Genomic DNA, 93,596 nt, shown 5'->3' with positions numbered 1-93,596 from the left:
AAAAACGGGCCCGGGGCCGCGCGGGGGGTGGCCACCCCCTACCCCGCCCCCTCCCCCCCCCCCGGGGGGGGGCGGCGCCCCCCCCCCCCCCCCCCCCCGCGGGGGGCGTCGGTGGCGCTTGGCCGGGCCTGGCGGATTTCGCCGGTCGGCGTCGCCGGCATGCTTGCCGTCGGCGGCCTGTCGATGACGATTTCAGGCTTTGCGCCGATCCATGCCACGGCCAAGGGCTACAGCCAGGCCGATGTGGCACTGCTGCTGTCGGCGATGCCGATCGGCACATTGATCCTGCAGATCCCGCTCGGCTGGATTTCCGACCGCACCGACCGCCGCTTTGTGCTGGTCGCCGCTTCGGCGCTTGCCATGGTGGCGGGCCTGTTCGCGCTGGGCTTCGATGGTGGTGCGCTGGCGGCGCTGGTCGTCATCTATGTGGTCTGGGCCGGCGCGTCGGAATCGATCTATTCGCTGGCCAGCGCACATGCCGCCGACCGCGCCGGCAAGGACGACATGGTGGCGCTGTCCAGTTCGCTGCTGTTCGCGTGGTCGCTGTCCGGCTTCATCGTGCCCGGCATCGTGACCGGGCTTTCCGCCGTCTACGGGACCCAGGCCTTCATCCATGTGGCCATCGTCATTGCCACCGTTTTTTGCCTGTTCGTGCTGTGGCGCGTCGTGGCGATGTCGCCTGTTCCCGCCGCCGAGACCGGCAATTTCGCGCCGATGAGCGCGCAGGCACCGCTGCCCGTCGATCTTGCCTTTCCGTCCGAAGAGCAGCGCCGCGCGGATAAATAGCTATGCCGGGAATCGATCGTCTCACTGTCTGGTGACGGCTTCCTGCCGCGGTGCATCCGGTGGTGGCGCGGGTATAGAAATGCCTTCGCTGTCGAAGGCCTGCTTGGCGCGTTTGGTGAGATCGATCTGGGTCGCGAAGAAATCGGCAGCCGAGGTCCAGTAGCGCAAGGTTATGGCGACGTTGCTGTCGCCGACGGTCGCCACAAAGGCAATCGGCGCCGGCTCCCGCCTGACGCGTCGCTCGGTGGCGGCGACGCCCAGCATGGTCTTTTGAGCGAGATCGATATCGTTCCACGAGCCGATGGTCAGGGTGATATCGGCGCGGCGGACGCCGTTGCGTGTATAATTGCGGACGGGCTGGTTCCACAGCGTCGAATTGGGAGCGAGCACGTAAACGCCTTCGACCGTTCGCAGCGTGGTGGCGAACAGTCCGATTTCCTCGATGGTCCCGGAAATGACCCCGACCTCGACATATTCGCCGATGCGGAATGGCCGCAGCGCCAGCAGCATGATGCCGGCGGCAATGTTCTGCAGCGTGCCCTGCAGCGCCAGGCCGATGGCCAGGCCGATGGCGCCAATGGCGGCAATGATCGAGGTCGTCTGGACGCCGAACTGGCCGAGCACCATGACGACGACGAGGATCAGTATGGCGTAGCGGACGATCCGCGAGAAGAAGTGGCGCAGCGTCGTGTCGAAGCCATGGATATGGCCGAGGCCGGCGTAGATCGAGCGCTGGGCAAGGCCGGCGACGATATAGCCGAGGACCAGCAGGATGACGGCGCCGATGGCCGAGAACGAGTACGAGACGATCAGAGCGCTGAGCTGCGCAAGGCCGGACTGCACGGTGAGGAGAGCGTTCTGAGGGTCGACAGGCATGAGGGGGATCCGATTGGTCAATGCGCCGATAACCCTCGCCAGGCGGCAAGAGTTCCGATTTTTCTTCAACTGCGGAACCGGAAGAACGGTTCTTCGTTGGCTACGGTAGGGTTGCCGTCTTGAAACTGCAACGCAACTCTGCCTATCTAAGGGTGTCACCTGCTTTGAAGGGTGATTTGGTTGTTCTTGCTGCGAAAGGAAATACACTGAGAACAGCACTTTGGAAGAAGGCCGACATCGTGCCTTCGCCGGCCGGGATCAGCGTAAACGACGCCGTGTCCCGCGCCATCAAGACAGTCCTTGCCAGTCTGGAAGACTCCAAGGCCGAAAACATCGTCTCAATCGACATTCAGGGAAAATCGAGCCTCGGTGACTATATGGTCATCGCGTCCGGCCGATCGCACCGTCATGTCTCGGCTGTCGCCGATCATCTCCTCAAGGCGCTCAAGGATGCCGGGCTCGGCACGGCGCGCGTCGAGGGACTGGCCGGCGCCGACTGGGTCCTGATCGATTCGGGCGACATCATCGTCCATGTCTTCCGCCCCGAAGTCCGCGACTTCTACAATCTTGAAAAGATGTGGCAGGCGCCGGACCTCGAGGAAGAGACCCTCCACTGAGCCGTATCGGTTGATGCATGTCGTTTACCAAAAACGGTGACCACTTTTGGTGACATGCATTAGCGGCTCTTCGAGGCAGGGATGAAAATCACCGTTCATGCCGTGGGCCGGATGAAAGCCGGCCCCGAGAAGTTGCTCGCCGACCGATATTTCGAGCGCTTCGCCAAGAGCGGGCCGGCCGTCGGGCTCGAATTCTCAGGGGTCGTCGAGATCCCGGAGGGCCGCGCCCAGACCGCCAACGAGCGTCGCCGCGAAGAGGGCCAGAAACTGCAGGCGCAGTTGCAGCCTGGCACCGCGCTGATGCTGCTCGACGAGCGCGGCAAGAGTTTTTCCTCCGAGGATTTCGCCGGGCGCATCGGCCTGCTGCGTGATAGCGGCCGCAAGGCGCTGGTCATCGCCATCGGCGGTGCCGACGGTCACGACCAGTCGCTGCGCGATCAGGCCGACCTGATGGTGTCGTTCGGTGCGCCGACATGGCCGCACCAACTGGTCCGTGTCATGTTGGGCGAGCAGCTTTACCGGGCGGCTACAATCCTGTCCGGTCATCCCTATCATCGCTCGTGAGCCGTTGCAGGTTCAACCGAAACCGGTGGATTGGCGTCAGCCGCCCGGATTTTCGCCTCAATGCGTCACGAGGCTGTTTTCGGTCGGCGGGCTCTCGAACATGGTTGATTGTTCGTTAACGAAGCCACGCATAGAGTCGGGCTTCAATGGCTGAAGGTTGGAAATCGCGAACGGGCTTTTGGCGCGCAGGCTGCGGCTTGGCAGCGGCGGTGCTTATGCTGTCGCTCGGTGCCGCGCGGGCGCAGAGCAGGCTCGACATGGCGCCTGACCCGGACCAGAGCCGCGCCGAATACGAACGGATATCGCAGGAGATCACGCTGTCGTCGGAGCGGCTGGCCAGGCTCGCCGCCGACATGGCGACTGTCAAGAAGGACCATGCCTCGATCACCGCGGCTCTGATCCAGTCGGCGATGACCGAGCAGAAGCTCGGCCAGGACATCGAGGACATCGGTGCCAAGCTGGAAGGGCTGAAGGGCGACGAGCAGAAAATCCGCGCCTCGCTGGCTGCCAGGCGCGACGTTCTGGCCGAGGTGCTGGCCGCGCTGCAGCGCATGGGGCTCAATCCGCCGCCGGCCATCCTGGTCAAGCCTGAGGACGCGCTGTCGTCGGTGCGCAGCGCCATCCTGCTCGGCGCCGTGGTGCCGGAACTGCGCCAGCAGACCGAGATATTGCTGGCGGAACTCAAGGAGCAGTCACGGGTGACGGCCTCGATCGAGGCGGAGCGGGCGCGGCTGACGGCGGCAGTCGCCGAGCAGACGGCGGAAAAGAAGCGGCTCGGCATGCTGCTCGAAGCCAAGCAGAAGCTCGAAGCCGAGACGCAAACGGCCTTGGCGGCGGAAAAGCAGCGATCCGCGGCACTGGCGGCCAAGGCCGGCAGCCTGAAGGAACTGATCGCCTCGCTCGAGGCCGACAAGGCCCGCAAGGCTGCGGACGCGGCGAAGGCAGCCGAGCAGAAGGCCGCCGAACAGAAAGCCGCGGAGCAGAAAGCCGCGGAGCAGAAGGCAGCGGGCGCCGACAAGGCACCGGCGCAGACGGCTCCGGCACAGAAGGCCCCGGAACAGACGGAACTGGCGGCCCTGCCGGTGCCGGAAGCCAACCGGCTCACCGCCGCGGCGCCGTTTTCGGCGCTTCAGGGGCAGATCGCGTTGCCGGTCACCGGCAAGATCAAGCGGCGGTTCGGGGCCAGCGACGGTAACGGCGCAGTGATGCTCGGTGACATGGTTGCGACACAATCGGGAGCCATCGTCACCGCGCCGGCGGACGGAAATGTACTTTATGCAGGACCTTTTCGCTCTTATGGTCAACTCTTGATCCTGAACGCAGGAGACGGCTATCATGTCGTTCTCGCGGGGATGAGCAGAATCAGCGTCGCGTCTGGCCAGTCGGTGCTCGCAGGAGAGCCGGTCGGCGCGATGGGAGAGGCCCGGGTGGCGAGCACCTCGGCATCGAAGAATGGAAATGCCACGCCGGAACTCTATGTTGAGTTCCGCAAGGATGGAAAACCCGTCGATCCGACCCCATGGTGGGCGGACCGTTTGTCTGGAAGGACGTGAGATGATGCGGAAACTGTCGCTTCTGTTTGCCGGTGCGCTGATGGGCGCATCCGCGATGAGCCTGGTCTATGGCGCGCCCGGCTCGACGGCGAACGCTGCGGGCTCCGAGACCTATAAGCAACTGGCGATCTTCGGTGATATTTTCGAGCGGGTGCGGGCGCAATATGTGACGCCGCCCGACGACAAGTCGCTGGTCGAAAACGCCATCAACGGCATGCTTACCTCGCTCGACCCGCACTCCTCCTATATGAACGCCGAAGAGGCGCAGGACATGCGCGTGCAGACCAAGGGCGAGTTCGGCGGTCTCGGCATCGAGGTCACCATGGAGAACGACCTGGTCAAGGTGATCACGCCGATCGACGATACGCCGGCTGCCAAGGCGGGCGTGCTTGCCGGCGACTATATTGCCAAGATCGACGGCGAGGAGGTTCGCGGCCTGAGCCTCAACGATGCGGTCGAAAAGATGCGCGGGCTGGTCAACACGCCGATCAAGCTCACCATCCTGCGTCAGGGCGCCGACAAGCCGATTGAACTGACGGTGGTGCGCGACATCATCAAGGTCAAGGCGGTCAAGTTCCGGGTCGAGAACGACATCGGCTACATCAAGATCACCTCCTTCACCGAAAAGACCCATGATGATCTCGAGAGCGCCATCGATACCATCGAGAAGCAGGTGCCGAAGGAAAAGCTCAAGGGCTACGTGCTCGATCTGCGCCTCAATCCGGGCGGGCTGCTCGATCAGGCGGTGAGCGTGTCCGACGCCTTCCTCAACCGTGGCGAGATCGTCTCGACGCGCGGCCGCGATCCGAAGGACGTCACCCGCTTCGATGCGCGGCCGGGCGACGATATCGACGGCAAGCCGCTGGTCGTGCTCGTCAATGGCGGCTCGGCCAGTGCGTCCGAAATCGTCGCCGGCGCGCTGCAGGATTTGCGCCGTGCCACGGTCGTCGGCACGCAGTCGTTCGGCAAGGGTTCGGTGCAGACCATCGTTCCGCTCGGCGAGAACGGCGCGCTGCGCCTGACGACGGCGCTCTATTACACGCCGTCCGGCAAGTCGATCCAGGGCAAGGGCATCACGCCCGACATCAAGGTCGACCAGCCGTTGCCGCCGGACCTGCAAGGCAGGGATCTGACGCGCGGCGAGTCGGACCTCAAGGGCCACATCAAGGGCAGCGAGGAGGGCGATGCCGGTTCAGGCTCGGCAGCCTATGTGCCGCCGGAGCCGAAGGACGATCTGCAGCTCATCTTCGCCCAGCAGTTGCTGCGCGGCGAGAAGACCGATCCGGCGTTCCCGCCGAATCCGGACAAGGCTGTGCTGAACCAGTAGGGGCCGTGCTGAACCAGTAAACGTCGATCAGCCGGACAACAGGTCTGGCTGCCTGATCGAAGCGATGTAATGCTGCCGGGGCCGCAAGGCCTCGGCAGTTTGATTCGGGGGAACCGCGGCTGGGGATGCGGCTTGGCTGACATCGGTAGTGACATCGAACGCCCACTCGGGCAGGCCGTCCGGCCGCCACGCGCGGCCCGCAGGATCAGCGCTGGCGTGGTCGCGGCCACTGTCGTGGTGCTGGCCGTGATCGGCGTCTCCGGGGCGATTGCGCTGCGTGAAAGGCCGTTTCGAAAGCCGGAAGAAGTCGCCGTTTCGACGCCGAAGGCGACAGCCGTGGTCGAACCCGCAGCGCCGGTCACTGAGCCGGCGCCGAAGGCCGAAGCAGCGCCCAAGGCGAGCACATCCAAGACAGACGGATCGAAGACGGGCGGGCCGCAGATCATCCACATGCAGGCCGAAGCGGGCGACGGTCCACCCGGGGCCATCGTCATCCACGACCCTTCGACGACCGGCCAAAACCTGAGGATCGCGCATATTCCCGACAGGGCGCTGGTTGAGTCCGGCGAAACCGGTCCGTTGCCGGTTCGTGCTGCCGACGGCAGGCGGCCGTTCGATGTCTATGCGCGACCGTGGTCCGGTGCGCGCGGTGCGCGCGTGGCGATCGTCATCGGCGGGCTTGCCGTGTCACAGACCGGCACGCAGGCGGCGATCGCCAAGCTGCCGGCCGAAGTGACGCTGGGCTTCGCGCCGCAGGGCAACAGCATCGGCCGCTGGATGCAGGCGGCGCGGCAGAGCGGCCATGAGATCGTCATGCAGGTGCCGCTCGAACCGTTCGATTATCCGAATGTCAATCCTGGCCGCAACACGCTGACGGTCGTAGCGACACCCGGCGAGAATTTGGAGAATTTGCGCTGGGCGCTGTCGCGGACGACCAATTACACCGGCGTCATGAACTATATGGGCGCTCGTTTTTCGGCCGATGCGGCGGCGATGGGGCCGCTGATGGCCGAGCTTGGCAGGCGCGGCCTGGCCTATGTCGACGACGGTTCGTCGGCACGCAGCCTGGCGCCCGAACTGGCGTTGAAGAACGGTGTGCCGTTCGCCGCCGGCGACACGTCGATCGACGCCGTGCGCGACCGCGGCGCCATATTGAAGAAGCTGGACGAACTGGAAGCCACCGCGCGGGCGAAAGGCTTTGCCGTCGGCATCGGCTCGGCCTTCGACCTGACGGTCGATACCGTGTCGTCCTGGGTGATCGAGGCCAAGAAGCGCGGCATCGAGATCGTGCCGATTTCGGCAGTGGCGGTGGATCCGGAAAAAGGTTGAGCATGGCGAAGAAAAAACCGGTCGACCCCGAGACGCTGCCCTATCGTCGCTGCGTCGGAGCGATGGTCCTCAACGGAGACGGGCTGGTCTGGGTCGGGCATCGCATTGCCGAGCCGGACAGCGAATTCGCCGGCACGACGCAGCTCTGGCAGATGCCGCAGGGCGGCATCGACAAGGGCGAAGAGCCGCTGCAGGCGGCACAGCGGGAACTCTACGAAGAAACCGGCATGCGCAGCGTCTCGTTGCTGGATGAGGCGCCGAACTGGATATTTTACGACCTGCCGGCCCATCTGGTCGGCGTCGCCTTCAAGGGAAAGTATCGCGGCCAGACGCAAAAATGGTTCGCCTTCCGCTTTCACGGCGATTTGAGCGAGATTGAGATCAATCCGCCGCCGGGCGGCCACACCGCCGAGTTCGACAGATGGGCCTGGCGGCCAATGGAGGAATTGCCCGACCTGATCGTGCCGTTCAAGCGTCAGGTCTATGAGGATGTGGTTGCGGCATTCCGGCACCTGGTTGCGTAGCTTGGCGCAAGCCGAGCTCGCGCCGACCACGGTTGCCGCGTCGGCGCGGTGGCCTTATTGATGGCCAATCCGCTGCAGACGGGATTGGCATGAACGGCATTTCCAAAAAATCTCTTTCTGAAAGGGTCGCCGTCAAAGCCGCGCCGATCAGCGAAGCGGCGGCCGGCGCCATATTGACCGTCGATCTCAGCGCCATCCGCGAAAATTACCGGCGGCTCAAGGCGCGGTTGGGCGGTGTCGGCTGCGCCGGTGTCGTCAAGGCCGACGGCTACGGGCTCGGCGGGCCGCAGGTGGCGGCCGCGCTGGCGGCCGAAGGCTGCGCTGTTTTTTTCGTCGCGCATCTGGCCGAGGGTGCCTTGCTGCGCCAGGCGCTCGGCGCACGGGCGGCGATCCATGTGCTGAACGGCATTCAGCCGGGCGCCGAAAGCGAAGCCGTCGCAGCGGGACTGGGCGCGGTCATCAACAGCGCCGGCCAGCTCGCCGCCTGGCGCGTGGCGGCGCAGCGGGCTGGCCGCAAGCTCAGGGCTGCAATCCAGGTCGACAGCGGCATGTCGCGGCTCGGCATGGCGGCAGCCGAGGTGGAGGCCGTCGCTGCCGACCCGCAGGCTTTCGACGGTATCGACGTCACCTTCGTGATGAGCCATCTCGCGCGCGCCGACGAGCCCGGACATCCGGCCAACGAGCAGCAGCGGCTGGAATTCGAGCGGCTGCGAAGGATGCTGCCAAAGGCGCCGGCCTCGCTCGCAAATTCCTCCGGCATCTTTCTTGGGCAGTCCTTTCACTACGACCTTGCCCGGCCCGGTGCGGCGCTCTACGGCATCAATCCGACGCCAGCGCAGGAAAATCCGATGCTGCCGGTGGTGCGGCTTCAAGCAAAAATCATCCAGACGCGCAGCCTCGAGAGGGGAGCCGGCGTCGGCTATGGCCATATTGTTCACGTCACCGATTCGCTGATCGCCGCAACGATCTCGCTTGGCTATGCCGACGGCTGGCATCGACGTGCGGCCTCGGCCGCCTGGTTCGAAAATGTGCGCTTGCCGTTCCTGGGCCGTGTGTCGATGGATTCGATCGTCCTCGACATTTCGGCCCTGCCGCCCAGCAGGCTGAAGGCGGGCGACCTCGTCGAACTGATCGGCCCGTCGCAGACGGTCGACCAGGCGGCCGGCCACGCCGGCACCATCGGCTATGAAATCCTGACCAGCCTCGGACACCGCTTTCACCGGCGCTATTTGAATGGATAGCGCGCGGGCTTTTTTTTAGGCATGTGTCGTCGTCCCAAAACCTCCTGCGTACTTTTGGGCGACATGCTTGGGCACTTGGCGGACGCGGCAAAATCCGGCAGACAGAAAGCCACGATGCCGCCAGCTGACAAGACATCGTTCTGGAGAACTATGCGATGAAGATCTTCGTGCTGGGCGGCGGCGTCATCGGGGTCACCACTGCTTATTACCTGGCCGAGGCCGGCCATGAAGTGACGGTGATCGACCGCCAGAAGGGCCCGGCGCTGGAAACCAGCTTTGCCAATGCCGGCGAGATCTCGCCAGGCTACGCCTCGCCCTGGGCCGGTCCCGGCGTCCCGCTGAAGGCGATCAAATGGCTGCTGATGAAGCATGGGCCTCTGGTGGTGCGGCCGACTCTCGATCCACATATGTGGGTATGGCTGGTCAGGATGCTGCGCAACTGCACCGCCGAGCGCTATGCAGTGAACAAGGCGCGCATGGTGCCTTTGGCCGAATACAGCCGCGACACGCTGAAAGCGCTGCGCGAGGCGACCGGTATCGCCTATGACGAGCGCAGCAAGGGAACGCTGCAGCTTTTTCGCACGCAACAGCAGCTCGATGGCACAACCGGCGATGTCGAGGTGCTGAAGACATATGGCGTTCCCTACGAGATCCTCGATCCCGACGGCTGCATCGCGGCCGAGCCGGGCTTGGCAGGGATCCGTGAAAAGTTCGTCGGCGGCCTGCGGCTGCCGGGCGACGAGACCGGTGACTGCAAGATGTTCACTGACCGTCTGGCAGAGCTCTGCGCAGCGCGCGGCGTCACCTTTGAATACGATACGTCGATCAGGCGCATCGCGCGCAAGCGCAACCAGATCGCCAATATCAATACGAGCAAGGGATGGAAGGCCGCCGACGCCTATGTGATGGCGATGGGCAGCTATTCGGCAAAGTTCATGCGCTATCTGAAACGACCTATCCCGGTCTATCCGGTCAAGGGTTATTCGATCACCGTGCCGATCAAGGATGCTGCCGCAGCACCGGTCTCGACGGTGATGGACGAGACTTACAAGGTGGCGATCACCAGGCTCGGCGATCGCATCCGCGTCGGTGGCACCGCGGAGATTTCCGGCTTTGACCTGACGCTGCATGAATCGCGGCGGCGCACGCTCGAACATTCGCTCGGCGACCTTTTTCCAGGCAGCGGCGACATGCGGTCGGCGACCTTCTGGTGCGGGTTGCGGCCGATGACGCCGGACGGGCCGCCGCTGATCGGCCGCACCGAGTTTTCCAACCTCTATCTCAACACCGGCCACGGCACGCTCGGCTGGACCATGGCCTGCGGCTCGGCCAAGGTCTTGGCCGACATCATTTCCAGCCGGGTGCCGGACATCGATGTCCGCGATCTCGGACCGGAGCGATACCAGCGGTAGGATCGGAAGGCTTCTTCACGCATTTGAGCGGAGGAACTTGCCGCGTGACTCGGCATCAGTCTCCAGCACACCTCGCCGCGTCAGAGAAAATATCGTCAGACGAACAGGCTCCGCTCCCGTTCCACCGCCCTGGTGATGAAGCTCGCGACGATCTGGACGCGGCGCAGCGGCCTGACCGATTCGTGATAGACCAGCCAGTAGGCGCGGCGAATGGGCGCGACGATGTCGACGGCCACCAGTTCCGGCATCGAGTGGGCGACAAAAGTGTGCAGGATGCCGATGCCGGCGCCGGAGCGCACCGCTTCGGCTTGGCCGAGCGCCGAGGAGATGGCGAAGCTCGTGCGCCAGTCGGCACTGAACTCGGCCGCATAGTCGAGCGAGGGGCTGACGATGAGGTCCGGCACATAGCCGATCAGCGTGTGCCGGCCAAGCTCGGCCGGCGTCTGCGGCAGGCCATGCGCGTCGGCATAGGCGCGGGACGCGAACAGGCCGAGCGTGTAATCGACCAGCTTTCCCGCCACCAGCCTGCCTTCGGTCGGTCGCTCCACGGTGATGGCGATGTCGGCCTCGCGCCTTGACAACGAGAAGGAACGCGGCACCGGCACCAGCTGGATGGTGAGTTCGCGGTGAAGCGCCGTCAGTGCGCCGAGTCGTTTGGCCAGGAAGGCAACGCCGAAACCATCAGGGGCGCCGATGCGCACGGTGCCGGAGACGTCGTCGCCTTCGCCCGCCACGGTCGCGCGCGCGGCGATCATGTCGCCTTCCATGCGCTCGGCGATGTCGAGGAAACGCTCGCCCGCCGGCGTCAACTCGCTGCCGGTGGTCAGCCGGCGAAAGAGTTTTGTGCGCAGCGCATCCTCGAGCGCGGCGACGCGGCGCGAGACAGTGGCGTGGTTCAGCTCCAGCCGCTTGGCCGCGCCAAGTATCTGGCCGGCACGCGCCACCGCAAGAAAGATGCGGACGTCATCCCAGTTCATGAGGAGGGTCCGGATGACAATCGTCGACGTTGCGTTCCGTGGCACCCCCCTCTGTCCTGCCGGACATCTGGGGAGATTGGCAGCTCCGCTGACAGCTCTTCCTTAACAGCGTCGATGTTTGGCGAAGGCAAAGATGACGGCGCAATCTCCCCCCTAGAGGGGGAGATGCCACGTTTTGGCAAGGAGGGCAGGACAGAGGGGGGCGCGAAGGAACTCAATTTCTCAATCCTTGCCGCTAGGACCTGCACCCTATCATTTGCGGCAATTGATGCACAGGCGTCGCTCGCACTCTATTTTCTGCACAACGGTTGCGTTTCCGCTCACGTTGCCATCGGCGGCGCAAAGGCGGACAATGCCGCATCACAAATACAGGGAGAGAAAACCATGATCGACTACGGTCATTTCATCGGCGGCAAGCGTGTCGCCGGGACCAGCGGCCGCAAGCAGGACGTCATGCAGCCGATGGACGGCACGGTGCGCGGCACCGTGGCGCTGGCTTCGCAGGCGGAGCTGCGCGCAGCCGTGGAGAACGCCAAGGCGGCGCAGCCCGGCTGGGCGGCGACCAATCCGCAGCGGCGCGTGCGCGTCCTGATGAAATTCCTCGAATTGGTCGCCCGGGAATATGATGCGCTGGCCGACATTCTGGCGCGCGAGCACGGCAAGACCATCGCTGACGCCAAGGGCGACATCCAGCGCGGCCTGGAAGTGGTCGAGGTCTGCATCGGCGCGCCGCACATGATGAAGGGCGAGTTCACCGACGGCGCCGGCCCCGGCATCGACGTCTATTCGATGCGCCAGCCGCTCGGCGTCGTTGCCGGCATCACGCCGTTCAATTTTCCGGCGATGATCCCGTTGTGGAAGATCGCGCCGGCTATCGCTTGCGGCAACGCCTTCATCCTGAAGCCTTCGGAGCGCGACCCGGGCGTGCCGATGCGCATCGCCGAACTGTTCATCGAGGCCGGCCTGCCGGCGGGCATTCTCAACGTCGTCAACGGCGACAAGGAGGCGGTCGACGCCATCCTCGACGATCCCGATATCAAGGCCATCGGCTTCGTCGGCTCGACGCCGATCGCCCAGTACATCTATTCGCGCGGCTGCGCGGCCGGCAAGCGCGTGCAGTGCTTCGGCGGCGCCAAGAACCACATGATCATCATGCCCGACGCCGACATGGACCAGACCGTCGACGCGCTGATCGGCGCCGGCTACGGCTCTGCCGGCGAGCGCTGCATGGCGATCTCGGTGGCTGTCCCGGTCGGCAACGATACCGCCAATCGGCTGATGGAAAAGCTGGTGCCGCGCGTCGAAAGCCTGAAGGTCGGCCCATCGACGGATTCGTCCGCCGATTTCGGCCCGCTGGTGACGGCGCAGGCGCTGGAGCGGGTCAAGGGCTATGTCGACATCGGCGTCAGGGAAGGCGCCAAGCTGGTCGTCGACGGGCGCGGCTTTTCCATGCAGGGCTATGAGAACGGCTACTATATGGGCGGCTGCCTGTTCGACAACGTGACCGCCGATATGCGCATCTACAAGGAAGAGATTTTTGGGCCGGTGCTCTCGGTAGTGCGTGCGCCGACCTACGAGAACGCGATCAAGCTCGCCAACGATCACGAAATGGGCAACGGCGTCGCCATCTTCACCCGCGACGGCGATGCCGCCCGCGATTTCGCCTCGAGGGTCCAGGTCGGCATGGTCGGTATCAACGTGCCGATCCCGGTGCCGATCGCCTACTATACGTTCGGCGGCTGGAAAGCGTCTTCCTTCGGCGACCTCAACCAGCACGGACCGGACGCATTCCGGTTCTACACCAAGACCAAGACGGTGACCTCGCGCTGGCCGTCCGGCGTGAAGGACGGCGCCGAATTCGTCATCCCGACGATGAATTAGCCGGACGGTTGCTTGTCCTGCGCGTCCTCGCCTTCGGCTGCGGGCGCGCGGGCAGGCGTGAAGGACGGCGCCGAGTTCGTCATCCCGACGATGAATTAGCCAGTCGACAAACAGCTCCAGATTTTATGATTGAAGACGAAAAAGGCCCGGCCAGAGACCGGGCCTTTTTGCCGACTGGTCGCGGCCGCGTGTATGCCTGAACGCTAATGTGATGGAACCAGGCGGACAGCAGAAGCCTTAACTTGCAATCCTGCCGCAAAGGAGACGCGGCAGATCGACCAACGGCGCTGGCGACAGCTTCGGGGGGTACGGCCGGCGCAAGGAGGTGTGAGATGACACGTCTCATGGTGTCGATACTTGGCGCGGCGGCCGCCGCGTTTTCCGCGGCCCCGGCAACAGCAGCCGAACAATGCGCGCCACGAGCCGACATGATCAGGGCGCTCGGCGAGAAGTTCCGGGAAAATCCAACCGCGATCGGCGTCGTCAATCCGAATGTGATTGTTGAAGTCTTCGTTTCCGATCAGGGCACCTGGACCATCCTCGCCAGCGACACACGCGGTCAAAGCTGCGTGGTTTCGGTGGGTGAAGGCTGGGAGAGCGCTGTGAAGACAGCGGCGCTGCCAGGGACCTGAGCCGCCTAGCGGGCGGCAGCCGCCTTAGCATAGCCGCGCGCGCGCAGGCCGCGGTTCTCGGCGACGACCATGAAACGGATCCACAGGCGCCCCAGCGGGCGCCTGCTTGCGCTTTTTTGTTGCCGACACCATATATGGAACATAGTGGGAACATTTTGATTCGTCCCCGCTGATGACAGACCGGAACACGGAAAGGAACGACGCGATGATGATGACGTCGGGACCGGCCTGGATCGTTCCGGCAAAATGAGGGCTCTTCCTTTGCCGGACGTGATGGCAAAGGAGATGCCCTATGGCGCGCAAATCGCTGTTGGTTGGGTTGAAAACCCTCATTCTTGCTGGCGCATTGGCGGTGGGTACCAACGCCGCAAGCGCCCAATATCAATACTGCGTTGAACATCGCGATCTCGTCGCCCACCTGAGCGAGCAGTTCCAGGAAAGACAGTTTGCTTTCGGGCTGATCGGTCAGATGGCGATTATGGAAGTCTATGTCGCCGACAGCGGAAGCTGGACGATCATCGTCACCGACGTCGCCGGCAGAAGCTGCATTGTCGCGGCCGGCGAACATTGGGAAAACGTGGTGGTCCCGACCGACCAGGACGCATGACGAATTGAGCGATGCTCAGCGCCTGTGGGCGGAACTCAAAGAGCCTGCCGAAGCTTGATGCCGATCTCTAGCGCGTGGCAGCCGCCGCGGCATGGCCGCGCAGCAGCGCCATCAGGCGCTTGGCATCCTTGGCGGCGGCGTCCTCGTCGCCGTCGAGGATCGAGCGGATCAGCGCGACATGGTGCTCGGCCGATTCGGCAAGCCCGGTATCGGCCTTGTAGCGGAACCAGAAGCGGCGGCTGTGGGTCTGCAAGGGAGCTGCCAGCCGCGCGGCGAAGGGATTGTCGGCCGCCAGCGCCAGCGCCTCGTCGAGCGCCTTGTCGGCCTGAATGAAGGCCAGCACATTGCCCGATATCACCGCCCTCTGCATGGCCAGTGCCGCGTCGTGAAACAGGTCGGCGGCCTCGCGGGTGACGAAGCGGGCGGCCGAGCGGGCAAGAACCACCTCGACGCCACGCCGCGCATCGAGAACGCGCAACCAGTCGCCGGGATGCAGCGGGGCAATGGCGATGCCGGCACGCGGCCGGACATCCAGCAGTCCCTCCCACGCCAGCCGCTGGATCGCCTCGCGCACCGGCGTGCGGCCGAGCCCCAGCCTGTCGATCAGCGCGCCTTCGGTGATGAAGCTTGCAGGCGCCAGTTCGAGCGTCACGATCATGTGCTCGAGCACGCGGTAGGCTTTCGCCGCCACTGGCTCGAATGCGGGGCTTGTTTCATTGAATATCAAAGGCGAGCTCCTGATATATTTTTGGTATATCATACCGAAATCCGTGTTGACAGTCCGTTTCCTAATAAATATACGACTGATATATCAGATGGAGCACCGCTATGTGGACAGGAGTTCTCCCCGCCGTCACGACCAAATTCACTGAGGACGACCGCCTCGACCATGCCGAGATGGAGCGCTGCTTTGCGCTGCAGATGGAGGCTGGCTGCGACGGCATCATTGTCTGCGGCTCGCTCGGCGAGGGGCCGATGCTCTCGCATGACGAGAAGATCGACGTGCTGAAGACCGCGCAGAAGATCGCCGGCGGCAAGCCGGTTCTGCTGACGGTTAACGAAGCCGGCACCCGCGAGGCGGCGGCGATCGCGCGCCGCGCCGCCAGAGAGGGCGCCAACGGGCTGATGGTGGTGCCGAGCCCGATCTATCACACCAATGCGGAGGAGACGGTTGCCGCACTGCGCGCCGTCGCCGAGGCCGGCGACCTGCCGGTGATGATCTACTCCAACCGGCTTGCCTACCGCGTCGACGTCACCGTCGATCAGATGGAGGAACTGGCGAAGGACAAGCGCTTCGTCGCCATCAAGGAATCCTCCGACGACATCCGCCGCTCGACCGAAATCATCAACCGCTTCGGCGACCGCTATGATTTGTTCACCGGCGTCGACAATCTGGCGTTCGAGGCGCTGTCGGTCGGCGCCATCGGCTGGGTGGCCGGGCTGGTCACCGCGTTTCCGCGCGAAACGGTCGCGATTTACCAGTTGATGAAGCAGGGCCGCCGCGAGGAGGCGCTGACAATCTACCGCTGGTTCCGGCCGCTGCTCGACCTCGACGTGTCGACCTATCTGGTGCAGAACATCAAGCTCGCCGAAGTCCTGGCGATCAACACCAACGACCGCGTGCGCATGCCGCGCCAGCCGCTGTCGGGCGAGCGCCGCAAGATGGTCGAGAAGATCGTCCGGGATGCGCTGGCGGCGCGGCCGGAGCTGCCGAGGTTTTGAGGAAGGTCTTATGCCGTCTCGGATCCGTCTCAAACGTGTCGAAAGCGATGGAGATTGGGCGGCATATCACCGTATTCGTAAGCGGGTTCTTTGGGAGAACCGGGGCCTGGATGGATATGACGAACAGCATCCCGACGACCGTCTTACGAGCAATCACCCACTGCTCCTCATGCACGATGGCAAGCCGGTAGGCACTGCCAGACTAGACGTTGCTGGTCCGCGCCTCGGCGTTGTCAGGCTTGTTGCCATCAAACCGAATCTGCAGCGGCGTGGCCTAGGCCGGATTCTCATGCAGGAAGTCGAGAGCTATGCCCGCCACGTTGGTTTGGAGCGGCTTGAAGTCAATGCCGCTAAGGAGGCAGAGGGGTTCTATCAAAGCCTCGGCTGGGTGGCCGTTCAGTCCGACCGGAAAAACCCATTGATGACAAAGTCCCTCAGTCCTGGAGAAATCCAATAGTGGCGGCGCCAAACCAGACGGTCGACATCGCCATTGTCGGCGGCGGCATCATCGGCATCTGTGTCGCCACCTATCTGGCCGAGGCGGGGCGAAACGTCACGATCTTCGATCGGACGGGGATCTGCGAGGAAACGAGTTCCGGCAATGCCGCCGCCCTGGCCTTTTCCGATGTGCTGCCGCTGGCCCACAAGGGCATGATCAGGCATCTGCCGAAATGGCTTGCCGATCCGCTCGGCCCGCTCAGCATCCCGCCCGCCTACCTGCCGAAGCTGCTGCCCTGGCTTGTTCGCTTCTGGCGCGCCGGGCAAAGCGGCCGCTACGAGGCCAGCCTCGCGGCGCAGGCCGCGATGATGCGGCTCGCCGAGGCCGAATGGGCCGGGCTGATGGCGCGCTCAGGCACCGAAAATATGCTGCGCGAGGACGGCTCGCTCGAACTTTACGAGAGCGAGGCCGAATACAAGGCGTCGCTGCCCGGCTGGGCGGCGAGGCAACGCTTCGGCATCGGCTTCAGCCATGTCGAGGGCGATGCGCTCGCCGCCTTGCAGCCGGGCCTGTCGCCGCGATTCGTCAAGGGCACTTTCGTGCCGGGATGGAAGACCGTTACGGATCCGAAATTATTGGGCAAAGCGATCTGGGCCTATGCCGAAACCAAGGGCGCGCGTTTCGAAAAGGCTCGGATCGACCACGTCGGGGCGGGACAGGACGGCGCGACATTGACGCTGGCCGACGGCACGGTGCGGCAGGCAAAATGCCTCGTCATCGCCGCCGGCGCCTGGTCGCATCTCCTGGCGAAACATATCGGCGACCGCATCCCGCTCGAGACCGAGCGCGGCTACAACACGACGCTGCCGAAGACCGCCTTCGACGTGAAGCGGCAACTGATCTTCTCCGGCCACGGCTTCGTCGTCACGCCGCTTGAAACCGGCGTGCGCGTCGGCGGCGCGGTCGAGCTCGGCGGCATCGAGCGGCCGCCCAACTACGCCCGCTCGAAAGCGCTGCTCGACAAGGCACAGAAATTCCTGCCGGGGCTTGACCCGGCCGGCGGCCGCGAATGGATGGGATTGCGGCCATCGCTGCCGGATTCGCTGCCGGTGATCGGTGGCGCCAGGCGGGCCGGCACGATAGTCTATGCCTTCGGCCACGGCCATCTCGGCCTCACCCAGGCGGCTGCCACCGGACGCCTGGTTCGCGATCTCATTCTCGGCCAAAATCCGGTGTTTGATCTGTCTCCGTTTTCTCCGAACCGCTTCTGACGGGATCTAGAAATGGCGCGCCACTCCTTCTTCTGCATCGACGGTCACACCTGCGGCAATCCGGTGCGGCTGGTCGCCGGGGGCGGACCGCAGCTCAACGGCGCGACGATGATGGAGCGGCGCGCGCATTTCCTGGCCGAATATGACTGGATCCGAACAGGGCTGATGTTCGAGCCGCGCGGCCATGATTTGATGTCCGGCTCGATCCTCTATCCTCCGACGCGGCCCGATTGCGACATCGCCATCCTGTTCATCGAAACCTCGGGCTGCTTGCCAATGTGCGGTCACGGCACCATCGGCACGGTGACGATGGCCATCGAGCACGGGCTGGTCAAGCCGAAGACACCGGGCTTGCTCAGGCTGGACACGCCGGCCGGCCTGGTCACCGCCGAGTACAGGCAGGTCGGCGACTATGTCGAGGAGGTGCGCATCACCAACGTGCCGTCCTTCCTCCATGCGGAGGGTCTGACTGTCGAATGTCCGCAGCTCGGCGAGATCAGAGTCGATGTCGCCTATGGCGGCAATTTCTACGCCATCGTCGAGCCGCAGAAGACCTTTCGCGACATGGCCGACCACTCTGCCGGCGACCTCATCGCCTGGAGCCCGGTGGTGCGGCAGCGGCTCAACGAAAAATACGCCTTCGTGCATCCCGAGAATCCCGGCATCGGCCGGCTGTCGCACATACTGTGGACGGGCGCGCCGACCGACAGCCAGGCTGATGCGCGCAACGCCGTCTTCTACGGCGACAAGGCGATCGACCGCTCGCCTTGCGGCACCGGCACCTCGGCGCGGATGGCGCAGCTTCACGCCAAGGGCAAGCTTGGGACCGGCGACGAATTCGTCCACGAATCGATCATCGGCTCGCTGTTCAAGGGCAGGGTCGAGAAGGAAGTCACGGTGGCGGGCAAGCCGGCGATCATCCCCTCGATCGGCGGCTGGGCGCGCATGACCGGATTGAACACGATCTTCATCGACGATCGCGATCCGTTCGCGCACGGATTCGTCGTCAAATAGAGAGAATCCTGACGCAGGGGAATCGAACAGAATGCAAGGATCGATTGCCCAGACGGCGCAACGATCCCGCTCATCAACTTATTTTTACGGCGATTCCTTCGAAGCATCGTGCAGTTTGACGACGAATCGCCAAAGACATTGCGTTAGGCCAATGATAGGGTCGGCGATAGTCCAGAGGCCGGGAAGGGAAGAACGGGCAATCCGATTGCGTGCTTCAAAATCACGCATGCCGATTAAAGAATGACGTTGCAATCCGGGCTCGAAACTTTACGACTAGGGGAAATACGAAAAGGAATGCGTCTGCATGGGCGACATTCCAGGGGAGCCACGACAGCATGCAGTATTTTGTCCAGCAGCTTATCAATGGGCTGACGCTGGGATCGATCTATGGACTGATCGCGATCGGCTACACGATGGTCTACGGCATCATCGGCATGATCAATTTCGCCCATGGCGACATCTTCATGGTCGGCGCCTTCGCCGCCCTCATCGTTTTCCTCATCCTCGGCGCGATGTTCTATTCGGTGCCGGTGGTGATCGCGCTGCTGGTCATGATGATCGTCGCGATGCTGTTGACCAGCCTGTACAACTGGACGATCGAAAAGGTAGCCTACCGGCCGTTGCGCGGGTCGTTCCGGCTGGCGCCGCTGATCACCGCGATCGGCATGTCGATCGCGCTGTCGAACTTCGTCCAGGTGACGCAGGGGCCGCGCAACAAGCCGATCCCGCCGATGGTGTCCAAGGTCTATAATATCGAGGGCGTCAGCGTGTCGCTGAAGCAAATCGTCATCGTCATCGTCACCGCGCTGCTGCTGGCGCTGTTCTGGTACCTGGTCAACAAGACCTCGCTGGGTCGAGCCCAAAGGGCTTGCGAGCAGGATCGCAAGATGGCGGCGTTGCTCGGCATCGACGTCGACCGTACCATCTCGATCACCTTCGTCATGGGTGCGGCCCTTGCCGCCGTCGCCGGCACGCTGTTCCTGATGTATTATGGCGTCATCGCCTTCTCCGACGGTTTCACGCCCGGCGTGAAGGCGTTCACCGCGGCCGTGCTCGGCGGCATCGGCTCGTTGCCCGGCGCCGTGCTCGGCGGGCTTATGATCGGCTTCATCGAAAGCATGTGGTCGGCTTATTTCTCGATCGACTACAAGGACGTCGCGGCCTTCTCCATCCTGGCGATCGTGCTGATCTTCCTGCCTTCCGGCATTCTCGGCCGGCCAGAAGTCGAAAAGGTCTGAGTTCATGGCGGTCACCACGTCTCCGGAGCGCGACATCGTCGCCACTCCCATGCAGCGCGCTACCCGCGAAGCGCTTTATGCCGGCGCCATCGCGCTCGGCCTGTTCGTGCTGTTCATCGGCCTGAGGACCGATCAGAACATCTCCAACGAGCTGATACTTGTACAGCGCTGGTGGCTTCTTGCAGTCGTGGTCGTGCTGACCATGGCTGGCCGTTTTCTCTATGTCGCCTACGGACAGCCTTTCCTGGCAAATCAGAAGATCGTCGACGTCGCCACCGGCCTGCTACCGCAGAGCATGGCGGCGCGGTTCTTCCGCCTGCCGTATTTCATCGCTGCCATCGTCATAGTGGCCGTGCTGGTTTTCCTTGCCGGCTCCCTTGACGGATTGCTGGGCCCCGGCCTGGCCGGTTATGCACGGTTCCTGAGAGCGCTGGCGACCATCTACGCCCTCGCCTCGGTGATGTTTTATTTCCGCACCTTCATCCATGCCCATTTCTCGGCATTGGGCATAACCGCACTGGCGCTCTACCCAATCATCGTTGTGCTGGTGCTTGCTGTGTATGGAGGATCGGTGGCCGCCGGGTTCCAGGGTTCTCTGAAATGGGTCGACAATTACGGCATTCAGATCCTGATCTATGTCATGCTGGCCTGGGGGCTGAACATCGTCGTTGGCCTCGCCGGCCTGCTCGACCTTGGTTATGTCGCCTTCTATGCCGTCGGCGCCTATGCCTATGCGCTGCTCGGCACGCAATACGGCCTGTCGTTCTGGATCCTGCTGCCTGCCGCCGGCGCCATGGCCGCCTTTTGGGGGGTGCTGCTCGGCTTTCCGGTGCTGCGCCTGCGTGGCGACTATCTGGCGATCGTGACGCTGGCCTTCGGCGAGATCATTCGTCTCGTGCTGATCAATTGGCGTGAGGTTACCAACGGCTCGGCCGGTATCTCCGGCATTCCCAAGGTCACGTTTTTCGGACTGATGTCGTTCAACGTCTCGGATCCGAACTATATCGCCAAGGTCTTGGACATCGCCACGTCGAGCGCCTATTACAAAATCTTCCTCTACTACCTGATCCTCGGGCTCTGCCTGCTCACCGCCTTCGTCACCATAAGGCTCAGGCGCATGCCCGTCGGCCGCGCCTGGGAAGCGCTGCGCGAGGACGAGATCGCCTGCCGCTCGCTCGGCATCAACACCACCACCACCAAGCTCACCGCCTTTGCCACCGGCGCCATGTTCGGCGGCTTCGCCGGCTCGTTCTTCGCCGCGCGGCAAGGTTTCGTCAGCCCCGAATCCTTCATCTTCCTGGAATCGGCCATCATCCTCGCCATCGTCGTGCTCGGCGGGATGGGTTCGCTGGTCGGCATCGCCGTCGCTGCCATGGTGATGATCGGTGGCACCGAGGTGCTGCGCGAACTCGATTTCCTGAAGCAGGTCTTCGGTCCCGACTTCACGCCGGAACTCTACCGCATGCTGCTGTTCGGCATGGCCATGGTCATCGTCATGTTGTGGAAGCCGCGCGGCTTCGTCGGCAGTCGTGAACCGACAGCCTTTCTCAAGGAGAGCAGGGCTGTATCCGGCTCCTTCACCAAGGAGGGCCACGGCTGATGAGCGATGCGAACCCATCCGTGAACGATGCCATCCTGCAGGTCGAACATCTGTCGATGAAGTTCGGCGGTCTGGTCGCCATCGGCGACCTGTCCTTCCAGGCCAGGCGCGGCGAGATCACCGCGCTGATCGGGCCGAACGGCGCCGGCAAGACAACCGTGTTCAACTGCATCACCGGCTTCTACAAGCCGTCTGAGGGCATGCTCACGCTCAACCGGCGCGACGGCTCGAGCTATCTGCTCGAACGGCTGCCGAACCATGAGATTCCGGCGCGAGCCAAGGTGGCGCGCACCTTCCAGAACATCCGCCTGTTTTCCGGCATGACGCTGCTGGAGAACCTGCTGGTGGCGCAGCACAACAAGCTGATGAAGGCGTCCGGCTACACTGTCCTCGGCCTGTTTGGCTTCAGCGGCTACCGGACGGCGTCGGCCGAGTCGATCGATCTCGCCAAGCACTGGCTGGAAAAGGCCGACCTCGTCGATCGAGCCGACGATCCGGCCGGCGACTTGCCCTACGGCGCGCAGCGGCGCCTGGAGATCGCGCGGGCCATGTGCACGGGTCCGGAACTGCTCTGCCTCGACGAACCGGCGGCAGGGCTCAATCCGAAGGAATCAATGGCGCTCAACGCGCTCCTTATGGACATCAAGGACAACACCGGCACCTCGATCCTGCTGATCGAGCACGACATGGCGGTGGTCATGCAGATTTCCGACCATGTCGTGGTGCTCGAATACGGGCGCAAGATCTCGGACGGCAGTCCGCATGCGGTGCGCACCGACCCGCGTGTCATCGCCGCCTATCTTGGCGTCGAAGACGAGGACGTCGAGACGGTGCTGATCGAGGTCGGCGACGAAGACGTCATCGAGCAACTCGACACCGGCCCGGATTCGACGCACGGTCCGGACTCGTCGTCCTCGTATTTCGCCGGGCCAGTGATCGACACCGTCGGACACAGTGAGGGCGAACGCGTCACGGTGTCGAAGGGCGCGTCGAAAGCCGGGCAGGTCGATGCAAGGTCGGGCGCGGCGGCAAGGCCCGCATCGCCGGCCGAAGCCAAACCGACGGAGAAACCTTCCGCGACAAAGCCGGCCGCCAAGGCTCCGGCAAAGCCCAAGACACCGGGCGACTCCAACCGGGGCGGAGGGAATGAATGATGGCCGGCACAACGCTGCTCGACATCAAGGGCGTCCAGACCTACTACGGCAACATCAGGGCGCTGAACGGCGTCGATGTCACCGTCAAGCAGGGCGAGATCGTGGCGCTGATCGGCGCCAATGGCGCCGGCAAGTCGACGCTGATGATGACCATTTTTGGTGCACCACGGGCGCGGGCGGGCACCATCACCTTCGCCGGCACCGACATCACCCAGTTGCCGACCCATGAGATCGCGCGCATGCGCATCGCCCAGTCTCCGGAGGGCCGGCGCATCTTCCCGCGCATGACGGTGATGGAAAACCTGCAGATGGGCGCCAGCCTCGACGACCTCAAGCACTACGACGAGGACGTCGAGAAGGTGTTCACGCTGTTTCCACGCCTGAAGGAACGCATTGCCCAGCGCGGCGGCACGCTGTCGGGCGGCGAGCAGCAGATGCTTTCGATCGGACGTGCGCTGATGGCGCGGCCGAAACTGCTCTTGCTCGACGAGCCGTCGCTGGGCCTGGCGCCGCTGATCGTCAAGCAGATCTTCGACGCCATCCGAGAGTTGAACCGCACGCAGGGGCTGACCGTGTTCCTGGTCGAGCAGAACGCCTTCGGCGCGCTGAAGCTCGCCACGCGCGGCTATGTCATGGTCAACGGCAACGTGACGATGAGCGGCACCGGCAAGGAGCTGCTCGCCGATCCGGACGTGCGCGCCGCCTATCTCGAAGGCGGCCATCACTGAGTTCAGGAGTCTTCATTATGCAGGGCATTCTCTATGAGGAACCCTCGGTCTGGCAGTTCTTCTTCGTCACCTGCCTGCTTGGCGGCTGGGCGGCGTGGATGACGGGCAAGGCCTGCGCCCAGACATGGCGCAGCGTCGTCCAATTGTTCGCCTATTTGCTCGGCCTCGGTATAGCCGTAAGGTTCATCCATCACGCGCTGTTCGGCGGCACGATGTTTTCGCTGCACTACTACATCGTCGACACCATCGTCCTGATGATATTGGGCTTCATCGGCTATCAATACACGCGCACCAACCAGATGGTGACACAGTATAGCTGGCTCTACGAAAGAGCATCGCTTTTGAGTTGGAAACCAAAAGGTTGACGTTCATCATTAACGCCTTTTCGCGGATGAATCGGCGTGACAAGTGCCTGAAAATCGGCAAAGTACGCTTTCTGCGAGTAAAGGTGGGCATCGCATGAAAGCATCATCCACGCCCACTCTGTAAATGGGAGCGTTTTACATGAGAAAATCACTTTTGTCCGCCGTCGCCCTGACCGCGCTCGTCGCGTTCAGCGGAAGCGCGTGGGCTGACGTCCTGATCGGCGTTGCCGGTCCGATCACCGGCCCGAATGCCGCCTTCGGCGCGCAGTTGCAGAAGGGCGCCGAACAGGCTGTCGCCGACATCAATGCGGCCGGCGGCATCAACGGCGAGCAGGTCAAGCTCACGGTCGGTGACGACGTCTCCGATCCGAAGCAGGGCATTTCGGTCGCCAACAAGTTCGTCGGCGACGGCGTCAAGTTCGTGGTCGGCCACTTCAACTCGGGCGTTTCGATCCCGGCATCGGAAGTCTACGCGGAGAACGGTATCCTCGAGATCACGCCGGCCGCGACCAACCCGCAGTTCACCGAGCGCGGCCTGTGGAACACGTTCCGTACCTGCGGACGCGACGACCAGCAGGGCAGCATCGCCGGCGCCTATCTCGCGGAGAACTTCAAGGATGCCAAGATCGCGGTCGTCCACGACAAGACGACCTATGGTCAGGGCCTTGCCGACGAGACCAAGAAGGCGATGAACGCTGCCGGCGTGACGGAAGTCATGTATGAAGGCGTCAATATCGGCGACAAGGACTTCTCGGCGTTGATCGCCAAGATGAAACAAGCCGGCGTTTCCATCATCTATTGGGGTGGTCTGCACACCGAAGCCGGACTGATCATCCGCCAGGTGGCTGACCAGGGCCTCAAGGCCACGCTGGTTTCCGGCGACGGCATCGTGTCGAACGAACTGGCCTCAATCGCCGGTGACGCGGTCGAGGGCACGCTGAACACGTTCGGCCCGGATCCGCGTCTGATCCCGGAGAACAAGGAACTGGTCGAGAAGTTCCGTGCGCAGGGCTTCGAGCCGGAGGCCTACACGCTTTATTCCTACGCCGCCATGCAGGCGATCGTGGGAGCCGCCACAGCCGCCAAGTCGAACGATCCGATGGAAGTTGCCAAGGCTCTCAAGGCCAATGGCCCGTTCAAGACCGTGCTGGGCGATCTTTCCTACGACGAGAAGGGCGATCCGACACTGCCTGGTTACGTCATGTACGAATGGAAGAAGGGCGACGACGGCAAATACACCTACGTCCAGAAGATGTAAGCCTGCCGACGACGACAATTTCGGAATGCCCGGCGCCTCGCGCCGGGCATTTTTATGTGTGCCGTTTTACCTTTCCTCGGGGCACCTTTGCGCATTCGAGGGAAGGCGCGGCGCTCTACCCAATGAGCGGATTTAAATCGGTTTAATGGCCGTCGCCCGATTTTGTTTGCGCTGCAGCATTTTCGCGTTAATCATGGCGCAGTTCCCCTTCCGTCAGCGTCCGGAGCCTTGTCCTTGGCAATCACGAAGATCCTTGTCGCCAACCGGTCCGAAATCGCCATCCGCGTCTTCCGCGCGGCCAACGAGCTCGGCCTCAAAACCGTGGCGATCTGGGCCGAGGAGGACAAATACTCGCTGCACCGCTTCAAGGCGGATGAAAGCTATCAGGTCGGGCGCGGGCCGCATCTGAACAGGGATATGGGACCGATCGAAAGCTATCTGTCGATCGAGGAAGTGATCCGCGTCGCCAGGCTTTCGGGCGCCGATGCCATCCATCCGGGCTATGGGCTGTTGTCGGAAAGCCCTGAATTCGCCGAAGCCTGCGCCAAGGCCGGCATTATTTTCATCGGACCCAAGCCGGATACGATGCGCAGGCTCGGCAACAAGGTCGCCGCACGCAACCTGGCGATCGAGGTCGGCGTGCCGGTAATCCCCGCCACCGATCCCTTGCCGGACGACATCGGGACGGTGAAGGCGCTCGCCAGGACGATCGGCTATCCGGTGATGCTGAAGGCGTCGTGGGGCGGCGGCGGCCGCGGCATGCGCGCCATCCGCTCGGAAGTCGATCTCGCCCGCGAGGTGACGGAGGGCAAGCGCGAAGCGAAAGCCGCCTTCGGCAAGGACGAGGTCTATCTCGAAAAGCTGATCGAGCGCGCCCGCCATGTCGAGGTCCAGGTGCTGGGCGACACACACGGCAATGCCGTGCACCTGTTCGAGCGCGATTGCTCGATCCAGCGCCGCAACCAGAAGGTGGTCGAGCGCGCGCCGGCGCCGTATCTCGAAATGTCGCAGCGCGAAGAGCTTTGCGGCTACGCGCTGAAGATCGCGCGCGAGACGAGCTATGTCGGCGCCGGCACGGTCGAGTTCCTGCAGGATGCCGACACCGGCACATTCTACTTCATCGAAGTCAATCCGCGCATCCAGGTCGAGCACACCGTCACCGAGCAGGTGACCGGCATCGACATCGTCAAGGCGCAGATTCATATCCTCGATGGCTTTGCCATCGGCACGGCGGAATCGGGCGTGCCGGCGCAGAAGGATATCAGGCTCAACGGCCACGCGCTGCAGTGCCGCATCACCACGGAAGATCCCGAGCATAATTTCATCCCCGACTATGGCCGCATCACCGCCTATCGCGGCGCCACCGGTTTCGGCATCCGCCTCGATGGCGGCACCGCCTATTCCGGCGCGGTCATCACCCGCTTTTACGATCCGCTGCTGGAGAAGGTGACGGCCTGGGCGCCGACGCCGGCCGAGACCATCGCCCGCATGAACCGGGCGCTGCGCGAGTTCCGTATTCGCGGGGTGGCGACCAACCTCACCTTCCTCGAGGCGATCATCAATCACCCAAGTTTCGCCGAAAATTCCTATACGACCAAGTTCATCGATACGACACCGGAACTGTTCGCGAGCGTGAAGCGGCAGGATCGCGCGACCAAGCTGCTCAACTACCTGGCCGATGTCAGCGTCAACGGCCATCCCGAAACCCGTGGCCGGCCGCAGCCTAAGGCCGATGCGGCGGCACCCATGGTGCCCTACCTCAACGGCAACGTGCCCGATGGCAGCAAGCAGAAGCTCGACGCGCTTGGGCCGGAGAAATTCGCGGCCTGGATGCGCGCATGCAAAGAAGTGCTGGTCACCGACACGACGATGCGCGACGGACACCAATCCCTGCTCGCGACGCGCGTGCGCACCTATGACATCGCCGGCATTGCCGGCACCTATGCACGCGCGCTGCCGCAGCTTTTGTCGCTCGAATGCTGGGGCGGGGCGACCTTCGACGTCGCCATGCGCTTTCTCACCGAGGACCCGTGGGAGCGGCTGTCGCTGGTGCGCGAGGCAGCGCCCAATCTGTTGCTGCAGATGCTTTTGCGCGGCGCCAACGGCGTCGGCTACACCAATTATCCCGACAATGTCGTCCAGCATTTCGTTAAACAGGCAGCAAGCGGCGGCGTCGACCTGTTCCGCGTCTTCGACTGTTTGAACTGGGTCGACAACATGCGCGTCGCCATGGACGCGGTCGGCGCCGAAGGCAAGCTGATCGAAGCAGCGATCTGCTACACCGGCGACATACTCGACCCGGCCCGAGCCAAGTACGACCTCAAATACTACGTCGCGCTGGCCAGGGAGTTGCAGGCGGCCGGCGCCCATATCGTCGCGGTCAAGGACATGGCCGGGCTCTTGAAGCCGAATGCCGCCCGCGCACTGTTCAAGGCGCTGCGCGAGGCGACCGACCTGCCGATCCACTTTCACACGCACGACACGTCAGGCCTGTCGGCGGCGACGGTGCTGGCGGCGGTGGACAGCGGTGTCGACGCCATCGACGCGGCGATGGATGCCCTGTCCGGCAACACCTCGCAGCCTTGCCTGGGCTCGGTCGTCGAGGCGCTGAAGGGCACTGAGCGGGATCCGGGCCTCGACCCGCAATGGATCAGGAACATCTCGTTCTACTGGGAGGCGGTGCGCAACCAGTATGCTGCCTTCGAAAGCGACCTGAAGGGGCCGGCCTCGGAAGTCTACCTGCACGAAATGCCGGGTGGGCAGTTCACCAACCTCAAGGAGCAGGCGCGCTCACTCGGGCTGGAGACGCGCTGGCACGAAGTGGCGCAGACCTATCACGACGTCAATCTGATGTTCGGTGACATCGTCAAGGTGACGCCGTCGTCCAAGGTTGTCGGCGACATGGCGCTGATGATGGTGAGCCAGGACCTGACGGTTGCCGATGTCGAAAATCCGGCCAGGGATATCGCCTTCCCCGACTCGGTCGTGTCGATGCTGCGCGGCGACCTCGGCCAGTCGCCCGGCGGTTGGCCGGAGGCACTGCAGAAGAAGGTGCTGAAAGGCGACAAACCGATCGCCGTGCGGCCCGGTTCGCTGCTGAAAGCTGCCAATCTCAAGGCCAGCCGCAAGGAGATCGAAGACAAGCTCGAACGCAAGCTCAGCGAGTTCGAATTCGCCTCGTGGCTGATGTACCCGAAGGTCTTCTCCGACTTTACCGCAGCGCAGGAAACTTATGGGCCGGTCAGCGTGCTGCCGACGCCGACCTATTTCTACGGCATGAAGCCGGAGGACGAGATCTTTGTCGACATCGAGAAGGGCAAGACGCTGGTGGTGCGCTGCCTGGCCATCGGCGATGTCGACGAGAAGGGCATGGTCACCGTGTTCTTCGAGCTCAACGGCCAGCCGCGCCGGGTCAAAGTGCCGGATCGGGCGCACGGCGCTTCCGCCGCCAAGGCGCGGCGCAAGGCCGAGCCCGGCAACGAGGCGCATGTCGGCGCACCGATGCCGGGCGTCGTCTCGGCGCTCGCCGTTGCCGCCGGCCAGGCGGTCAAGGCCGGCGACGTGCTTTTGTCCATCGAGGCGATGAAGATGGAGACGGCATTGCATGCCGAGCGTGATGGGGTTGTCGCCGAAGTGCTGGTCAAGACCGGCGACCAGATCGACGCCAAGGATCTGCTGATCGCCTTCGGATGAGACAGAAATGTTGCTCAGGCAGAGTTGTCTGCGTCTGGCGGCAGCCCTTCATGCCGCATCGATAACAGCTTGACCGGTCGCCTCCGGTCGGGCATCGAACCGCTGCAAATTCGCCGCGACGGTTCGTGAGTCGCGGCATGGAAAACGACGCGGAGAAAAAATGGCCGACGACATCACCGAGACCAGCCAGACTGTTGCCGCCGGCCAGCTGCGAGCCTTCATCGAGCGCATCGAGCGGCTCGAGGAAGAGAAGAAGACGATCGCCGACGACATCAAGGAAGTGTTTGCCGAGGCCAAGGGCACCGGCTTCGACACCAAGGCGATGCGGTCGATCATCCGGCTGCGCAAGAAGGACCAGGCTGAGCGGCAAGAGGAGGAAACCATCCTCGATCTCTACAAAGCCGCACTCGGCATGGTGTAAGGCTGGTACAGCCCTGGGCGCCGGTTGCGCCCGCAACGGGTCGAACCATGAGCGAATTCGACTTTGGCGGCCGCCGCGCCTCTGAGTTCCGCCAACGCGGCTTCTGGACGCTGTTCGCGGAACGGCATCCGGAAGAAAGGCCTCTGATGGCGCGGCGCGGACCCTGGTTCTGGCAGCGCGGGCTGCCCGACTTCGCCTTGGTCCTTTCCATGTATGTCGCGCCGGCGCAGAACCATGTCGGCGTCTTCTTCGGCCGCAACGAGAAGTTCGGTGCCACGCAAGCCTGGTCGCGGTTGAAGCCGTTCCAGCCGGCGATCGAAGACAGGTTGAAGCTCAGGCCGGAACAGAGCTGCGAAGGCCTCGGCATCAATTCGCTGTGGCGCGTGAACTGTTTTGCCGAGGACAATTGGCCGGCCATGGCCGACTGGCTGGTGACGGAAGCATCGCGTTTCGAGCGCGCCGTTGCCGAGGTGCTGGGCGAGGGTGGCGAAGCCGGTTCGTGAATTCGCGTCGCAGTGGCTTGAGTTAGTTCGGCTTCGCCGTGTCGCGGCCAATCCGATCGAGATGCTGTTGCAGCGCCAGATGGTCGAGCGCATCCATCCGCAGATTGGTGAACAGCGAGATGCGGTTGTTGAGCATGCGATAGGCATCGGCAAAGGCAAGATGCAGTTCGGCTTCGGTGCCGTCTGCCTTGGCTGGGTCCGGTATCGACCAGAGCGCGGTCATCGGATGACCCGGCCAGATCGGACAGGATTCATTCGCGGTGCTGTCGCAAAGCGTGAAGATGAAATTCATTTCCGGCGCGTCGGGCTCGGCAAACTCGTCCCAGCCTTTCGAACGGGCGAAGCTCGTATCGTAGCCGAGGCTTTCGAGCAGCTGCAGTGCGTAGGGATTGACCTCGCCCTTCGGTTGCGAACCGGCGGAAAACGCCTTGAACCTGCCGCCACCGATCCGGCTGAGAATGGCTTCCGCCATGATCGATCGCGCCGAATTGGCGTTGCAAAGAAACAGCACGTTGTAGACATTATCGCTCATCTCAAGACCTCCCTTGGCAGGCGACTGGATGATGGAGGCGGCAGAGTCCGGCAAGGTGTCTTTGCCGAAACGCCAACAAGGGCGACGTAGAAAGGTTTCACGACCGTTTGATGACAATTTGTCAAATCATACGCTTGCGTGGCGATGATCGATTTGCGTTGACAGGCTTGCTGCTTTGGAAATCTCTGCGGCTGTCGAATGAGGGAAAGCCGCATCGATGAGTGCGCCAGAGACTTTCGAAGGCGAAGACGGCAAGGCAGTCCGTGCGGCGGGTTTCTTCCGCTCGCGCTGGCAAGGCACGGCGCCGCTAGACCGGCTGTTCTGGCGCGACCTTGTCCTTGTCGGCACGGCGATCAACATCGCCGTGTCGGTGCTGGCGCTGATCCTGCTCGGGCTGAAGCTGCCGCTCGCTCTCGTTCTGGCGGTGCATTTCGCGCCGGTGCCGTACAATTTCTTCCTGACTTTTGCGGTGTGGCGGACCGCCGAGAAAACCGGCGGCGTCAAGGCTTCGCTGATGACGCTGGGGGCTGTGCTGTGGCTGATCCTGGTGGTGGTGATCTGACGAACAGTGCTGCCGGCAAAGGCCGGCGGAAGCCGTTGTTTGACAACGTCTGGATTCCAGTCAGGCAGCCGGCTCGAATTTCAGCGCGACCCCGTTGATGCAATAGCGCAGGCCGGTCGGCGGCGGGCCGTCCTCGAAGACGTGGCCGAGATGGCTGCCGCAGCGGGCGCAGTGGCATTCGGTGCGAACCATGCCGTAGCTGCGGTCGACGGTCGTCTCGACCGAACCGGGCACCGGATCGTTGAAGCTTGGCCAGCCGGTACCGCTCTCGAACTTCAGCTTGGATTCGAACAAGGGCTGGTCGCAGCCGGCGCAGGAAAATGTGCCGGCGCGCTTCTCGTGAAGCAGCGCGCAACTGCCCGGCCGCTCGGTGCCGTGATTGCGCATCACCGCATATTGCTCCGGCGTCAGCCGGGCGCGCCATTCGGCATCGGTGCGGGTAACAGGGTAGGTGTGACCATCCATTTTTGCCTCTTAGCTCATGCTGCTATTGGGCTGCTTTCCCAAGTTCGCCTAAAATAGGCATTTGTTACGGCGTTTGCCGGTATTTCCAATCCTGCGGCGAAGAATTCCTCAGGCCATCGCTGCCAGATAGCGCGCAACAGATCTTGCAAATGCCGTCTTTGCATCGCCGATGACGTTCTGGTTCCACCATGCGCCATAGATATGGTCGAATGCGAAAGGCTCCAGTGCCGACGCGATGTGGATTACCTTCTGCGCATTGAGCGGGATGTAGTTCGGGTAGCTGTACATGAAGCTGACATGGCGGCGGGTTGGCGTCACCTGCAAGATGTCACCGGCCAGGATGGCGTCGTCGCCGTCGCGCTTCCAGTGCAGCACCTGGCCACCGGCAAAGTGACCGCCGCAACGGATAAGTGTCAGCGAGGGGTTGAGGGCGCGCGTCTCGCCCTGCCAACTGACAACAGCCGGATGCGGCCGCATGATCCACTTGCGGTCATCGGCATGCAGATAGATTGGCACGCCGCCAAAGGCTTCGCTCCACTCGACCATCGCCGAATAATAATGGCAGTGCGAAATGGCGATCGCGGCCAGGCCGCCTCTTCGGTTGATTTCGGCCACCGCCTCGTCGCTGACCATCGAGATGCAGTCCCACAGCACATTGCCGTGCGGCGTCTGTGCCAGCAGCGCCCGCTGACCGATGGCGAAGCGCGGCTCGATGCCGAAGGCGAGCACGCCGGCGTCGTCCTTCATCACGATCCGATGCCCGGCGGCGAGCTCTTGCGGCGTGATCCAGGCCTGGCCCTCCCAGCGCACATATTGCCGCTCGTCCTCGCAGATCGGGCAATGGTCCGGCGGCGTCGCTGCCGCCGCGAACTGGACGCCACATTGCAGGCAGAGGAAACAGGTCGGCCGTCCTGTTTTGCGTGAATCCATTCAGTGCTTCCTTGAAAGCTGCTTCGTCGCGGCCCCGAGCCCGGCGAGCGTCAGCGGAAACATGCGGCCTCCGAAGATGTCGCGGATCATGGCGATCGAATGGGTAAAACCCCAGTGCTTTTCGCTTTCGGGGTTGAGCCATACCGCGTTCGGCCATTGCTGCAGCAGACGGCCGAGCCAGACGACGCCGGCCTCCGGATTCCAGTGCTCGACCGAGCCGCCGGGATGCGCAATCTCATAGGGGCTCATCGAGGCATCGCCAACGACGATCACCTTGTAGTCCGGACCGTATTTGTGGAGGAGATCGAAGGTCGGAATCACCTCCGCATGGCGGCGGCGATTGTCCTTCCACACGCCCTCGTAGAGGCAGTTGTGGAAGTAAAAATATTCGAGCTGGCGGAATTCGGCGCGAGCGGCCGAAAACAGCTCCTCGACGCTTCTGATGTGATCGTCCATCGAGCCGCCGACATCGAAGAACATCAGCAGCTTCACGGCGTTGCGCCGCTCGGGCCGTGTCTGCACGTCGAGATAGCCGTGCTCGGCCGTGGCGTGGATGGTGCCGGGCAGGTCGAACTCCTCTTCGGCGCCTTCGCGCACCCAACGGCGCAATCGCTTCAGCGCGATCTTGATGTTGCGGGTGCCGAGCTCGACGGCATCGTCGAAATTCCTGAATTCACGCTTGTCCCAGACTTTCACCGCACGGCGGTTGCGGCTTTCGTGCTGGCCGATGCGAACGCCTTCGGGATTGTAGCCATAGGCGCCGAAGGGTGAGGTGCCGCCGGTGCCGATCCATTTCGACCCGCCCTGGTGGCGGCCATTCTGCTCCTCCAGTCGCTTTTTCAGCGTTTCCATCAGCTCTTCGAAACCGCCCAGGGCCTCGACCAGCTTTTTCTCCTCATCGGTCAGGTGCTTTTCGGCAAGCCGCCGCAGCCATTCCTCCGGGATGTTTTCGACGTCGACCGGGTTTTCGCCAGCCAGCGCTTCGACACCCCTAAAGACGTGCGAAAAGACCTGGTCAAAACGGTCGATGTGGCGCTCGTCCTTCACCAGTGCCGAGCGGGCGAGGTAGTAAAAACCCTCGACGTCATAGTCGACCAGCCCCGCCTCCAGCCCTTCCAGCAGCGACAGATATTCCCGGAGCGAGACCGGAACCCGCGCAGCCTTCAGTTCGAGGAAAAAGGGGATGAACATCGTGCGACTTTTATCTGTGCCCTTCGATCTTCTCGCGAGCGGCGCTGGCGATGAAGGCGGAACGCGTGAGGCCGCGCCGGCTCGCTTCGGCATCGATTGCCGCCAAGAGACCTGCGTCGAGCGACAGATTGGCTCGGACAGGCCGTCCGGAATCGATCAGCACGGGGATCATCACGGCAGATTCTCCGGCGGCGCTGTCGATTTCGCCCAGTCGGAGCAGATCTGCCACCGTGCGCGCGTCGGGCAAGGGCAAGTGCTTCGCCATTCGTACCTCAGCCCATTCGCGAACGGCGGAGGTCGCATCGGCTATCGCCTCCTCGGGACTTGCGCCACCGCCGTGACATCCGGGAAGATCGGGCATCCGCACTCCCCAGACATCATCTGCGCCGTCAAGGATTCCGACATGGTGGGTCATGATTTGTCCTCAAATCCTTCCGGCAAGCCGGGCGATCGACCGTTCATCACATCAGATCATACTCGATGAAGCCGGTCCGCCGTGCCACGTGGTCGTAGAGCTTGCGCGCGGTGGTGTTGGTCTCGTGCGTCATCCAGTAGACGTTCTTGACGCCGATCTTGCCGGCTTCCTGCTTGACCGCCTCGATCAGGGCGGCGCCAACGCCTTTGCCGCGCACATCCGGGTCGGCGAACAGGTCCTGCAGATAGCAGTTGTTTTTTTCGGACCAGCAGGAGCGATGGTAGAGATAGTGCGTCAGGCCGACCGCCTTGCCGCCGAACGTGGCGATGAACCCTTTTGGTTCAAACTCACCCGCTGTGAACAGGCGCTTCCAGGTGACGGCGTAGACGTCTTCCGGCAGTTTGGTTTCGTAGAAGGCGAGGTAATCAGTCCACAGACGCTGCCAGTCGGCATGGTCGGATTGTGCGAGTGGGCGGACGGTGATCTCGGTCATTTCATTTCCTTCCGAAGCTTCGGGCCAAGGCTGCCCCGGTGCCCGGACGGCGGCAACGGTCCAGCAACGGGAAAGCGCTGTCCGCCGCATGCCCGGCCCTGCGCTATGGCTTCGGGCGTTCGTCGCTCGAAAAGCCAAATCGTTGGCTGTTCGTCGGCCTTTGCCGACCGCTCCTCACCCCTGCCTTCTCGCCATAAAGGCCAGCCGCTCGAACAGATGCACGTCCTGTTCGTTCTTCAACAGCGCGCCGTGCAGCTTGGGCAGTGCGTTCTTCGGGTCGCCGCGCAAATCCTCGGGCGCGATATCGTCGGTCACGAGCAGGCGGATCCAGTCCAGTGCCTCGGAGGTCGACGGCTTCTTCTTCAGGCCCGGCACGTCGCGGATTTCGTAGAACTGGGTGAGTGCGGCGCGCACCAGGTTCTGCTTGATGCCGGGATAGTGCACGTCGACGATCCGATGCAGCGTCTCGACGTCCGGAAAGCGGATATAGTGGAAGAAGCAGCGGCGCAGGAAAGCGTCCGGCAGCTCCTTCTCGTTGTTGGAGGTGATGATGACGATCGGGCGCACAGCGGCGCGGATCGTCTCGCCGGTCTCGTAGACGAAGAACTCCATTCGATCGAGTTCCTGCAGCAAATCGTTGGGGAACTCGATGTCAGCCTTGTCGATCTCATCGATCAGAAGCACGACCTTCTTGGCCGTCGCGAAGGCATCCCACAGCTTGCCACGCTTGATATAATTGCTGATGTCGTTGAAGCGCTCGTCGCCGAGTTGGCTGTCGCGCAGCCGCGACACGGCGTCATACTCGTAGAGGCCCTGCTGCGCCCTTGTCGTCGACTTGACATGCCATTCGATCAGCTCGAGGCCGAGCGCGGCCGCCACCTGCCTGGCCAGTTCGGTCTTGCCGGTGCCGGGCTCGCCCTTGACCAGCAATGGCCGCTCCAGCGCGATCGCCGCATTGACCGCCACCATCAGATCCTTGTCGGCGACATAGGCCGCCGTGCCTTCGAAACGCATTTTTGCTCCTCGGTTTTCATGGCAACCGTAAGGAGACAGCCCAGCCCATGCAAGGCGCAGCGGCGAGGGCGCGGTGAACCCATGTGCCGCGCAGTTCCCAGGCAGGGCCTTACGACGAATAAAGCCGCCGAACATGGCCGTCTCTCTGGCGCTTAGCCTGCCATCGGCCTATATTGGGCGTGACGGTCTGCGCTTCCCGGCAGGAGAACATTTTCCCCGGGGCCTTAATTATCCCTAGGGAGCTGTCCCTGGGAAGACCCGTGGGTTTTCTCATACGGCGCCCACCTACTTTGTAGGTTCCCGGGATCGCTCTCTCCACCGGTTGTGTGGATCGTCACTTGACGCAAAGGATCCACGCTTCGGTGGATCATGCGGTGGAAAACGTCGCTCCTAAAACTCCATCCAAATCTGACCTTTTCTATCGTCGGCGCATGACATCCTCGAAAGACCTGAAAAGACAGTTGCGACGCGAAGCACTCGGGCGCCGCGATGCGCTCGATCCGTTCTGGCGGGTGGAAGCAGCGCTCGAAATGGCCGAGACGGCGCGGGACAGCATTGCGATGGAACCGGGCCAGATTGTCTCCGGCTTCTGGCCGATGCGCTCGGAAGTCGACGTCCGGCCGTTGATGTTCGCCTTGCGCGAAAAAGGTGCACGGCTTTGCCTGCCGGCGATTCTCGACAAGACCACCATCGTCTTTCGCGAACTGGTGCGCGGCGCGCCGATGATCGACATGGGGTTCGGCACCGTCGGGCCGCATGAGGAGGCCGAGGTGCTCGATCCCCAGGTGATGCTGGTGCCGCTCGCGGCTTTCGACGCGCGCGGCCACCGCATTGGCTATGGCGCCGGCTATTACGACCGTGCCATCGCGCGGCTGGTCGACAAGGGGCAGCCGCCCAGGCTGATCGGCATTGCTTTCGACTGCCAGCAGGTGGCGCTGGTGCCGGACGAGCCGCATGACGTGACCATTCCGGAAATACTCACCGAGAGCGGGTTGCGCCAGTTCGCGCCGAAATTGTAGATAAGTTCCTGGACGCATGGTCTTTTCCGGAAGTCATGCAGCTTTTTGCTTCGCTGACCTTCGGTTCGGGATCATGTTTAGATGAGACTTCTCTTCCTCGGCGATATGGTCGGCAAGACGGGACGCACGGCGGTGTGGGAACAACTGCCCGGCCTGATCTCGGATTTCAAACTCGACTTCGTCATCGTCAATGGCGAGAACGCCGCCGGCGGCTTCGGCATCACCGAAGAGATCTTTCGCGAGACGATCTCGGCGGGCGCCGACGTCGTCACAACCGGCAATCATGTCTGGGACCAGCGCGATGCGCTGGCTTTCGCGCCGCGCGAGGAACGCTTTCTGCGTCCGTCCAATTTCCCCAAGGGCACGCCGGGGCGGGGCTCGGGCGTCTACATCGCCAGGAATGGCGCGCGCGTTCTGGTCGCCAACATCATGGGCCGGGTGTTCATGCATCCCGAACTCGACGATCCATTTCAAGCCGGCGAGCGCGAGCTTGCCGCATGCCCGCTTGGCGAACAGGCCGATGCGGTGGTCATCGATTTCCATGCCGAGGCGACCTCTGAAAAAATGTGCTTTGCGCACTTCGTCGACGGCCGCGCCAGCCTGGTCGTCGGCACCCACACGCATCAGCCGACCGGCGACCACCATATCCTCAACGGCGGCACCGGCTATATCTCAGACGCCGGCATGTGCGGCGACTATGATTCTTCGCTCGGCATGGACAAGGAGGAGCCGCTCAACCGGTTTCTGTCGAAGGTGCCGAAAGGGCGCTTCGAGGCGGCGAGCGGCCCGGCGACATTGTGCGGCGTCGGCGTCGACATTTCGGATCGCAGCGGCCTGACCGAGCGGATTGCGCCGTTTCGCCGCGGGCCGCGGCTCGAGGAAACGGCGCCCTCGTTCTGGTCATGACATTGATGTAAGCGATTGCAGTACCTAATTGCCGGCTACGCCTGCTTCAGATCGTAAGAGGGGACGACCTCCATGCAGCTCATCGAATTCCTGGCGCCGCATTTCGCCTTTGTCTCCGATCCGACCGCATGGGTCGCGTTGCTGACGCTGATCGTGCTGGAGGTGGTGCTCGGCATCGACAATCTGATCTTCATCTCGATCCTGACCAACAAATTGCCGGAGGCACAAAGAGCCCGCGCCCGGCGAATCGGTATTTCGGCGGCGCTGATCATGCGGCTGGTGCTGCTTGCCACCATCTCGATCATCGTCCAGTTGACGGCGCCGGTGTTCACCGCTTTCGGCCATGGTTTCTCCTGGCGCGATCTGATCCTGATCGCCGGCGGCCTGTTCCTCGTCTGGAAAGCGACCAAGGAAATCCACCACACGGTCGATCTCGAGGACCATCAGGACACGATGATCGGCGAAACGCTGCAGCTTTCGCTGGGCGGCGCCGTCTTCCAGATCCTGCTGCTCGACCTCGTCTTCTCGATCGATTCGATCATCACCGCAGTCGGCATGACCGACGAGATCGCCATCATGTACATCGCCGTGATCGTGGCAGTCAGCGTGATGATGCTGGCGGCCGGGCCGCTCGCCAATTTCATCGCCAAGAACCCAAGCATCGTCATGCTGGCGCTGAGCTTCCTGCTGATGATCGGCATGACGCTGATCGCCGACGGCATGGGCTTCCACGTGCCGAAGGGCTACATCTACGCCGCCATGGGCTTTTCCGCTCTTGTCGAGGGCCTCAACATGCTGGCGCGACGTCGGAGGAAGGCAAAGGCGGGCGCGGGGCACTGAGGTTGGCGGGGCGAAGCGACGGCGCGAAGGCCTGAGCTCTGCCTCAATTGTCGCGGCCATGCAGAACCTTTGAGACGTCGGAGGGACAGCACCCCCCTCTGTCCTGCCGGACATCTCCCCCTCAAGGAGGGAGATTGGCAGCTTAGCGCTCCGCTCGTCCTGCAGCGTTGGAGATTGGCGACATCCGCTCTCCCCCCTTGCGGGCCCTTGCGGGGGAGATGTCCGGTAGGACAGAGGGGGTGGGAAGGATCGCTGCAAAACGGCTTTTTGCACCCAGCGCCTTAAGCGGTCGGCGTGCCCTTCGGATGACGGTCGCCGATCAAGCCAAGCGTCAAGCCTTTCTCCAACCAGGCCTTGGCGCCGGCGAGTACCAGCGCGAAGCCATCGGTCGAGCCGATCGCCTGCTTGACCTGTTCATCGGGGCTGCCGGCAAAACCGAAATTGCGAACCTCGACAAAGGTGCCGCCCGGCATCTCGGTAAAAGTCCAGACCACCGTGGTCGGCGGATCGCTCCATTGCAGGACGACCTTTTCGTTGCTGACGAACTCGCTGACCGTGACCGGCGTCGAAACGCCATACATCCGCCATTCCCAGCGAACCTCGTTGCCGCTGTCGAGCCTGTCGCTGCCGTGGGTGAACCAGAATTTCGTCGTGATCGCCGGATCGACGATGGCCTCGAATACTTCTGCGACCGGTCTCCGGATCAGCATGCCGGATTCGGCGGTCGGTATCTCACGGAAGTCCATTTCGTCCTCCTTCCGTACAAGTTTCTGTCACCAGGCGTCGGGTTCGCGCACCAAGTGAATGATGTTGGCCGGATTGGTGATCCAGCCGCCACGAAAACCTTCGCCGAGCGCCTCGATGGCGTCGCAGCGCACAACACCGGCCTTGGCGAGATGATCGGCGGCGGCCGAAAAATCGTCGGTGAACAGTTCCAGCCAGACCTCGGCCTGGCTCAGCATCGGCGCCTCGTCGATCCACAGGCGATTGGGGCCGAGCTCGAATCCGATGGCCGGCGCCTTGGCCGTGAACGGTTTTAGGCCGACGACATCGCGGTAGAAGGCGATCGTCGCCTGGTGTTGGTGGGGCGGCACTTTCATGGCGATGTTGATGCCGCCGGTGATTTTCGCAGCCATTCTTTCCTCCGTCTTCTCAGATATTGTCTTCATTGGCGGGCTTGCCCTTCATCTCGCTGCGATAGTAGCCATCGCGCAAATTGATGCCGTATTCGACGTAGGCCTTCATGCAGGCCAGCATCTGCGACCAGCCCTCGCAATTGAGGTAGGACTTCTTCAGGCCGACCGCGTCCTCGTGCCAGCCGGCCTCGGCGATGGTGACGAAGGTGCCGCCGTCGTCCAGCGGCTCGAAATCCATCTCGATGCGCGTCTTGTAGGCCGGCTTGCCGTCGGCGTCGGTGGCGTCCCAGCGCAGCACGATGCGGTTGTCTTTCTCCACCTCGTCGACCTCGACCGGGACCTTGCCCCACCAGACGACCCTGGCGCCGGCCACCAGCGGGGCACTGGCGCCGCCGATGGTGGTGAAATAGCCGCTGAGCTTGTTCGGATTGACGACCGCATCGAAGACTTCGGCAACCGGTTTGCCGATGCGGCCCGAAACTCTGAATCCAAGAGACATATCCACAGCTCCTTCCTTGATCGGATCGATATTATGTTATAAGAATATAACATGTCAAGCAAGGCGCAGGATGACAATGTTTTCAAGGCGCTGGCGCATCCGCGCCGGCGCGCGCTGCTCGACGAGCTAAAGGACGCGCCGCGGACCACCGGCATGCTGTGCGATGCCTTTCCCGACATGGACCGCTGCACCGTCATGCTGCATCTGAAAGTGCTGGAGGAAGCCGACCTGGTGGTGGCGCGGCGCGAGGGGCGCGAACGCTGGAACCATCTCAATGCGCTGCCGATCAAGCAGATCCACGACCGCTGGATCAGCCAGTACGCCACGCATGCGATCAGCATTCTCGACCGGCTGAGATCCGATCTGGAGGAGTGAGCGTTCGCAGGAAAGCAGCTGGCGGTTACCTTGCCGCACCATCCTTACGGCGCGGCTGGACGAATTGAGCCGATTTATCTATAAGCCGGCCATTCCGAGATAGAGCGCCGTACGTCCATCCGGACGCAGCAGGGACGTTCTGAAATTTTGACTTCGAGCATTTTGTCAAAGGCGAGGTGACTACCTCGCTGCAGGATGTTCTGCCAAGAAGACGACAGGGGTGCCATGGCTGGCCATTCACAGTTCAAGAACATCATGCACCGCAAGGGCCGCCAGGACGCGGTGCGGTCGAAAATGTTTTCCAAGCTGGCGCGCGAAATAACCGTCGCCGCCAAGAGCGGCACGCCGGACCCGTCGATGAACCCGCGCCTGCGTCTTGCCGTGCAGAACGCCAAGGCGGTGTCGATGCCGAAAGACAACATCCAGCGCGCCATCAACAAGGCGTCGATGGGCGACGCCGAGACTTACGAAGCTGTGCGTTACGAAGGCTACGGGCCGGGTGGTGTTGCGCTGATCGTCGAGGCGCTGACCGACAACCGCAACCGCTCGGCGTCGAATGTCCGCGCCGCCTTCACCAAGGCCGGCGGGGCGATGGGGGAAACCGGCTCGGTGTCGTTCATGTGGGACCGTGTCGGCGAGATCTTCTATCCGGCATCGGTAGGCAGCGCCGAGAAGGTCATGGACGCGGCGATCGAGGCCGGGGCCGACGACGTCCAGTCGGACGAGGAAGGCCACACGATCTATTGCGCCTTCGAGAATCTTGGTGAGGTGTCGAAGGCACTGGAAGGCGCGCTCGGCGAGGCTGAATCAGTGAAGCCGATCTGGAAGCCGCAGACCAATATTGCGGTCGACGAGGAGCGGGCACAGTCGCTGATGAAGTTGGTCGCCACGCTCGAGGACGATGACGACGTGCAGAGCGTTTATGCCAATTTCGAGGTCGACGACGAGACCATGGCGAAACTCAGCGCTGCATGATCACAGTTCGGCCGGACATGAGCGGAACTCAGTCCGGCATGAGCACAGCTCAGTCCGAGATATGAGCGGAGCTTAATCTGACATATGAGCGGAACTCAATCTGACATGACCGAAAAGCCGTTGCCCCAGGTCCGCATCACCTATTGCGTGCAGTGCCACTGGCTGCTGCGGGCCGGCTGGATGGCGCAGGAGCTGCTGTCGACCTTCGCAACGGATTTGGGCGAGGTCACGCTGGTGCCCGGCACCGGCGGCATCTTCACCATTTCCTGCAACGACACGCTGGTCTGGGACCGCAAGCGCGACGGCGGCTTTCCCGATGCCGCAAGGCTCAAGCAGCTGGTTCGCGACGTGATCGATCCGGACCGCGATCTCGGCCATGCCGACCGCAAGAGCGACAAGTCAAAAGATACCCCGTCAAAAGACCCTGCCTGACGCAAGGTCTTTTAGACTTCTGCCCTCGTTCACCGCCACGCCACGATGAAGCAGGCCAGCGCGACGATGGCGGTGATGGTACGGACGTGGTTCCACATCACCCAGTCCCTGAGATAGGTGGCCCAAACGGCGGCGCCGTTGGCGCTTGCCGGATCGACGGCGGCCAGTGCGTTGTTGAGCGGCACGTTGAAAATCATCGTCACGATCAGGTTGCCGACGAGGTAGGTCAGGGCGCCGGCGAGAAGCCACAACGAGCCCGGTTGGCCCCAGCCGATGACAGCGCCGACGACGAGGACGAGGCAGATCAGCCCGGTGCCGAAAAGCGCGGTCATGAACAGCGGCGTCACCGCAGTGACGTTGATCGAATTCATGGCGGCGATACCGCCCACGGCAGGCATGCGGGCGAGGCCCGGCATGACGAAGCTGGAGAAGGCGAAGAAGACACCAGCGACGACGCCCGAGCCGAGCGCGGCGATGAAGGTGAGGCTGGGAAGCAGTTTCATGATCATGTCAGTCACTCCATATGCCCGTACCAGCGGTTTCGGTTGCATAGGCGGAAAAGTCCTTTGGGGCGCGGCCGAGCACGCGCTCGACGCCGTCGGTCAGCGCCTCGTTGCGACCGTCGAGCACTTCGGTGAACAGCTCGTTGAGCAGCCAGGCGAACTCGGCAGGCAACTCGTATCCGGCTACTGCGGCGGTGAACTCGGCATGCGAAATCCTGACAAAGCGGATGTCGCGGCCGGCCGCCTTGCCGATCTCGGCGACCGCGTCGGCGAAGCTCAGCAGACGCGGCCCGGTCAGCTCGTAAAGCTGGCCGACATGGCCTTGCCGGGTAAGCACCGTCACGGCGGCATCGGCAATGTCGTCGGCATCGACGAACGGTTCTCCGACAGTGCCGACCGGCAAAGCCACCTCACCGGCCAGCAGCGGATCGAGCAAAAAACTCTCGCTGAAATTCTGGGAAAACCAGGCGCAGCGCAGGATCGTCCAGTCGGCGCCTGAGGCTTTCAGCATCTCTTCGGCACGTTGCGCTTCGATCTCGCCGCGCCCCGACAGCAGCACCAGCCGGCGCACACCGCTTGCCACGGCAAGGTTGGCGAAGGCGCCGACCGCTTCGGCCGCGCCGGGCACCGCAAGATCGGGATAGTAGCTGATGTAGGCGGCACCGACACCATCGAGCGCGGGTTCCCAGGTCGTATCGTCTTCCCAGTCGAAGGGCGGGGTGCCCGAGCGCGAGCCGATCCGTACCGGCAGGCCCTGCGCCGTCAGCCTGTCCGCGAGACGACGGCCGGTTTTGCCGGTGCCGCCGAGGATCAAAATCGGTTTTGCTGCTGTATCGATCATGGCGATTTTCCTTTGCTCACAAATATGAGTAATCCTCACATTTGCAAAACGTGATAAACCCTCGTATTTTGTGAGTCAAGCCAGTTTGTTGATCATTCGCCAGGAGACAGTGATGGAAGGCTCGAGCGTAGCGGGTTCACAAGATGGCCAGATCGCATCGCCGCGCCGGGCGCCCAGCCAGCAGCGCAGCCGCGAGCGGGTCGAGCGGATGCTGGCCGCCGCCTCTGCGCTGATCGCCGAGCGAGGCAGCGATGTCATGCGCATGGGCGAAGTTGCGGAACGGGCCGGCGTGTCGATCGGCTCGCTCTACCAGTTCTTCCCGGACAAGCGGGCGATCATCTGGACGCTGGCCGAGCGCCACACCGCCGAAAGCCAGGCCTGCATCGCGGCAGCGCTTGCACAGGTCAGCGACGCCGAAGGGCTGCGGCGGGCATTTTCCGAGCTGGTGGATATCTATTACGGGCTGTTCCTGGCCGAGCCGGTAATGCGCGACATCTGGTCGGGCACACAGGCCGACAAGGCGCTACGCGAACTCGAGCTCGCCGACAGCCGGGCCAACGCCGAATTCCTCACCGCGGTGCTGAAGCGGCTGCGGCCTACCGCCGATCCGGCGGCGCTGGAAACGACGGCGTTTCTCATCTGGCAGATGGGCGAGGCCACCATGCGGCTGGCGATCTCGGTCGGTCGAAAGGAAGGCGACGACCTGGTCGCCGCCTACAAGCGCATGGCGCTGCGCGAACTGGTCGACGAATAGAGCCGCATTCCGGTAAGAAAAAACCCGCCACGAGGGCGGGTTCCTTCTGATCCGAAAAAGGCTTACGGCTTAGAGCCCAAAACCTTCGAAACGCTTCTTGAACTTCGACAGGCGGCCGCCGCGGTCGAGCAGGGTCTGCTGGCCGCCGGTCCAGGCCGGATGGGTGGTCGGGTCGATGTCGAGGTTCATCGTATCGCCTTCCTTGCCCCAGGTCGAACGGGTCATGTATTCGGTGCCGTCGGTCATGACGACCTTGATGGTGTGGTAGTCGGGATGGATATCGGTCTTCATTGTGCTATTCCTGGTTCGCTGGCGCCGCTGACGGGCGTAAAGCCTGCGTCGATGCGCCCCTTTTTAAAACTCGAAGCCGCAGCTATTGAGGAGCCACGGCTTTTAAAAACGGTCGGCGAGCCTATACATCAGCCGGAATTGAATCACAAGGCCGCGGTAAGCGCATATTGAGGCGCATGCCCAGAAGGCGGCCAGAGGAAACGGTCATGGCGCACACCAGCGGCGATGCAGACGAGCGTAGGCGCTCGCTCAAGCCGCTGCGGCGCCTGTTCCCCTACATCACCCGCTACCGGAAAATGGTCATTGGCGCGGTCGTCTCGCTGACCGTTGCTGCGGCGACGACGCTGGCGCTGCCGCTGGCCGTGCGGCGCATGATCGACCATGGCTTTTCCGCTTCCGATTCCATTTTCATCGCCGAGTATTTCGCCATGCTCGTGGTGATGGCTGCCTTGCTCGCCGCGGCGTCGGCCAGCCGCTATTATTTCGTCATCACGCTGGGCGAGCGCGTCGTCGCCGACATCCGCAGCGACGTGTTCCGCCATGTCACGACGCTGTCGCCATCCTTTTTCGATACCGCACAGTCGGGCGAGATCGTCTCGCGGCTCGCCGCCGACACGACGCAGGTCAAGTCGGCGGTCGGTGCCACCGCATCGGTAGCGCTGCGCAACGTCATTCTTGGGCTTGGCGCCGTGGCTATGATGGTCTTCACCAGCCCGAAGCTGTCGGGCCTCGTCATCGCCGCCATTCCGGTGATCGTGCTGCCGCTGGTCGCCTTCGGCCGCTCGGTGCGGCGAAAATCGCGGCTGGCGCAGGACACGCTGGCCGACGCCACGGCCTACGCCAGCGAGCAGATCGGCGCGGTGCGCACGCTGCAGGCCTTCACCAATGAGAAGCTGGTCACCGGGCATTTTTCAGCTGCCGTGGAAGCCGCTTTCGCGGCGGCGCGATCCTCGATCTTTGCCCGCTCCTTCCTCACCTTCTTCGCCATATTCATGATCTTTTCCTCGGTGGTGGCGGTGCTGTGGTTCGGTTCGCGCGACGTGCTCGACGGCACGCTGTCGCCGGGCACGCTCGGCCAATTCCTGCTCTATTCGGTGTTCGCCGCCGGCGCGCTTGGCGCGCTCTCGGAAGTGTGGGGCGAGCTTTCTCAAGCCGCCGGTGCTGCCGAACGGCTGACTGAGATCCTGGCCGAGACGCCCGCGATCCAGGCCCCGGCGCATCCGAAACTGCTGCCGGCGACGGCCAGAGGCGCAATCAGTTTCGACGATGTGTCCTTCTCCTATCCGGCCGGGCCCGACCGCGCTGCCGTCCACGGCCTGAGTTTCCAGGTCAAGCCCGGCGAGACGGTGGCGATCGTCGGCCCGTCGGGTGCTGGCAAGAGCACCGTCTTTTCGCTGCTTTTGCGCTTCTACGACCCCGAGACCGGCAAGATCATGATCGACGGCGTCAATGTGCGCGAGGCCGACCCCGTCGCCATCCGAGAGCGAATCGCCATCGTGCCGCAGGACGTCACCATCTTCGCGGCCAGCGCGCGCGACAATATCGGCTTCGGCCGTCCGGACGCCAGCCAGGCCGAGATCGAGGCGGCGGCCAGGGATGCACTTGCCGACGAGTTCATCCTGAAACTCGAAAAAGGCTATGACAGCCAGGTCGGCGAGCGCGGCGTGACCTTGTCCGGCGGCCAGCGCCAACGCGTGGCGATTGCCCGCGCGATACTGCGCCATGCGCCGATCCTTCTGCTCGACGAGGCAACCTCGGCACTGGACGCCGAAAGCGAGACGCTGGTGCAGACGGCGCTGGAGCGGCTGATGCAGGACCGCACGACGATCGTCATCGCCCACCGGCTGGCGACGGTGCTGAAGGCCGACCGGATCCTGGTCATGGATGGCGGCTGCATCGTCGAGGAAGGCACCCACCAGAGCCTCGTCGCCAAGGGCGGCATCTATGCGCGGCTGGCCAAGCTGCAATTCGAAACCGGGGCGAACGCTTTCAGGGGCGCCGCGGAGTAGTAGGACGACGCTGCCAAACGGCTTCGCCTTTTGCAAACGGCGCTGGTCGGCAGTGACGAAAGTGCCGCCGCGTTCGATGCGCTTAATGGTATGTCAGGCGCCCTTCAGCACCTCCCCATAGCGCTTGCGCAAATGCTCGGTGAAATGCGTGGCGTTGAGCTTCTCGCCGGTGGCGCGTTCGAGCAGGTCGGGCGTCGACCAGCGTGAGCCTTGCGACCAGATCTTTTGCCGGCGCCAGTCGTTGATCGCCGCGAAATTTCCCTTGGCGAGATCTTCGTCGGCGCAGGGATGGTCTCTGGTCAGGGCGGCCCATTGCTGCGCCGCCATCATCGCGCCAAGTGTATAAGACGGAAAATAGCCGAACGCAGCACCCGGCCAGTGCACGTCCTGCATCGGCCCGTCGGCCGGGTTGTCTGATGTCGACAGGCCGAGATAGTCGCGCATCCTGGCGTCCCAGGCCTCGGGCAGGTCGGCGGCCTCCAGCCGCCCCGAGACAAGCTCCTGCTCCAGCTCGTAGCGCAGGATGACGTGCAGCGGATAGGTCACCTCGTCGGCGTCGACGCGGATCAGCCCGCGCTCGACCCGGTGTACGTGCGGCAGGATGTCTTCGATCGACCACGCCTCGCCGAGATGCTTTTCGACCACCGGCAGCGCCCAGCGCCAGAATTCGGGGTTGCGGCCGATCTGCTTCTCGACGAACAGGCTCTGGCTTTCATGCACAGCCATGCCGCGCGCCTTGCCGAGCGGCCAGTGCGCCCACGCCTGCGGCAGGTTCTGCTCGTAAAGCGCATGGCCGGTCTCGTGCAGCACGCCCATCAGCGCCGACAGGAAATCGGAGGTCTTGTAGCGGGTGGTGATGCGCACGTCGCTCGGCACGCCGCCGCAGAACGGATGATGCGATACCGACAGCGAGCCGTGGGTGAGATCGAAGCCGACCGCCGCCATCATGGCGAGGCCAAGCTCGCGCTGCTTTTCGATCGCATAGCTGCCCGAAAGCGGTTTTAGCGGATGTTTCGCCAGCCGCTCATCCTGCACCGCCAATGCCTCCGGTACGAAATCCCGCAGGAACGTCTTCAACTCGGCGAAGACCGGCGTGATGTCGGCGGCGCGGTTGCCGGGATCGTACTGCTCCATCAGCGCGTCGTACGGATCAAGGCCGAGCACGTCGGCGCGAAGGGCTGCTTCCTCGCGCACCAGCGCGACGACGCCTTCGAGCGCCGGCAAGAACCCGGCCCAGTCGTTCTTTGCACGCAAGTCGCGCCACAACTGCTCGGAGCGCATCCGGGCGGTGGTTTGGCGCTCGACGAATTCGACCGGCAGGCAGGTCAGGTTGGTGTATTGCCGCCGGAATTCCTTGACCGCTGCCTGCTGTTCTTCGTTCAGCGTTTCCTGTTCGGCCGCTGCGATCCAGTCGGCGATCTCCGGCGCTGTCGCTCTGGCGTGATGCATGCCGGCCAGCGCCGACATCGCCTCGGCGCGCTTTTCGCCGCCGCCGACGGCCATGTGGGTCGCCTCGTCGGCGCCGAGAATGGCGAGCGCATGCTCCAGTGCTTCAAGCTTGTGGCCGAGGTCGTCGAGTTTTTGAAAGGACATGGTGGCTTCCGCTGAATTTGAACGGCGGGAAAAGATACCAATGCGCTGATATTGGCAACCCTGAAAGGCCGTCGGCGATGGGCACATGGTTGCTGGCCAGGATGCACGCTGCAATGGGTCTTGCGGGAGCGGTGGCGTGCGTGATCAATGTCGCGAGGCGGCGGCGCGTCGCATCGGGGAGACGAAGCATGATCGCCAATGTGCTGGTCGGGTTGGTGGCGCTGATCCACCTTTACATCGTCTATCTGGAGATGGTGCTGTGGGACACGCCGCGCGGCCACAAGGCGTTCAAGCTGACGCCGGAATTCGCCAGCGCATCGAAAGTGCTTGCGGCCAACCAGGGACTTTACAACGGCTTTCTCGCAGCCGGGCTGATCTGGGGGCTTTACCTCGGCGCGGCTGGTTTCCAGATCAAGGTGTTTTTCCTGCTCTGCGTCGCCATCGCCGGCCTCTACGGCGCGGCGACTGCCAGCAGGAAAATCCTCTACATCCAGACCGTGCCGGCGGCAGTTGCCCTGACCGCGCTCGCTTTGAGCCAGTAATCTGACGCTGAGGGCCGCAAGCCCGCTTAGGGTGGAAAGCAGTCGGTTGTCCTATCCCGTCGTCAGTTCCTCGATGCTCAGGATTTGAGGATTTCCACGCAGAAGTACCTCGCCATACCATGACATTTTATCATGTGATGGCAGAAGGAGGGGTGACGCCTTTCGGCCCAGCAGGGCGCGCTCCATTGCTTCGCCAAAAGTGCGGCCCATAAAGCCTATGCCGGCCATGTCAGGAAACACCACAAACACCCGGCCCTCTCTGTCGACATACAGGCTTTCGTGACGATTGTGAGCTGTGGCAAAGCAAGCCAGTTCCGTCTGTAGCAAGTCTCCAATTTCGAGAATTTCTCGGTAGCCTTCGTGTGGAGACCAGCAGAAGATGATATCGCTCCGGGCACATTCTATCCCAGGGCCGAGCTTGCCGACATTGAGGCCACCGAACTCGCTGAGAATGGCAGCCACCGGATGATTAGCCGGGACCGCTGGAGACACGGGCACCTTGCGCTCAGGAAACCATCCGCCTGCGGCAAAGATCGGCAAAACAGTGGTCGGTAGAGTTGCCATTCTGAATTTATGGTCGGTAGTTTCAAGGTCCGCAATGGGTCAATCCTTGCGGTTCCTCGAACAGGAAGGTCGCCCAGTGGTTCACCTACGACACAACCGTCGGAAATTCTGGTTCCAAACAAATCTCTGCCCTTCCTTCGAAGGAGGTTGTAGGGCAAGCCGTGGCCCGAACCGAACATCGACAGCGGAAGTCAGTGCAGTTCCCGTTGTGTTGCATATGCGAAACGCCGAGATCATAGTTACAATCGCGTTTCCAGAGCGCAATTAACCGCGATGACCTGATCATGGACCGGAAACTTGCAGCAATCCTGGCTGCGGATGTGGTCGGCTACTCGGCGCAGATGGAGCGCGACGAGAAGGGAACGTTTGCGCGGCTCAAGGCACACCGCACCGAGATCTTCGAGCCCGAGATAGAAAGGCACCAGGGCCGAGTGTTCAAGTTCATGGGCGACGGGCTTCTGGCCGAGTTTGGGAGCGTCGTTGACGCGGTTGAATGCGCGGTAGCGGTACAGAGGGAGATGGCCGGGCGCAACGGCGGGACGGCGGCCGACAAGCGCATTGAGTTCCGCATCGGAATCAATCTCGGCGATGTCATTGTCGAGGGTTCGGACCGTTACGGCGAAGGTGTGAACATCGCCGCTCGCCTCGAACAGCTTGCCGAGCCGGGCGGCATCTGCGTCTCGCGAACCGTCATCGATCATCTGGGCAACAAGCTTCCCGTCGGTATCGAAGCGATGGGCAAGCATCAAGTCAAGAACATTGCAAAGGCAGTAGAGGCCTATCGCGTGCGGATCGATGGCGCCCGTGCGCTTCCGACGGCCGCGCCGGCTACGAGGTCATTTCGCGCCCGTTACGCAGGAGCGGCTGTGGCCCTCTTCCTTCTTGTTCTGGGTGCGCTTTTGTGGTTCGGGCCGTGGATGTCGGCCACTGAGTCCGTAACCGCGACGGGGCCAATTGTCGAGGACACAAGACCTTCGCTTGTCGTCCTCCCCTTCGACAGCCTGAGCGACGACAAGCACCAGAGCTATCTCGCCGAAGGCATCACCGAGGACATGACGACCGCGCTTGCCCGCGTTCCGGGTCTCTTCGTCATCTCGCGTAATTCAGCCCTTGGCTACAAGAACAAGACGGTAGCGCCATCCCAGGTCGCGAAAGAGCTTGGTGTCCGCTACATTCTCGAAGGCTCGATCCGGCGCGCCGGCGACGGCATGCGCATAAACGCCCAACTCATCGATGCCACGACTGGCGGGCACTTGTGGGCCGAGCGCTTCGACGGTGCATCGGGCGATGTTTTCACGCTTCTGGACCAGGTCGTCAGCAATGTGGCTTCCGCCCTCAAGCTTCGACTCGTTGCCGGCCCGCGCATGGCTGAGACTCCGGGCGGAACGGCCGATACCGCCGCCTACGATCTCTATCTCCGAGGCCTGGCGATCAGCTATGCGATATCTTCTTCGCCGGCCGAAGCGGCAGCGTTCTACCGCCAGGCGACCGCGCTCGATCCGAATTTCGGGTGGGCCTGGGCTGAACTTGCCTGGCTCTATTGGAACAGCTCGGGTGACGCCAAGGCGCAGGAGGCGCTGGGCACCGCCATTGACGAGGAGACTGCGAGCAAGTTCAAGGAACTCGTCAAGGAGGCGGAAAAACATCCCTCGTCAACCTACTATCAACTGATGGCTTCCGTGCAGATCTATCAGGGGAATTCCGACGAGGCGATTACCGCTGCCGAGCATGCCATCGCGCTCGATCCAAGCGACTTCTGGGCCTATGAGCAACTTAGCAAAGCTTTAGTTTACAACGGGCGGAAGGCGGATGCGAAGGCTTATCTCGATGCAGCCTGGCGCGTCGATCCTCAGCCGACGGCGTTTCGATATCTCCTGGCGGGGCTTGTCGCATTTTCCCTGGACCAGTTTGAGGACGCTATTGCTTCACTCGACAAGGCCGACCCCCGACAGTTCACTATCGCCAACAAACGTCAGCGTCTGTTCTTGCTTGCCGCCGCTCACGCGCATCTCGGCCAGACGAAGGAGGCGGCTTCAACCAGGGCCGAGCTTGAAGCCTTCGCCAACGCCAACGGATTGCGGGCGATTGGAGACCTTGCCTTCAAGCAGCGCGCCGACATGGAGCGTCTGCTGGCTGGGTTAACCAAGGCGGGCGTGCCCGACCTTCCTTTCGGCTACAGCTTGGGCTCGAAAGATCGGCTTACCGGTGAGGAGATCAGGTCGCTCATCATAGGTCACGAACTCCGTGGCCGGGATATCAACACGGCTGAACCCTATGTGCGCAACACGGGAGCGGACGGCACCGTCAACATGGCTCTCGGCTCATGGTCCTCAACCGGAGCGAGCAAGGTCGACGGAGATTTTCTCATCACGCAATGGGACACTATCCTCGGTACAGGCCGTGCGGTCATCTTCCGCAACCCAGACGGTACCCGCGAAAAGCAAAACGAATATCTGCTGATGACAAATGGGCAGGGCGTCGAGTTCTCGGTCGTCAAGTGACGGTTAGCACCGCGGGCCGACATGAGGATCGCCGAGCCCGACATCCGCGCATTCTTGATCCACACATTCCAATCAAGGGAAGCGCCCTAAATGCGGCCGCCGCCTGGAGCCGGGCGATCAGCGCTCGGTTAGTTTCAGCTCGATGCGGCGGTTCTTGTTGCGCGCGTCTTCGGTGTCGGCGGGGTCGAGCGGCTGGAATTCGCCGAAGCCGGCGGCAACCAGGCGGTTGGCCGGCACGCCGTTCTCGATCAGGAACTTCACCACCGAGGTCGAGCGCGCCGTCGACAATTCCCAATTGTCGCGGTAGCGGCCGGTGCCCGACAGCGGCTTGTCGTCGGTGTGGCCGTCGACGCGCAGCACCCAGTTGATCTCCGGCGGGATCTCCCTCTGCAGGTCGATGATGGCGTCGGCGAGCTTCTTCATCTCGTCCTTGCCGGCATCGTTGATCACTTCGGAGCCTGTCGGGAAAAGCACTTCCGACTGGAAGACGAAACGGTCGCCGACGATGCGGATGTTCTCGCGATCGGCGAGGATTTCGCGCAGGCGCCCGAAGAAGTCGGACCGGTAGCGGTTCAGTTCCTGCACACGTTGCGCCAGCGCGACGTTCAGGCGGCGGCCGAGATCGGCGATCTTGGTGTTGGACTCGCGATCGCGCGCTTCCGACACGTTGAGCGCTTCTTCGAGCGCTCCGATCTGTCTGCGCAGCGCCGAGATCTGCTGGTTGAGGATTTCAACCTGGCTCAGTGCCTGCTGGCTGATCTGGCGCTGGTCGTCGAGTTCGCCCGAAAGCGCCGCTGCCCGCTGGTTTGCGGCGTCGCCGGCACCGGCGCCTTGCGCCAGCAATTGCTCGAGCCGGCTCTTTTCCGCCTCCGACGCCGACAGCGACGCCTGCAAATTGGCGAGCGAATCTTCCCTGTCCTGCGTCGTCGAGCGCTCCAGTGCCAGAAGCTGGGTCAGTTCGTTGATCTGCGAATTGAGGCGGTTGAGCACCGTGTCCTTGCCGGAGATTTCGCGGCCGAGCAGGAACTGCGCCAGCACGAAGACGGTAAGCAGGAACATGATCGCGAGCAGCAACGTCGACAGCGCGTCGACGAAGCCCGGCCAGTAATCGATACGGCGATCGGCACGCCGGCTCCTGGCGAGAGCCATGCTAATGGACTCCAGTCTTCTTCAGGGCGTCGGCGATCTTCTCCAGCGTGTTGCGCATCGCCTTCTGCTCGTCCGACTGGGCCTCGACCCAGTCGCGCATGATCTGCTGCTCCGAGCGCATGTTCTTGACCAGGCCCGAAATGCCGTCGGCAAGGTTGGCCATGGCGGTGGCGACACGCGGATTGGCGCCGCCGCCGTTCTCTTGCATGCTGCGCAGTCTTTCCGACAGGACGCGGATCTCGTCGGAGGACTCGACCTTGGGCGGTTCGGCGACGACGATGTCGGAGGATAGGTCGGTGACCGATGACAGCCAGTTTTCGAGCTCGGTGTAGAAGCGTGTCTGGGCGCGGCCAGCCTGCAGGTCGAGGAAGCCGAGCACCAGGGAGCCGGACAGGCCGAACAGCGACGACGAGAAGGCGGTGCCCATGCCGGCAAGCGGCGCGGCAAGCCCGGCCTTCAGAGATTCGAGCACGGCTGCGGCATCGCCGGTGCCGGGATCGAGCGAGCCGATGGTTTCGCGGATCGAGCCGATCGTGTTGAGCAGCCCCCAGAAGGTGCCAAGCAGGCCGAGGAACACCAGCAGCCCGACAAGATAGCGCGAGGTGTCGCGGCTTTCGTCGAGGCGGGTGGCGATCGAATCGAGCATGGTGCGCATCGAGCTGGTCGAGAAGGCGATCGTCGGCGAGCGGCCGATCATCGCCTTCATCGGCGCCAGCAGCACCGGTTCGGTGGTTTCGGAGCCGGCCCGAAAAGAGTTGACCCAGCGCACTTCGCGAAACAGCCGGCCGACCTGCGCGAAGGCCAGCAGGATGCCGACCGCAAGCACGCCGACGATCAGGCCGTTGAGACCGGGATTGGTGGCGAAGGCTGTCGAGATCTGCCGGGTCAGTATGGCGGCGATGAAAGCGACGATCATCAGGAAGATGACCATGGTCAGCAGAAAGACCTGCGGGCTCGACAATTTGTGCGGATCGTACATCAGCACGTCGGAGCGCCTGCCCATGCCGAAGGATTTGAAAAAAGCCATCCGTGCCCCGTTTCCGATGCCGCCGCCGCCGCCAATTCACGTTTGACGGCGACTCTAAACGCAATTGTGACCAAATTGAATGGCGCTTGGCAATATTGCCAAGCAGACCATTGCGTTAGGGTCGGTTGATGACCAGGCAGTCGACCATGGCGGCAAGATGCAGGCCGGCGCCGGTGACGACAAAGCCGTGCCACAGCGCATTGTGGAAGCGCAGGCCCTTCCAGGCGAAGAAGACGACGCCGCAGGAATAGACGATGCCGCCGGCGACGATCAGCGCGATCGATGTCGTCGGCAATGTCTCGACGAGCGGCTCGACCAGAACGATGCCGCTCCAGCCGATGGCGAGATAGAAGACGATCGCCAGCCGGTCGAAGCGACCGGGAAGAAGCACTTTGATGGCGATGCCGATCGCTGCCGCGGCCCAGACCAGGACGATCATTGAGATGGCCAGCGACGAACCGTCGAGCTGGGCGAGGAAAGGCGTGTAGGTCGCGGCGATGAGCAGATAGATCGCGGCATGGTCGAAGCGCCGCAATATCCACTTGGCAGGCGACGACACCGGCCACAGATTATAGGCCAGCGACACCGACAGCACGGCGAGCAGCGAAACCACGTAGAAAGCGGCGGCGATATATTCGCCCGGACCGGTATGGAAGGCAGCCAGCGCCAGCAGCGTCGAGCCAGCAGCAATGGCGAGCACGATGCCCACCGCATGGACGATGCCGTCAGCGATCATTTCGGCGCGCGAATAGTGCCAGCGTCCCATGAAGGGGATTTCGATCTGTATCTCGATCTGGGATTTCGGGCCGATACGCGTCATGAATGATCCTGCATCCGCCTATTTGGGCGCATGCCGGACAGCATTTCAAGCTTTCGTTGCGGTGTTGCGACTGCGGCGGTTCAGCGCGCCAAGTCCGGGTTCATGCTTTTTCGGGGATCATGGTCTAGCGCGGCGTCACCGGCTTCCTGACGGTCTTCAACAGCGCACGCTGGATGGTCTCGTTGCCGGCGACGATCGAGCCGCCATCCAGCATGTTCTGCCCGCCGGCGAAGTCGGAGATGAAGCCGCCCGCCTCGCGGATCAGCAGGATGCCGGCGGCGACGTCCCAGGCCGACAGGCCGGTTTCCCAGAACCCGTCCATGCGGCCGGCAGCGACGTAGGCGAGATCGAGCGAGGCGGAGCCGAGGCGGCGCACGCCCGAAACTTCGGCCATCACGTTGCGCAGCTCGATCAGGAAATTGCCATGTTGGCCGCGGCCGAGATGCGGCACGCCGCAGCCGATCACCGTGTCGATCAGCTTGGTGCGGCCGGCAACCCGCAGCCGGCGGTCGTTCATGAATGCGCCGCCACCGCGCTCGGCGGTGTAGAGTTCGTCCATCGCCGGATTGTAGACGACACCGGCGACGATCTGGCCCTGGCGCTCCAGCGCGATCGAGATGGCGAAGAGCGGAATGCCGTGCAGGAAATTGGTGGTGCCGTCGAGCGGGTCGACGATCCAGCGGTGCTGGCTGTCGTCGCCTTCGATCAGGCCGCGCTCCTCCATCAGGAAGGCATAGCCCGGCCGCGCCTTCGACAGCTCGGTGAAGAGGATTTCTTCTGCCTTGCGGTCGGCCTGGCTGACATAGTCGCCCGGCCCCTTCATCGAGACCTGCAGGTTCTGCACTTCGCCGAAATCCCGCGACAGCGAGCGCCCGGCCTTCATAGCGGCCTGGACCATGACGTTGAGGATCGCGGAACGCGCCATTGCTCTTCTTCCTGCCGCTGCGCCTATTTGCCTTGAGGCATGATCTTATCCAAAAAGTCTGCAACTTTTTGGGATGATGCTATTTGCTTTGAGACATGATCTTGTCCAAAAAAGTCTGCAACTTTTTGGGATCATGCCTTAGTCGGCGCGGCGCACATAAGTGATTTCGTTGGTGTCGACGATGATACGCTCGCCCGAGCCGATGAAAGGCGGCACCAGCACGCGAATGCCGTTTTCCAGCATCGCCGGCTTATAGGACGAGGCGGCGGTCTGGCCCTTCACCACCGGGTCGGCCTCGGTGATCGTCAGCGTCACCTGGTCGGGCAGCGAAATGCCGATCGGCCTTTCGTCATAGAGCTGGACCGTCACCATCATGCCGTCCTGCAGGAAGGCAGCGCGATCGCCGACGAAATCCTTTTGCAATTCAAGCTGCTCGTAGTTTTCGGTGTCCATGAACACCAGCGCTTCGCCCTGTTCGTAGAGGAAGGAGAAATCCTTCATCTCCAGTCGGATCTGCTCGACTGTCTCGGCCGAGCGGAAACGCTCATTGAGCTTGGTGCCGTTGATCAGGTTCTTCAGCTCGACCTGGTTGTAGGCGCCGCCCTTGCCGGGCTTGACGGTGTTGGTTCTAACAGCCACCCACAGGCCGCCATCATGCTCGATGACATTGCCGGGACGGATTTCGTTGCCATTGATCTTGGCCATGATGATGTGATCCGGAATGAGATTTTCGCCACGAAAGCGAATTGGCGCCTCCAAGACCACAAATTGCCTGGAGAGGCAAGGGAGTGGACAGGAGGGGGACTGGGCAAGAGAATGGCCAAGGGGATGGCTTGAGAGGGAGAGGGGGGCGGAGCCGCCCCCTCGCCAAGCATCCAACCCGCGCCACTGCCAAATAATTCACTGTCCGCGACGCGTTACGGCAGGCGGTTGGCCTTCTGCAGCACCTGCTTGGTCTGGTCGTCGGTCAGGCCCTGCAGAAAATCGTCCATCTGCGGGTCGATCAGCCCGGCGCGCCGTGCGACGACGTACCAGGCGCCGGCAAGGATCGGATCCGGATCGGTGCCGATGCCGGCCATGTAAAGCTTTGCGAGGCGGTTCTGGGCGGCGACATTGCCGCCCTCGGCGGCCTGTTTCATCCAGCCGAAGCCGGACTTCAGGTCGCGGGCGCCACCGCGTCCCTCGATCATCCAGGCAGCGAGATCGATCTGCGCCGTATCGTAGTTCTGCCTTGCTGCCTGCGCCAGCAGGCCGCGCGCCTGGGCATCGTCGCGCAGCTTGCCGCCGACGCCATTGGCATAGACCTGCGCCAACGCATATTGCGCGTCGGCAAGGCCGGTCGCGGCGGCGCGCTGATAATAGGACACCGCCTTTGCGATGCCGGCATCGCCGGGGTCCTGCCGCACCAGCAGCTGCGCGAAATTGAACTGCGCCAGACGGTTGCCGGCCTCGGCGGCGGCCTGCATCAGCGCGTAAGCCCCTTTCTCGTCCTTCTTGACGTAGCGGCCGTCGAGCAGCATCAGCGCATATTGGAACTGCGATTCCGGTATGCCCTGCTCGGCGGCAAGCGCGTACCACTTGGCCGCCTCCGCAGCGTCGACCGGCAGGCCAAGGCCGCGCGACAATATCTCGGCGATCAACGTCTGCGCCGCCGGATCGCCGTTCTGGGCGCGAACCAGAGCGAGGTTGTAGGCCGTCTTGTAAAGGCCGCGCTGGAAGGCGCCATAGGCAGAATCCGACGGCTTTGCACCGAAGCGGTCGGGATTAATGGCGTCGGCCGACGGCAGCGGCGCCGTGGTGGCGGGCTGCGGCAGCGGCGTGGCGATCGGCTTGTCCGTGCTTGCAGCGGTGTCGGGCTTCGGTTGCGGCAATGGGACGGTTTCCGCCACGGCGACCTGCACCGTGAGCTGCGCAAGCAAAGCACCGAAAAGGATTGTCGGCGCGGGCACGTCAGTCCTCGAAACGCGGCGCGGTTTCGTCGAGCAGCGCGTTGGCGCTGGCGACTGCCATCTTTGGGTCGATGCCCTCGGCAAAGACGGCGCTGGACAGCGCCACGAATTCGGCGCCGGTGGCAGCCACCGCTTCCACCGAAGTGATGTCGGACCCGGCCATGACGATGCAAGGGATTTGGATCACATCCGCCCACCATTGCCCCAGCGACAGGTTGCGTGGGTGCGGCTCCGGCTTGTTGTCGTAGCCGAAGCGGCCGAAGAAGATGTAGTCGGGCCTGAGTTCGCCGAGTTCCAGCGCATCGTCGCGAGTCTTGGCGCCGCCGGTGCCGACCATCATTTTTGCCTGGAAACGCTCGATCGTCTCGGCGAGTTCGGCCTTGCCGGCCTCGACATGAAGGCCATCGGCCTGGACGCGGCCGGCGATGCGGGTGTCGCCGGCAATGATGACAGCGATGCCTGCCGCTTGCGCCGCCGGCACGATCTGTTCGGCGAAGGCCTGGAAGGAGGCTTCGTCCATGTCGTTTTCGGGCAGGATCAGCGAGGCGACGTCGCCGCCCTCGAACGCCGCGCCGATGTGCTCAGCCGGCATGCCGGGCGGCGCGATCAGCACGATGCGGCAGCGATTTGGAGGCGTTGCGTCGTTCATTGGTTTTTGACCCCGGTTTTCGCCTATGCCGGGCGAAGATGGTTGCATTGCGGCATAGAGCAAAGTGCCGGCCTTGAACAGGCGGGCGGCCAGGACCGTTGGCGCATGATTGTCGCACGGCGACGTTGTTGCCTCACTTGATTGCCTGGGTGCTCTCGGCTGGGGTCTTCGATTTCCACAGCGTCCAGCCAAGATTCATGCCGGCGGCGGCGACTAGGATGGCGGCGCCGCCGACCATCTGGGCCGGATGCAGCCGGTGGCCGAAGGCGACGACATCGACCAGGATCGCGACCACAGGGTAGATGAAGGACAGCGACCCCTGCAGATAGGTTGGCAGCTTCTGGATGGCGCCGTACATCAGGATGTACATCAGGCCGGTATGGACGACACCAAGCGTCGCCAGCATGCTCCAGCTCCACACGTCGGCGGGAAGGTGGGAAAGGTTGGCGAAGGGTGCCAGGATGACGACGCCGACGCAGACCTGGATGAGGGCGATCAGGTGCGGCGACGTGCCTTTGAGCTTCTTGGTGACGATGGCGGCGACGGCCCAGAAGAAAGCCGCACCCAGCGCCATCGCGATGCCGATAAAATAATCCGTGCCCACATTACCTGTATTGGGGCCTGCATCGGAGCCGGCATCAGGCGAGCCTTGCACGATCAGCAGCATGCCGGCGAAGGCGATGCCAAGCCAGGCCAGCTTTGTCAGGGTCAGCCGCTCTGAGAAGAAGAGCGCGCCAAAGCCGACCAGCATGAAGGGCTGCGTGTTGTAAACAGCCGTGGCGATCGAGATCGAGGCGCGGGAAAACGAGCTGAACAGCAGCAGCCAGTTGATGACGATGGCCGCGCCGCCAAGGGCCGCAATCGCCACGATGCGCAGTGACAGCGTGCCGCGCAGCAGCCCCAGGGCAGCGCAGATGATCAGCAGCGTTATAGCGCCGAAGGCGCAGCGCCAGAAGACGACGTCCATGATGGGTTCGCCCGACATGACGACGAACCATCCGATCGTGCCGAGGATCACCATTGCGGCCGTCATTTCGACCGTGCCACGCACCGTGCTGTCCATGAATATTGCCTCTCGAAACGCTGATGGTTGATAATCCCATGCCACATCAGCGCTTTCAATAATTTGCGCCGGGTGATATGCCCGTTATACCTAATTAAATAAGGTGACGATGGCCTTTTCCTTGGGAATGTCAAATGCTGGACGATCTGGACCGACGCCTTCTCGAAAGCCTGATCAAGGATTCGCGAACCTCATTGAAGGAACTGGCCCAACAGGTAGGACTGTCATCGCCGAGTGTCGCGGAACGCCTGCGTCGGCTGGAGGATCGTGGCGTTATCAGGGCCTTCACCGTCGAAATCGATCCCCAAGCGCTCGGCTACACCTTGCAGGCGATCGTTCGCATCCGGCCCTTGCCGGGCAAGCTGCATATTGTCCAGAAGCTGATCGAGGAGATTCCGGAATTTGGCGAATGCGACAAGGTGACGGGCGACGACTGCTTTGTTGCCCGGCTGTTCGTGCGCTCGATCGGCGACCTCGACAAGCTTCTCGACCGTATCGCCGACAAGGCCGAAACGAGCACAGCCATCATCAAGGCGCAGCCGATCCGCAGGCGCCCGCCGCCACTCGGCGCAACTGCCTCCTCAAAACCATGACAGGCCTCAGCACGAACGACCACAGCTTCGTGTGCGCATTTGCAGTCGCGGCGCGAAGGTTTATCGGCTATTCCAGCGTCTGCACGCTTTCCCTCCAACTGCTCCCCGCCGATGTCAGGCCTTCTGATAGATCCCTGGTTCTATGTCGCCGCCATTCCAGCCGTCATCCTGGTCGGTCTGTCCAAGGGCGGCTTTGGCGGTGCGGTCGGATTCGTCGGCGTGCCGCTGATGGCGCTGGCCATGCCGCCGGTGCAGGCAGCCGCCATCCTGCTGCCCATACTGTGCCTGATGGACATCGTCTCGGTGTGGACATGGTGGGGGGTCTACGACCGCAAGATGCTTGCGGACATGATGCCGGGGGCAGTGATCGGCATCGGCCTCGGCTGGCTGACCGCGGCGCTGGTGACAGCGGAAATGGTGCGGCTGATCGTCGGCGCCGTGGCGATTATCTTCGTGCTTCGCTGGGTCTATCTACAAATGCGGCACGGTGCGAGCCATTCGGCCGAGCCCAACCGCGCGGCTGCCGCATTCTGGGGGACGGTCGCCGGCTTCACCAGCTTCGTCGCCCATGTCGGCGGCCCGCCCTTTCAGGTCTATGCGCTGCCGATCCGGCTCGATCCGAAAGTGCTGTCGGGCACCGCCGCAATCTTCTTTGCCGCCACCAACGCGTTGAAGCTCATCCCCTATTTTGCGCTCGGACAGTTCGACACCACCAACCTGACCGCATCGGCGGTTCTGGTACCGCTGGCGCCGCTCTCGACCATCGCCGGCGCCTGGCTGGTGCGGCGGATGCGACCGGAACTGTTCTACCCCTTCACCTATGCGACCGTAGCGGTCGTCGCGGTCAAGCTCCTGTGGGACGGGATTGCCGGCCTTCTCTAGATTGCGTCGCGCGGGAGACGGCATTGTTCGGCGTCCTGTGAGACACGGCCGGAAGGGAACCGCTCGAGGATTGCGCAAGCGCGTCACGCCGTTTTCGGCTATTCTGGCAGCGCCGGGGAAGGGTCGGGCGCGATGCGACATCGTCCAGAAACATTGCCGATGCTAATGCGCCGATGCCGGGGACCCGGTGGCGGGGCGACCGCCTGATCTCAACCCATTCCCATGACGGGAAAAGGCAAATCGGGGCACACAATGCAAAAGGTAGCACGAAACTTCTTCACACTGGCCGTTGTCTACGCACTGGTCGGGATGGCGCTCGGCCTGCAGATGGCGATCAGCAAAGATCATGCGCAGATGCCAACCCACGCCCACATCATGGTGGCCGGATGGCTGATGTCGGCGGTGTTCGCCTTCTTCTACCATCTGTTTCCGGCAGTCGCGGAAAAGACGCTTGCCACCGTGCATTTCTGGTTGACGGCAATCAGTGGCACTGGCCTGTTGATCGGCCTTTACATCATGCTTGCCGGCAACCCGGTGATCGAGCCGCTGGTGGCAACATCCTCGACGGGCTTTTACGCGGGGCTGCTGCTGTTCGCCTATATCGCGCTGCCGGTGGTGTGGAAGGCAGAGCGGCATGCTGAGACGCAAAAGGCCTGAGTCCAAAGGTCTAGGCCCCAAAAAGCCTGGAGTTGTTGTGCTGTTACGGCACAGGCGGGCGACGCTTGTTCAAAAAATATCCACGCTGTTAAGGCTTCATTAAGCTTTACGGGCGTTTACTATGCGCATCCAGTGATCTGGATTCTTACCGAGTGGTTGGAGCCACTTTGTTTGACGCCTCCCTGTTAAACTCCTGAGAGCCGCCTTATCCGCGGCTCTTTTTTTTCGGCGATCCGGATTGCCGGTCGCCCGTGCCGCTACGCCGCCGTTAACCGTTTGTTAAACATGTGCTTGCCTTCACCGCCGGCGAAGCGCATTTTCAAGCCTCGGTCATATAGGGTGCAGGCGTGACGGCGATGACGCCGATTCGGCCGGCTGTAAGGCAAGTGCAGGGCGTATCGATGAACGATCCTTCGATGGGAAGCGCGAAAACCATCAAGCTGGCGGAGCGCCGGGTTTTCTCCCAATCCTTCAAGCCGCTCTACCAGGAAGGCATGGGCCTGGTCGAGCAGGCGGCCGAATATCTGGACGGCAAGGGTCGGGCCGAGGCGAAGAAACTGTCCAGGCTGGCGGCGACGCTCTATGCGGCCGAGTCGATGCGACTGACCACGAGGCTGATGCAGGTCGCCTCATGGCTGCTTCTGCAGCGCGCCGCGAATTCCGGCGAGATGACTCGCGATCAGGTTGCTTCCGAAAAATCCAAGGTGCGTCTCGATACCGCTTCCGCCAACAACGATGCCGCAGGCTGGGTCGAGCTGCCCAAGGATTTTCTTGACCTCATCGACCGCTCGCTGCGCCTGCAGGCGCTGGTGCGTCGCATGGACGAGGAAATCTACGGCGGCGCCGTGGCCGAGGCCGCTCCATCCGGCCGCCGCATCAATCCGGTTTCCGACCAGATCACGCTGCTCAACACGGCTTTCGCCCGCGGCTGAGAGACTGCTCGATAATTCTCCGCTAAACGCCAGGAGCGTCCTTTTGTGGGCCAATCCTCAAATCGTGTTCGGGCCGAAATGGGGCCGCAAGCCGCCGGGTTGGCTTCGAGCATAATTGCGCAAACGCGCCATTTACGCGCTCACTAGTCCCCATACTGCCCAGGGGCAGGGTAGACAGGCACTAGATCTTGCATTGCCCGGTAGGATAGCCAAACCTGTGCCCGAGTAGCGCGACCGGTCATCCGTTGAAGGCAAGATCAATAACGACGGCCGGATCCAGTCGTCGCAGGATGCGATCGACGCGATCAAAGCATTGCCGAGGCGACGAGCACGGGTAGAATTGACGCGGACAGCATCGAACATCTGCGGCGCTGTTTCAAACCTCTGGTCCAGCCCGCATAAGGGGGTGCAATGACCGAGCATCGAATCTATTCCATGAGCTTTGCCAGCGTCTATCCGCACTATGTCGCCAAGGCGGAAAAGAAAGGACGCACCAAAGCCGATGTCGATGAGATCATCTGCTGGCTGACGGGCTACACCCAGAAGCGGCTGGACGCCCAGCTGAGGAAGAAAACCAGCCTGAAGGATTTCTTTGATCAGGCGCCTCAACTGAATCCTTCTCGGAATTTGATCACGGGGGTGATCTGCGGTGTCCGGGTGGAAGACATCGAAGACCCGCTGATGAAGGAAATCCGCTACCTCGACAAGCTGATCGACGAGCTTGCCAAGGGCAAGGCGATGGAGAAGATCTTGCGGAAATGACGCGATCGCACGATCGCATCGACCGCGATCCGTTTCAGATCGGATACCTGAAGAACGCCGTTGGCGAGGGTCGCGACGGCATCGACAACGATGGACACAACGAAATTCGACATCGACACAGGGCGGCTTCGGCCGCCCCGTTTGATGGCAACGGATGACGTTCACGGCTCTGTAGCACGGCGGCGACGAGCCCGACACGATGTCGCAGGCATATCCACGCGACGGGCAGCAAGGGCCGTCGCCGACTCTATGTTCCCTTTACGATTCTCGGCTTGATTGATCGGCGGGGTTGAGCCGCACTTTCAAGGGCCAAGGCCAGCCGTTTCTCGTCTTCGAGGGCGCGATCGACTGCCTCGATTTCCTCTTGGAGCTCCTTTAGCTTGGCTCCGTAGCTGGAGCCATCGCTGTCCCCGATCTGAAAGCCGCTTGCCCGCATTGCGTCGCGGGTATGGTGCACGTTACGGACTCCTTCGCGTCGAGTCGCGACCAGGATTTCCCTGAACTCTTCAAGACGTTCAACGTGATTGCGAGGCATTGCGTTCTCCTATTTCGTCGTCATCGGCGCTGGCGGCGATTCAGCAGGGTTACAACGTACGGCGCAGAAGGTTTAGGCGACTCTAAGAGATACGCTCGACAAAGCATGAATGCGAAAGCTCAAATTTGATCGTCTTGCCGGTCTTGCCACAAAGTGGAGCGGGAGGAGGAAATTGGCTGAAACCCGACCGATCACCGACCAGGTGCCAGACACTTCGGCCGAGCGCGTCAGCTACTCGGCGCGCTTGCTGGTCCATCCAGCTGCCGATTCTGGATCGCGAGGGTCCGTTTCCGAGGCGCGGCAGGGTCTTGATTGCGCGGCGTTCATCCATTGCGCGGTAGCCTTCCGATCTCAGGAAGAATTTCGACGCGCAGCGGATGCTCTCCGCGCACCAGAAGCGGCGCTGGCCCCTGGTCGAGGCGCCCGAGCCGGAGCAGGCCGCGCGACGACCGATAGGGACCATGAAACATCGCAAGATTGCCCCAAGGGGCGTAGTAGCAAAGATCGCCAACTGCCTCGTTCCCAAAGCGACCGCTGCCTTCCTCGGTGAGCTTGCGCGGCAGATAGGCGATCTTCTCGTTGGACGAATAGTCGTCGATCGTCAGGTCCAGCGGCAGCATCGAGACCAGATCGCGCGCGGAAGGGTTGTCGTCCAGCGTCACCGTGAAGTCCTGATCTGTAAAAACAAATCTCAGGCGCATTGATGCTCCTTTCTTGCCCGGGGTTGTGGAGCGCGCACCAAAGAGGGAAACGCGAAGCTGGCAGCACCTGCCAGCAAGCTGCGGCGCGAAAGCCATGCGGCGTCACGTGTCATTTCAGGGCTCCCGATTGGCGCAGCCATGCCCATGGTTTCTGGCCCACGGCCGCATCCTCGATGATACGGCCCTGCTAAGCGGCCAGATGCTGACCGAAGAAGCGCGTCAGCTTTTCGAAGGGAATGAGGTCGACACGGTCATAAAGGTCGACGTGACCGGCGCCCTGAACCCAGACCAGTTCCTTCGGCTCGGCTGCCAGTCTGTAAGCCTCCTCGCTGAACTCTTTCGAATGCGCCTGATCGCCGCTGATGAACAGCATTGGGCGCGGCGAGATCGTCTCGATGTCGTTGAACGGGTAGAAGTTCATGAATTTGACGTTGCTGGTCAGCGTCGGCTTGGTCGTTATCTGGTCGGAGACACCCGTCGGGGTAAACTCGCCGCGGGGTGTCCGATAAAAATCGTAGAACTCACGCTGGATGGGATGCGTCGACGCGGTCAGTTCGAGATCAGTTCCGCCCGTATACTGGATCTGGCCGCCTTCGAATTCGGAGTAGCGCTGCTCGGCGGCCGCCGCGATGATCTGCTTTCGTTGCTCGACGCTTAGCGAGTGATTGAGTGCGTTCCGGTTCGCCGCGCCCATGTCATACATGCTGACCGTGGCGATGGCGCGCATGCGCGGGTCGATCTTGGCGGCGCTGATGACGAAGCTGCCGCTGCCGCAGACACCGATCGCGCCAATGCGGTTGCGGTCCACGAACTCGCGTGTCCCGAGGAAGTCCACCGCCGCGCTAAACGCCTCGGCATAGACATCCGGCGAAACGATCTGGCGAGCTTCGCCCTCGCTCTCGCCCCAGAAGGGCAGGTCGATCGCCATGGCGACGAAGCCCTGCTCGGCCATCTTCGTGGCGTAGAGGGTCGCGCTCTGTTCCTTCACCGCGCCCATGGGATGGCCGACGACGATAGCCGGATGCTGCACTGCGCGGTCGAGATTCTTGGGAAGGAGCAGATTCCCGGCGACATTTGCCTGATATTGGCTTTTGAAGGCGACCTTTTCGAGAGTCACCTGACCGCTGGTATAGAAATTGTTTGCACTGTTTGACATGTGTTGAGCCTTTGCGAAGGGAAGGTTGAAGAGAGGCGCCGCACTGAAGGTGGCGACGCCGGCACCGGTCAGCTTCAAAAGCTCGCGCCGGTGGATTTCACGCACTGACGTTTTCGTATCAGGGCTATTCGCAGTCACTTCTGATCTCCTGTAAGTTTGGCTTGGAGTTGAGCCACTCGCTGCCTTGGCCAGTCCTCTTCGGGGCTTGAGCAGACGCCGCCCATTTCCGATCAGCATGATTCCGATGCCAGCCAGAATCACGCTGCCGACGAACGTGGCGGAGATCGTCAGGCCATCCAACAGCACCCCTCCGACGACCGCGCCCAGAAGGTTCGAAGCCTTTGATCGCCACGACCGTCAGGCTGCCGGCGGTCTCTGGCATCGTCCGCATTTTGCGACATCCATGTCATCCAGATCACCGACATGGCGGTATTCGTCGCTCCCCAGAGTGCAACCTAATGGCTTTGGAATATGTCGAGTAGCCCTCGAAATCGGCATGGACTTATCGATAGGGTCGAATAATCTGAGGCGGAAGGAGTCTCATGACCAGAACCGACCTCAACCAACTGACCTGGTTCCAGGCTGTCGCCGAGGAGCGCAGCTTCACCAGGGCTGCGGCAAAGCTGGGCGTGGCGCAGTCGACGCTCAGCCATACGATCAAGCAGCTCGAAGCGCGCATGGGCATCCGCCTGCTGACGTCGCAACGACGATCGCGGGCGAACGGCTGCTGCATGCAATTGCGCCGCGCATCGCCGAAATCGAAGACGAGATCGCGGCGCTGACGGCGCTCCGCGACAAGCCGTCAGGCTCGATCAGGCTGACCCTGTCCGACCATGCACTCGAAAGCGTGGTCTGGCCCAAGCTCAAGCCGGTGCTTGTCGCCTATCCCGATATCAGCGTCGAACTGATCCTGGACAGCACCTTCCGCAACATCGTTGAGGAAGCCTTCGACGCCGGCGTCCGGATTGGAGAGAGCGTTGAGAAGGATATGATCGCGGTGCGTATCGGTCCCGACTGGCGTCTGGTAGCCATTGCTTCGCCTGCCTATCTCGCCGCGCATGGTGTGCCCGAGCACCCGCAAGAATTGATCCGGCATCTCTGTATCAACATGCGTCATGAAAGCGCCGGCGGTCTTTACGCCTGGGAGTTCGAGAAGGATGGGCAGGCGCTCCGCGTTCGAGTGAACGGTCAACTGACCTTCAATAATACTTATGCCATGATCGATGCGGCGGCCAGTGGATACGGCGTCGCCTACGTCCCGGAGAACATCGTCGAGCAGCACATCGCACGTGGCAAGCTGGTTCAGCTCCTGGACGATTGGTCGCCGTTTTTTGAAGGCTATTTCCTCTACTATCCGAGCCGTCGTCAAAATCTTCCCGCGTTCAAGGTCATCGTCGATGCGCTACGACATCGGAATTGAAGCGAGGGGATCTACGCGCGGCTCACGGACCCAAATGTCCGCTCCGCTTCGGTTCTCGCAAACCACGCCGTCTGTCTCGTCAGAACGAATTCTCAAACAGCCTGTGGGACGCAGCGGAATCGTTTCTGGTTTGTTCACATTTCGCTGGCATCGCTGTCCGCCACGGGTAGACTTGGCGGATGGGGGAAACGATTCGCATCATCGGCATCGATCCGGGGCTGAGGCGCACCGGCTGGGGCATCGTCGAAAGCCTCGGCAACTCGCTGCGCTTCGTCGCCTCCGGCACCGTGCGTTCAGACGACAAGGCGGCGCTGGCGACACGGCTTTGCCAGTTGCATGACGGGCTTGCCGAGATCCTGCACGCCGCCATGCCGCACGAGGCGGCGGTCGAGCAGACATTCGTCAACAAGGATGCGGCCGCGACCCTGAAGCTCGGCCAGGCGCGCGGCATCGCCATGCTGGTGCCGGCGCTGGCCGGCCTGGTCGTTGCCGAATATGCGCCCAACGCCGTCAAGAAGGCGGTGATCGGCGTCGGCCATGGCGACAAGAAGCAGATCCACATGATGGTCAAGGTGCTGATGCCGAAGGCGACGTTCGACACCGACGATGCCGCCGACGCGCTGGCCATTGCCATCTGCCACGCGCATCACCGGCAGAGCGTTGTCTATAGGTTGGCGGCGCTGGCATGAAGGACCACACATGATCGGCAAGCTAAAAGGCACGCTGGACGAGATCGACGAGGATTTCTGCATCGTCGACGTGCACGGCGTCGGCTATGTCGCCCACTGCTCGACGCGCACGCTGGCCGCCTTGCCGGCCCCCGGCGAGGCGGTGGTGCTGTTCATCGAGACCTATGTCCGCGAAGACATGTTGAGGCTGTACGGTTTCCAGTCGGTTCTGGAGCGCGAATGGTTCCGGCTGCTGATGAGCAATGTGCAGGGCGTCGGCGCCAAGGTGGCGCTGGCCATTTTGTCGACGCTGGCGCCGGCCGATCTCGCCAATGCCATCGCGCTGCGTGATATTGCCATGGTCAGCCGCGCGCCCGGCGTCGGTAAGAAGGTGGCCGAGCGCATCGTCACCGAACTGAAGAACAAGGCGCCGGCCTTTGCAGGCGCTGCCTCCGGCACCATCGGCCTGAAGCAGGAGCTTGGCGAAGGCGTCGCGCCGGCGCCGATCACCGACGCCGTCTCGGCGCTGGTCAATCTCGGCTATTCGCGCGATACGGCCGCCAATGCGGTGGCGGCGGCGCTGAAAAGCGCCGGTGAGGACGCGGATGCGTCGAAGCTGATCCGCTTCGGGCTGAAGGAACTGGCGCGGTGAGACCGTTGCCCGAGAAATAAATTCCGACTAGGAACAAGAGCATGGGCAGATATGCGGGCTTGACCTCCAGGGGGCAGCTTACGATTCCAAAGAAAGTCCGGGACGCGTTGTCGCTCAAGGCGGGCGATACGGTTGCGTGGACGGTCATGGACGGTCTTCTGATAGGAACGCCGCGCAATCTTAGATTTGCCGACCTTGCCGGATTTCTGGGCAATCCGCCCGGCGGGCCTGCCACGCTGGAGGAAATCGACGCCGCGCTAGGGGATGCCGTCGGTCGCCACGCCGCCGGCGATCGCGATGGAAGTGGGCGCGCCTGATGAGCCTTTCGCCACGCCTCATTGCTCCCGACAAGCGCGGCGAGGACGCCGAGCAGACCTTGCGTCCGCAGACGCTCGGCGATTTTGTCGGCCAGGCGGCGGTGCGGGCCAATCTCAAAGTGTTCATCGAGGCCGCCAAGGGCCGCAGCGAGGCGCTCGACCATGTGCTGTTCGTTGGCCCGCCCGGCCTCGGCAAGACGACGCTGGCGCAGATCATGGCACGCGAGCTCGGCGTCAATTTCCGCTCGACCTCCGGTCCGGTCATCGCCAAGGCCGGCGATCTCGCAGCACTGCTCACCAATCTCGAAGACCGCGACGTGCTGTTCATCGACGAGATCCACCGGCTCAACCCGGCGGTCGAGGAAATACTCTATCCGGCGATGGAGGATTTCCAGCTCGACCTGATCATCGGCGAAGGGCCGGCGGCGCGCTCGGTCAAGATCGATCTTGCCCGCTTCACCCTGGTCGCCGCCACCACCCGGCTCGGCCTTTTGACCAATCCGCTGCGCGACCGTTTCGGCATTCCGGTCCGCCTCAATTTCTACTCGGTCGAGGAACTGGAGCAGATCGTGCGGCGCGGCGCCCGCATCCTTGCCATGCCGCTCGGTGACGATGGCGCGCTGGAGATCGCTCGGCGCGCGCGCGGCACGCCGCGCATCGCCGGCCGGCTGTTGCGCCGCGTGCGTGATTTTGCCTCCGTCGCCGGCGACGGTCACGTCGACCGCCAGATCGCCGACGAGGCGCTGACGCGGCTCGAGGTCGATGCGCTCGGCCTCGACGCGCTCGACCGCCGCTATCTCTCGATGATCGCGAGGAATTTTGGCGGCGGGCCGGTCGGCATCGAGACCATCGCGGCAGGGCTTTCCGAGCCGCGCGACGCCATCGAGGACATCATCGAGCCCTATCTGATCCAGCAGGGTTTTATTCAGCGCACGCCGCGCGGCCGCGTGCTGACTGCCAATGCCTGGCGGCATCTTGGCCTCGATGCGCCGAAGGACCTTGCGCAGCAGCAGATCAGCCTGTTCCAGGAAGAGTAGCCGCGCGGCCTTGCGGCTCCATTCCTGCGCAAAATCTCCTAATCCTAGTCAGCTTGCCGGCGCATTTGCGGGCTCTAACGCTTCGCTGTGGGGACCGTCGGTTCCACGAGTGACGGGGTTGAGCAATGATCACCAGACGCGGCTTCCTGCGACTCATCGGCGGTTCCTTTTTATCTGCCGTGTCGCTCAGTGCTTATGCGGTTGGCCTCGAGCCGATGTTGCTGACGCATGTAAAGCGCTATTCAGTGGCCCCGCCAAACTGGCCTGCAGGATTGCGGCTTCGCGTCGTCGCTCTCGCCGATATTCATGCCTGTCGGCCATGGATGACGCCGGAGCGGATCAGGTCGCTTGCCGAACGGGCGAACAGCCTGCAGCCGGATCTGATTGTCCTGCTTGGCGACTATGCAGCCGGCACACGCCTGGTTACCGACTGGGTGGGCTCCTCCGAATGGGCGCCGGCCTTGTCAGGCCTGAAGGCGCCACTCGGCGTGTGGTCCATCCTTGGCAATCACGACTGGTGGGAGGACCTTTCCGCGCAGAAGGCCGGGTTGGGGCCGACGGTGGCGCGCCGGGCGCTCGAGAGCGCCGGCATACCGGTCCTGGAAAACGATGTGGTGCGCCTGGAAAAAGACGGGCATGGCTTCTGGGTCGCCGGACTTGCCGACCAACTTGCGCTGCGGCCGGGCAAGGCCTGGGGCCGCAGCAGGTTCAAAGGACTGGACGATCTGCACGGCACGCTGGCAAAGGTAAGCGACAAGGCTCCTGTTATCCTGCTGGCACATGAGCCGGACATTTTCCCGAAGGTGCCGCCACGGGTATCGTTGACCCTTTCGGGTCATACCCATGGCGGACAGGTGCGGTTGCTCGGCTATTCTCCGGTCGTGCCGTCCCGCTTCGGCAACCGTTTTGCCTATGGCCATGTCGTGGAGGAGAACCGCAACCTGATCGTCTCCGGAGGTCTCGGTTTCAGCATCCTGCCGGTGCGTTTTGGGATGCGCCCAGAGATTCTCTCGATCGAATTGGGTTCGGCGCTTCAATGAAGTGACCTGATCGCATCCATCACATCCGGCTCGACCTTGTCGCCGTCGAAAGCGTCGACGATGCCGAAGGCGCCGCCATGGCTCCAGACCGACCATGCGAAGCCATGGCCTTCAGCGCGCGCGATCATGTCCCTGACATAAGCGGCACGGTATTCGGCCGGCATCACGTAGGCATTGCCGTATTCCTGGCGGATCATGCCGAATTCGCCGAGCGTGATGTTCTCCGGTTTGATGCCGTTGGCCTTTGCCCAGGCCTCGACCCTGGTGAACGGCGCATCCATCGTCTCGCGCAGCTCCTCGTCGGTGTCCAGGCTGGCGACCTGCTCGTCGAGATAGGCAAGCAGGCCGCTCTGGCGCGCCCATGGCGCTTCGGCCTTGATCCTTGCGCGGATCGTATCGAGCGCAGCATCCAGCTGGGCGCGCGGGACGGCGCTGAGCGGATAGGGCAGGCCGGTGACATAGGGGATGAAGTCGCCGGCCCAGGTCGCGCCCTGATGGGTCAGCAGGAACGGCTCGTAGGAGTGAAAGGTCCAGATGATGTTGTCGTCGGGGATCGCCTTCGGATCGATCTTTGCCAGCGATACCGCATTGGAATAGCAGGCGCCGGTCAGAATCAGGGTGAGCCTGGTGGCTGACGAACGCGCCGCCGCGAACAGTTTCTGCTGGCGCTCCGGCCACAGGCCGGTGCCGTCGGCGTCGCAGTCGATGACCGGCTCGTTCATCGGCTCGAAAGCGACTTGGCGCGGATCCTCATTGGCCAGCGTGCGCGCCATCTTGCGCACCATTTCGACATAGGCGTCGAACATTTGTGGATCGTCCATCACCTCGCCCATGCCGATCTTGCGGCTGCTGCCGCTGGGGATCAGGTGCATGTCGACGATCACCTTCAAGCCGGCGCGATTGATCATGCGCACCGAGGCCAGCACGCTGGCATAGAGCTCGTCGCGCAGCGTCAGCGTCTCGCCGGACAGGAACGGCGACGGATCGACGGGCATGCGCAGGAAATCGAAGCCGGCGCTCTTCAGCGCCTTGAGGTCGTCGTCGTTGAGGAATTTGCGCCATTCCGGATAGGGCAGGATTGCCCGCCGGTCGCCCCATTTGTCCTCGCCCGGCCATGTCGTCCATTGGTCGAGATTGAGGCCGCGCTTCATCGAAAAACTTGCCGCCTGGCCCGGCAGCACCAGCGCGGCCAGCACAAGCAGCGCCGCCACCAAGGTCTTGATCATCGCCGTCAACAGTGCCATCGGGTTCATGCGCCAAGTTAATGCGTGTCGCCCAAAACTGTGTAGCGGTTTTGGGACAACGACGCGCCCGCAAACACCACCTGAAGCGCGTCGCGCTTTAGGTGCCCGGCCAGGCCAAAAAAGGAAAGCGCGATGGACGATCATGGTGAATCGGCGGCGCTCTGCGCCGGGCTTTCCGGCGCGCTGACCGAATTCGGCCACCGGCTGATGGCGCGGGTCTACTATGCCGACACCGATTTCTCCGGCGTCGTCTATCACGCGCGCTATCTCGAATTCTTCGAGCGCGGCCGTTCCGATTATCTCAGGCTTGCCGGCGTCCACCACACCGAGCTTGCCGACGGCAAGCACGGCGAAAGAATAATCTGGGTGGTGCGGCGCATGGAGATTGACTTTCGCGGCTCCGCCCGCATGGACGATGTCTTGACCATCGAGACGCGCACCGAGGACATTTCGGGCGCCCGCATCTTTATGGCGCAGCAGCTGAAGCGCGGCGGCGAGGTGCTGGTCGAGGCGCGGGTCGAGGCGGCGATCATCGGCGAGAACGGCCGGCCAAGGCGCTTTCCGAAGGAATGGATCGCAACCTTCATGCCCAAGACAAATCGATAGTTCAAATCGGCAAGTTACCGATCCCAATGATCCGCTGACGATGCCAGGCGGCTCGCCCAAGGCGCGGCAATGCGCCGCGCTGTGCGTCCTAACCCATCCTTAACCATAACAGTTCATGAAGAGAGTGGTGAAGATTGGAGGAATCCAGCGCCTTCCTTTCACCAAGATTTGCCCTGAAAAGGCCGCCTACGGTGCATTTTGGGGTTATTCCGCAAGCTTTGCGCGAACGGATTACAAGGGATGCCTATGGGCCAGCCGCCAGCCGTGCCCGGAAAATTCTTAAGGACGTAACCATGGAAAATATCGCACTCGCCGAACCGGGCGCGCATTTGTCGATTTGGGCGCTGTTCACGCAGGCCGGCTGGGTGGTCAAGCTGGTCATGATCGGGCTGCTCTGCGCCTCGATCTGGACCTGGGCGATCATCGTCGACAAGCTCGTCGCCTATGGCCGCATGCGGCTCGCGCTCAATCGCTTCGAACAGGTGTTCTGGTCCGGGCAGTCGCTGGAAGAACTCTACCGCACGCTCGCCGACCGCAAGACGTCAGGCATGGGCGCCATCTTCGTCGCTGCCATGCGCGAATGGAAGAAGAGTTTCGAGAAGGGGGCGAAATCGCCGCTTGGCCTGCAGACCCGCATCGACAAGGCGATGGACCTGGCGCTGACCCGCGAAATGGAAAAACTGGAAGGACGGCTTGGCTTTCTCGCCACCACCGGCTCGGCGGCGCCGTTCATCGGCCTGTTCGGCACCGTGATCGGCATCATGACCTCGTTCCAGGCGATCGCGGCATCCAAGAATACCAGCCTGTCGGTGGTCGCACCCGGCATTGCCGAGGCGCTGCTGGCCACGGCAATAGGCCTGCTGGCGGCTATTCCCGCCGTCATCGCCTACAACAAGCTGTCGTCGGACGCGAGCAAGATCGCCGTGCGCATGGAAGGGTTCGCGGACGAGTTCTCCGCCATACTCTCGCGCCAAATCGATGAAAAAGTCGCGCAGAAGGCCTGAGGAACAATCATGGGAATGTCTGTAGGCGCGGGTGGCGGGGGACGCGGTGGTCGCGGCCACAGGCGGCGCGGCCGCCATCACGCCATGATATCGGAAATCAACGTCACGCCGATGGTCGACGTGATGCTGGTGCTGTTGATCATCTTCATGGTCGCCGCGCCACTACTGACGGTCGGCGTGCCGGTCGACCTGCCGGAGACGAAGGCCAAGGCAATGAACGCCGATACCCAGCCGATCACGATTACGATCGACGGCACGGGCAAGATTTTCCTGCAGGAGACCGAAATTCCGCAGGAAGAGCTGGTCGCCAAGCTGCAGGCGATTTCCAAGACCGGCTACGAAGAGCGCCTCTTCATCCGCGGCGACAAGACTACCAACTATGGCGCCGCGATGGAAGTGATGGGACTCATCCAGGACGCCGGCTACAAGAACATCGCGCTGCTTTCACTGCCGAAACAGGATCAGTAGACGCTAGATGAGAACCGGCCTCACCACATCGGTGATCTTGCATGCGGTCGCGATCGGCTTCGGCCTGTTCACGCTGTCGGCGCCGGCGGCGTTGCCGGCGTCCGATGCCGAGTCGCTGGCGGTCGAGATCGTGCCGATGGAAGCGATCGCGCAGCTACAGCAAGGCGACAAGAAAGCTGCGGTGAGCGAAAAGCCGGCGCCATTGCCGACCCAGCGCCCGGACATCGTGGCCGACGCGAAGACGGTCGGCGACGCCAGCGTCGATACCGACAAGCCGCCGACGCCGGATCCCAAGCCACAGCCCGTCGACAAGGCTGAGGCGCCGCCGCCGGCGCCGACGCCAAAAGAGAAGCCGAAGCCCGAGGACGTGCCGAAGCCGAAGGAGCAGCCGAAGCCTGTTCCGGCGACGGAGGTCGCACCGGCGCCGCAGCCGAAGGAAGAGGTCAAGCCGGAGCCGGTCAAGCAGGCGGAGGCAAAACCGACACCGGCCAAGGAGCCGGCGCCGACGCCGCCGCAGGACAAGACCGCCGCCATCGATCCGAAGCCTGAGGTCAAGCCGGACGCCGTCGCCGAAGCGATTGCCAAGGAACCGCCACCCGAGGAGACGCAGCTTCCGGACTCGGCGCCCGCCCCGCAGGCGCGGCCGAAGCCGCAGCCGGCCCAGGCCGAAAGCGCCAAGGCGCCGGAGCGCAAGGACGCCGACAAGCCGGTCAAGGAAGCCTCGTCCAAGCCGAAATCGGAAGACAAGCAGTTCAACGCCGACGAGATTTCGGCGCTGCTCGACAAGCGCAAGCCATCCGGCGGCGGCGCCAAGCGTTCGACCCAGCAGGCGTCGCTCGGCGGCGACAAGAATCAGGGCACAAAGCTCTCTCAAAGCGAGTTGGATGGGCTGCGTGAACAGATAAGGCGTTGCTGGAACGTGCCTACTGGCATGCTCGACGGCGAGAGTCTGAAAGTATCCATCAAAATGAAGCTGACCCAATCCGGGGAGGTCGACGGGGCTCCGGAAGTCGTGACCGGTGGCGGCAGTTCCATGATCGAGCGTGTCGCCACCGAAGCAGCGCGGCGCGCGGTACTGCGCTGTGCGCCCTACAATCTTCCCACCGCCAAGTTCGACGGCGAACTGGGATGGAACGAGGTCAAGGTCAATTTTGACCCAAGCGAAATGTACTGAACCCGCCGACAGTACCAGACGAGGCTGAACGTATGAAGAAATTCCTGACGGCGCTCATGATGATCGGAGCCATTGCTACCGGTTTGACTGGGCTCGCTACAGTACCGGCAAGCGCACTGGTCGAACTTGATCTGACCAAAGGCAACATCGAGCCGCTGCCGATCGCCATAACAGATTTCCAGGGTGGCGACGCGTTGGGCGCGGAGATCTCGAAGATCGTCAGCTCAGATCTGAAACGCTCCGGCCTGTTCGCGCCGATCGACAAGAGCGCCTTCATCGAAAAGATCGCCAATCCGGATGCCGCGCCCCGCTTCGAGGACTGGAAGGTGATCAACGCCCAGGCGCTGGTCACCGGCAGCGTCAGCAAGGAGGCCGATGGTCGCGTCCGTGCCCAATACAGGTTGTGGGATACGTTTGCCGGCCAGCAATTGTCGGGCGAGCAGTTCTTCGCCAACGACGCCAACACGAGGCGCGTCGCCCACATCATCGCCGACGCCATCTATGAGCGGCTGACCGGCGAGAAGGGCTATTTCGACACGCGCGTCGTCTTCATCGACGAATCGGGCGCAAAGAACGCTCGCAAGAAGCGCCTCGCCATCATGGACCAGGACGGCGCCAATATCCGCTATTTGTCGGATGGCAGGTCGATCGTGCTGACTCCCCGTTTCTCGCCGAGCCGGCAGGAAATCACCTACATGTCGTATGAAAGCGGCCAGCCGAAGGTCTATCTGCTGCAGATCGAGACCGGACAGCGCGAACTGGTCGGCGACTTTCCCGGCATGACCTTTGCGCCGCGCTTCTCGCCCGACGGCCAGAAGGTGATCATGAGCCTGCTGCGCGAAGACGGCAATTCCAATATCTTCGCCATGGATTTGAGAAGCCGCTCGACGACCAGGCTCACCAATTCGACGGCCATCGACACCTCGCCGTCCTATTCGCCGGATGGCAGCAAGGTGGTGTTCACCTCCGACCGCGGCGGCCGCGCGCAGATCTATGTGATGGGCGCCGACGGTTCTGGCCAGACCCGCATCTCCTTCGGCGACGGCGTCTATTCGACGCCGGTATGGTCGCCGCGCGGCGACCTCATCGCCTTCACCAAGCAGACCGCCGGCGAGTTCCAGATCGGCGTCATGCGCGTCGACGGTTCGGGTGAGCGCATCCTTTCAACCGGCTTCCAGCAGGAGGGCCCGACCTGGGCGCCCAACGGCCGGGTGCTGATGTTCTTCCGCGATTCTGCCGGCGGCCCGAAACTCGTTTCGGTCGATCTCACCGGCCGCAACGAACAGCCGATCCCGACCGCGAATTTTGCTTCGGACCCGGCCTGGTCGCCGCTGCTGGAATAGGCAGGAAGGGGAATTGAGGAATTGAGGAATTGACGAGTTGAAGAACTGAAGGATGGAGAAGGCAGCGGCCTACATCGAGCACGCGAGGGATTTGGAAGTCTATAAGCGTGCCTATGCAGTTTCCCTTGGGGTACACAGAGCCACGCTTGCTTTTCCGAAAATGGAGCAATACGCGCTCGCCGATCAACTACGTCGTTCCAGCAAGGCGATCTGCGCCAATTTGGCTGAGGGTTTTGCCAAACAGACCCGCTCCAAGCCCGAATTCGCACGGTTCATTTCGATGGCGATAGGGTCATGCAGTGAAGTGGAGACGTGGATTTCGTATGCGTTCGATCTGGAGTATATCACCCAGGCGCAACGCGACGAGTGGTTGCAATCCTATGCCCGCATCTACGGAATGCTGGTCAATCTCAGAGAGAAGCTGAGGTGACCTCTTTCCTCAATTCCTCAATTCCTCAATTCCTCAATTCTTCAATTCTTCAATTCCAATTTTCCACGGCTTGGTCGCGTTTCAGCCGCATTTCTGCCTACGGTCCGCGCGCATTGTTGCCTCCTCGGATTCCCCTTGGGCAAAACGGCTGTGGACGGCAGCCGAAACCAAATTTTAACCGTGTTTCTTGAACGCCGGTTAACCCAAACGTGGTTACTGGACGATCAACGAAATCACTCGAATTGCGAAGGAGAGGCGGCATGGGCCGTATCGCAGCACTTACCAGAAACCCGGCGATGATCGCGCTGGTGGCATTGCTCGCCATCGCCGGCTGCGCCTCGAAGAAGAACCTGAACAGCGCCGCCGATCTCGGTCTCAGCGGCGCCGGGGCGGCAACGCCCGGATCGGCCCAGGATTTTACCGTCAACATCGGCGACCGCATCTTCTTCGACACGGATTCGTCCTCGATCCGCGCCGACGCGCAGACGACGCTTTCGCGACAGGCGCAATGGCTGAACCAGTACAGGCAGTATGCCATCGTCATCGAAGGCCATGCCGACGAGCGCGGCACGCGCGAATACAATCTGGCGCTCGGCGCCCGCCGCGCCGCCGCCACCCGCGACTTCCTCGTCGCCAGGGGTGTTTCCGGCCAGCGCCTGAAGACCATTTCCTACGGCAAGGAGCGTCCGGTCGCGGTTTGCGACGACATCTCCTGCTGGTCGCAGAACCGCCGCGCCGTCACCACGATCAGCGGCGCCGGTTCCTGATCGGCAATTTTCCGATCGGCAGAAATGCAACACCTACGTGCGAAAGGCGGCTGCGGCCGCCTTTTTCATGTCCGGCGCCCGGATGTGGGACTTGAAACAAAATTTGGCCGAAGTCCTGCGTCCTTGGTAATAACCGAGGCGCCTGACGGTCCACTCCGATCGGAAGGCATGCAACAGGCAAACAATCCACGGCGAGAGGCACATGCATTTCAGATCGGTCTTGAGCGGCACGCTTGCGCTGCTGCTCGTATCAAGCGTCGCTGCACTGGCTGGCAGTACGGCGGCAGTAGGCAATGAGCAAGGCACAGAAAAAAGCGGTTTTTCCTTCCGCCTGCCAACGCTCGGCATTTTCGGTGACAAAAAGAAACCGGATCAGGTGCAATATGCACAGGATGGCACCGGATCTACCGCGCTGCAGGAACAGCTCCGGCAAATGAACGGCAAGATCGAGGAGCTCAACTTCCAGGTGCTGCAGATGCAGGAGCAGATCCGCAAGCAGCAGGAAGACAACGAGTTCCGTTTCCAGCAGCTGGAAGGCGGCTCGCAAGGCGCGCAGCAGCCACGCGAACAGAAGAAGTCGGACGCCACCACCGACACCGACCGCAGCGTCGCCGAGGCTCCGGCGACGCAGCCGCCGGCCGATGCCGGCACACCGCCCGCCGGCGGCCAGGAGGTGATCGTCGAATCACCGACAGGCGAACCCGGCGCGGTGATCCAGGGCACGCCGCCGAAGACGTTCGGCACCATCACCGTCGACAAGAACGGCAATGTGATCGAGGGCAACGCGCGGGCACATGCACCGGCGCAGAACACCGCCCCCGTCCCCGGCGACCAAGCCCCCGGCGACCAGGCTGCCGGCGACCAGGCCGGCAAGTCCGACGATACGGTGGTCGCAGCGCTGCCTGCCACCGACGACCCGGAGGAGCTTTACCGCAATTCCTATCAGTTCATCCTATCGGGCGACTACGGCACTGCCGAACAGGGTTTTCGCGACCACATCGCCCGCTTCCCCAAGGACGCCAAGACGGCGGACGCGCATTACTGGCTGGGTGAGTCGCTGCTCGGCCAGCAGAAGTACCGCGACGCGGCCGAGACTTTCCTCGCCGCCAGCAAGGACTATCCGAAGGCCAAGAAGGCTCCTGACATGCTGCTGAAGCTCGGTGTGTCGCTGGTCGGATTGAACCAGCGCGACGTGGCCTGCGCCACTTTCGGCGAGATCGGCAAGCGCTATCCGAACGTTTCCGGCACGCTCAAGGAACGCGTCAAGCAGGAAAGGGCGCTCGCGGCGTGTTAGTTTTTCTCCTGCACGTCGTTGCCCCAAGACTTGTTGCCCCAGATCCGGGGCCACTTTTGGGCGACATGCATTGACGCCCGAAACCGAGCCTGACCGTTCGGTTTTTTCGCAGATCGACTTTACCAGCGGCGCTGTTGCGGCCGTGTCCGGCGGCAGCGACTCGACCGCCCTCCTCCTTCTCCTCAAAGATCACCTCGACCGTACCGCGCCGGCAACGAAATTGCTGGCTGTGACCATCGATCACGCTCTGCGGCCGGGCTCGGCAGCGGAAGCGCAGGCCGTGGCCAGGCTTTGCGCCGGGCGCGGCATTGCCCACCGCATCCTGGTCTGGTCCGGACGCAAGCCGTCGACCGGTCTGCCGGCTGCCGCGCGAGAGGCACGCTACCGGCTGCTGGCCGAGGCGGCTCAGGCGGAAGGTATCGGCTTGATCCTGACCGGCCACACGGCCGACGACCAGGCCGAGACGGTGCTGATGCGGCAAGCTCGCCAGGAGGGGGCGCGAGAGCCAGAGCGAGGTCTAGCCGGCATGTCACCGGCCACCCTCTATGACTGGCGGATCTGGATCGCACGGCCGCTTCTCGGAACACGGCGTGCGGCGCTGCGCGAAGTCCTGCGGCGCGCGAATGTCGGCTGGGCCGAAGACCCGACCAATGAAGACGAGGCTTTCGAGAGGCCGCGTATCCGCGCAGCGCTTGCCGACCGCAATGGTGCGCGGGAAGAGGCGTTGGCGTTGGCCGCGCGGGCTGCGGTAGAGCGCGAGCAGCTTGGCCATCGCGCCGCCGCGCTGATCCGTGGCTTTGCCAGCAGGCCCGCAGCCGGCCTTGTCCGTCTCGATCCGGGCTTTGCGACAGCCGTCGACGAGGCGGCGGCCGTATACGCGCTGCGCATCCTGCTGGCGACTGTCGGCGGCGTTGCGTTTCTGCCCGGTCAGGCTCGCAGCGAGGCGCTGCTCAACCGGCTGAGGCCCGGATCTCCTGGCACAACCCCAATTTTGGCTGCCCCGTTTTGCGCTACTTTGTCGCGGACGGTGGTCGATGCGCGGCGTGCCGGCATCTTCCTGCGTCGCGAAACCCGCAACCTGCCGCCCGCTGCGCCTGCCGTGAACAATGCCCTCTGGGACGGTCGCCGGAGGATCACATTGGGCGACGAGCCGGATGCATTTTTGATCGCGCCGCTCGGCGCGGCTGGTGCCGCAAGACTGGCGATTGCCGAAAACGGCACGCAGCCAAGCCTTGTCCGCGCGGCTCTGGCGGCCGAGCCGGTGCTGTGGCGCGCAAGCGAATATCCTGGCGACAGCCCGGTCTTGCCAGGAATGGCGGTATGCCCGGTCGTCGCGCCCTTTGCCCGCTTCCTGCCGTACTTCGACTTGGCGCCGGCCGGAACTGTCGCCGCGCTGATCGGTGCGCCGCGACTTCCTGCCTCGCCTTTCGGCGGCCACACTGCAGGTTGATCATGGGCGAAAGCTTAACCGCGACATGCTGTTCTGCTTGGCAATGAAGGGCGCCATCCCTATGTTAGACCCAAGTTTCCTCTCACGACGCGTGTCCGCTGGCGGACACCAACGGGACAATTGATGAATCCGAATTATCGCAATCTCGCGCTCTGGGCGATCATAGCGGTCCTGCTCATCGCTCTCTTCAATCTGTTCCAGACGCCGCAGACGCGCGGAGCAGCGAGTGACGTCCCCTATTCGCAGTTCCTGCAGGACGTCGCGGCCGGCCGGGTCAAGACGGTGACCATCGCGGGCGCCCGCATCTCGGGCACCTATACCGACACCTCTACCGGCTTCCAGACCTATTCGCCGGGTGATCCATCGCTGGTTTCGAGACTCCAGGACAAGAACGTCACCATCAACGCGCGCCCCGAATCCGACGGTTCCAATTCGCTGTTCAGCTATCTCATCTCCTGGCTGCCGATGATCCTCATCCTTGGCGTCTGGATATTCTTCATGCGCCAGATGCAGTCCGGCTCCGGCCGCGCCATGGGCTTCGGCAAGTCGAAGGCCAAGCTTTTGACTGAAGCGCATGGCCGCGTCACCTTCCAGGATGTCGCCGGCGTCGACGAAGCCAAGCAGGATTTGGAAGAGATTGTCGAATTCCTGCGTGATCCGCAGAAGTTCCAGCGGCTTGGCGGCAAGATTCCGCGCGGCGTGCTGCTCGTCGGCCCTCCCGGGACCGGCAAAACGCTGCTTGCCCGTTCGGTCGCCGGTGAGGCCAACGTTCCGTTCTTCACCATTTCCGGCTCGGACTTTGTCGAGATGTTCGTCGGCGTTGGCGCTAGCCGCGTCCGCGACATGTTCGACCAGGCCAAGAAGAATGCGCCCTGCATCATCTTCATCGACGAAATCGACGCGGTCGGCCGCCATCGCGGCGCCGGCCTCGGCGGCGGCAACGACGAGCGCGAGCAGACGCTGAACCAGTTGCTGGTCGAAATGGACGGCTTCGAATCCAACGAAAGCATCATCCTGATCGCTGCCACCAACCGGCCGGACGTACTCGATCCGGCGCTGCTCAGGCCCGGCCGTTTCGACCGCCAGGTGGTGGTGCCGAACCCCGACATCGTCGGCCGCGAGAAGATCCTGAAGGTGCATGTGCGCAACGTCCCGCTGGCCCCCAATGTCGACCTCAAGGTGATCGCGCGCGGCACGCCGGGGTTTTCCGGCGCCGACCTGATGAACCTCGTCAACGAATCCGCCCTGATGGCGGCGCGGCGCAACAAGCGCCTTGTCACCATGGCCGAGTTCGAGGACGCCAAGGACAAGATCATGATGGGCGCCGAGCGCCGCTCGTCGGCGATGACCCAGGCCGAGAAGGAACTCACCGCCTATCACGAGGCCGGTCACGCCATCCTGGCGCTGAACGTGCCGTCGGCCGATCCGCTGCACAAGGCGACCATCATCCCGCGCGGCCGGGCGCTTGGCATGGTCATGCAGTTGCCGGAAGGCGACCGCTATTCGATGAGCTACAAATACATGATCTCGCGCCTCGCCATCATGATGGGTGGCCGCGTCGCCGAGGAGTTCAAGTTCGGCAAGGAGAACATCACCTCGGGCGCCTCCTCGGACATCGAGCAGGCAACCAAGCTGGCGCGCGCCATGGTCACGCGCTGGGGTTTTTCCGACAAGCTTGGCCACGTCGCTTATGGCGACAACCAGGAGGAAGTGTTCCTCGGCCATTCGGTGGCGCGCACGCAGAACGTATCGGAAGAGACGGCGCAGATCATCGACGCCGAAGTGCGCCGGCTGATCGACGAGGCCTATTCGACGGCGAAATCCATCCTGACCAAGAAGAAAAAGGAATGGATCGCGCTGGCGGAGGGGCTTTTGGAATATGAGACGCTGTCCGGCGACGAGATCAAGCAGCTGATCGCCGGCCACAAGCCGGCACGCGATCTCGGCGACGACACGCCGCCGAGCCGGGGCTCGGCCGTGCCGAAGTCCGGCAGCCGCCGCAAGAAGGGCCCGGAGCCCGAAGGCGGCATGGAGCCTCAGCCGTCAAGTTAGGGCTCGGCTCAGAAGATTGATTTCGAAAACGCCGCGGCCTGGACCGCGGCGTTTCTGTTTGAAGTTGGAGAGGGCTGCCGGAGTTGTCCGCGGCCTTGCACGCGCAGTTGGCGATTGGCGAAAGCCGGCATGGCGGCTAATCTCCCCCACTTGGGCCCACGACGGGGGGATTGGCAGCGTCGATGCTGCTCCTCGCAACGCAGGTAGCCTCTTGGAAAGTCGGCCAACAAAAAGGCCCGCGAAGCTTGCGGTTCGCGGGCCTTGCTATCTTCGAATGTTGATGCCGATCAGCTCTTCAGCGCGGCATTGCACAGGCTGTAGAAGCCGCCACCGGTCTGGATCCATTTGAGGCCGCCCAGCGTCCCGGCCCCCTTGTTGGCGTGGTACTGGTCGCGGCAGGTGTACATGCGGGCCTTGGCCGGAGTTTCGCTGCTATATTTGTCCGAGATCGCCTTCGGAAACGTCACTCCCTGGGGAGCGGTCACGGTCGGCTTTTTCGGCTGGCTGGTGAGGCTTGCCTGATCGGCTGCCGGCTTGGTGTCGTCGTCGAAGGCACTGGCACCGCACTGGCTCATGCGGAAGTCGTTCCACTTCATGCCGTTCAGCGTGTTGCCGGTCTTGGCCGCCCGATATTTGGCGCCGCACTCCGCCCTGCTGAGGCCGCTGCCTGCATTGGCAGTTGCCGCTGCCTTGGTCGTCGCTGCGGCGGCCGCATCGGGCGTTGCAGCGCTGGTGCTGTTCGCCTTGGCTGGTGTGGCGTCGGTTGCGGCGGCGACGGTGGCGCATTCTGCCTTGCGGAACTGGTTCCAGTTCTGCCCGCCAAGTGTTCCGGCGTCCTTTGCCGCGTTATACTTGGTGCTGCATTCAGCCATGGTCAGCGCATTGGCGGGCGCTGCCAGGAATAAAGTCACGACGGCAAGACCCGTCAAAGTTGCAAGTCGATGGATAAGCATGTGTCTTCTCCCTCTGATGTTCACGTTATGTACCAATCAAGCAATAGCACTCAACGAATGGTTGCGCCAGAGGCCAAATGGCGTAAAACCCTTCGGAAAGTGCATTATTTTGGATGAACTTGTTGCCAGCTCCTGCCCCCAGGCAATTTCCTGGGCGCATATGCACGGAAAACTTGTATAGAGCGGACCACTCTCCGGGAACTGCCTCGCATGACGGGCCGAGCGGGTCGGCCAGTGCGGCGGACCTGACTGCCCGGTCCAGAGCGACACGATTTGTGGGTTCCGAATTCAATGCCTATCGACTGACACTTGAAAGAATTCAGATGCGGTCTGAAGTCGCTGAAAGCTGCTGCTGCAACCAGGGCAGGCAAAATCACAGCACTGACGTGACACAAAACACACAAGACAACAGTTTTCTAAGGAATGGTGCCCTATAATCATGAATTGTGATGATAGGGCTCGGGCCAATGTGTGGCATGACGTGCCGGCAAATGAACCATCGGGAAGCTGACTAGCATGGCAGGAAGTTATTTCGGAACGGACGGCATTCGCGGCCGCGCCAATAGATTTCCAATGACGGCGGAGATCGCCATGAGGGTCGGCATGGCCGCCGGCCTTTCGTTCCAGCGCGGCAACCATCGTCACCGCGTCGTGCTCGGCAAGGACACCAGACTTTCCGGCTACATGATCGAGAATGCGATGGTGTCGGGCCTGTGCGCCGCCGGCATGGATGTGTTCCTGCTCGGCCCGATTCCGACGCCCGCGGTCGCCATGCTGGTGCGCTCATTGCGCGCCGACATCGGCGTGATGATCTCGGCCTCGCACAATCCTTACTACGACAACGGCATCAAGCTGTTCGGTCCCGATGGCTACAAGCTTTCCGACGAGATCGAGGAGCGCATCGAGGGCATGCTCGACAAGGATATCGAACTGGCGCTCGCCGACTCGGACGGGCTCGGCCGCGCCAAGCGCGTCGACGGCGTTCATGACCGCTATATCGAATTTGCCAAGCGCACGCTGCCGCGGTCGATGTCGCTGTCGGGCCTCCGCATCGTCGTCGATTGCGCCAATGGCGCCGCCTACAAGGTGGCGCCCGAGGCGCTGTGGGAACTCGGCGCCGAAGTTGTCGCCATCAACGTCGAGCCCAACGGCTTCAACATCAACAAGGAGTGTGGCTCGACCCATCCGGCCGGCCTGCAGAAGAAGGTGCATGAAGTGCGCGCCGATATCGGCATTGCGCTCGACGGCGACGCCGACCGCGTCGTCATCGTCGACGAGAACGGCGCGATCGTCGATGGCGACCAGATCATGGCGCTGATCGCCGAGTCCTGGCATCAGAGCGGACGGCTGGCCGGCGGTGGCGTCGTCTCGACGGTGATGTCCAATCTCGGCCTCGAACGCTTCCTCGGCGACATGAACCTGCAGTTGCACCGCACCAAGGTCGGCGACCGCTATGTCGTCGAGCACATGCGTGCGCACGGCCTGAATGTCGGCGGCGAACAGTCGGGCCACATCGTGCTGTCCGATTTTTCCACCACTGGCGACGGCCTCGTCTCGGCGCTTCAGGTGCTCGCCTGCATCAAGCGGCAGAACCGACCGGTCAGCGAATTGTCGAAGAAGTTCGCGCCGGTGCCGCAATTGCTGAAGAACGTTCATATTTCCGGCGGCAAACCGCTCGAGGAAGCTTTGGTCAAGGCGGCGATCGAAGATGGACGCCACCGCCTGGGCCAGGCTGGCCGCCTGGTCATCCGGCCGTCCGGCACGGAACCGCTCATCCGCGTCATGGCGGAAGGCGACGATCAGCAACTGGTCGAGGCCGTCGTCAACGACATCGTCGAGGTCATTTCGGAAACCCGCAGCGCCGCCTGATCCCCCAGTTTTTGCCAGGTGAAAAGCCCGCCCTCCGGCGGGCTTTTTCGTGTGTCCGCACGCCAAATCGTTGGCGGACAACGCGAAAATCCTGAAAGATTTAGAGATTCATGGTTAAGCGATAGGGTTAAACGGCTTTTAACTTTTCCAATTCATTATCCACGACTGAAACCAATCAGATTCGGACGCGTTCGCTGTGCCGAGGGTTCTCAGGGGTGACAAGCATGTTCAATACAGCAAGAATGGGCCTCTTTGCCGCGCTGCTCGCGGGCGTGGCCGGACCAGTGTTCGCCGCCGACTTCGTCGAGCCGCCCGTGGTCGAGCCGGCCCCGCCGCCGCCCGTCTACGAGCAGCCGGTCGAATATGGCGGCTGGTACATTCGCGGCGACATCGACTACCACTGGTCGAAGTTCCGCGGCGGCGACTACATCACTTATAGCGCGGTCGCGCCGCAGAATCCCGGCCGCTTCGACAGCGGCGAGCTGGAGGGCGCCTTCTCGGCCGGCGCCGGCGTCGGTTACCAGATCAACCGGCACTTCCGCACCGACCTGACCGCGGACTGGATGAGCAAATCCGATTTCCGCGGCTCGACCAGCGGCTTCTGCGGCATCAATCAGACGCCTTGCACTTCGACCGACCACTCATCCTATACGGCGCTGCTGCTCCTGGCCAATGCCTATGTCGATATCGGCACCTGGCACGGCGTCACGCCTTATGTCGGCGCCGGCATTGGCGGCGCCTGGGTCAAATGGGACACGCTGCACAACAATGACATCGACGGCGAGTTCGAGCATCATGGCGGCAAGGGCTGGCGCTTTGCCTATGCGGCCATGGCGGGCGCCTCCTACTGCCTGACCGATCGCGTCAAGCTCGATCTCGGCTACCGCTTCAGCCATATCGAGGGCGGCAAGATGTTCGACTACGCTTCAGACAGCAATGTCGGTCCTGGCCGTGACAAGGGCATCAATGTGCACGAAGTGCGCGGCGGCCTGCGCTACCAGTTCGGCAACTCGGACTGCGCCCAGCCGGAGCCGATCGCCTACGAACCCGAACCGGTTTACACCAAGTAATCGCTTCGAGAAGAGGTTTGCGGACCGCCCGGCAGAAGCCGGGCGGTTTTTTTCGTTGTGGCGGCAACGCGCATCAAAATCAATTCGCTAACGCCTTGTTATCCTTAACCGCCACTTAACCACTATGGTTAACAATGCCCTGAAACGGCGCTCGCGATCGCGAATGGCGCCACCTTCGGGAGCCGGGGATCATGACAGTCAAATCGCGCATAGCACTGGCGCTTGCAGCAATCGCCCTGACGCCGTTGTCGCAGGCGCTTGGCGCCGACTACGATCCGCCGATCTATGTCGACCAGGCGCCGGACTATGTGCCGGTCGAAGTCGGTTCGGGCTGGTATCTGCGCGGCGATGTCGCCTATCTGCCGGAAGAGAGCTACAGGAATGTGGACTTCGCTTTCACGCCGGCAAGCTATGAGGAGAGCGAGGATCCGGTTTTTGCCAGTATCGGCTTCGGTTATCATCTAAACGACTACCTTCGAGCCGAAGTGAATCTCGGCTATCTGCCCGGCAACAAGATTGACGTCAGATTTAACAACGGAATTGTTGCCGCTTCCGCGAATGTGGAAAACTCCGCCTGGACAGGGATGGTAAACGGCTATGTCGACTTGGGAACCTATGTCGGCTTCACGCCCTATGTCGGCGCAGGCGTCGGCCTTTATCGAAGCAAACGCAGCTTTTCGGCGAGCTTTGTCAACGCTCTAAACCCGGCAAGCAACTTCGATCTGCGTGACGACAAAACGCAGTATTCTTTTGCTTATTCACTAAATGCCGGTGTTGCGTACCAGGTTTCCAAGAATATCTCGGTTGATTTAGGCTACCAGTACCTGTCGGCGCCGGATGCCGAATATGCCACCCTGGCTGACTTGGATGACTCTCCAATCCGCAAAGGGATCGACTCCCATCAGATCAAGGTCGGGCTGCGCTACGATCTCTGGTAGGCACGGCGAAAGCCTTGGGAATGCCGGCGGCGGACTTTGGTCCGCCGTTCTGTTTTGTGCGGGGGACGCAACCAGTATCCCGTCAGCGACAAAAACTTTCCTCTTGACGCCGGAAGCCTGAACGCATATCGCCGTCTGTGGGCCACCCCTCCCCAACGAGGGGCCACTATCTGGAAGGATAGACCACGATGACGATCCATACGAAGCCCGGACTGCGCCCGGCAAATCCCAATTTTTCCTCAGGTCCCTGTGCAAAACGCCCCGGCTGGTCAGTCGAGGCGCTGGCCAATGCCGCGCTCGGACGCTCGCACCGCGCCAAGATCGGCAAGACCAAGCTCGAACAGGCGATCGAGCTGACGCGGGAAATTCTCCAAATTCCGGCGGATTATCGCATCGGCATCGTGCCGGCGTCGGACACCGGCGCGGTCGAGATGGCGCTGTGGTCGCTGCTCGGCGAACGCGGCGTCGACATGGTCGCCTGGGAGAGTTTCGGTTCCGGCTGGGTCACCGATGTGGTCAAGCAGCTGAAGCTCGCCGACGTGCGCAGGATCGAAGCCGGCTACGGTGCGTTGCCGGATCTGACAAAAATCGACTTCGACCGCGACGTGGTCTTCACCTGGAACGGCACGACCTCAGGCGTGCGCGTGCCGAACGGCGATTTCATCCCGGCCGCCCGCAAGGGCCTGACCATCTGCGACGCCACGTCGGCGGCCTTTGCGCAAGAGCTCGATTTTGGCAAGCTCGACGTCGTCACCTTCTCCTGGCAGAAGGTGCTGGGCGGCGAAGGTGCGCATGGCATGCTGATCCTCAGCCCGCGCGCCGTCGAGCGGCTGGAAAGCTACAAGCCTGGCTGGCCGCTGCCGAAAATCTTTCGCCTCACCTCGGGCGGCAAGCTCATCGAAGGCATTTTCAAGGGCGAAACCATCAACACGCCGTCGATGCTGTGCGTCGAGGATTATCTCGACGCGCTGCGTTGGGCGAAGTCGATCGGCGGTCTCGACGCATTGATTGCCCGCGCTGACGCCAACGCCGCAATTATCGACGGTTTCGTCGGTAAATCCGCATGGCTCGGCCATCTGGCCACCGATCCGGCGACGCGATCGAACACGTCCGTCTGCCTTTCCTTCACCGACCCGGACGTCGCCGCGCTCGATGCCGACGGACAAGCGGCGTTCGCCAAGGGCATCGTCTCGGCGCTCGACAAGGAAGGCGTCGCCTACGATATCGGCGCCTATCGCGATGCGCCGCCGGGCCTGCGCATCTGGTGCGGCGCGACCGTCGAGACTTCCGACCTCGAAGCGCTGCTGCCGTGGCTCGACTGGGCCTTTGCCGCGCAAAAGGCGTCGCTCAAGGCGGCCGCCTGATCCTCGAGGGAAGGGTGGCCGGAAGGGCCAGGTGGGGGCGCCTCCACCAACTCAACGATCCGCATTGCAGGAAGAAAAGATTTTGGCCGCGTCCGGCCGCAACGACCCCACCCCGGCGCTTCGCGCCGACCCTCCCGTCAGGGGAGGGGCGCCAATCGCAAAGGATGAAGCCCATGCCCCGCGTTCTCGTCTCAGACAAACTCTCCACCACCGCCGTGCAGATCTTCAGGGATCGCGGCATCGAGGTCGACTACCTGCCCGATCTCGGCAAGGACAAGGAAAAGCTGCTCGAAGTGATCGGCCAGTATGACGGCCTCGCCATCCGTTCGGCGACCAAAGTCACCGAAAAGCTGATCGACGCCGCCACAAGGCTCAAGGTGGTCGGCCGCGCCGGCATCGGCGTCGACAATGTCGACATCCCGGCGGCGAGCCGCAAGGGCATCATCGTGATGAACACGCCCTTCGGCAATTCGATCACCACCGCCGAGCATGCCGTCGCCATGATCTTCGCGCTGGCCCGACAGATACCGGAAGCCAATGCCTCGACCCATGCCGGCAAGTGGGAAAAGAACCGCTTCATGGGCACCGAGATCACCGGCAAGACGCTGGGCATCATCGGCTGCGGCAATATCGGCTCGATCGTCGCTACGCGCGGCGTTGGCCTGAAGATGCACGTCATCGCCTTCGATCCGTTCCTGTCGGACAGTCGCGCCGAGGAGCTCGGCGTCGAGAAGGTGGAACTCGACGAGCTGTTCGCCCGCGCCGATTTCATCACCTTGCACACGCCCTTGACCGACAAGACGCGCAACATCATCGACGCTTCGGCGATCGCCAAAATGAAGACCGGCGTGCGCATCATCAACTGCGCCCGTGGCGGGCTGATCGTCGAGGCCGACCTGATCGCGGCGTTGAAAAGCGGCAAGGTGGCAGGCGCCGGCATCGACGTGTTCGAGGTCGAGCCGGCGGAGAAAAGCGAGCTGTTCGGCATGGAGAATGTGGTGGCGACGCCGCATCTCGGCGCATCGACGATGGAGGCGCAGGAGAATGTCGCTCTGCAGGTCGCCGAGCAGATGGCCGACTACCTGATCAAGGGCGCCGTTTCCAACGCCATCAACATGCCCTCGATCACCGCCGAGGAAGCGCCGCGCCTAAAACCCTTCGTCAAGCTGGCCGAAGTGCTCGGCGCCTTTGTCGGCCAGGTCACCGAGGATCCGATCAAGGAGGTCGAGATCCTGTTCGACGGCTCGACCGCGACGATGAACACGCGCGCGCTGATCAGCGCCACACTTGCCGGGCTGATCCGGCCGCAGGTCTCCGACGTCAACATGGTTTCGGCGCCGATCATGGTCAAGGAGCGCGGCATCATCGTCGCCGAGGTCAAGCGCGACAAATCGGGCGTGTTCGACGGCTATATCAAGCTGACGGTCAAGACCGAGCACAAGACGCGTGCGATCGCCGGCACCTGCTTCTCGGACGGCAAGCCGCGCTTCATCCAGATCAAGGGCATCAACCTCGACGCCGAGGTCGGTCAGCACATGCTGTACACGACGAATGCCGACGCGCCCGGCATCATCGGCCTGCTCGGCACGGTCTGCGGCGAGAACGGCGTCAACATCGCCAACTTCCAGCTTGGCCGAAACCGGCCTGGCGGCGATGCCATTGCCCTGCTCTATCTCGATGCGCCGTTCCCGGAGAAGGTGCTGGAGCAGGTGCGGGCGCACAAGTCGATCGACTCCGCCAAGCGGCTGCATTTCGACGTCGGTGTGGCCTGAATCATGCGCGAGCGCCCCGCGGGCTTTACAAGCCCACGGGGCGTTTCGACAATGGCCCGAATTTCGACAGAGTCCATTCACGGCCCGTTACAGGATCGGGCTGTCAAATCGCCATTTTCCGTCCGCTGTATTCGGCCAGGCTGATGCCGCCGAGCACCAGCGCGAGGGCCACGCCCTGATAGAGCTGGAATGTCTCACCGACGATCAGCACCGACAGCAGCGTGCCGAAGATCGGCACCAGGTTGATGAATAGGCCGGCCCGGTTCGCGCCGATCAGTTCGATGCCCCTGATATAAAAAATCTGCGAGACGACCGAAGCGCCGATCGCAGTGTAGAACGCTATCGCCCAGCCACGCGCATCGGGGACGATGACCTTGCCGGCAGCCACCTCCCAGAGGAAGAAAGGCAGCGAGGTCACCAGTGCGGCAATCGACAGCGCCAGCATCAGGCTTTGCCAGCGTATGGCCGGCTTCAGCCGCAACCCGACCGAGTAGAAGCTGTAGCAAAGCACCGCGATCAGCATGATGGCGTCGCCGAAGTTGAGGTCCAGCTTGAGAAGCTGGCGCAGATCGCCGTGGCTGGCGGTCAGGGCGACGCCGATGATCGTCAGCACGACACCGGCGATCTGCACCCGGTTCACACGCAGGCGAAACAGCACGAAATTGGCGAGGATGATGACGACCGGGATTGCCGCCTGCTCGATCGAGACGTTGATCGCCGTCGTGTAGTTGAGCGCCGTGTAGAAGATCGCGTTGAAAAAGGTGAAGCCGCAAGCGCCGAGCCCGCCAAGCAGCAACCAATGCCTGCGCACCACCGGCCAGTCCTCGCGCAGCGTTCGCCAGCCGATCGGCAGCATGATCAGAACGGCCAGGACCCAGCGCAGGAAGACCAGCGTCATCGGCGAAATATGGTCGACTGCCAGCTTGCCGGCCACGGAGTTGCCGCCCCACAGCAAGGTGGTGAACAGCAGGAACAGATAGGCGGTTCGATGCATCGCGAAATTCCAGCCGGGGTGGGCAGGGTCATTGCCGACCTATTGTGGTGGTTCGCCCAAGTAAATGATGTCAAAGGCGAAAATTGTTGTGCCTGAGGGCGCTTTCGGCGGCAAAGAATGGTCGCGCTCGCCGGGTGTTGACGTTATAGAACGACGTACGTCCACCTGGACGCGCAAAAGTACGAGTCTCAAGGCTTTGAACGTTCGCGTCGTGCTTTCCGAAAATCGATTCCGATTTTCTGGCCGATGCGATAGAAGCCTGTCGTTTCGAACCATTCAAGCCGCTCGGAGCGGCGCCTCAAGGGAAAAGAAACATGGCCAATGTGGTGGTCGTCGGCTCGCAATGGGGCGACGAGGGCAAAGGCAAGATCGTCGACTGGCTGTCGGAACGTGCCGACGTCGTCGTGCGCTTCCAGGGCGGCCACAATGCCGGCCATACGCTGGTCGTCGACGGCAAGGTCTACAAGCTGTCGCTGCTGCCGTCCGGCGTGGTGCGGCAAGGCAAGCTGTCCATCATCGGAAATGGCGTCGTCTTCGATCCGCATGCCTTCGTAGCCGAGGTGACGAAATTGAAGGCGCAAGGAGTCGAGGTGACGCCGGAGCGCCTGAAAATAGCCGAAAACACCGCGCTTATCCTGTCCCTGCACCGGGAGCTGGACGGATTCCGCGAAGACGCCGCCTCCAATTCGGGAACGAAAATCGGCACGACCCGTCGCGGCATCGGCCCCGCTTATGAGGATAAGGTGGGCCGGCGCGCAGTCAGGGTGATGGATTTGGCGGATTTGGAAACGCTGCCCTTGAAGGTCGACAGGCTGCTGACGCATCACAATGCGCTGCGCCGCGGGCTCGGCCACTCCGAAGTCACGCATGACGCAATCATGAGTGAGCTGATTTCGGTCGCCGACGAGATCCTGCCCTATATGGACCGCGTCTGGAAGATCCTCGACGACAAGCGCCGTGCCGGCGAACGCATCCTGTTCGAGGGCGCGCAGGGCACGCTGCTCGACATCGACCACGGCACCTATCCGTTCGTCACCTCGTCCAACACGGTGGCTGGCCAAGCGGCCGCCGGGTCCGGCGTCGGCCCGGGTGCCATCGGTTATGTGCTCGGCATCACCAAGGCCTATACGACGCGTGTCGGCGAAGGTCCGTTCCCGACCGAACAGAAGAACGAGATCGGCGAGTTCCTGGGCACGCGCGGCCACGAGTTCGGCGTCGTCACCGGCCGCAAGCGCCGCTGCGGCTGGTTCGATGCCGTGCTGGTTCGCCAAGCCGTCGCCGTAAACGGCATCAAGGGCATCGCCCTGACCAAGCTCGACGTGCTCGACGGGCTGGACGAGATCAAGGTCTGCACCGGCTACCGCCTCGATGGCGAGGCGATCGACTATCTGCCGGCCAGCCAGGGTGCGCAGGCGCGCGTCGAACCCGTCTACGAGACGCTGGAGGGCTGGAAAGGCACCAGCGCCGGCGCCAGAAGCTGGAACGATCTGCCGGCCCAGGCAGTCAAATATGTCCGTCACATCGAGGAACTGATCGGCGCGCCGGTCGCACTCCTTTCCACCAGCCCTGAACGGGACGACACAATACTTGTGACCGATCCGTTTCAAGACTAGATTCCAAGCTGTTCCGGGCATCGCGGCCGATTTGCGGGGGCCGGCCCAGAAACGAAATGCAGGTCGACTGAAGCATGGCAGATTTTGTTGGTGCTCTGAAAAAGACGCTCGACGGCCTTGGCAATCCGACGCCGGAGATACGCGCCAGGGTCTATGACAAGGCCCGTTCGACAATCGCGGACAAGCTTGCGAAGAACATACCGCCGCTGGCGCCGTCGGTCGTTGCCCAGCATAAGCGCACTCTGGAAGATGCCATCGCCATCGTCGAGCGGGGCTACGCCAAGCCTGCGCCGGTATCCGATCCGCTGTCGGAGTTGGAAGACATTTTCTCCTCCATCGACCGCAACAAGAACCAACCCAGCCATGTCCGCCAGCCGGCGAAGGCCGAGCCGGCATGGCAACCGGCCAAGACCGAGCCGGAATGGCAGCCGGCACCTGCCGCCAAAGCGGGGCTGAATTGGCAAAAACCGCCTCCAGAGGACACCGATGCGGAGCCTTCGGACGCGGATCTTCCAGCGGCGTACGAGGGCAGCGATAGCTTTAGAGACGATGTCTTCCCCAACGACGAGGAGCCGGCGCCGGACACTTTTCAGCATCCTGCCGAGCGCAGGCGCAGCTATGGCGGGCTGATCGCCGCTGTCGTCGCCTTGCTCGTCATCGCGGGCGGCGGCTACGGCATCTGGCTGAACAAAGACGCGTTCAGCAACATGCTGGGTCTCAACAGCACGACGGTCGCAACCGTAGAACCGCTGGTGAAGCCGAGCCCGGCCGAGCGGCCGGCTGCCGATGCTGCGGCAAGGGCCCCGGCCGCAGCGGCTCCAGCCGATGCCGAGGGCACAAAGTTCACCCAGCGGCTGACACCGGAGGGCGGTGAGGTCGATCCCGGCCCCGCTTCAGGACAGGGCGGCATCGGAGAGGGCGAATCCGTCGCAGCACTGACCACGCCGCCGCCGGCCGCACCTGCGCCTGCAGCGCCGGCCGGTGATCCGCCAGCCACGACTGTGCCCGCAACGCCGGGTGCGGCCCCCGCAACACCGCCTGCCGACGGCGCGCCGCCGGCGCCGGCGGCGCCGCCCGATAGCGCCGCCCCGCCGGCCGCGCGGGCCCGGGGTGGCGCGCCGGGGGCGGCACCGCCCGCCGCGC

94 protein-coding genes, 1 other RNA gene and 3 pseudogenes are annotated in these 93,596 nt (G+C 62.8%); 67 read left to right on the top strand and 31 right to left on the bottom strand.

Going from position 1 to position 93,596, the window contains the following annotated elements:
• The coding region (locus AC0L2A_RS02680; RefSeq protein ID WP_473607384.1) for an MFS transporter at window positions 1–786 on the top strand (786 nt) is incomplete at its 5' end.
• Window positions 787–807: 21 nt separating this feature from the next.
• On the opposite strand, the gene AC0L2A_RS02675 is transcribed toward AC0L2A_RS02680, so the two are convergent.
• Window positions 808–1,662: a mechanosensitive ion channel family protein gene (locus AC0L2A_RS02675; RefSeq protein WP_473607383.1), complete on the bottom strand. Its 855-nt coding sequence runs from the start codon at window positions 1,660–1,662 to the stop codon at window positions 808–810.
• A gap of 239 nt (window positions 1,663–1,901) precedes the next feature.
• Between AC0L2A_RS02675 and rsfS the strand changes: the two genes are divergently transcribed.
• From rsfS to AC0L2A_RS02635, 8 genes are all read left to right on the top strand, one after another.
• Window positions 1,902–2,279: a ribosome silencing factor gene (gene rsfS / locus AC0L2A_RS02670; RefSeq protein ID WP_023800052.1), complete on the top strand. Its 378-nt coding sequence runs from the start codon at window positions 1,902–1,904 to the stop codon at window positions 2,277–2,279.
• An 81-nt stretch (window positions 2,280–2,360) separates the two neighbouring features.
• Complete coding sequence (rlmH, locus tag AC0L2A_RS02665) at window positions 2,361–2,843, top strand: 23S rRNA (pseudouridine(1915)-N(3))-methyltransferase RlmH (protein ID WP_128245917.1); 483 nt, start codon at window positions 2,361–2,363, stop codon at window positions 2,841–2,843.
• 146 nt (window positions 2,844–2,989) lie between these two features.
• Window positions 2,990–4,396, top strand: coding sequence for a murein hydrolase activator EnvC family protein (locus AC0L2A_RS02660; protein ID WP_128245918.1), 1,407 nt, complete (start codon window positions 2,990–2,992; stop codon window positions 4,394–4,396).
• A gap of 1 nt (window position 4,397) precedes the next feature.
• The gene (locus tag AC0L2A_RS02655; protein ID WP_473513284.1) at window positions 4,398–5,723 is read left to right on the top strand and encodes a S41 family peptidase; all 1,326 of its coding nucleotides are present in this window, start codon (window positions 4,398–4,400) and stop codon (window positions 5,721–5,723) included.
• Window positions 5,724–5,855: 132 nt separating this feature from the next.
• A complete protein-coding gene (locus AC0L2A_RS02650) occupies window positions 5,856–7,052 on the top strand; it encodes a divergent polysaccharide deacetylase family protein (protein WP_473607382.1) in 1,197 nt (398 codons plus the stop codon).
• Window positions 7,053–7,054: 2 nt separating this feature from the next.
• Window positions 7,055–7,576 carry an RNA pyrophosphohydrolase gene (locus AC0L2A_RS02645; protein WP_128171132.1) on the top strand — a complete coding sequence of 174 codons (522 nt, stop codon included), beginning with the start codon at window positions 7,055–7,057 and terminating at the stop codon, window positions 7,574–7,576.
• 89 nt (window positions 7,577–7,665) lie between these two features.
• Complete coding sequence (gene alr, locus AC0L2A_RS02640) at window positions 7,666–8,817, top strand: alanine racemase (protein ID WP_473607380.1); 1,152 nt, start codon at window positions 7,666–7,668, stop codon at window positions 8,815–8,817.
• A 155-nt stretch (window positions 8,818–8,972) separates the two neighbouring features.
• Window positions 8,973–10,229, top strand: a complete 1,257-nt coding sequence (locus AC0L2A_RS02635; protein ID WP_473607379.1) for a D-amino acid dehydrogenase — start codon at window positions 8,973–8,975, stop codon at window positions 10,227–10,229.
• Between the two features lie 95 nt (window positions 10,230–10,324).
• Here AC0L2A_RS02635 and AC0L2A_RS02630 read toward each other — a convergent pair whose 3' ends face one another.
• Complete coding sequence (locus AC0L2A_RS02630) at window positions 10,325–11,206, bottom strand: LysR family transcriptional regulator (protein WP_287224954.1); 882 nt, start codon at window positions 11,204–11,206, stop codon at window positions 10,325–10,327.
• Between the two features lie 384 nt (window positions 11,207–11,590).
• Between AC0L2A_RS02630 and AC0L2A_RS02625 the strand changes: the two genes are divergently transcribed.
• The 3 genes from AC0L2A_RS02625 (at window position 11,591) to AC0L2A_RS02615 (ending at window position 14,326) form a co-directional block, all read left to right on the top strand.
• The gene (locus AC0L2A_RS02625) at window positions 11,591–13,087 is read left to right on the top strand and encodes a CoA-acylating methylmalonate-semialdehyde dehydrogenase (RefSeq protein WP_091600217.1); all 1,497 of its coding nucleotides are present in this window, start codon (window positions 11,591–11,593) and stop codon (window positions 13,085–13,087) included.
• A 332-nt stretch (window positions 13,088–13,419) separates the two neighbouring features.
• Window positions 13,420–13,719 (top strand): hypothetical protein, encoded by a 300-nt coding sequence (locus AC0L2A_RS02620; protein ID WP_473607378.1) that lies wholly within the window; start codon window positions 13,420–13,422, stop codon window positions 13,717–13,719.
• A 292-nt stretch (window positions 13,720–14,011) separates the two neighbouring features.
• Window positions 14,012–14,326, top strand: a complete 315-nt coding sequence (locus AC0L2A_RS02615; protein ID WP_473607377.1) for a hypothetical protein — start codon at window positions 14,012–14,014, stop codon at window positions 14,324–14,326.
• 67 nt (window positions 14,327–14,393) lie between these two features.
• On the opposite strand, the gene AC0L2A_RS02610 is transcribed toward AC0L2A_RS02615, so the two are convergent.
• Complete coding sequence (locus AC0L2A_RS02610; RefSeq protein ID WP_084833754.1) at window positions 14,394–15,086, bottom strand: GntR family transcriptional regulator; 693 nt, start codon at window positions 15,084–15,086, stop codon at window positions 14,394–14,396.
• Between the two features lie 68 nt (window positions 15,087–15,154).
• Between AC0L2A_RS02610 and AC0L2A_RS02605 the strand changes: the two genes are divergently transcribed.
• The 13 genes and pseudogenes from AC0L2A_RS02605 to AC0L2A_RS02545 all read left to right on the top strand — a co-directional run bounded on the left by AC0L2A_RS02605 (window position 15,155) and on the right by AC0L2A_RS02545 (window position 29,732).
• Window positions 15,155–16,048, top strand: coding sequence for a dihydrodipicolinate synthase family protein (locus AC0L2A_RS02605; protein WP_473607376.1), 894 nt, complete (start codon window positions 15,155–15,157; stop codon window positions 16,046–16,048).
• A 10-nt stretch (window positions 16,049–16,058) separates the two neighbouring features.
• Window positions 16,059–16,505, top strand: coding sequence for a GNAT family N-acetyltransferase (locus tag AC0L2A_RS02600; RefSeq protein WP_473607375.1), 447 nt, complete (start codon window positions 16,059–16,061; stop codon window positions 16,503–16,505).
• Window positions 16,505–17,758: an NAD(P)/FAD-dependent oxidoreductase gene (locus tag AC0L2A_RS02595; RefSeq protein ID WP_473607374.1), complete on the top strand. Its 1,254-nt coding sequence runs from the start codon at window positions 16,505–16,507 to the stop codon at window positions 17,756–17,758. The genes AC0L2A_RS02600 and AC0L2A_RS02595 overlap by 1 nt, the downstream gene beginning before the upstream one ends.
• A gap of 12 nt (window positions 17,759–17,770) precedes the next feature.
• Window positions 17,771–18,772, top strand: a complete 1,002-nt coding sequence (locus AC0L2A_RS02590) for a 4-hydroxyproline epimerase (protein ID WP_473607373.1) — start codon at window positions 17,771–17,773, stop codon at window positions 18,770–18,772.
• Window positions 18,773–19,107: 335 nt separating this feature from the next.
• Window positions 19,108–20,010, top strand: a complete 903-nt coding sequence (locus AC0L2A_RS02585; protein ID WP_023800038.1) for a branched-chain amino acid ABC transporter permease — start codon at window positions 19,108–19,110, stop codon at window positions 20,008–20,010.
• A 106-nt stretch (window positions 20,011–20,116) separates the two neighbouring features.
• Window positions 20,117–21,610, top strand: a pseudogene (gene livM, locus AC0L2A_RS02580) (high-affinity branched-chain amino acid ABC transporter permease LivM); the annotation flags it as partial.
• On the top strand, window positions 21,610–22,764 hold the full coding sequence (locus tag AC0L2A_RS02575; protein ID WP_287240310.1) for an ABC transporter ATP-binding protein: 1,155 nt from the start codon (window positions 21,610–21,612) through the stop codon (window positions 22,762–22,764). The pseudogene livM and the gene AC0L2A_RS02575, both read left to right, overlap by 1 nt.
• Window positions 22,764–23,492, top strand: a complete 729-nt coding sequence (locus AC0L2A_RS02570; protein WP_027152864.1) for an ABC transporter ATP-binding protein — start codon at window positions 22,764–22,766, stop codon at window positions 23,490–23,492. Before AC0L2A_RS02575 ends, AC0L2A_RS02570 begins: the two co-directional genes overlap by 1 nt.
• Before the next feature lie 17 nt (window positions 23,493–23,509).
• Entirely contained in the window at window positions 23,510–23,857 is a 348-nt protein-coding gene (locus AC0L2A_RS02565) for a DUF6867 family protein (RefSeq protein ID WP_027152865.1), read from the top strand.
• A gap of 139 nt (window positions 23,858–23,996) precedes the next feature.
• A complete protein-coding gene (locus AC0L2A_RS02560; RefSeq protein WP_287240313.1) occupies window positions 23,997–25,115 on the top strand; it encodes a branched-chain amino acid ABC transporter substrate-binding protein in 1,119 nt (372 codons plus the stop codon).
• 234 nt (window positions 25,116–25,349) lie between these two features.
• Window positions 25,350–28,808, top strand: a complete 3,459-nt coding sequence (gene pyc / locus AC0L2A_RS02555) for a pyruvate carboxylase (protein WP_473607371.1) — start codon at window positions 25,350–25,352, stop codon at window positions 28,806–28,808.
• A gap of 160 nt (window positions 28,809–28,968) precedes the next feature.
• Window positions 28,969–29,229 (top strand): DUF2312 domain-containing protein, encoded by a 261-nt coding sequence (locus tag AC0L2A_RS02550; protein ID WP_023800031.1) that lies wholly within the window; start codon window positions 28,969–28,971, stop codon window positions 29,227–29,229.
• A gap of 47 nt (window positions 29,230–29,276) precedes the next feature.
• Complete coding sequence (locus tag AC0L2A_RS02545) at window positions 29,277–29,732, top strand: hypothetical protein (protein ID WP_128181502.1); 456 nt, start codon at window positions 29,277–29,279, stop codon at window positions 29,730–29,732.
• Window positions 29,733–29,754: 22 nt separating this feature from the next.
• On the opposite strand, the gene AC0L2A_RS02540 is transcribed toward AC0L2A_RS02545, so the two are convergent.
• Complete coding sequence (locus tag AC0L2A_RS02540) at window positions 29,755–30,264, bottom strand: arsenate reductase ArsC (RefSeq protein ID WP_473607370.1); 510 nt, start codon at window positions 30,262–30,264, stop codon at window positions 29,755–29,757.
• Window positions 30,265–30,481: 217 nt separating this feature from the next.
• Between AC0L2A_RS02540 and AC0L2A_RS02535 the strand changes: the two genes are divergently transcribed.
• Window positions 30,482–30,826, top strand: a complete 345-nt coding sequence (locus AC0L2A_RS02535; protein ID WP_473607369.1) for a hypothetical protein — start codon at window positions 30,482–30,484, stop codon at window positions 30,824–30,826.
• A gap of 60 nt (window positions 30,827–30,886) precedes the next feature.
• On the opposite strand, the gene msrB is transcribed toward AC0L2A_RS02535, so the two are convergent.
• The 3 genes from msrB to AC0L2A_RS02520 all read right to left on the bottom strand — a co-directional run bounded on the left by msrB (window position 30,887) and on the right by AC0L2A_RS02520 (window position 33,412).
• Window positions 30,887–31,291, bottom strand: coding sequence for a peptide-methionine (R)-S-oxide reductase MsrB (gene msrB / locus AC0L2A_RS02530; RefSeq protein ID WP_473513321.1), 405 nt, complete (start codon window positions 31,289–31,291; stop codon window positions 30,887–30,889).
• 108 nt (window positions 31,292–31,399) lie between these two features.
• Window positions 31,400–32,221 carry an MBL fold metallo-hydrolase gene (locus AC0L2A_RS02525; RefSeq protein ID WP_473607368.1) on the bottom strand — a complete coding sequence of 274 codons (822 nt, stop codon included), beginning with the start codon at window positions 32,219–32,221 and terminating at the stop codon, window positions 31,400–31,402.
• Window positions 32,222–33,412: a vWA domain-containing protein gene (locus tag AC0L2A_RS02520; RefSeq protein WP_473607367.1), complete on the bottom strand. Its 1,191-nt coding sequence runs from the start codon at window positions 33,410–33,412 to the stop codon at window positions 32,222–32,224.
• Here AC0L2A_RS02520 and AC0L2A_RS02515 point away from each other — a divergent pair.
• Window positions 33,405–33,896, top strand: a complete 492-nt coding sequence (locus AC0L2A_RS02515) for a hypothetical protein (protein ID WP_473607366.1) — start codon at window positions 33,405–33,407, stop codon at window positions 33,894–33,896. The two genes, AC0L2A_RS02520 and AC0L2A_RS02515, sit on opposite strands and share 8 nt — an antisense overlap.
• Here AC0L2A_RS02515 and AC0L2A_RS02510 read toward each other — a convergent pair.
• Together AC0L2A_RS02510 and AC0L2A_RS02505 are read right to left on the bottom strand one after the other, a co-directional pair.
• Entirely contained in the window at window positions 33,874–34,320 is a 447-nt protein-coding gene (locus tag AC0L2A_RS02510) for a GNAT family N-acetyltransferase (RefSeq protein ID WP_473607365.1), read from the bottom strand. The genes AC0L2A_RS02515 and AC0L2A_RS02510 overlap by 23 nt on opposite strands.
• A gap of 174 nt (window positions 34,321–34,494) precedes the next feature.
• Window positions 34,495–35,334 (bottom strand): AAA family ATPase, encoded by an 840-nt coding sequence (locus tag AC0L2A_RS02505; protein ID WP_287072235.1) that lies wholly within the window; start codon window positions 35,332–35,334, stop codon window positions 34,495–34,497.
• A gap of 181 nt (window positions 35,335–35,515) precedes the next feature.
• Here AC0L2A_RS02505 and ssrS point away from each other — a divergent pair.
• From ssrS to AC0L2A_RS02485, 4 genes are all read left to right on the top strand, one after another.
• A non-coding RNA gene (gene ssrS, locus AC0L2A_RS02500) (6S RNA) lies at window positions 35,516–35,671 on the top strand.
• A gap of 94 nt (window positions 35,672–35,765) precedes the next feature.
• Window positions 35,766–36,353, top strand: coding sequence for a 5-formyltetrahydrofolate cyclo-ligase (locus AC0L2A_RS02495; RefSeq protein WP_473607363.1), 588 nt, complete (start codon window positions 35,766–35,768; stop codon window positions 36,351–36,353).
• Between the two features lie 81 nt (window positions 36,354–36,434).
• A complete protein-coding gene (locus tag AC0L2A_RS02490) occupies window positions 36,435–37,259 on the top strand; it encodes a TIGR00282 family metallophosphoesterase (RefSeq protein ID WP_023800020.1) in 825 nt (274 codons plus the stop codon).
• A 72-nt stretch (window positions 37,260–37,331) separates the two neighbouring features.
• Entirely contained in the window at window positions 37,332–38,099 is a 768-nt protein-coding gene (locus AC0L2A_RS02485; RefSeq protein ID WP_473492175.1) for a TerC family protein, read from the top strand.
• A 281-nt stretch (window positions 38,100–38,380) separates the two neighbouring features.
• Here the strand turns inward: AC0L2A_RS02485 and AC0L2A_RS02480 are convergent, their stop codons facing one another.
• The 3 genes from AC0L2A_RS02480 to AC0L2A_RS02470 are packed head-to-tail and all read right to left on the bottom strand — an operon-like array spanning window position 38,381 to window position 39,734.
• Window positions 38,381–38,845 (bottom strand): SRPBCC family protein, encoded by a 465-nt coding sequence (locus tag AC0L2A_RS02480; protein ID WP_473607362.1) that lies wholly within the window; start codon window positions 38,843–38,845, stop codon window positions 38,381–38,383.
• 27 nt (window positions 38,846–38,872) lie between these two features.
• Window positions 38,873–39,235 (bottom strand): VOC family protein, encoded by a 363-nt coding sequence (locus tag AC0L2A_RS02475; protein WP_091593463.1) that lies wholly within the window; start codon window positions 39,233–39,235, stop codon window positions 38,873–38,875.
• 16 nt (window positions 39,236–39,251) lie between these two features.
• Window positions 39,252–39,734, bottom strand: coding sequence for an SRPBCC domain-containing protein (locus AC0L2A_RS02470; protein WP_473607361.1), 483 nt, complete (start codon window positions 39,732–39,734; stop codon window positions 39,252–39,254).
• 51 nt (window positions 39,735–39,785) lie between these two features.
• Between AC0L2A_RS02470 and AC0L2A_RS02465 the strand changes: the two genes are divergently transcribed.
• The 3 genes from AC0L2A_RS02465 (at window position 39,786) to AC0L2A_RS02455 (ending at window position 41,516) form a co-directional block, all read left to right on the top strand.
• Window positions 39,786–40,109: an ArsR/SmtB family transcription factor gene (locus tag AC0L2A_RS02465; RefSeq protein WP_023800015.1), complete on the top strand. Its 324-nt coding sequence runs from the start codon at window positions 39,786–39,788 to the stop codon at window positions 40,107–40,109.
• 225 nt (window positions 40,110–40,334) lie between these two features.
• Entirely contained in the window at window positions 40,335–41,084 is a 750-nt protein-coding gene (locus AC0L2A_RS02460; RefSeq protein WP_023800014.1) for a YebC/PmpR family DNA-binding transcriptional regulator, read from the top strand.
• Window positions 41,085–41,189: 105 nt separating this feature from the next.
• Window positions 41,190–41,516, top strand: a complete 327-nt coding sequence (locus AC0L2A_RS02455; RefSeq protein WP_091593461.1) for an Rdx family protein — start codon at window positions 41,190–41,192, stop codon at window positions 41,514–41,516.
• A gap of 29 nt (window positions 41,517–41,545) precedes the next feature.
• Here the strand turns inward: AC0L2A_RS02455 and AC0L2A_RS02450 are convergent, their stop codons facing one another.
• Together AC0L2A_RS02450 and AC0L2A_RS02445 are read right to left on the bottom strand one after the other, a co-directional pair.
• Complete coding sequence (locus tag AC0L2A_RS02450) at window positions 41,546–42,025, bottom strand: anthrone oxygenase family protein (RefSeq protein ID WP_091593459.1); 480 nt, start codon at window positions 42,023–42,025, stop codon at window positions 41,546–41,548.
• Window position 42,026: 1 nt separating this feature from the next.
• The gene (locus tag AC0L2A_RS02445; protein ID WP_473513338.1) at window positions 42,027–42,860 is read right to left on the bottom strand and encodes an NAD(P)H-binding protein; all 834 of its coding nucleotides are present in this window, start codon (window positions 42,858–42,860) and stop codon (window positions 42,027–42,029) included.
• A 112-nt stretch (window positions 42,861–42,972) separates the two neighbouring features.
• On the opposite strand from AC0L2A_RS02445, the gene AC0L2A_RS02440 reads away from it, so the two are divergent.
• Window positions 42,973–43,614 carry a TetR/AcrR family transcriptional regulator gene (locus AC0L2A_RS02440; RefSeq protein ID WP_091593561.1) on the top strand — a complete coding sequence of 214 codons (642 nt, stop codon included), beginning with the start codon at window positions 42,973–42,975 and terminating at the stop codon, window positions 43,612–43,614.
• 69 nt (window positions 43,615–43,683) lie between these two features.
• Here AC0L2A_RS02440 and rpmE read toward each other — a convergent pair whose 3' ends face one another.
• A complete protein-coding gene (gene rpmE, locus AC0L2A_RS02435; RefSeq protein ID WP_006327661.1) occupies window positions 43,684–43,905 on the bottom strand; it encodes a 50S ribosomal protein L31 in 222 nt (73 codons plus the stop codon).
• Here rpmE and AC0L2A_RS02430 point away from each other — a divergent pair.
• Complete coding sequence (locus tag AC0L2A_RS02430; RefSeq protein WP_139172593.1) at window positions 43,888–44,076, top strand: hypothetical protein; 189 nt, start codon at window positions 43,888–43,890, stop codon at window positions 44,074–44,076. The genes rpmE and AC0L2A_RS02430 overlap by 18 nt on opposite strands.
• A gap of 35 nt (window positions 44,077–44,111) precedes the next feature.
• On the top strand, window positions 44,112–45,914 hold the full coding sequence (locus AC0L2A_RS02425) for an ABC transporter transmembrane domain-containing protein (RefSeq protein WP_091593456.1): 1,803 nt from the start codon (window positions 44,112–44,114) through the stop codon (window positions 45,912–45,914).
• Window positions 45,915–46,007: 93 nt separating this feature from the next.
• Here the strand turns inward: AC0L2A_RS02425 and AC0L2A_RS02420 are convergent, their stop codons facing one another.
• Window positions 46,008–47,507, bottom strand: a complete 1,500-nt coding sequence (locus tag AC0L2A_RS02420) for a carboxypeptidase M32 (RefSeq protein ID WP_473607360.1) — start codon at window positions 47,505–47,507, stop codon at window positions 46,008–46,010.
• 188 nt (window positions 47,508–47,695) lie between these two features.
• Between AC0L2A_RS02420 and AC0L2A_RS02415 the strand changes: the two genes are divergently transcribed.
• The gene (locus tag AC0L2A_RS02415) at window positions 47,696–48,049 is read left to right on the top strand and encodes a DUF1304 domain-containing protein (RefSeq protein ID WP_473607359.1); all 354 of its coding nucleotides are present in this window, start codon (window positions 47,696–47,698) and stop codon (window positions 48,047–48,049) included.
• A gap of 51 nt (window positions 48,050–48,100) precedes the next feature.
• On the opposite strand, the gene AC0L2A_RS02410 is transcribed toward AC0L2A_RS02415, so the two are convergent.
• Window positions 48,101–48,613 carry an SUKH-3 domain-containing protein gene (locus tag AC0L2A_RS02410; RefSeq protein ID WP_473607358.1) on the bottom strand — a complete coding sequence of 171 codons (513 nt, stop codon included), beginning with the start codon at window positions 48,611–48,613 and terminating at the stop codon, window positions 48,101–48,103.
• Window positions 48,614–48,897: 284 nt separating this feature from the next.
• Between AC0L2A_RS02410 and AC0L2A_RS02405 the strand changes: the two genes are divergently transcribed.
• Window positions 48,898–51,114: a tetratricopeptide repeat protein gene (locus AC0L2A_RS02405; RefSeq protein WP_473607357.1), complete on the top strand. Its 2,217-nt coding sequence runs from the start codon at window positions 48,898–48,900 to the stop codon at window positions 51,112–51,114.
• Between the two features lie 117 nt (window positions 51,115–51,231).
• Here AC0L2A_RS02405 and AC0L2A_RS02400 read toward each other — a convergent pair whose 3' ends face one another.
• From AC0L2A_RS02400 to AC0L2A_RS02365, 8 genes are all read right to left on the bottom strand, one after another.
• Window positions 51,232–52,263: a peptidoglycan -binding protein gene (locus AC0L2A_RS02400; protein ID WP_473607356.1), complete on the bottom strand. Its 1,032-nt coding sequence runs from the start codon at window positions 52,261–52,263 to the stop codon at window positions 51,232–51,234.
• A 1-nt stretch (window position 52,264) separates the two neighbouring features.
• Window positions 52,265–53,290 carry a MotA/TolQ/ExbB proton channel family protein gene (locus AC0L2A_RS02395; protein WP_473513349.1) on the bottom strand — a complete coding sequence of 342 codons (1,026 nt, stop codon included), beginning with the start codon at window positions 53,288–53,290 and terminating at the stop codon, window positions 52,265–52,267.
• A gap of 115 nt (window positions 53,291–53,405) precedes the next feature.
• Entirely contained in the window at window positions 53,406–54,110 is a 705-nt protein-coding gene (gene trhA / locus AC0L2A_RS02390) for a PAQR family membrane homeostasis protein TrhA (protein ID WP_473607355.1), read from the bottom strand.
• A 124-nt stretch (window positions 54,111–54,234) separates the two neighbouring features.
• Complete coding sequence (locus tag AC0L2A_RS02385) at window positions 54,235–55,035, bottom strand: inositol monophosphatase family protein (RefSeq protein ID WP_023800002.1); 801 nt, start codon at window positions 55,033–55,035, stop codon at window positions 54,235–54,237.
• Window positions 55,036–55,173: 138 nt separating this feature from the next.
• The gene (gene efp / locus AC0L2A_RS02380; RefSeq protein ID WP_473607354.1) at window positions 55,174–55,740 is read right to left on the bottom strand and encodes an elongation factor P; all 567 of its coding nucleotides are present in this window, start codon (window positions 55,738–55,740) and stop codon (window positions 55,174–55,176) included.
• 212 nt (window positions 55,741–55,952) lie between these two features.
• The gene (locus AC0L2A_RS02375; RefSeq protein ID WP_473607352.1) at window positions 55,953–56,984 is read right to left on the bottom strand and encodes a tetratricopeptide repeat protein; all 1,032 of its coding nucleotides are present in this window, start codon (window positions 56,982–56,984) and stop codon (window positions 55,953–55,955) included.
• A 1-nt stretch (window position 56,985) separates the two neighbouring features.
• Complete coding sequence (locus AC0L2A_RS02370; protein ID WP_091593557.1) at window positions 56,986–57,633, bottom strand: thiamine phosphate synthase; 648 nt, start codon at window positions 57,631–57,633, stop codon at window positions 56,986–56,988.
• Window positions 57,634–57,766: 133 nt separating this feature from the next.
• Complete coding sequence (locus AC0L2A_RS02365; protein WP_091593437.1) at window positions 57,767–58,696, bottom strand: DMT family transporter; 930 nt, start codon at window positions 58,694–58,696, stop codon at window positions 57,767–57,769.
• A 134-nt stretch (window positions 58,697–58,830) separates the two neighbouring features.
• Here AC0L2A_RS02365 and AC0L2A_RS02360 point away from each other — a divergent pair, with 134 nt between their 5' ends.
• The 5 genes from AC0L2A_RS02360 (at window position 58,831) to AC0L2A_RS02340 (ending at window position 62,522) form a co-directional block, all read left to right on the top strand.
• Window positions 58,831–59,289, top strand: coding sequence for an Lrp/AsnC family transcriptional regulator (locus AC0L2A_RS02360; protein WP_091593435.1), 459 nt, complete (start codon window positions 58,831–58,833; stop codon window positions 59,287–59,289).
• A 111-nt stretch (window positions 59,290–59,400) separates the two neighbouring features.
• On the top strand, window positions 59,401–60,171 hold the full coding sequence (locus AC0L2A_RS02355; protein WP_473607351.1) for a sulfite exporter TauE/SafE family protein: 771 nt from the start codon (window positions 59,401–59,403) through the stop codon (window positions 60,169–60,171).
• 252 nt (window positions 60,172–60,423) lie between these two features.
• Window positions 60,424–60,828: a hypothetical protein gene (locus tag AC0L2A_RS02350; protein WP_473607350.1), complete on the top strand. Its 405-nt coding sequence runs from the start codon at window positions 60,424–60,426 to the stop codon at window positions 60,826–60,828.
• A gap of 401 nt (window positions 60,829–61,229) precedes the next feature.
• Window positions 61,230–61,760, top strand: coding sequence for a protease adaptor protein RcdA (rcdA, locus tag AC0L2A_RS02345; RefSeq protein ID WP_091593429.1), 531 nt, complete (start codon window positions 61,230–61,232; stop codon window positions 61,758–61,760).
• A gap of 411 nt (window positions 61,761–62,171) precedes the next feature.
• Complete coding sequence (locus tag AC0L2A_RS02340; RefSeq protein ID WP_473607348.1) at window positions 62,172–62,522, top strand: DUF2200 domain-containing protein; 351 nt, start codon at window positions 62,172–62,174, stop codon at window positions 62,520–62,522.
• Window positions 62,523–62,769: 247 nt separating this feature from the next.
• Here the strand turns inward: AC0L2A_RS02340 and AC0L2A_RS02335 are convergent, their stop codons facing one another.
• From AC0L2A_RS02335 to AC0L2A_RS02325, 3 genes are all read right to left on the bottom strand, one after another.
• Window positions 62,770–63,057: a hypothetical protein gene (locus AC0L2A_RS02335; RefSeq protein ID WP_473492199.1), complete on the bottom strand. Its 288-nt coding sequence runs from the start codon at window positions 63,055–63,057 to the stop codon at window positions 62,770–62,772.
• A 323-nt stretch (window positions 63,058–63,380) separates the two neighbouring features.
• Window positions 63,381–63,854 carry a cyclophilin-like fold protein gene (locus tag AC0L2A_RS02330; RefSeq protein ID WP_473607347.1) on the bottom strand — a complete coding sequence of 158 codons (474 nt, stop codon included), beginning with the start codon at window positions 63,852–63,854 and terminating at the stop codon, window positions 63,381–63,383.
• A gap of 91 nt (window positions 63,855–63,945) precedes the next feature.
• Entirely contained in the window at window positions 63,946–65,052 is a 1,107-nt protein-coding gene (locus AC0L2A_RS02325; protein ID WP_473607346.1) for an alpha/beta hydrolase, read from the bottom strand.
• A gap of 404 nt (window positions 65,053–65,456) precedes the next feature.
• On the opposite strand from AC0L2A_RS02325, the pseudogene AC0L2A_RS02320 reads away from it, so the two are divergent.
• The 6 genes and pseudogenes from AC0L2A_RS02320 (at window position 65,457) to AC0L2A_RS02295 (ending at window position 70,048) form a co-directional block, all read left to right on the top strand.
• Window positions 65,457–66,334: pseudogene (locus AC0L2A_RS02320) on the top strand (LysR family transcriptional regulator).
• Window positions 66,335–66,513: 179 nt separating this feature from the next.
• Window positions 66,514–67,023 (top strand): crossover junction endodeoxyribonuclease RuvC, encoded by a 510-nt coding sequence (gene ruvC, locus AC0L2A_RS02315; RefSeq protein ID WP_287319837.1) that lies wholly within the window; start codon window positions 66,514–66,516, stop codon window positions 67,021–67,023.
• Between the two features lie 10 nt (window positions 67,024–67,033).
• Complete coding sequence (gene ruvA, locus AC0L2A_RS02310) at window positions 67,034–67,654, top strand: Holliday junction branch migration protein RuvA (RefSeq protein ID WP_473512270.1); 621 nt, start codon at window positions 67,034–67,036, stop codon at window positions 67,652–67,654.
• Between the two features lie 41 nt (window positions 67,655–67,695).
• Entirely contained in the window at window positions 67,696–67,971 is a 276-nt protein-coding gene (locus AC0L2A_RS02305) for an AbrB/MazE/SpoVT family DNA-binding domain-containing protein (protein WP_091593420.1), read from the top strand.
• Window positions 67,971–69,008, top strand: coding sequence for a Holliday junction branch migration DNA helicase RuvB (gene ruvB / locus AC0L2A_RS02300; protein WP_027152903.1), 1,038 nt, complete (start codon window positions 67,971–67,973; stop codon window positions 69,006–69,008). Before AC0L2A_RS02305 ends, ruvB begins: the two co-directional genes overlap by 1 nt.
• Before the next feature lie 125 nt (window positions 69,009–69,133).
• Complete coding sequence (locus tag AC0L2A_RS02295; protein ID WP_473607344.1) at window positions 69,134–70,048, top strand: metallophosphoesterase; 915 nt, start codon at window positions 69,134–69,136, stop codon at window positions 70,046–70,048.
• Here the strand turns inward: AC0L2A_RS02295 and AC0L2A_RS02290 are convergent.
• Window positions 70,042–71,292, bottom strand: a complete 1,251-nt coding sequence (locus AC0L2A_RS02290) for a glycoside hydrolase family 5 protein (protein ID WP_473607343.1) — start codon at window positions 71,290–71,292, stop codon at window positions 70,042–70,044. The genes AC0L2A_RS02295 and AC0L2A_RS02290 overlap by 7 nt on opposite strands.
• 132 nt (window positions 71,293–71,424) lie before the next feature.
• On the opposite strand from AC0L2A_RS02290, the gene ybgC reads away from it, so the two are divergent.
• From ybgC to ftsH, 10 genes are all read left to right on the top strand, one after another.
• The gene (ybgC, locus tag AC0L2A_RS02285) at window positions 71,425–71,898 is read left to right on the top strand and encodes a tol-pal system-associated acyl-CoA thioesterase (RefSeq protein WP_023799989.1); all 474 of its coding nucleotides are present in this window, start codon (window positions 71,425–71,427) and stop codon (window positions 71,896–71,898) included.
• Window positions 71,899–72,191: 293 nt separating this feature from the next.
• The gene (tolQ, locus tag AC0L2A_RS02280) at window positions 72,192–72,902 is read left to right on the top strand and encodes a protein TolQ (RefSeq protein WP_091593415.1); all 711 of its coding nucleotides are present in this window, start codon (window positions 72,192–72,194) and stop codon (window positions 72,900–72,902) included.
• Between the two features lie 9 nt (window positions 72,903–72,911).
• On the top strand, window positions 72,912–73,370 hold the full coding sequence (gene tolR / locus AC0L2A_RS02275; RefSeq protein WP_202365580.1) for a protein TolR: 459 nt from the start codon (window positions 72,912–72,914) through the stop codon (window positions 73,368–73,370).
• A gap of 7 nt (window positions 73,371–73,377) precedes the next feature.
• Complete coding sequence (locus AC0L2A_RS02270) at window positions 73,378–74,544, top strand: hypothetical protein (RefSeq protein WP_473607342.1); 1,167 nt, start codon at window positions 73,378–73,380, stop codon at window positions 74,542–74,544.
• Window positions 74,545–74,576: 32 nt separating this feature from the next.
• On the top strand, window positions 74,577–75,887 hold the full coding sequence (gene tolB, locus AC0L2A_RS02265) for a Tol-Pal system beta propeller repeat protein TolB (protein WP_473607341.1): 1,311 nt from the start codon (window positions 74,577–74,579) through the stop codon (window positions 75,885–75,887).
• Window positions 75,888–75,939: 52 nt separating this feature from the next.
• Window positions 75,940–76,317 carry a four helix bundle protein gene (locus tag AC0L2A_RS02260; RefSeq protein WP_473517995.1) on the top strand — a complete coding sequence of 126 codons (378 nt, stop codon included), beginning with the start codon at window positions 75,940–75,942 and terminating at the stop codon, window positions 76,315–76,317.
• Between the two features lie 260 nt (window positions 76,318–76,577).
• A complete protein-coding gene (pal, locus tag AC0L2A_RS02255; protein WP_128177544.1) occupies window positions 76,578–77,084 on the top strand; it encodes a peptidoglycan-associated lipoprotein Pal in 507 nt (168 codons plus the stop codon).
• Window positions 77,085–77,286: 202 nt separating this feature from the next.
• A complete protein-coding gene (gene ybgF, locus AC0L2A_RS02250; protein WP_473607339.1) occupies window positions 77,287–78,378 on the top strand; it encodes a tol-pal system protein YbgF in 1,092 nt (363 codons plus the stop codon).
• Between the two features lie 70 nt (window positions 78,379–78,448).
• Entirely contained in the window at window positions 78,449–79,828 is a 1,380-nt protein-coding gene (gene tilS, locus AC0L2A_RS02245; RefSeq protein ID WP_473607338.1) for a tRNA lysidine(34) synthetase TilS, read from the top strand.
• Between the two features lie 123 nt (window positions 79,829–79,951).
• Window positions 79,952–81,880, top strand: coding sequence for an ATP-dependent zinc metalloprotease FtsH (gene ftsH, locus AC0L2A_RS02240; protein ID WP_091593402.1), 1,929 nt, complete (start codon window positions 79,952–79,954; stop codon window positions 81,878–81,880).
• 287 nt (window positions 81,881–82,167) lie between these two features.
• Here ftsH and AC0L2A_RS02235 read toward each other — a convergent pair whose 3' ends face one another.
• Window positions 82,168–82,833 (bottom strand): hypothetical protein, encoded by a 666-nt coding sequence (locus tag AC0L2A_RS02235; protein ID WP_473607337.1) that lies wholly within the window; start codon window positions 82,831–82,833, stop codon window positions 82,168–82,170.
• A gap of 516 nt (window positions 82,834–83,349) precedes the next feature.
• Between AC0L2A_RS02235 and glmM the strand changes: the two genes are divergently transcribed.
• The 5 genes from glmM to serA all read left to right on the top strand — a co-directional run bounded on the left by glmM (window position 83,350) and on the right by serA (window position 89,846).
• Entirely contained in the window at window positions 83,350–84,702 is a 1,353-nt protein-coding gene (gene glmM, locus AC0L2A_RS02230) for a phosphoglucosamine mutase (protein WP_091593398.1), read from the top strand.
• A 224-nt stretch (window positions 84,703–84,926) separates the two neighbouring features.
• The gene (locus AC0L2A_RS02225; RefSeq protein WP_473607336.1) at window positions 84,927–85,772 is read left to right on the top strand and encodes an outer membrane protein; all 846 of its coding nucleotides are present in this window, start codon (window positions 84,927–84,929) and stop codon (window positions 85,770–85,772) included.
• A 191-nt stretch (window positions 85,773–85,963) separates the two neighbouring features.
• Window positions 85,964–86,710, top strand: coding sequence for an outer membrane protein (locus AC0L2A_RS02220; protein ID WP_473607335.1), 747 nt, complete (start codon window positions 85,964–85,966; stop codon window positions 86,708–86,710).
• Between the two features lie 188 nt (window positions 86,711–86,898).
• Window positions 86,899–88,074 (top strand): phosphoserine transaminase, encoded by a 1,176-nt coding sequence (locus tag AC0L2A_RS02215; protein ID WP_091593393.1) that lies wholly within the window; start codon window positions 86,899–86,901, stop codon window positions 88,072–88,074.
• A gap of 173 nt (window positions 88,075–88,247) precedes the next feature.
• Entirely contained in the window at window positions 88,248–89,846 is a 1,599-nt protein-coding gene (gene serA / locus AC0L2A_RS02210; RefSeq protein ID WP_031255292.1) for a phosphoglycerate dehydrogenase, read from the top strand.
• Between the two features lie 103 nt (window positions 89,847–89,949).
• Here serA and AC0L2A_RS02205 read toward each other — a convergent pair whose 3' ends face one another.
• Window positions 89,950–90,840 (bottom strand): DMT family transporter, encoded by an 891-nt coding sequence (locus AC0L2A_RS02205; protein WP_473607333.1) that lies wholly within the window; start codon window positions 90,838–90,840, stop codon window positions 89,950–89,952.
• Between the two features lie 314 nt (window positions 90,841–91,154).
• Here AC0L2A_RS02205 and AC0L2A_RS02200 point away from each other — a divergent pair, with 314 nt between their 5' ends.
• Both AC0L2A_RS02200 and AC0L2A_RS02195 read left to right on the top strand, forming a co-directional pair.
• Window positions 91,155–92,453 carry an adenylosuccinate synthase gene (locus tag AC0L2A_RS02200; RefSeq protein ID WP_473607332.1) on the top strand — a complete coding sequence of 433 codons (1,299 nt, stop codon included), beginning with the start codon at window positions 91,155–91,157 and terminating at the stop codon, window positions 92,451–92,453.
• A 74-nt stretch (window positions 92,454–92,527) separates the two neighbouring features.
• Window positions 92,528–93,596: pseudogene (locus AC0L2A_RS02195) on the top strand (hypothetical protein); the annotation flags it as partial.

This window comes from Mesorhizobium sp. WSM4844, assembly GCF_055811775.1.
Note: the sequence above shows the minus strand (reverse complement) of the source record. Positions and strands in the feature narration are given on the sequence as shown.

Bases quoted from the DNA above. Each gene is read 5' to 3' on its own strand.
- AC0L2A_RS02675 (WP_473607383.1), bottom strand. From the start codon at position 1,662: ATGCCTGTCGACCCTCAGAACGCTCTCCTCACCGTGCAGTCCGGCCTT.
- rlmH (WP_128245917.1), top strand. From the start codon at position 2,361: ATGAAAATCACCGTTCATGCCGTGGGCCGGATGAAAGCCGGCCCCGAG.
- AC0L2A_RS02660 (WP_128245918.1), top strand. From the start codon at position 2,990: ATGGCTGAAGGTTGGAAATCGCGAACGGGCTTTTGGCGCGCAGGCTGC.
- AC0L2A_RS02655 (WP_473513284.1), top strand. From the start codon at position 4,398: ATGATGCGGAAACTGTCGCTTCTGTTTGCCGGTGCGCTGATGGGCGCA.
- AC0L2A_RS02645 (WP_128171132.1), top strand. From the start codon at position 7,055: ATGGCGAAGAAAAAACCGGTCGACCCCGAGACGCTGCCCTATCGTCGC.
- alr (WP_473607380.1), top strand. From the start codon at position 7,666: ATGAACGGCATTTCCAAAAAATCTCTTTCTGAAAGGGTCGCCGTCAAA.
- AC0L2A_RS02635 (WP_473607379.1), top strand. From the start codon at position 8,973: ATGAAGATCTTCGTGCTGGGCGGCGGCGTCATCGGGGTCACCACTGCT.
- AC0L2A_RS02630 (WP_287224954.1), bottom strand. From the start codon at position 11,206: ATGAACTGGGATGACGTCCGCATCTTTCTTGCGGTGGCGCGTGCCGGC.
- AC0L2A_RS02625 (WP_091600217.1), top strand. From the start codon at position 11,591: ATGATCGACTACGGTCATTTCATCGGCGGCAAGCGTGTCGCCGGGACC.
- AC0L2A_RS02620 (WP_473607378.1), top strand. From the start codon at position 13,420: ATGACACGTCTCATGGTGTCGATACTTGGCGCGGCGGCCGCCGCGTTT.
- AC0L2A_RS02615 (WP_473607377.1), top strand. From the start codon at position 14,012: ATGGCGCGCAAATCGCTGTTGGTTGGGTTGAAAACCCTCATTCTTGCT.
- AC0L2A_RS02610 (WP_084833754.1), bottom strand. From the start codon at position 15,086: ATGATATACCAAAAATATATCAGGAGCTCGCCTTTGATATTCAATGAA.
- AC0L2A_RS02605 (WP_473607376.1), top strand. From the start codon at position 15,155: ATGTGGACAGGAGTTCTCCCCGCCGTCACGACCAAATTCACTGAGGAC.
- AC0L2A_RS02600 (WP_473607375.1), top strand. From the start codon at position 16,059: ATGCCGTCTCGGATCCGTCTCAAACGTGTCGAAAGCGATGGAGATTGG.
- AC0L2A_RS02590 (WP_473607373.1), top strand. From the start codon at position 17,771: ATGGCGCGCCACTCCTTCTTCTGCATCGACGGTCACACCTGCGGCAAT.
- AC0L2A_RS02585 (WP_023800038.1), top strand. From the start codon at position 19,108: ATGCAGTATTTTGTCCAGCAGCTTATCAATGGGCTGACGCTGGGATCG.
- AC0L2A_RS02575 (WP_287240310.1), top strand. From the start codon at position 21,610: ATGAGCGATGCGAACCCATCCGTGAACGATGCCATCCTGCAGGTCGAA.
- AC0L2A_RS02570 (WP_027152864.1), top strand. From the start codon at position 22,764: ATGGCCGGCACAACGCTGCTCGACATCAAGGGCGTCCAGACCTACTAC.
- AC0L2A_RS02565 (WP_027152865.1), top strand. From the start codon at position 23,510: ATGCAGGGCATTCTCTATGAGGAACCCTCGGTCTGGCAGTTCTTCTTC.
- AC0L2A_RS02560 (WP_287240313.1), top strand. From the start codon at position 23,997: ATGAGAAAATCACTTTTGTCCGCCGTCGCCCTGACCGCGCTCGTCGCG.
- AC0L2A_RS02550 (WP_023800031.1), top strand. From the start codon at position 28,969: ATGGCCGACGACATCACCGAGACCAGCCAGACTGTTGCCGCCGGCCAG.
- AC0L2A_RS02545 (WP_128181502.1), top strand. From the start codon at position 29,277: ATGAGCGAATTCGACTTTGGCGGCCGCCGCGCCTCTGAGTTCCGCCAA.
- AC0L2A_RS02540 (WP_473607370.1), bottom strand. From the start codon at position 30,264: ATGAGCGATAATGTCTACAACGTGCTGTTTCTTTGCAACGCCAATTCG.
- AC0L2A_RS02535 (WP_473607369.1), top strand. From the start codon at position 30,482: ATGAGTGCGCCAGAGACTTTCGAAGGCGAAGACGGCAAGGCAGTCCGT.
- msrB (WP_473513321.1), bottom strand. From the start codon at position 31,291: ATGGATGGTCACACCTACCCTGTTACCCGCACCGATGCCGAATGGCGC.
- AC0L2A_RS02525 (WP_473607368.1), bottom strand. From the start codon at position 32,221: ATGGATTCACGCAAAACAGGACGGCCGACCTGTTTCCTCTGCCTGCAA.
- AC0L2A_RS02515 (WP_473607366.1), top strand. From the start codon at position 33,405: ATGAACATCGTGCGACTTTTATCTGTGCCCTTCGATCTTCTCGCGAGC.
- AC0L2A_RS02520 (WP_473607367.1), bottom strand. From the start codon at position 33,412: ATGTTCATCCCCTTTTTCCTCGAACTGAAGGCTGCGCGGGTTCCGGTC.
- AC0L2A_RS02510 (WP_473607365.1), bottom strand. From the start codon at position 34,320: ATGACCGAGATCACCGTCCGCCCACTCGCACAATCCGACCATGCCGAC.
- AC0L2A_RS02505 (WP_287072235.1), bottom strand. From the start codon at position 35,334: ATGCGTTTCGAAGGCACGGCGGCCTATGTCGCCGACAAGGATCTGATG.
- AC0L2A_RS02495 (WP_473607363.1), top strand. From the start codon at position 35,766: ATGACATCCTCGAAAGACCTGAAAAGACAGTTGCGACGCGAAGCACTC.
- AC0L2A_RS02490 (WP_023800020.1), top strand. From the start codon at position 36,435: ATGAGACTTCTCTTCCTCGGCGATATGGTCGGCAAGACGGGACGCACG.
- AC0L2A_RS02485 (WP_473492175.1), top strand. From the start codon at position 37,332: ATGCAGCTCATCGAATTCCTGGCGCCGCATTTCGCCTTTGTCTCCGAT.
- AC0L2A_RS02480 (WP_473607362.1), bottom strand. From the start codon at position 38,845: ATGGACTTCCGTGAGATACCGACCGCCGAATCCGGCATGCTGATCCGG.
- AC0L2A_RS02475 (WP_091593463.1), bottom strand. From the start codon at position 39,235: ATGGCTGCGAAAATCACCGGCGGCATCAACATCGCCATGAAAGTGCCG.
- AC0L2A_RS02470 (WP_473607361.1), bottom strand. From the start codon at position 39,734: ATGTCTCTTGGATTCAGAGTTTCGGGCCGCATCGGCAAACCGGTTGCC.
- AC0L2A_RS02465 (WP_023800015.1), top strand. From the start codon at position 39,786: ATGTCAAGCAAGGCGCAGGATGACAATGTTTTCAAGGCGCTGGCGCAT.
- AC0L2A_RS02460 (WP_023800014.1), top strand. From the start codon at position 40,335: ATGGCTGGCCATTCACAGTTCAAGAACATCATGCACCGCAAGGGCCGC.
- AC0L2A_RS02455 (WP_091593461.1), top strand. From the start codon at position 41,190: ATGACCGAAAAGCCGTTGCCCCAGGTCCGCATCACCTATTGCGTGCAG.
- AC0L2A_RS02450 (WP_091593459.1), bottom strand. From the start codon at position 42,025: ATGATCATGAAACTGCTTCCCAGCCTCACCTTCATCGCCGCGCTCGGC.
- AC0L2A_RS02445 (WP_473513338.1), bottom strand. From the start codon at position 42,860: ATGATCGATACAGCAGCAAAACCGATTTTGATCCTCGGCGGCACCGGC.
- AC0L2A_RS02440 (WP_091593561.1), top strand. From the start codon at position 42,973: ATGGAAGGCTCGAGCGTAGCGGGTTCACAAGATGGCCAGATCGCATCG.
- AC0L2A_RS02430 (WP_139172593.1), top strand. From the start codon at position 43,888: ATGGATATCGGTCTTCATTGTGCTATTCCTGGTTCGCTGGCGCCGCTG.
- rpmE (WP_006327661.1), bottom strand. From the start codon at position 43,905: ATGAAGACCGATATCCATCCCGACTACCACACCATCAAGGTCGTCATG.
- AC0L2A_RS02425 (WP_091593456.1), top strand. From the start codon at position 44,112: ATGGCGCACACCAGCGGCGATGCAGACGAGCGTAGGCGCTCGCTCAAG.
- AC0L2A_RS02420 (WP_473607360.1), bottom strand. From the start codon at position 47,507: ATGTCCTTTCAAAAACTCGACGACCTCGGCCACAAGCTTGAAGCACTG.
- AC0L2A_RS02415 (WP_473607359.1), top strand. From the start codon at position 47,696: ATGATCGCCAATGTGCTGGTCGGGTTGGTGGCGCTGATCCACCTTTAC.
- AC0L2A_RS02410 (WP_473607358.1), bottom strand. From the start codon at position 48,613: ATGGCAACTCTACCGACCACTGTTTTGCCGATCTTTGCCGCAGGCGGA.
- AC0L2A_RS02405 (WP_473607357.1), top strand. From the start codon at position 48,898: ATGGACCGGAAACTTGCAGCAATCCTGGCTGCGGATGTGGTCGGCTAC.
- AC0L2A_RS02400 (WP_473607356.1), bottom strand. From the start codon at position 52,263: ATGGCTCTCGCCAGGAGCCGGCGTGCCGATCGCCGTATCGATTACTGG.
- AC0L2A_RS02395 (WP_473513349.1), bottom strand. From the start codon at position 53,290: ATGGCTTTTTTCAAATCCTTCGGCATGGGCAGGCGCTCCGACGTGCTG.
- trhA (WP_473607355.1), bottom strand. From the start codon at position 54,110: ATGACGCGTATCGGCCCGAAATCCCAGATCGAGATACAGATCGAAATC.
- AC0L2A_RS02385 (WP_023800002.1), bottom strand. From the start codon at position 55,035: ATGGCGCGTTCCGCGATCCTCAACGTCATGGTCCAGGCCGCTATGAAG.
- efp (WP_473607354.1), bottom strand. From the start codon at position 55,740: ATGGCCAAGATCAATGGCAACGAAATCCGTCCCGGCAATGTCATCGAG.
- AC0L2A_RS02370 (WP_091593557.1), bottom strand. From the start codon at position 57,633: ATGAACGACGCAACGCCTCCAAATCGCTGCCGCATCGTGCTGATCGCG.
- AC0L2A_RS02365 (WP_091593437.1), bottom strand. From the start codon at position 58,696: ATGGACAGCACGGTGCGTGGCACGGTCGAAATGACGGCCGCAATGGTG.
- AC0L2A_RS02360 (WP_091593435.1), top strand. From the start codon at position 58,831: ATGCTGGACGATCTGGACCGACGCCTTCTCGAAAGCCTGATCAAGGAT.
- AC0L2A_RS02355 (WP_473607351.1), top strand. From the start codon at position 59,401: ATGTCAGGCCTTCTGATAGATCCCTGGTTCTATGTCGCCGCCATTCCA.
- AC0L2A_RS02350 (WP_473607350.1), top strand. From the start codon at position 60,424: ATGCAAAAGGTAGCACGAAACTTCTTCACACTGGCCGTTGTCTACGCA.
- rcdA (WP_091593429.1), top strand. From the start codon at position 61,230: ATGAACGATCCTTCGATGGGAAGCGCGAAAACCATCAAGCTGGCGGAG.
- AC0L2A_RS02340 (WP_473607348.1), top strand. From the start codon at position 62,172: ATGACCGAGCATCGAATCTATTCCATGAGCTTTGCCAGCGTCTATCCG.
- AC0L2A_RS02335 (WP_473492199.1), bottom strand. From the start codon at position 63,057: ATGCCTCGCAATCACGTTGAACGTCTTGAAGAGTTCAGGGAAATCCTG.
- AC0L2A_RS02330 (WP_473607347.1), bottom strand. From the start codon at position 63,854: ATGGCTTTCGCGCCGCAGCTTGCTGGCAGGTGCTGCCAGCTTCGCGTT.
- ruvC (WP_287319837.1), top strand. From the start codon at position 66,514: ATGGGGGAAACGATTCGCATCATCGGCATCGATCCGGGGCTGAGGCGC.
- ruvA (WP_473512270.1), top strand. From the start codon at position 67,034: ATGATCGGCAAGCTAAAAGGCACGCTGGACGAGATCGACGAGGATTTC.
- AC0L2A_RS02305 (WP_091593420.1), top strand. From the start codon at position 67,696: ATGGGCAGATATGCGGGCTTGACCTCCAGGGGGCAGCTTACGATTCCA.
- ruvB (WP_027152903.1), top strand. From the start codon at position 67,971: ATGAGCCTTTCGCCACGCCTCATTGCTCCCGACAAGCGCGGCGAGGAC.
- AC0L2A_RS02295 (WP_473607344.1), top strand. From the start codon at position 69,134: ATGATCACCAGACGCGGCTTCCTGCGACTCATCGGCGGTTCCTTTTTA.
- AC0L2A_RS02290 (WP_473607343.1), bottom strand. From the start codon at position 71,292: ATGGCACTGTTGACGGCGATGATCAAGACCTTGGTGGCGGCGCTGCTT.
- ybgC (WP_023799989.1), top strand. From the start codon at position 71,425: ATGGACGATCATGGTGAATCGGCGGCGCTCTGCGCCGGGCTTTCCGGC.
- tolQ (WP_091593415.1), top strand. From the start codon at position 72,192: ATGGAAAATATCGCACTCGCCGAACCGGGCGCGCATTTGTCGATTTGG.
- tolR (WP_202365580.1), top strand. From the start codon at position 72,912: ATGGGAATGTCTGTAGGCGCGGGTGGCGGGGGACGCGGTGGTCGCGGC.
- AC0L2A_RS02270 (WP_473607342.1), top strand. From the start codon at position 73,378: ATGAGAACCGGCCTCACCACATCGGTGATCTTGCATGCGGTCGCGATC.
- tolB (WP_473607341.1), top strand. From the start codon at position 74,577: ATGAAGAAATTCCTGACGGCGCTCATGATGATCGGAGCCATTGCTACC.
- AC0L2A_RS02260 (WP_473517995.1), top strand. From the start codon at position 75,940: ATGGAGAAGGCAGCGGCCTACATCGAGCACGCGAGGGATTTGGAAGTC.
- pal (WP_128177544.1), top strand. From the start codon at position 76,578: ATGGGCCGTATCGCAGCACTTACCAGAAACCCGGCGATGATCGCGCTG.
- ybgF (WP_473607339.1), top strand. From the start codon at position 77,287: ATGCATTTCAGATCGGTCTTGAGCGGCACGCTTGCGCTGCTGCTCGTA.
- ftsH (WP_091593402.1), top strand. From the start codon at position 79,952: ATGAATCCGAATTATCGCAATCTCGCGCTCTGGGCGATCATAGCGGTC.
- AC0L2A_RS02235 (WP_473607337.1), bottom strand. From the start codon at position 82,833: ATGCTTATCCATCGACTTGCAACTTTGACGGGTCTTGCCGTCGTGACT.
- glmM (WP_091593398.1), top strand. From the start codon at position 83,350: ATGGCAGGAAGTTATTTCGGAACGGACGGCATTCGCGGCCGCGCCAAT.
- AC0L2A_RS02225 (WP_473607336.1), top strand. From the start codon at position 84,927: ATGTTCAATACAGCAAGAATGGGCCTCTTTGCCGCGCTGCTCGCGGGC.
- AC0L2A_RS02220 (WP_473607335.1), top strand. From the start codon at position 85,964: ATGACAGTCAAATCGCGCATAGCACTGGCGCTTGCAGCAATCGCCCTG.
- AC0L2A_RS02215 (WP_091593393.1), top strand. From the start codon at position 86,899: ATGACGATCCATACGAAGCCCGGACTGCGCCCGGCAAATCCCAATTTT.
- serA (WP_031255292.1), top strand. From the start codon at position 88,248: ATGCCCCGCGTTCTCGTCTCAGACAAACTCTCCACCACCGCCGTGCAG.
- AC0L2A_RS02205 (WP_473607333.1), bottom strand. From the start codon at position 90,840: ATGCATCGAACCGCCTATCTGTTCCTGCTGTTCACCACCTTGCTGTGG.
- AC0L2A_RS02200 (WP_473607332.1), top strand. From the start codon at position 91,155: ATGGCCAATGTGGTGGTCGTCGGCTCGCAATGGGGCGACGAGGGCAAA.